Genomic DNA, 115343 nt, shown 5'->3' on the forward strand with positions numbered 1-115343 from the left:
CCTAATAAACTATTAACTTTTCTATTGTTATTGTTTATGGGCTTATTTGTTTGTTTTCGCTAAAAGATACTCTTTATTCCGCAGAAAATACTGTCTATAGCGAGGTTTCTATTTTATAATGTTAGGTAAATTGACATTACAGAACGGAGTGGAGCTATGTTCCGATTTCAATCAGCAGTCAAGAATAAACGCGAGGAGGTTTCTCCGGTTTGGGAGAAGATGGCCCGGGAATCTTTAGTTGCTGCGGACCGTCTGCAGGCAGCGGTTAGTGAAGTGGATGAAAGCATGGAGCAGCTTCAAGAGTTGTCTGATATTTCCTCAGCACTGGACATGGACTTGAAGGCAGGCAGTGAGCGTTCTTTGGAGCAAATGCAGGAAAGCCTGGCTGTGGTTCAGGAGGTCGCTTCCTCCGCACAGCGAATTCAGAATGCGGCTGAACAGCTGCATCTTCGGAGCGACAAGACACTTCAGGAAGCATCACGTATTACACAGGCATTGGCTGAGGCGGATGGTACGATCCGCTCGCTGGCGGAATCGCAGCAGTCCATTTCCGGTCCATTGGGTGATCTTGAGAACAATACACATCAATTAAACAAGCTATATGAGGAATTAGAGGGAATTGCAGGCGAGGTATCCTTACTCGCTTTAAATGCGTCCATTGAAGCAGCGAGATTGGGAGAGCAGGGCAGAGGCTTCGATGTGGTGGCAAGCCGGATGCGGCAATTGGCTGAACAGAGTACAGCTGCAATCGGCAATTCGGCTCCGTTGTTTCGCCAGATCTCAAATGAAGTATCCCGGGTGAAGGATACAATCAAGCAGGGGCAATCCTCGGCTATGGACGGGGTGGCGTTGTTGAGATCCATGGGAGACGATATTCGATATATTTCCGAGGAGATTGCCTCTGTGAACGAACACGTTGCGGAGACAGGACGTCTCAGCATGGAGCAATCGGAAATGACTCGTAATATGAAGGTTATGATGCAAGAAGTACATCAGGTGCTTCAAAGCAATATCATCCATGTTGACGGGGCGCTGCAGCGCATGGATTCTCAGCGAGTACATATCTCCCGGCTGAAGTCGGTAGCCGCAGGGCTTCATCTTGCCCAGGATGAGCTTTTATCTTCTCTGGATACTGTTCGGGGAGTTCTTGATCAGCAGGACACAGGATTGACCTCAGCTTATGTGGAGGAGATCGGACAAGCCTTCACGGACAAGCTGCATGCTGAAGCGGCCAGCGGTCTGTATGAGGAGATGAATATAGATGCACATCATACAGCGCTAAAGTCTTTGTTAGCCAGGGAAGCTGGGTTGGAGGCAGCCTGGACCAATCGTGCGGACGGAACCTTTGTTGTCTCCATCCCGGAGGCAGGATTGCTGAATGCTAAGGGCAGGGAATGGTTTCGGCAGGCTATGAAGGGAAGTGCTGTCATATCGGATGTATATGTATCGGCGATTACGAAACAGCGCTGTATTACACTATCGGTACCCATCACAAAGGGCGGGGCAGTCGTCGGTGTTCTGGGAGCGGATTTGTCGCTGGGCTAATCAGCGCAGTATTCAGCGCAGGTATTCACAGTATTGTGTCTTTATAGCTTTTCCCCTATAATCCAATAGAGAAAGAAAGGTCTGAACGAGAATCGAATAATATGCCTGTTAGGTCCTGAAGCCGACGTTTTGCGTGTGTCTTCGGGTTAAAAGGGAAGCCGGTGGAAGTCCGGCACGGTCCCGCCACTGTAACCAGGGATGAAGCTGCATGAGGCCACTGCAAGCAAGATTGCTTGACGGGAAGGCGAGCATTCATCGGAACCTGGAAGTCAGGAGACCTGCCAGCAGGAAGCAGACGGTCCTTCGAGGAAAGGATAACGTTCTATCAAAGCAAGCGGATTGCCTGTACATGATTCAGGCTTGCTCCGTGCTCTCTTTGAAGACGTGACCCTCCCAACGCGGACGGGTTTTCTTTTTTTGTCCCGTTTATTCGTGTTCCGACACTTCTTGACTACATTACAGATTATGGGGGAGAGAATGAATCATGAAGAAATGGACTCAGATGTGGACGCTGGTACTGCTGGCTCTCGTGATCGCACTGACAGGCTGTGGTGCCAAGGAGAACAATAGTGCCGCGACAAATAACGCAACAAATGCGGTTCAAAATGCTGCAAACGAGACTTCATCCAATACAGCGGATGAACAACCTGCTGATTCATTAAGCACGGAATATCCGTTAACAGTGACAGATGCCTTCGGAGCGGAATTCACCTTCGAATCTGCGCCAGAGCGCATCGTATCTCTTGCGCCTTCCGAGACCGAAGGGTTGTTCGCGCTGGGTCTGAATGAGCAGGTAGTAGGGGTATCCGATAATGATGATTATCCGGAAGCGGTTCAAGACAAGCCGCGGATGGGCGGGTTTCAAATCAATGTTGAAGCTGTCATCGCAGCCCAGCCTGATTTAGTGCTTGCCGGCAACCTGGTTGGTGAGGACGTGGTAAAGAGTCTTAGTGACCTTGGAATCAAGGTGTATCGTTCCAATCCGAAGACGGTGGAGCAAGTCATGGAGAATATCCGTACCGTCGGACAAATCACAGACCGCGGACAAGCCGCAGAGGAAGTTATTGCGGGGATGGAAGCCGAGTTGAAGAAAGTAACCGATGCGGTGCAATCCGTACCGGATGATCAGAAGAAGCAAGTATATATCGAATTTTCGACGAGCTGGACGGTTGGCAAGGGTGAATTCATGGATGAAATGATCACACTTGCCGGAGGAGTGAACGTGGCTTCCGACATTACCGGCTGGAGCGAAATCAATGAAGAAAACATTATTCAAAAGAATCCGGATGTCATTCTGTATGCGCAAAGTGTAATAGATGAAAAGAATCGCACACTGGCCGAGATCATCAAGTCAAGAGGCGGGTGGGAGCAAATCACGGCGGTGAAGGAAGACCGTATTGTTGGCTTGGATGACAATCTGTTAAGTCGTCCGGGTCCGCGTGTGACTCAAGGCTTGATTCAGGTTGCCGCAGCGATTTATCCGGACCTGATCCAGCCATGAGATCTAAGCTGACCGGCTACGGTATTCTCGGCTTGGGACTGCTGTGCGTTACGCTGGTCATCTGTGTCGGCTTCGGCTCTGTATCCGTGCCTGCACGAGAGATTACCGCGATTCTTGCTCATCGCATTCCGGTGATCGGCAGCATGGTAGAACCGCAGTGGAGTGCCGCATCGGAGACAATTGTGATGCAGGTCCGCTTGCCGCGGGTGCTGCTGGGATTGTTGGTCGGTTCTACGCTGGCTGTAGCGGGAGCTGCGTTTCAAGGCGTGCTGCGCAATCCGCTTGCAGACCCGTTCACGCTCGGCGTATCCTCCGGATCGGCTGTCGGAGCTGCGGTGCTCATATTCTTTGGCTGGCAGTTCTCCTGGATCGGCATATTCACGCTTCCGGTCGTCGCCTTTACTACGGGGGCGCTGACGCTGGGCATTGTGCTCTGGCTTGCCCGTGAGCAGGGGAAGATTCCTGCGGAAAGCCTGATCCTGTCCGGCGTAGTGATGCAGTCCTTTTTAGGTGCGATTGTGTCGTTCCTGACCGCGATGTCGAAGAAGACGATAAATGAAATTATGTACTGGACAATGGGAAGCTTGAACCTCCGAGGATGGTCGTATACGGCCATCCTGCTTCCATATTTACTGGCAGGCTTGATCTTCCTGTGGAGCCAGGCCCGTTCCTTGAATCTGCTGGCGCTTGGCGAGAAACAAGCGGCACATTCCGGGCTTCATGTGGAAAGGACCAAAATACTGACTCTGCTTGTCGCTACATTAATGACGGCAACTGCTGTATCGGTGTCCGGGGTCATTGGCTTTGTCGGCCTGGTCATTCCCCATATGATCCGTTTGTTCACCGGCTCTGATTACAGATTGATTATTCCGTTATCCGCTCTTGGCGGGGGGATCTTTATGATGTGGAGCGATCTGGCAGCCAGATCGCTGCTTGCGCCTACGGAGATTCCTCTGGGTGTGATTACAGCATTTATAGGCGCTCCGTTCTTCGGATATTTGCTGTACCGAAAGAAAAAAGTCAGAGAGAGTGAGTCATGATGCTCGAAGTAAAGCAGGCGTCCAAAGCGTACGGCAAGCAGCAGGCATTAAAGGATATTGACTGGAAGGTCAAGCGAGGGGAGTTCTGGGGAGTTATCGGCCCGAACGGCAGCGGCAAGAGCACCTTGCTGAATTTGCTGTCCGGCACGGAGAGGGCGGACGCCGGGGAAGTCCTTCTCCATGGCAAGCCGATCGAATCCTATCGACGTAAAGAGCTCTCAAGGCGTCTTGCCGTATTGCAGCAGGATGGCCTTCCTCCCATTTCGTTTACGGTCAGAGAGGTATTGGAAATGGGGCGTTATCCTTTTCAGAACTGGCGAGGAATGGATATGGATGAGCATGCGGAGCATATTCTGGAAGACATTATGCAACGTCTTGACCTGACCTCGCTTGCCGATCGGCCGCTAAGCAGTTTGAGCGGAGGCCAGCGTCAACGGGCTGCCTTGGGCAAGGTAATGGCTCAGCAGCCTGAGATTATTTTACTGGATGAGCCGACTACTTTTCTCGATATTCGCTATCAGCTGCAATTTATGGAATTGGTCGAGACATGGCGGCAGCAAGAGGACTTGACGGTGATTGCAGTTATGCATGACCTCAATCTGGCCTCTTTATACTGCAATGCCTTGCTTGTGCTGGATCGAGGGCAAGTTGCTGGCTCTGGCTGCCCGAAGCAGTTGATGACGCCTGAGCTGATCCGGAGAATTTTTGCGGTTCATGCGTATAATGTGCCGCATCCCGATCACGGCGAACCACAGCTGCTGTATCGAAAGGGGCCTTCACAGACCTCACCGGATGAATTCTGATAGAATAGGAATACGATAATTCGATATCTTGGAAGCGAGGTTGAAACGATGAATCAGACGATCTCAAGCCTGGTGGATAGCATTGCTCCGGTGGACAAGTCTGCGGAAGAGGCGGCTCTGGCCCATCTGAACCAGTTGACGAAGCCCCCCGGCAGTCTCGGCAAATTGGAGGCGTTAGCCGTCAAGCTCGCCGGAGTGAGCGGAAAAGTCATGTCCTCCTATCCTGCACGCGCCGTTGTTGTAATGGCCGGAGATCACGGGGTATGTGAAGAAGGAATCAGTGCTTTTCCGTCCGAGGTTACCGCGCAAATGGTCGGTAATTTCCTGAATGGCGGTGCGGCTGTCAATGTGCTTGCCCGTCAAGCGGATGCTGAGGTGCTCTGTGTTGACATCGGGGTACAGACGGACTTGCAGCACCCTGGATTGATATCGAAAAAAATCAGGTACGGGACAGCTAATATGGTCAAGGAGCCGGCGATGACGCGGGAAGAGGCGGAGGCGGCTATTATGGCTGGCGCTGAGGTTGCCCGGAGTGCCTTCTCCCGCGGTGTGAGACTCTTTGTGACCGGTGAGATGGGGATCGGCAATACAACGGCAAGTGCGGCTGTGATGAGCGGATTGACGGGCATCTCCACCCGGGAGAGCGTTGGCAGGGGGACCGGAATTGATGATGAGGGGCTTCGTCTCAAAATCATTACTGTAGATCGGGCCCTCGAATTGCATAAGCCGAATGGTCAAGATCCGGTGGATGTTCTGTCCAAGGTAGGCGGCCTGGAAATTGCCGGTCTTACGGGCGTTATCCTCGCAGCTGCGGCACTTCGCTGTCCTGTCATTATTGACGGATTCATCTCGAGTGCGGCTGCACTCGCCGCAGCTAAGCTCGCGCCTGATGCTGTCCATTATATGATTGCTTCCCATGTATCTCAAGAGCCTGGGCATGTTCATTTGCTGAAGGAGCTTGGTCTGGAGCCTATGCTGCATCTTGATATGCGGTTAGGGGAAGGGACCGGCGGTGTGCTTGCTATTCACCTTGTAGATGCTGCTTGCAAAATCATGGCGGAGATGGCGACATTCACAAGCGCCGGAATCTCTTCAGCTTCTGATGGGGCAGCACCCTCGCCTGAGGGGGAAGCACGATGATCGTATTGGTCACAGGCGGCGCGCGAAGCGGCAAGAGCAGCTTTGCCGAGTCCTGGTGCATAAAGCACAGTGATTCCGGGAGCGGGCTGTATATTGCGACTGCACAGGCTTTTGACGAGGAGATGAAGGAGCGTATTCAGCATCACCGGGGCCAGCGTGAGGGGACCGGGTTCAAATGGACCACGCTGGAGGAGCCTCTCCGACTGCCCGAGCTTCTCTCGACCTCTGGTCAAGCAGGGAGCAGTTCATCGGTTGTGCTTGTGGATTGTCTTACCTTATGGCTTTCCAATGTGCTGCTAAGCGATGAGGAAGAGAATGGCCCAAGGGAGGAATCCCGGACAGAGTCCAGCATTCGTCGGCTTGTTGAAGCTGTGTCGGCATATTCAGGTCAACTTGTTCTGGTGACCAATGAGGTAGGAAGCGGTATTGTTCCGGAATATAAATTGGGGAGACAGTACAGGGATCTGGCAGGACGGCTGAATCAAAGCATCGCAGCGATTGCCGACCAGGTATTTCTGGTAACCGCCGGTATTCCAATCGAGTTAAAGAGCAGGGAGTATCGGTTATGAGACAGACGGTACAGCCGCTTCAAGCGGCCTTTCAGTTTCTGACCCGCTTCCCGGTCAAAGCGGAGCTGGATTTCACACCGGAGCTGCTGCGTGCAAGTACGCGCCATTATCCGTTAGTCGGAGCGGTTATCGGCGTAAGTATATGTGCCTCGGCACTGCTGGCCTCCTGGCTGCTTCCGCCTCTGCCCGCCGCTGTAATCAGCTTGATCATCTGGGTCTGGCTGACAGGGGGGTTGCATCTTGATGGCTGGATGGATTGTGCAGATGCCCTGCTTAGCTACCGGCCACGAGAAAAGATGCTGGAGATCATGAAGGACAGCCGTGTAGGAGCCATGGGGGTGCTGGCCTGCGTTCTGCTGTTGATGCTAAAGGCCGCGCTGCTCTCCTCGCTTATTGCTGCCGGGCAATTGGCTATCTCCTGCGCCTTGTTGACGGTGCCCGTATGGAGCCGCTGGTTCATGGTGTACGCTATGAGCAAATGGCCATCGGCCAGAGACGGAGAAGGACTTGCTGCAAAATTCGGAGGCCTGAACGCATCTAATGCCCAAAGCGCCGCAGTATCGGCAATCTTAATCACATTCCTGGGGATGACGATTCCCTTGTTGGTGTTTGGCGTTACCATCGGGCTTCCGGCTGCTTCCTATGGAATCTACTTCTTTGCTGCTCCATTGCTGACGCTAGCTACCGGAGTATATGCAGGCAGTAGAGTCAATAAGAAGCTGGGCGGATTAACGGGAGATGTGTATGGCGCGCTTAACGAGGGCTTGGAGTGTCTTCTTTTGCTGGCCGCAGTGATTTTGTTCCTTTAGATGTTCGGTTAATGTGATCTGATCCAAATCCAAAAGCGGCTGCCCGAAGGAGCTTGATTCCTTCGGGCAGCCGCTTTATTCTAGATTTTAAACTTGAGCACTTCATTTTGAAGGATCAAGGCATGATTGTATAACTCCTGCACGATCTTTGTATGCTCTTCCATTTCCTTGATTTGCTGTTCCGCATAACCGGCAATTTCTTCGATACTCTTCAACGATTTGCCCGTAATATTGGCGGCCTCTTCCACGGAGGCAGTCACTTCCTCCGTTCCGGCGGAGACCTCCTGCGTAGAAGCGGAGACGCTTTGGATCGTCATGTTGATATTGTTGATTAATGCAGTCAATTGCTCGAAAGCGTTGCTTGCTTGTGTTACGCGCTCTGTGCCTGAATGAATCTCGTCACCGACTAGATCCATTGCCTGTACAGAATTCATCGCTTCCTCACGGATGCCCAGCAAATTCTCGCTGATCTGATCCGTTGCAAGCCGCGACTGCTCGGCAAGCTTGCGCACTTCTTCAGCAACAACCGCAAAGCCTTTGCCATGCTCGCCTGCGCGGGCCGCTTCGATTGCCGCATTGAGTGACAGAATATTGATTTGCTTCGTAATCTCCATAATCGTGCTGACCGTTGTTGAGATCGACTCCGACCGGTCGTTAAGCGCCGCAATCGACTCTCTTGACTTGGAGGCCGCCTCTTCGACCAGCTTCATTTGGGAGACGGCGGTTTGAGCAAGCTCGTTGCCTGTCATTGCTTCATTGGAAGCTTGACCGATCTTCACGGTTACTTCAGCCGAGGAGGTAGCAATATGCTGCACGCCCTGAGAGATTTCCTCCATTGCACGAGCATTTTCAGCCGTAGTGGAAGCAATCGTGTAGCTGCCTTTTTCGATTTCGCTCGTAGCTGCGCCGGAACGCTCCGTCAGTTCTTTAAAGGTCGCGGCCGATTGATTCAAGTATCCGGACCCATCAACCACGGCCCGGGAGGTCGTCATAACCTTGCCGATCATATCCTGCAATTGCTTGCTCATGATTCGGAAGCTCTCCGCCAGCTTGCCGACCTCATCCTTGGAAGTATAATCAACAGTTTCTCTGAAGTCGCCCTTGGCCACTTTTTCAGTCGCGATGACCAGTTTCTTCATAGGCTTGGAAATTCGGCTGCTGACGATATAGGCCCCAAGCAAGCCGATCACGATGACAGTAAGCGAAATCAAGAGACAGATCCAGAGGATAAAGGCTTCCTTGTCCTTGATAAAAGTAGCATCCATGCTTACTGCAAGGATCGCCGTGCTGCCAGGCAGTGCGATATAGGCGGTCTTATGGTAACCGTACTGGTCTGCATAAAGATCTGTGATGGAGGCATTGCCTTTCGATTCTGCAGATTTCATAGCCTCTTGAATCTCAAGCTTGTCCCCGACTTTCATCAAAGAATCCTCGCTGACCCCGATGACCGTGGCCTCGCTCTCCTGCAGGTCGAATAAGTAGGCGGAATCCAGCTGGAATTCTTCTACCTTTTGCGTCAGATAAGACTCGACGGCAAAGCGTGAGTTTTCCTTTCCTTTTAATAGTTGAAGAGCCTGGGAGGTATCAAGTTGTCTGAAAATATCCTTGGAGCTGGTTTTCAGTACTTTGTCGAACTGGGGGAGAACCTGCTGGTTAATAATTCCGGTAGACACCAAATAGAAGCTGGTAGTAAACATTAGTGAAGATAATAAGATAACCACTGTAAATGTAACCATAAACTTGCGGTTGATAGAATGACTCAGTTTCAGCATGAACATCCTCTCCATTTATCCAGTTTTCATTTTCTCTATGTTTTTCTCTATGTATTGTAGGCGGACAATGGAAATTGACCGCTGTTCATTATTTCTATTCTATAGAAAAAAAAGGATTTTGAAAATAAACAATTTTGTGTATTTCATTTTCATTATGGTTACTTTGGGGAAGAAAGTGTAGTAAAGAAGGCTGAATTGTGATAATTTGTCGTTTGGGAGGCGAAGGCGGTTGTTTAATTTTGCTTGGGGTATTTTGTATATGCTTGTAAATTTCAGTTTCTTTCTGCTTTGTTACAAGCTGTTTGGTAAAAAAGGAATCTACGCCTGGATAGGTGTGGCTACTGTGGTGGCCAACATTCAGGTGATCAAAACGATTGAAATGTTCGGCATCGTGATGACGCTGGGCAATACGATGTATGTCAGCTTGTATCTTGCGAGCGATCTGTTGAATGAGAAGTTTGGACGCAAGGAAGCAAAAAAGGCGGTATGGTTCGGTTTCTTCACATTGATTATGACGACGATCCTGATGCAAATGACGTTGGTCTTTGAACGCCAGCCAAGCGATATGGGGCAAGCCTCGCTGGAGACGATCTTCGGCCTGATGCCAAGATTGGCCTTAGGAAGCCTGAGCGCCTATTTTGTGAGCCAGTTTCTGGATGTACGCTTATATGCCTGGATCCGCAAATTATATCCCGCTCGCAACCAGCTTTGGATCAGAAATAACGGGAGTACGATGGTAAGCTCGTTTGTCGATACCTTGATCTTCTGTACTATTGCATTTGCCGGAGAATACAGTCTGCAGGTATGGACGGAAATTTTACTGACGACCTACTTATTTAAATTTGTACTGACGGCAGCAGGGACACCCTTCCTGTACATTGCGCGGAATTTTCGCCATGAAGAGGATGAAACTGCCGTTGCCGGCTCCTAGATAGCAGGACTCCGAACCTACTTTCGGCAAGCCTCGAAGCTTTAGTGACATTCTGCATTATAATCGCCTCACGAGCACTCGTGCCAGCAATTATAATGCCCTAATCTCACTTATTTCCTAACGCAAAATTTGGGACGTGCTAACGGACATTTTGAACTATTAGCCGACTTTTTCGCACATTTTTGAACGGTAACGGACATTTTCGGCATTTAGGGGGCTGAATCGGCTCTGATTCACGCGACTCACCTATCCTAGCAGCCAAAATGTCCGTTGCATTTCTGGCTTCATCCATAGTGGCCTTTAAGGAGACGTGATGTCCATTAGAACAAGCATTTCCCCTTCTGAGCTTGAACAAATGTATTTGATTGCGCTGCTTGTATTTACTTTATGTTTATGCCTCCGCTGCTCGCTAACTTATACATATTGAAGGTGCTTGGGAAAGGAGGTAAGGACGTCCACTCCCGAGTCTGTCACTGTAACATCGTCTTCGATTCGAACTCCGGCGACGCCCGGCACGTAGATTCCAGGCTCGACAGTGAATACATTGCCTTCCCGCAGGAAGAGCTCGTTCTGTCCGTGCACCGAAGGGAATTCATGGACATCAATCCCAAGCCCGTGCCCAAGCCGATGATTGAAATAGGGGCCATAGCCCGCAGCTTCAATTACATCTCTGGCTGCTTTGTCAATGGAGCCGAAGGTAACCCCCGGCTTGATCGCTGCAATGGCTGCTTCATTCGCGGCGAGTACGGTCTCATAGATGGTAATCTGCTCGGCGGATAGCCCGCCAAAGCCGAAGGTTCTTGTAATATCAGAGGCATACCCATTAGCGTAAACCCCGATATCGAACATGATCATATCTCCGCTTTGAAGCTTGCGCTCACCCGGCACACCATGCGGGAGCGCCGTCTTTTCTCCGAACAACACCATGGAATCAAAGGAGGGGCCGTCAGCTCCGAGCTTGCGGATTTGATACTCGACCTCGGCAACAAGCTCGTTCTCGGTAACCCCTTCCTTAATCTGCTTCAGGCTAAGCTCGAGCACCTGCTCGATCAGCTTGACGGCATGCCGCATCCGCTTGATCTCCTCCGGACTCTTTCTGATCCGCATCTCACGGAGCGAAGGACCGATATCGGCAGATGCCGAGAATTGCAGCGCTTCTTGCAGGCGTTCATACCGGTCCAGGGTTACATATTCTTTTTCGAGTCCAAAGGTACCTATAGAGCGGTCTGACCCTAGTCTTTGTCGGAGCAAGCGGTAAGGATCCTCGGTATCCTGATGAGTGATTAATTCCATAGAGCCGATAGCCGCCTTCGCCGCCTCTCCGTCCAGTGCAGGGGCAAACAGAACAGGCTCGCTTCCGGCTTTCAGCAGCAGTCCCAGAAAGCGTTCATGAGGATTGCTGAGAAATCCGGTTAAATAATAGACATGCTTGGGATCGGTGATCAAGAGCGTATCCATGCCTTGCCGATGCATTTGCTGTTCAAGCTCGATCCAGCGTTGATCCATAATCAAAACTTCCTTTCATGCGGATTCTGTACTTATTATAGGACAAAATGAGGCTGACAAGGAAATGATTACTGAGTTGCAGTGTAAAGTGTAAAGCAATTTGTCTGAAATTTTAAAAAAACGGAATTTACATTTTACATGTTTCAGCTACAATAAAGATTGTTATTCAAATTTGAATAGAGGGGGCTCGGCATGGCTGAAGCTAAGAAGGACCGTACAAAATGGATTCTGCTCGGTTTACTGCTCGGAATTCTGATGTCGGCGATGGACAATACGATTGTAACAACAGCTATGGGGACAATTGTCTCTGAACTCGGAGGAATGGAGCAATTCGTATGGGTCACCTCCGCATATATGGTGGCAGTCATGGCAGGAACACCGATTTTCGGGAAGCTGTCCGATATGTATGGGCGGAAAAGCTTTTTTATCTTCGGGATTATTACCTTCCTGCTTGGATCGGTGCTGTGCGGTATGGCGACAAGTATTGTGCAGCTCAGCATTTTCCGGGCTATTCAGGGGGTAGGCGGGGGCGCCTTGATGCCGATCGCCTTTACGATTATTTATGATATCTTCCCCGTTGAAAAGCGGGGGAAAATGACCGGGCTGATGGGGGCTGTCTTCGGTACCTCAAGCATCTTCGGGCCATTGCTTGGAGCCTTCATCACGGATTCGCTCGGCTGGAACTGGGTGTTCTATATCAATGTGCCGATCGGCCTGGTCTCATTGCTTCTGATTGTATTGTGCTATAAGGAATCGATGATCCGTGCGAGTCAAAGGATCGATTGGGGCGGCGCCTTCACCCTGGTAGGGGCGGTTGTGTGCCTCATGTTTGCGCTGGAGCTGGGCGGTGAGAAGTTCGCCTGGAACTCCTCTTTAATTATCGGATTGTTCACGGGCTTTATAGTGCTGTTTGCTATTTTCTTGCTGGTTGAGCGGAAGGCGTCCGAGCCCATTATCTCCTTCGATATGTTCAATAACCGGCTATATGCGACGAGCAGCTTGCTGGCTTTACTGTACGGAAGTGTATTTATCGTAGCTACCGTGTACATTCCGATTTATGTTCAAGGGGTATTTGGGGGAACGGCGACCAATTCGGGATTGATTCTGATGCCGATGATGATCGGCTCTGTCGTGGGCAGCATGCTGGGCGGAATGCTTACCTCCCGAATGTCTTATCGGTCCATCATGTCGATCTCGGTGGTATTTTTCATTGCCGGCATTTTTGCCTTGAGCACACTTCATGGAGATTCAGCGCGTTCCTTGCTGACGATGTACAGCATTGTGGCGGGATTTGGCGTCGGCTTCTCCTTCTCCGTGCTCGGTATGGCGGCGGTTCATCCGTTCGATATGCAGCGGCGCGGAGCGGCAACCTCTACGAACTCCTTCCTGCGTTCACTTGGAATGACGCTTGGAATTACCATTTTCGGGATCGTACAGCGGAATCTGATGACCCGCGGAATGGAGGATGCTTTTCCGGGTATGGCCGGGGCCGCAGAGCAATTTGGCGATACCCGCGAAGCCCTGTCTCCCGAAAAGCGGGCATTGATCCCGCCGGAAATTTTGCAGGGGATTGTTGACGCCATGTCCTCCTCGATTGCGCATACGTTCATGTGGGCATTGCTGCCTGCCGCTCTGTCAGTCTTGGTTGTGCTTGCTATGCCGGGGGACCGGTTAAGCTCGATCGTCTCGGATAAGACGAAACAAGGCGCATAAAGGGGAAGGAGAAGACCGATGCAGTCATTATCCATCCGTCTGAGCATTCTGGGGTTGTTAATGGAGCGGGACATGCATCCTTATGAAATACGTACACGAATGAAGGAACGGTTCCTGGATTTGCAGGGAAGGTTCAAAATCGGTTCGCTCTATTATGCGGTGGATCAGTTAAGAAAACAGAATTATATTGAAGCCGTAATGACGATTCAGGACGATTTGGGACCGGAAAAGACGGTATACCGAATCACTGACAGCGGCAAGGCTTACTTTCAAAGTTTGCTGCTGGACCGTTTCCGGGAAGCGGCGCCTGACAATCATCCGCTTTATATTGCTCTTGTGTTCGCAGGTAAGGGGGATCAGGAGCAGATTGCCACGATCTTGCGGGAGCGGATCGGGGAAGCGGAGAAGCAGGTCGAGTTATGCCGCAGAACATATGCAGAACACGAGGGTATCGTGCCAAGAAGCGTACTGCATTTGATGGCGGGTTACTATGAGCATGCCCGGACAGAGCTTGCGTGGCTGCGCCGGCTGCTGATCGACGCTGAAGCGGGAAAGCTTCATGAGATCAGCATTTTGCCGGGCTTTGAACATTGAACACGATGGATTCCTGTCCGGTTTGGCGGATTGAAGCAGGGACCTGGGGGCGATTAGCCCTCAGGTCCCCTGTTGTCGTGGATGATATTATTTAACGAAGCTCTTGAACCAGAGAGGATGGTGCATGCCCTTGCAGGGCTGCAACCAGATTCTCGGCTGCAAGCATGGCCATCTCGAGCCGGGTCTGCGCTGTGGCAGAACCGATATGCGGCAAGGTTACGACATTCGGCATATGCAGCAGCGGATGATCAGGAGAGACGGGCTCATGCTCGAATACATCCAGACCCGCGCCGAAGATCAAGCCTTCTTGCAAGGCTCGAACCATGGCCTGTTCGTCTACCGTTGCTCCACGGGAAGCATTAATGAAGATCGCAGTGCGCTTCATTAGCTTGAACTCGTCATACCCAATCATGCCTTTCGTCTCAGGAGTCAAGGGAGTCATCAGCACGATGAAGTCGCTGGTTTGAAGCAATTCTTGAAGGGAAGGGTACTCCGCTTCGAGTGCTGTCTCGACATCCGGCTTACGATTCCGGTTATGGTAGGCAATATTCATACTGAATCCGAATTTTGCTCTGCGCGCCACAGCCTCGCCGATGCTGCCCATGCCGATGATGCCGAGCTTCTTGCCGTGGACGTCCAGCCCAAAGAGCGTCTTATCGTCTCCGCGCTTCCAGTTGCCTTCCTTCACGTACCTGTCCATTTCCGGAATACGGCGGGCGACTGCTAGCATGAGACCGAAGATCAGGTCTGCTACGGTGTCATTCAATACGTCTGGAGTATTGGTGCCGATCACGCCTCTGGCCTTCATGGCCTTAATATCAAAATTGTTATAGCCCACACTGATTGTGCTCACTGCTCGCAGGCGGGGAGCATGCTCCAGCAGCTCGGCATCGATTTTGCCGCCGGAGATCAGGAGGCCTTCCGCCTCTCGAAGATTAGCCAGCAGCTTGTCCCGCGGAATGGGCTCTTCTTGCTCCCATTTAGTATAGGTGCAGTGCTCTCCCAGATAAGCTTCGACCTCAGGAGGGACTGAGCGGGCAATAAAAATGTTCGGTTTCAATGTTCCTCGCTCCTCTCTTTTCGGCATAATCAGGCTGTCAGGAGAAATACATGGAGGGACTAGCGGTTATCCACCTTCTCGGGATAGAGATCGTGATTCAACAAGCGATGCTCGGCCATCGTCTCATACTTGGTGCCGGGCTTTCCGTAATTGCAATAAGGATCAATGGAGATGCCGCCTCGCGGTGTGAATTTGCCCCACACTTCAATATATTTCGGATCCATCAGCTTGATCAGGTCGTTCATAATTATATTAACGCAATCTTCATGGAAATCGCCATGATTGCGGAAACTGAACAGATATAATTTAAGCGACTTGCTCTCAACCATTTTGATGTCGGGAATATAGCTGATGTAAATGGTAGCAAAATCAGGCTGTCCGGTAATCGGACACAGGCTCGTAAATTCCGGGCAGTTGAACTTTACGAAATAATCCCGGTAAGGGTGCTTATTATCGAAGCTTTCCAGCATCTCCGGGGTATAGGTCATCGGGTACTTCACGCCCTGATCCCCCAGGAGGGTTACTTCCTGCATTTCTTCTCTCTGTCTTCCAGCCATAGGTAGGCCTCCTTTTCCTGTATACTGATGATTACTCTATACGCCTCGTTTATTCCCCCATACAAGCGCATGAAGCTGGGGCAGAATTCGGACGTTATTCATTGAACTCATCATCATGACGCGATCGATCAGCCATTCATATCGCTGAAGCAAGTCGGCGGCATGATGGGAAATGTCCATTCGGCGGACATCCGGATTTCCTACCTGAAGATACAGGTCGATCTGCGGATATCTCTGATGAATGGATTCAGCATAGATGAGGTCGGCCTCATCGAACACGACAACCTTGAGACTTAACGATAGAGGGGCGGGTCTTCCGGATAGTCTGCGCGCAATCTCATCCAGCACATGCCAGTCCGTCTCCATTCCGGAGCTTGGCGGTTTGGGGGAAAGGGTGACCTGGTCGATCTCTTCCAGCCAATCCTGCCATCTCGAGCCCTGAGTCTCCACAGCAACCTCCATGCCCTGTTGATGAAGAAGTCTGACCAGCTCGGCAAGCTGCGGGAGCAGGGCAGGGTTGCCCCCGGATAAGGTGACATGGCTGAACCGGTTCCCGCCAAGCGAGATCAGCTCCTCCCAAATATCCTGGGCTGACAGAAGGCGAATTTGCTCCTTGGAGCTGCCGTCCCAGGTGAAGGCGGAATCGCACCAACTGCAATGATAATCACAGCCCGCCGTACGAACGAACATTGTCTTCTGACCAATGACCATGCCTTCTCCCTGGACCGTGGGACCGAATATTTCCAGTACCGGAACAGGGCGCGCCACGTTATTCATCCTGCATCCACTCCCGTCTGACTTCCGCATAGCTCGTAGGCGTCTCATAGAGGCGAACGAATTCGGTTTGTCCCTCCGTTAATGAAGAGCAGTAAGGCTGAGCTTGTAATGCGGATTCCATTTGCTCAAATAGCCACACAACCATATTCTCCGCTGTGGTATTCATAGGAGGCAGGGTTTCGTTCAAATAACGGTGATCCAGGTAGCCTTCTATTTCGTTCTTCCAAATATCCTTGATCGTTCCGAAATCAACGGTTAAGCCCCGCTCGTCAGGCTTGCCGCTGATGCCAAAGACAACCTTATACGTATGTCCGTGCAGGTTTTTGCATTTGCCTTCATAGGCATGAAGATGATGCGCTGCGTCAAAGGTAAACTCCTTGCTGACGAGTACCCGGCGCTGATGATAGCGCAGCTGGGCAGGGGCTATATCTTCTTCATAACGCTGGAGCCGTTCCACAATAACAAATTCACCGGGTTGTCTGCTCATTACTGACCACCCTTCCCGCGCACGGCGAGGTATTTATCCAGCCCGGCTTGTCTTAGCTTGCAGGCAGGGCATTCTCCGCAGCCGATTCCGATAACGCCGTTATAACAAGTCAGAGTCTGTTCACGCACATAGTCAAAGGCGCCCAGTTCATCAGCCAGCTTCCAGGTATCGGCTTTATCGATCCACATCAGCGGCGTGTGAATGACGAACTGATAATCCATCGCCAGGTTTAACGTGACATTCAAAGATTTCACGAAGGAGTCGCGGCAATCGGGATATCCGCTGAAATCTGTCTCGCAGACACCGGTAACGAGATGTCTTGCGCCTACCCCCTTTGCCAGAACAGCAGCAAAGCTGAGAAATAGATGGTTGCGGCCTTCCACAAATGTAGTTGGCAGTTCCCCTTCATGATGTTCAATGGCCATATCGCTGCGAGTCAACGCATTCTGCGTTAGTTGACCGAGCAGGCTCATGTCGAGCAAATGCCATTTTACTCCAAGCTCTTCAGCGATACTGCGGGCGCATTCAATCTCCAGACTGTGGCGTTGGCCGTAGTTGAAGGTAACCGTCTCAACCTCGCGGAAATGTTTAAGTGCCCAGAAGAGACAGGTCGTACTGTCCTGGCCGCCGCTGAAAACGACAACCGCTTTTTCATTATTAAGCATAAAAAAACCTCTCATTCCTCTATTATTGTGAAATAGAAAAGAAGGAGAGTTCTTGAACTGTGCCAGCAAAAAACAGACCGCTGCAACTAAATTGCAGGGTATTCTTAGTTTTTTATAGAGGGAGTTCGCGAACCTCTCCCATGGTCTGGGCCATGGATCTTCTTATTCAGTTCAGAGTTACATATGCAAGTATACCACAACCAACGGGGAATAGCGCATGGAATAGAATGACTATAAACCTATTTACTTTATCAAAATTGTAAATAATAATGGGAGATATTAACTAGCTTAGGAGGAGAGAAATGAAAAGGATCCTACTGAAAAAATGGGGCTTGCCATTAGCGCTTCTTGCAATGACCATGCTTCTCCTGTCCGGGTGTCAAAGTGTCGCCGGTCTGGACATAAACAAGGCACTTGTGCAGAGCATGACTCAAGTCTCCGGAGAGTCGAAGCAGACACTGTCGATAGAACTGGTGCCTGCGGAGGGAGTGGTTCATCCCGAAGCACAACAAATCATCGAACAGCTCAATTCCCTGTCGCTGACGATCGATAGCGCGAAGGTTCAAGACCAGGGCAATATGTCGGTCAAGGGAGCAGTGCAGTATAAAGAAGAGCAATATCCGTTCCATTTGTCGCTGGACGAACAAGGAATGGCTATTCAATTAGAGGGCGCCAAGCAGCCGATATACATAAGCACCGAGAGCGGGGCCTTGAGCGGGATGTACGCGGGGGAAGCGGCAAAGTATGAAGATCAGATTCTGGGCTTCACCAAGCAGGCCGGAGAATTTTTCTTCAAGCATTTATCGAATCCCAAGACTCTTTCCGTGAAGCAGACGCAAAGTGAAGTGTTCGGAGAATCCCTGAGCCTGACCCAGCTGCATACCGAAATTCGCGGTGACGAGCTGCTGGCGATGGTGAAGCCATTTTTGACTAGCGTGGCAAAGGATGAACAAGGGATCAAGGATTTGATCGGGGCATTTTACGATGTGTATTACCCGATTATGCAAGAGGCTTACAGCTATTATGATGATTATTATTACGAAGATTACTATGAAGATGAATATTACGATGATTACTATTATGAAGACTATGATTATGAAGACTATGACTACGAATACGATGATTCCGATTATTCCGATGTTACGGCAGATCGTGGATTCGGATTGGACCTGTTCTCGATTTCGCAATCCAAGCCTGTAGTAGTTGCTACCATGACGGCGACCATTCAAGAGGTGATCAATACCCTGCTGACCGACTACGACGCGAATATGAAGAGCCTGCTTGAGGAGACCCCGGAGCTGAATGTGGTTCTCGGAAAGGATACCGTACTGGATCTGGATCTGTATTTTGACAGCAAGCTGCAGATTCGCAAACAGGCCATGGAATTGACGATTGCACTCCCGGCCTCGGAGGATTTACCGCTTCAGTCTGTGAAGCTCAAGGCTGATACCGAACAGCGTAATTTGGGCGGAACTGTAGAAATCGATGCCGTTGACGTCACTTCAGGCGTCATTGATTACTTCGGGAAGCCCATGACTCCTGGTGAGATGCTTCGTAACTTTGAGTCCGATTCCGCTATTTACAAGCTGCTAAAGGATGACTTCCAGTTTACGTACAAGAGCGTCTATCTCGATCCTCATAACAGTTATTATGGAGTGGTTGTAAACAATAACACTACCTTTGTACCGCTTCGTTATTTGTCCGAAGAATTGGATGCTGGGGTTAAATGGGACGCGTATTCAAAGAATATCGTCATTACTGACGATATCACGGGTCAGGAGATCAGAGTGACTCCGGATTCCAAGCATGCTTCCATCGGCGGAAAGGCGGTAGTTCTGGAGCAGCCGGTCTTTGTCAATGAAGATGGCGTGACTTACGTGCCGCTTCGGTTCATGTCAGAGGCATTGGGAGCAAAGGTCACGGTTGAAGAGGACGGATGGATCTTTATCGAACGTCCATAAGGGTTAGCAAGCACAGGACAATTATTATCACGTACGGAGGGACCGGACGAACAATCCGTGTTCCTTCGTTTTTTATACTTATTCTGGTTTTGGGTTGAAAGGAATGACTTGTTTTGTTAAAGCTAAAGCGTGGAGATATTCTGCTGATTGTTCTGCTGCTGACTGCAGGGGTCGGTTGGCTTGGGGTGCAGTATTGGGACGGCATGCGTGAAGTAGAGGCGGGGCAACTTAGCGCTTCGATTTCAGTAGATGGTGAATTTTATCGCTCTGTGTCGCTTGATGGCGAGGATGAGGAAATTGATATTCAGACCGAGTATGGTCACAACATACTGAAGAAATATGACGGGGGCATCCAGATGATTTATGCGGATTGTCCGAAAAAAATTTCCATGGCCATGGGTTTCATTTCCCGCCCCAATCAAACGATTATTTGTGTGCCGAACCGGGTCTTTGTGGAGATCGTCGGCTCCCCTTCGCCGGATATCGATCCGGCAGAAGAAATTGATGCTTATGTACGTTAAAAATCCGACCTGCTCGACGGCAGGTCAGATGATATTTTTTCCATAGAAGATTTCGTCCATTTCAACTGTGAGGCGCTCAGTAATTTCTTCCTGTTCTTCCTTGCTTAAAGAATCCTTCGTATAGCCGAATAAGTAATTATTCAGGTCGAATGCCTTGAGCTTGCACTTGGTATGGAAGATATGCTCCTGGTAGACGTTGACGTCAATCATCTGATACTGCTCCAGTACTTCGTCAGGAATATAGTTCTGAATAGAGCTGATGTCATGGTCGATGAACAGCTTGTGTCCGTTAATATCCCGGGTGAAGCCCCGAACGCGATAATCAATGGTCATGATATCGGTATCAAAGGAATGGATGAGGTAGTTCAATGCCTTCAGCGGCGATATCTCACCACAGGTGGACACGTCGATATCGGCCCGAAAGGTGCTGATGCCTTCATTCGGATGATACTCGGGATACGTATGCACGGTAATATGGCTTTTATCAAGCTGGAGAACAACATTGTCCGGCAGCGGACCGGGAGACTCCTCAAATGATTCGGTAGGAACTTCAACGACAGGCCCTTCTGATACCAGTACAGTGACGCTGGCTCCCTGGGGGACGTAATCCTGCTTCGCTACATTTAATACATGCGCCCCAATGATGTCGGCGACCGTCGTCAGAATGCTGGTAAGACGCTCTGAATTGTATTGCTCATCAATATAGGCGATGTATGCCTCACGCTCTTCTCTGGTGCGGGTATAGCAGATATCGTACATATTGAAGCTCAGCGATTTGGTCAGATTATTGAATTCATGCAGTTGGATTCGCTGCTCCTGAGTCAGTTTCACGGAAGAGGCCCCCCTTGGTTATAGTACCTCTTCTTTTTTATACCCACTCTTGAAAGGAACAAACGTTAACCTAAAAAAACCGCTCCCTTAAGGGAGCGGCAGGTGCCAGAAAACTACGCAGAAACCGGAAGAGGTCCAGTCTTCGGGTTCGGGCCGTATTGGTTTGCTGCAGGATCGCTATCCAGGCAAGCAAAGACGAGCAATACAATTGCTCCTACAGCCGGGATTAAGGCTAGCAAAAGCCACAGGCCGCTTTTTCCGGTGTCATGGAGGCGGCGAACCCACAAGGCTATTGTCGGCAGAAGAACCGCTAAAGCGTACAGCCCGCCCAGGAATCCGCCAAGCCCCAGAATTCTATCCAGGATTCCGAGAACGAACGCGGCCAGAAAGTTGAACAAGATGAACATCCAAAACTCTGTCCGTCGAGCCCTCCCGCTAAATCCCACATAGTTTTGTAATACCTTAAGATACCATTGCATTGTGTTTCCTCCCTCAAAATTGAGCTACATTCTCATATGTATGCTTGAATGCTCTATTTATTTATAAATGATTTTCCAAAATGCGACAATGTTTCTTTTGTACTATTTTATCCGTCCTTTTTCCTATCTCTGATTTGTGCATGAAATAATTCAAAATTAATATGGTATTGGCCCTCGGAAAATTGTGGTAACCTTAAAAAAAGAAAACGCTTACAAAAAATGCCGCGAAAGGGAGGAACATGAATCGATGAGTAGAAGAACGAAATTCCGCTCGATCACCGCATTCGCCATGGCGGCCATGATGGCGGTATCCTTGCTGTCCACAGCAGTATCCGCTGCTGCGGGGGAACTGAAAGCACCGGATGCGAAAACAAGTATCAGCGCTTATGTCGAGGCCATGCAGCCGGGCTGGAACCTGGGCAACACCCTTGACGCTACAGGGGATGATGAGACATCCTGGGGGAATCCGCGTGTCACGAAGGAGTTCATTCAGCAAATTGCCGCTGAAGGCTACAAGAGCATTCGCATACCTGTAACCTGGGGCCAGCACATGGGTGAAGCTCCGAACTACACCATTGACCCGGCGTATATGGACCGTGTTCAAGAGGTGGTAGGCTGGGCACTGGATGCCGATCTCTATGTCATGATTAATATGCATCATGATTCCTGGCAATGGATCAGCTATATGGAGAGCAACCATGATGAAGTGCTGGCCAAATTTAGCGCGGCATGGACACAAATTGCAGACCTCTTCAAGAATCATTCAGAGAAGCTGATGTTTGAAGCGATTAATGAGCCAAGATTTACAGATGGAGGTACCACGGACAAAGAGAAGCAATATGAGATGCTGAAGGAACTGCTTGTCTCGTTCCATAAGATTGTGAGAGCTTCCGGCGGGGAGAATGGAGTACGCCCCCCTGGTTATCCCTACACGCGAAACCTCACCGGCCCAGGAAGACCTGGATGTGCTGTATGAGACGATTCAGGAATTCAACGATCCGAATCTGATCGCCACGGTTCACTTCTATGGCTTCTGGCCGTTCAGCGTTAATATTGCGGGCTACTATAAGCTGGAGCAAGATACGATGAATGATATGATTACGACGTTTGACAATGTCCGTAATACGCTGGTCTCCAAAGGGATTCCAGTCATTCTCGGCGAGTACGGATTGTTGGGATTCGATAAGAATACCAGTGTTATTGAGCAAGGCGAAAAGCTGAAGTTTTTTGAAAATCTGATGCATGTGCTTAACGAACGGCAAATTACGCATATGCTCTGGGATAACGGACAGCACTTAAACCGGACAGAGCTCGTCTGGTCTGATCCGGAGCTCATCCATATCATGAAGGCAGGCTGGGAGCGGCGTGCTTCTACGGCCGAAACAGATCTTGTCTACTTGAAATACGGGGAAGAAGTGAAGGATGTGAAGGTTCAATTAAATCTGAACGGCAATAGGCTTTCTGAACTATATAACGGATCTGAGAAGCTTGGGCAAGGAAAAGACTATGAACTGGCTGGTTCGGAGTTGACTCTGAGGGCTAGTCTGCTTACCCGGTTAACGAAGGCAGGGCATCTTGGGCAGAATGCCATTTTATCCGCCAAGTTTAGCTACGGGCCTGACTGGAGATTAAAGGTAGTCGTCTATGATTTGCCTCAATTGGGTGACACGGCTGGAACTGTAGATAATTTTGCTATTCCAACGCTCTTCAACGGTAACCGCCTGGCGACCATGGAAGCAATCTATAAGGATGGCAGCTTTGCAGGTCCTCAGAACTGGACATCTTATAAGGAATATGCCTACACCTTCACGCCTGACTTTATGAAGAACCGGATTGTCATTACCGAAAATTTCTTTAATGAAACGAAGGACGGGGAAGTGACCCTGAAATTCCACTTCTGGGGCGGAGATATTGTGAGCTACAAAATATCGAAATCAGGCGCACAGGTTACAGGCGAAGCCGTTACAGAGTAAAGCCTGTGCTTAGCCTGGATTCAGCTAGAGGGCGTCCCGAGAGGGGCGCTTCTTATCTTTTTAAAAAGACTTGCCCATTGGAGAATTCTGGGTTATGATATGAGTCCTTCTTACAAAATCGCCTTGTCTGAAGCGAACGGAGAAGCCGTTCGAGAAGCTTATCGGAGGTGTTCTATGCTTTATTTCACGCTGGCCTCGAAGGCCTATGCCCGAAATTTGCAATATCGCGGAGCTCATTTGATTCATAATCTCGCGAGTGCCATGTTCGGGTTCATCTACGCCAGTATCTGGATTGGAGTGGGTGATCATGCTTCACTGGGTACCTATGGAATTCAGGGAATGGTCAGCTATATCTCCTTTACCCAGGCTGCGCTTTGGGTGACCAGCTTCATCACAAATGGTCTTGGCATTCCGCAGAGTGTCAGAACCGGTCACATCTCGTTAGATCTGATGCGTCCCGTTCACTTGTTCAGCCATCTGATGGCCCGGGAGTGGGGACAAATCGCCTACCAGTTTATCTACAAATCCATCCCGATTTACCTCATCTATGTCTTGGTATTCTCGCTGCAGCTTCCCATGCAATGGACAACCTATTGCCTAACAGCGCTTAGTCTTGTGGGCGCGTCCTATCTGGCGATTTGCATGAATTACCTGATCGGCATTAGTGCGCTATGGACAACAGAGTCCTCCTGGCTCTATTGGGGCAATCATGCCCTGATCAACCTGCTCTCAGGGTTCTTCATTCCCTTGGAGTGGCTGCCGAATGGGCTGGAGAAGCTCGCGTGGATCTCGCCTTACCCTTATTTGCTCTATGTGCCGACATCCCTGTATCTGGAACGGGGCGACATATCCTGGCTCGGAGGCACTTTGATCTGGTGTGTGCTTATGACCGGTGTTTGCCTGTTGGCTACACGGGTTGTTAGACGCAAGGTGGAGGTGCAGGGAGGATGAATTCGTTTCAAACCTGGATACACATGTATTTGTTGCTCATTCGTACGACTGTAAGAAGTCGAATGCAGTACAAATTCAACTTTGTTATTGGCTCCTTTTTAGCAGCATTCATTCAGATTTCGGAATTTCTCATGGTCGCCATCGTACTGGCTCGGTTTGGCGGCATCCGTGGCTGGTCTATTCATGAGGTCGGTTATCTGGTTGCGGTTATGACCTTGTCGAAGACCTTGTATCGAACGATAGCAGATGAAGTGCATCATCTGGAAAAATATTTAGTCAGCGGCGACTTCGACCAATTGCTGACTCGTCCGTTGCCCGTGCTTCTCGCGCTGATGCCCCAGAGCTTCCGGATTATGATCGGCGAGGTGATGCAGGGCGGCTTCATTCTGTGCTGGTCGCTTGCAGGGATGCTGCAGGCAGGATCGATTGGCTGGCCGACCGTATGGTGGACACCGTTTATCATTCTAACGGGAGCGATTATTCTGTTCTCCATCGGTCTCGCCACCGCGACGATCGGCTTCTGGACGACAAGAATCAGTGAGCTGCAGACCTCCACAGAGGATGCGGCCCGTTCGGCGGCTCAATATCCGTTAGCCATTTACCCGAAGTGGCTGGCTTCTTTCCTGCTGTATGCCATCCCCGTCGGATTTGTTAACTATTTGCCCTCACTCTACTTGGTGAAAGGTGAGCTGGGGGCTTGGGTGCTTGCGGTTACGACTGCCATGGCTCTGGTCTGTCTGGCGGCGGCACTGCGGTTCTGGCAGTTTGGAATTACCAAATATCAAAGCACGGGAAGCTGAGGAGGAGAGAATACATGATTGAAGCAAGACATCTCTGCAAAGAGTTCAAGACACCTGCGGTAAAAGGAGGACGGTTCTCGGGCGTCAGAACCTTGTTCTCACGGGAATACCGGGTGAAGGAAGCCGTGCGGGACATCTCCTTTCAGGTGCTTCCCGGCGAATTTGTCGGTTATATCGGGCCGAATGGGGCAGGCAAGTCGACGACGATCAAAATGCTGACCGGGATTCTTCATCCAAGCTCTGGGGAGGTTCGGATAAGGGGACTGAATCCGCACCGCGAGCGCAGAAAGGCTGTCCAGCAGCTGGGCGTTGTGTTCGGACAGCGCAGCCAGCTGTGGTGGGATCTGCCGGTCAAAGTTTCGTATGATATCCTTGCCCATATGTACCGGGTCCCGGCGGAGCTGAAAAAGCAGCGCTTGGAGCGGTTTGCCGAGCTGTTGAATTTACCCGAGTTCTGGGATACCCCAGTTCGCAAGCTTTCGCTTGGACAGCGGATGAGGGCCGATCTTGCCGCCGCGATGCTGCATGATCCGGATCTGCTCTTTCTGGATGAGCCAACGATTGGATTAGATGTGCATGCCAAGCAAGGAATTCGCGAGTTCCTTCGTCAGTTGAACAAGGAATACGGAAAGACCATCCTGCTGACGACCCATGATATGGATGATATCGAGCAGTTATGCAGCAGAGTAATGGTCATCAACCATGGGGCGTTGAGCTATGATGGAACGGTTGCGGAACTGCGCGAGAGGATTGGCCTGCCTGCGGTGATTACGGTAACTTACCGGGGAGGCTGTCAAATACCGGTCCTGGAGCAGCCGGGGCCAGTCTATCGCATCGTATCGGCGGAAGGAGAGACCCTTAGAATTGAAGCCGATCTTCGGGCTATGGGTGTGATGGAATTGATCAAGGAGCTTGGGACATGGGGGGAGATCGCCGATCTGTCGATTGAAGGCCCAGATTTTGAGGAGGTCGTACGCCGCTTTTCCGAGTGAGGAATCAAGATCATGTCCTGTCGCAGTTTCCTGCGAGAGCGCAGCAGTGTAAAACCGTCTAAAGATTGATTCTGCGCTTTGGGGGCAACGTGTGAAGGTTGCTTTCGATCGCTGTTGTTCGCGGATTCCTTTGATTGAGTAAAATCCGAAATGGTAGGAATCCACTCGCAAAGGCGAACACTCCGTTTCTACAGCACACTTCACACTTATGCCCTTATTACGCGGGCTCTTTAGTTTGGCTTTATAGTGCTGATTGCACCGCACTCCCTCTAAGACGCGAATGCATTCAAACAGTAAGTAGACAAACCGTATCGTTATTGGGGATACCCCATTTCAATAAGCCCGCAGAGCAAGACAATTCCAGCAGATTCTGCAAAATACCGACCATGTACGCATGACAGTGATCGGTTTACCGCATGAAAATAGGGATCTTACGTATGCAGTGAAAAAAGGTAGCTTAAATTCAGTGGAAATGATAGAAATGCGCATCTAGTGAAATTTTTGTACTTAAATTTGACTAAAACGTGGGTTTGGCTAGTTACTGACGATCTAAGGTAAGTTTTTTCACTAAAAGTGGGTTTGTGCGTCGAATGAAGATTTTAAGGTAAGTAATTTCATTGGAGCGTGGCCGGATGAGAGTGAGCTGAATGAGGTTGGTCAAGAAGAGCGGATGAAGCTGAGGGCAAGTGGAATGCCAGGAGGTCAAGTTAAGCTCGGAGAAAACTTCAGTACTGGCCGGACAGGCGAAGTTCCAGTGCAAGGCCGGAGCATCATTAGGTCGGGGCTCAACTATAGCCCGAGCGGTAACCCCGTCTATGATGCCGCGAACTGCAAGCTTGCTGCAATGCAACATGTGATGCAATCCTGTGCGACTGCATTGCAGTTGCACAGGAAAGGCGCAGTGATCAGGGCAACGTGTGAAGTGTACTGCAGTGAAAGCTTTCTGCAAGAAAGCTACTGCGGGGCATATGCTCGTAAGCACACTTCACACGTTGCCCCTTAACTCGCCTTTAAGACAGCTTCTTCGGGTACGTTTTACTAAATCTGCTGCTTGTGGGTGATAAAGGTTTTCACGGCCGGAGGAACATAGTGCTGGAACTGGTTCAAAAGCTCCTTGGGGTGTTCTTGAACCAATAGAGCGGAGACGAATTTTTCCTGAAGGAATTGTTCTTTCGACATATGGTGGAACAAGGCGATCAACGGATCATAGTAATGTTGAATATTCAGCAAGCCGCAAGGCTTCTGGTGAAGTCCCAACTGAGCCCAGGTGAAGACCTCGAAAAATTCATCCATGGTGCCTGCGCCGCCCGGAAGAACCACGAAGCCGTCGGCCAACTCTGTCATCTTTGCTTTTCGCTCGTGCATGGAGCTTACAGTAATCAGCTCGGTCAACCCGGGATGGGCCAGCTCCTTGCTCTTCAGGAAATCAGGCAGCACGCCGATAGCCTTACCCCCTTGCTCAAGCACCGTATCGGCAATGGTCCCCATCAGCCCATTAACAGAACCTCCGTAGACTAGCGTGATACCGCGTTGTACAAGTTCATTGCCAAGTGCGATCGCTCCCTGGATATACACCGGGGAAGCACCGATTCCGGATCCGCAAAATACAGCCAGCCGCTTCATATAGATCGCCTCCTATTTGACGTATTTATGGATGAAGCTGGTTACCTTCCTCCAATATTCCTCTCCGGCGACGGAAGCCGCGCCTGCATGACCCGCCCCAGGGACGATGTAGATTTCCTTGTCTGTTATCGCTGCTTCATACACTTCGTGCACCATTTTGCTTGGAACAAAAGTATCGCAATCTCCATGAATGAACATGATCGGGATCTTTGCCTTCGCTACTTGAGCTAATGCATTTGCTTGGCCGAGCGTATAGCCGGCGCGGATGCGAGCGATCAGACTGGCCAGCGGAATAAGGGGGAAAGAAGGCAGACGGAAGAGGGCCTTAAGCTGATAACTGAATTCTTCCTTCGCCGAAGTGTATCCGCAATCTTCTACGATTACCTTTACTTGAGCGGGAAGAGACTCCCCCGAGACCATCATTACAGTAGCTCCGCCCATGGACACGCCATACAGAACAATTTCTGCCTGCGGGTAATCCAGCAGGATGCTGTCGATCCAGCGCAGCAGATCCAACCTGTCCGGCCAACCCATGCCGATATAGCGGCCTTCGCTGCTCCCATGGCCTCGCGCATCCGGCATTAGAATATGAAAGCCTGCTTTATAAAGCTGCATAGCCGGGCTTTTCATCGCCGCCGCTTCACTGGTGTATCCATGGGCCAATATCGCCCATTTGTTGGTCGTTATGGGCTGGAGGATCTTATACGCGTGCAGCTTGAGCCCGTCTGAGGATTCGATATACTGGTCCGCAACCTCAGCTTGTTCAAACCATTGATGATGGGAGTCATTCCGGCCAGCCTGCGTATCAATTGCATTGTGCGGGGCCTTGAACACGAAGGATTTATCCTTAGCTGGATTTAACGCGAGATTGTAGAAGTAGTTTCCGACTCCAATACATCCCGCCAGGAGTACCGCTACAATAATCATTCCAAGCCAGAGCCATATCGACATAGTCAATCAATCCTAACATCGCACATATTTTCGTTTGAATCCAAGCTGTCCTCGTTCAAGAAACTTCAGAATATTTCCTGCAGGCTGAAGGTGCTTGCTTTTGGCATTATTCAATTGGACCTCTATGGGCTCGAGTGCTTTAGCAGTCTCAAGCGCCTTCGCATGGAGCGGTAAATACGAAATTCCGACGGTGTAAATAAAATTGCTCATTGAGAATTTGGTGCGTGTAGGACTGTCCTGAATCGTAGAGGCTGCAAGCTCAAGCAATCCCGCTATTTTCTGCTCGGAAAATTGATGATCTGGCCGGTTTCCCAGTAACCAGCAGTAACAGCTCCAGCCAGCCGACATTCGGAGCTCTTCTCCGCTTGCAATCCATTTGTCCGCCACTTGCTGGGCAATGTCTGACTCCGACAAAGTTACCGCAACTACGAAATCGGAGAGCATGTAAAAATAAGCTCCGTCCATCCAGCGCTCATAGTCCTCTTCAGTCATCCCATTCGGATCCGCAATGATGCCGGCAAAATACATGGCGTCATAGTTCCCTGTAGCATAAAGCTCCTCGGCCAAAGGCTGATTCATTTTGATTTTCTTGGCGATCGGCTTCATCGCTCCAGTTGCTACGCCGAACAGCGGCTCATGCGCTCCGTTGGAAATATAGATTTTCTTGGTTCGTTCCTTGCCCAGGGCTTCCAGCTCCTGCATGACTGCTTCGAGGTTCATAATTAGATGCTCCTTTCCTTATCTTTAATTATACTTGCCGGATAGCGAAAAAGTCAGCCATAAAAAAGGGCGCAGCCATCACAGGCTCGCCCCTTAATATCATATTTGAAGTAAACTCCGACGTTCTTCCTCGCTGTTCCTTTAAAACAAGCCAGGAAGCTTTGCCGGCGGATTTTACATGGCCTCCGGCTGGTCTGTCTGAACCTTTGGTGTCACCACGGACACGAGCAGTTCGTTCGCCGCTGAGATAGGTACGACTCCTTCAGGCAGCCTGAGTTCCCCGACATGGATAGAATCCCCGACCTCCAGTTCGCTGATGTCGACAGGAATGATGGCTGGAATATGGTCCGGATAGGATTCGATCTCGATGAACGTGCTTTGGATTTGTACGACGCCCCCAAGCTTGGCTCCCTTCGCAGTGCCGACGTAGTCAAGATTCACTCTCGTGCGTACGATTTCATTTTTATTAATACGTAAAAAGTCGACATGAATGTATTCACGAGTTACCGGATCACGCTGAACCGTCTCCAGCAATACCGGAATCGGCTCCTGATTGTCCAAGCGAAGCTCTACGATGCCTCTCTGTCCGCTCCGCGCCCATTTGCCGAACTCTTTGGCGGACAGCTGGATCATCAGATTGTCTTCTCCTATGCCAAATACAATCGCCGGAATTTGCCCTGAACGGCGAAGCTGCCGAAGTCCGGTTTTATTCATGGTCGTGCGTGTTTCTCCTCGCAAATAAGTTTTCATCTCAACAACACTCCTTAAATTATCATTATTTGGGTGCACTTACCTCGATCGTCCATAATGAACTACGGATTTGTCCCCCCGTAGCGGGGACAGCAGGAGCACCATTGCATCACCTCCAGAAAGACATTTAATGTAAAAATGCTTATATATGCGAGAAGGCACCTCGTTCCATGGGAACGAAATGCCTAATTACTTGGTACCATATCATATTAAGGGAAGGTTGTCGACCTGCCCGGAGTAGGGCCTGAATGGATCTATACCTTGAGCGAGCCGCGGAATCCCCTTGCTCCGTAATAAGAATCTGCGCCGTTATGGTAGACAAAGACCGTGTTGTATCGGCGATCACAGAAGACAGCCCCGCCAAGCTTGCGGATCGGCTCCGGGGTGAGCACCCAGCTAGAAGTTTTCAGATCAAAGCTGCCAAGCTTTTGAAGCTCCCGATACTGCTCCTCTGTAAGCAGCTCGATCCCCATGGCATCGGCCATTTCCATCGCGCTGCTTTCCGGCTTGTGCGCTTTCCTTGATTCCAGTGCTTCGCGGTCATAACAGATACTTCTGCGGCCTTTCGGGCTTTCTGCGGAGCAATCATAGAAAATGTATTCCTCCGTATCCTTGTCGTAACCAACAACGTCCGGCTCGCCGCCTGTCCGCTCCATCTCATGGAGAGACCATACTTTTTCAGGGAGTGCTTCAAGCTTTGCCTGTACTTGCTCCCAATTCAGTCCTTGATGGCGGGACATGTTTTTCTCGAAACGCGCCTTCAGAATTTGAAGTAATTCTGCGGCCTGTTCAGGAGCTAGTACCTTTTGATTATCATTTGGGGGTGTCGCCATAGTCAGTTCTCCCTTCGGAATTATTCGCTTCCTCTGTATTATGCCATGTTTTGGAGCGAAATCCAGATCAACAATAGGAGCGTGATGGTTACTGTAACGAAGATTTCAAATAAACAATGCTGCTGTTATAGTGCTCTCCATCCCATTGCGCATACGCAAGCTGTTCTCCGTTAGGGCTCCAGCAGGTCAGGACATTTGTAATATCCACGGCAATCGAAGTGGACTCGCCTGCCAGCAGGTCATGCACGTATAAGCCGCTGACGGAAGCTCCGTTCTCTTCGCCTTTCATACTGTACGCAATCATTCGTTGGTCGGGGGACCAGGAAATGCCGCCCAGCTCGACTCCCTCGGCAATCTTCTTAAGATTGCTTCCATCCGCATCGGCCAGTGATAACGTTTGTTTAGCCCCGTTATACTGCAAGACCAGGATTTTGTTCTCGTCCGGGGAAGGGTAGAGGCCTCCCACGTTAGGCAGGTCCAAGCTGGTGATATCGCGTGTTGTCAGATTGAGAGCTTTCAATGTGTTATCGCCCGATGTATTGTAATAAACCGTATCCTTGACCTTTCTGACAATAAATAGAGCCTCCTGACCCAGCTCAGACAGAGGGGTTGCTTTTCCCTTCGTATCGGCGGTATAAGCACCATTCATATACCCGGCCCCGACAATCGTATCCTGATCTGCCCAATAGGCGCTGCCTACATTGCCGATGGACTCTCCCGTGATATTGAAGCTGTTCAGACTTTCAAGATCAAGCACCTCATACGACGGGTCCCCCAGGCTATTCCCGGAATAAAGCAAATACTTACGATCCGGCGAGAGCTTTGCTCCGCCCAGATGCAGATCGGGCTCTTCTTTAAGCAAAGAATACTCTTTGGTGGACAGATTGTATTTGTATAAGCTCCTTGGGTGATGTCCGGCCAGTTCCTCAAGACTCATCTCCTTCAGGGACTCATTTTCCTTCGCAACGATGACCGTGTTCTCATCCAGCCAATCCGAGATTTCCAATTCCTCGTAGGCATCAATCTTCACGATGGAAATACCGGGCTCGCCAGCATCGCCTTTCTCATCGTCAATAACGGTAATGGAGCTCCCGGGTTCCTGAATGGTGACTTTGCCGTTCTCCTTGGTTCCGTTGCATCCTGCGGCAAGGAGCAGAATGCTTAATAAGCATATCGCTTTGGTTAATGTAGTGTTTTTCATTTCTCTTCGCCTCCTCGATAATTAAATTATCAAGAACTTGTTTCGTGGGAATCTACAAATGTAGCCATCCGGTTAACAATTGTATCCAACTTGTAAACAAAGCAGTTCAAGCTGAATCAGATGCGGGAAAGACCACCCTGAACTGGCTGCCCTCTGGCCCGGTATGGATGAGCTCAATCGAGCCTCCCATCATTTCTGCGTGCTTCCGGGTAAGCGACAAGCCGAGCCCGGCTCCGCCATGTTCCCTGGATCTATTCTTATCTACCGTGTAGAAGGGCTCAAATACCTTCTCCGCAAGCTCCGGCGGAATGCCAATCCCGGTATCGGCAATCTCAATAACCGCTTGGTCAGCGGCTGAGTAGCTCTTGATAGAGATGGTTCCATTAGCTTTATTATATTTGACGGCATTGTCCAGTAAATTAACAAGAACGAGGGTCAGGCTGTCCTTGTCCCCCTGGATATAAGTGTCCTCCAGTTCGGTATAGAGCATGATGCCAAATTTATCGATTTTGCCCTTCAAGCTGCCTAATACCGATTCAATTGCCGGTTTAACCGCCAGCTTCTCCAGCTTCAGCTCGAAATCATATTTCTCCAGCGCCGATAGCTGAAGGACTTTATCGACCATCTGATAAAGGCGCTCGGTCTCGCTCTTCACATTGACAATAGCCGTCTGCAGCAGTTTCTCGTCATCCGGATACATCTCGAGCAGATCAATATAGGCCTTGATGGAGGTGAGCGGAGTCTTGAACTCGTGGGTAACATTGCCGATGAATTGCTTCTGCTGGATGTCCAGCAAGGACAATTTGTCGACCGCAAGCTTAAGCTTGTTTTGCTCGTCTTCCATGCCCTGAATGGTTCGTTTGATCTGTCCGCTCATGGCATGAATACCATGACTCAGCTTGCCGATCTCATCCTTGCGCTTTAGAGTAGTGGTCTCGTAATGGCCCTCCCGTATAAGGTCAACCATATGATCAAGCTTGATAATACCTGTAGCAAAGGAATTGAAATATATATTACCAACGAGGAAGCTCAAGATAAATACAACGGCACCTATATAAATGAACAACTGCCGGATATCGTTATAAAATGCCAGATGAGTCGAGAGGGAGTAATAGAATTGGATAACCCCGACTTGCTCACTACCTGCCCGGAGCGGTGTCAGATAAAATAGAGAGTCGCCTTCCACGAGATAAGCTGTTTTATGTTCCAGGGCGTAGGCGAGCGTCCTCTTGATATTGTCAGGGGACGGGTTCGCCGTTTTTCTGCTGACGGGTTCTCCCTGCATATCATACAGCACTAAGGATTGTCCGCTAATTAGCTCCAGTTCCTCGGCGAACTCCTGACCCTTGGAGGCCAGGAAGGTCTCGGGGACTTTGCTTTCCTCCGACAAGATCGTCTGTATAAAATACATGTTGGCCGTTTTGGCTTGTTGAGCTAAATACTGTTCATATTGCTTTTCCTGATTATCTTCAATGCCTCGCAGCACCAGTAAGCTTAAAAGAAATACGACAAAGAGCAGCAAAGCGGCCAGAAACAGGCTGAACTTTATTCGGATGCTAATTTTCACCGCTGCCTCCCAAGGCTTTGTAGCCTATGCCATACACGGTTTGAATGACGCTGTCAAAGGGCGGGCCAAGCTTCTTGCGGATGCGCTGAACATGAATATCCACCGTACGCGTACCCCCGAAATAATCTATTCCCCATACTGTATTAAGCAATTGATCCCTGGTGTAGACTCTTTCCGGATGAGCCAGCATGAGGGCCAGCAGGTCATACTCCTTGGGAGTCAACTCCAGGGGACGGTCACCCGCAAGAGCGGTTCGCTTATCTGTAGAGAGCGTGATGCCGCCTACGTTGATTACATTTGAATCCTGGTTATGGTCAACGGTCTGTATTCTACGCAGCAATGATTTCAAACGGGCCAGCAGCTCCCGCATGTCAAACGGCTTAGTCATATAATCGTCCGCACCTAGCTCAAGGCCCAGTACCTTATGGACGATATCCTCCTTCGCGGTCAACATGATGACCACTATACGGCCCTTTCCTTGAAGCTTCTTCAAAATCTCATACCCGTCCATGCCGGGGAGCATGACGTCCAGAATCAGGGCATCCGGCTGAAATTCCTCGATTCTCTTCAGGGCAGCTTCACCATGATACACCGCCTCGGCCGTATAACCCTCTCTGGTTAACGCATACGTGATGGCATTCGCTATGGTTTGTTCATCTTCAATAACCAGAACCTTCTCCTTCATCGCAAGCTTGCACTCCTTTCCGGCTCAACTATTCGAATTGCTCTTTAATATTCATGTTCTGTATAACCATTCTGGCTCTGCTCAACTTAGTTAATCGGAATTTCAAGAAGAATGTTTCGTTATATTTGTTTCCTACATTGAAGTGCTTGATGTTAAACAAATATAATTTAAGTAATTAGGAGGAAGGAGGAAATCATGTTCAACGAATTAAATAATTACTTAATAAAGCCAAGGCTTTATACCCCAAGTACAGGTGCGTTCTGGGATGATGAACATATATCGAAAGGAATGCTTGAAGCCCATCTCAACCCTGATTGGAATGCAGCAACTCGAAAACAAGATTTTGTGGATAAATCAGTACAGTGGATGGCTTCAATAGCTCAACCTGCACAATATCAACAATTACTTGATTTAGGTTGCGGACCAGGAATTTATGCAGAACGTTTTCGCAAAGCAGGTTATCAGGTAACAGGTATTGACTTTTCAAAACGCTCGATCGATTATGCAAAAGAACAAACTTTACATAATAAAAGTAATATCGAATACCGTTACCAGAACTACTTGACAATTGATTATAAAGAACAGTTCGATGTAATAACATTGATTTTTTGTGATTATGCACCGTTATCATTTACAGATAGGCTTATTCTATTGAGAAAAGTATATCAAGCATTAAAGCCGAACGGGAAGTTCATTTTTGATGTGTTTACACCTCTTATGAGAAAAGCTGAAAGTCGTTCATGGTATTTCAGTGATGAGGGTGGATTTTGGAATGAAAAGCCCCATATTTGCTTAAATTCAGTTTATCAATATGATGATGAAGATCATACAGAATTAACGCAGTCCATTGTGATAACTGAAGATACTGTGAATTGTTATAATATATGGGACCATTTTTTTACTAAAGAAGCACTGATATCAGAAATTCAGCCTATAGGGTTCAATACATTTGAATTTTATGGCGATATTGCAGGAAAGGATTATTCAGATACAGGAGAAACTATTTGTGGTGTTTTTACAAAGTAGAAGCTTCGGTTAGTTAAAGCAATTGCTCAGGACAGTTAAAGGAGGCGTTTGTTGTGAGTAATGTTTTGAGCCAATCATCCACAGAAATTTTCATTCGTAATTTCCAACATGGAGACATGCCATTACTTGGCGAGTTGTATCAATCAGTAACAAAAAAAGAAAACGCAACATTTTGGTGGGTCGGAGACGAAGATAATTGGAGTAACGTTTATTGCGCATTTGAAAATGGGAAAATGGTCGCTAAGGGGCAAGTTAGTATCATTAACGTTGTAACTCCCGGTCGTCTAAAAGAGAATAACCATTCCATATACCTCAATCTTAAAACCATTCCTGAAAGAGAAAACGACATTGCTTTGCTTGAAAACGTTTATCAGTATCTTTTCATAAGAGCAAATCAATTAAAGGAAACCTTGCCTAAAGAATACGGAACAATGCTATGTGTTGGTAACGATTCAACAGAAACAGCAAACAATCAGTTTTTTATCCAAAAAGGATACCTTCATCTGAATAGTTTATATCGCATGAATCGAGATTTAAATGAACCCATTCCTGAGTTAGAGCTTCAAGAGGATTTTCAATTCTCGTACTGGAAAATGAAAACCTCTGACGAAGAAAGAGATTATCTTAATGTAGAAGCTGAAATTTGGCCTGATACTCCACTTGGTCTTAATAGGTTAACTGAATACAAGAATAACAAACTATGGACATCCATGGTCATACGTCAAACAGACGCTATTGTTGGCGGACTGATGGCATGGCAAGAAGCTGACCATGGTGTAATCGAGGACGTTTTTGTCCGCGAACCATGGAGAAAGCGCGGTTTTTCCAGGTATTTGCTTACACAAGCTTTGAGATATCTCAAAGCTAATCAGCTGCAATATGCTAACCTCATGGTATTAACTACGAACAAATCTGCTTTATCTGTGTACGAATCAGTAGGGTTCTGCAAGGATAAAGAGGAAATAAGATACTTTACAAAACTGAATTAGGCAACAAAAAAGAGGGGGGGTTCAGCCCCTCTTTACTATTTCCGCCAATATATTTGAAGCAATAATGCTTATGCTTACTTTTGGTTCGCTGATTGTAGCGCTACTGTCCAGCAAACGCAAATAGACCGCCCTCGGACAAAGGTATGCGGTCTATTTAACGTGTCCTGTCTGTAAGCCGCCGCCCTTAATGATGCTTATTGGTGCGAGCAGTTATTGTATTCTTGGAGGTAACACACACTACGCACCAAGTTTTTCAACGATAAGAGATGATGAAGCTAGGTCAAATTCAAGACTCAGACGTACTGATAGCAAGCTACTCACAATAAATTACAGTATCGCTCCATTTTCGCGAAGAAGTTCCGCTACGTTATTATTTCCTTGCTTGATTGCGAGAGACAATGCAGATTCTCCACCTTCAGTTCTAGCGTTAACATCGGCCCCATGTTCGACCAATAAGCTAATAATTTCTAGGTTATCGTCATGGAATGCAGCGGTGTGCAGACTAGTATGACCATTGCTGTCGAAAATATTTGTCTGCGCATTATGAGTCAAAAGCAGTCTGATAACATCCACGTTACGCTCCCCCGCTATTGCTGCATGCAATGCTGTATTCGAAGGAATGTAAGAAATCTTGGAATGAGATACCGCATCAATATCTGCATCATAATTTAGCAGTACCTGCACTGCATCTTTGTTACCAAAATGTGCTGCATATCCCAAAGGTGTGAGCCCATCACCGTTTTCCGTATTTGTAAGGTGCGGGTGAGATTCTAAAATATCTTTTAGCCGTGCAGCTTCACCTGATTGAGCCGCTTGAAATACATTATCAATGATTTGTGTTAACTCCATTAATTTATCACTCCATTTCAACTGATTTATGCTATGTAAATACGGGTTGTACTTAAAATTATAACTACGGTTTGTAAACTTGCTTCTTGAAAATCACTTTTTTTGACGGAACTGCGAAGGGGCCATGGAAAAACGTTTGGAGAATAGACCACTAAACGAGCTAGGACTCTGGAATCCAACTTCCAAACAAATATCGGTTATGGACTTATCTGTTTGAAGAAGAAGCCTCTTAGATTCTTGAAGCCTTCTTTCACTTAAAAATTGATGAGGAGACATGCCAAACAATTGCTTGTAACTTCTAAGGAAGTGGTTTGGCGATAAACATGCAACTCTGGCCACATCCGTTAGGGTTATTGATTGATCAAAGTATGCGGATATAAACTCATGACCTATATGTATTCTTTTATACAACTCCTCACGAGTTGAGGCTCTTAGGGACTGAAGTTTCAATATTTCTTTATTAACCTGTCGATGAACCTTTAGAAGTCCATGTGCTAATTCGTATAACTGTTCTTCTAGCCATGTTAAATCAAGATACATATTTGTATATTCAGACTTTATTTGAAATAAAGTGTTGGCTAACCATTTATCATTATAAGTTTTCTCAACAAAATCAACTGACATTTGCTTGGGTAAGACTGGGTCATCTAATAGTTGCTCATTTGATGCCATAATACTATGATAGACCTCTTCAACTATCATCTCAGGGAAAAAGATACAGAAGGATTCCACAAGAACCTCTGATTCGATGGTAATAGAGTACTCCTGACCGTGATTAAGCAAAAGATAGTTTCCTTCATCAACAGCAAAGTGCCCCTGACCAGCATGATAGAAAGCTCGTCCATTCTTAAATGTTTTGATTGATAATGCGCCTTTACCCTTCCAAAAAAAATTCTCGCTCCTGGCATGGAGAATCGGACTGCAACCCTGAATACTTATTGGCATCATTTCCACCTAATCAATGAAATATCTTAATATAAATGTGTCTAATCTATACATAGAGCACGGTTCTTGAATCAGTTTGGCTGGCAGCTATCAGACGATTCTATCCTTCTCAAGCTCGATTACTACTGCCCCCGCAATTTTAGCAACACACAACACTCCACATGACTCGTCTGCGGGAACATATCCACCGGCTGCACCCATTCCAATTGATAGCCGCCGTCGGTTAAACCTTTGCAGTCCTTGGCAAGCGTGGACGGATTACAGGATACATAGACGAACCGTTTTGGTTTGGTGCGAAGAACCGCCTCCAGAAAACGGGAATCAAGCCCGGTCCGAGGGGGATCAGCGATAATGACATCCGGCCTGAAGCCGGATTTTACCCAGCGGGGAAGCAATTCTTCAGCCAATCCTTCATGGAAGGAGATATTGCTGCGGCCATTGCGCTCTGCGTTGGACCGCGCATCCGCCACCGCCTCGGGAATCGACTCGATGCCTCTTACCGCATGGGCATAGGGAGCAAGCCAAAGTCCGATCGTACCGGTTCCGCAATAAGCATCGACAACAGTCTCCCGACCGGTCAGACCGGCTGCACTTCGTACAGATTCGTACAGCTTCACGGTCTGCAGCGGATTTAATTGGAAGAACGCCCGTGGAGACAGGGTAAACTCCAGATCTCCAAGTGATTCCTCAATGCTATCCTCTCCCCAAAGAATCACGGTTTTATGACCAAATACCAGCGAGGTATTCTTCGGATTGACATTCATTGCAATGCTCGTAATCTCTGGCAGGGCTTGTCTAAGCTCGCTTACAACCCGCTCTCGTTGCGGTAGTTTATCGCTGGCTGTGATCAGTGTAATCTGCAGCTGGCCGGACTGGAAGCCCCAGCGGGCAACGATTGTCCGAACCAATCCCTGATTGCCCTTCTCCTGATACACCGGAATATTAAGCCTCTCCAGGACTTTACGGGTTTGATCAACGGCCTCATTAATCTTGGGGTGTTGGATGGGGCAGCCGGTAATATCGATCAATCGGTGTGAATCTGCGGCATACAGGCCTGCAATCATGCCTTCCTGCTGCATGCCCAATTGAAGCTGAGCCTTATTGCGATAATCCCATGGATGGTCCATGCCAAGAATAGGCTTGAACTTGATTTGTCCTAAATCTGCATATCTGGAAAATGCTTCGCGGACGATCTCTACCTTGGCGGCAAGCTGTCCTTCATAGGACAAATGCTGAATCTGACAGCCGCCGCAAATGCCAAAGACAGGGCAGGGAGGCTCGGCGCGCTGGGGGGACCGCTTCTCGATTTTCGTCAAATCTGCAAGAATATACTTCGCTTCCACCCGGACAACAACCGCCTTAACAACCTCGTCCGGAAGCGCTCCCTTGATGAATACAGCCTTACGGCGGTAATATCCCACGCCCTCACCATTGATGCCCAGCCGTTTAATCGTGACGACAATCCGGTCACCAGTCTGCACCTCTTCGGCAGAATCCCGTTTGGCTACAGCTGGTTGTTGCCTGTTCTTCGCCGATGCATCAGAGTGTTTAGGATTGGAGCGGCTATGGGGAAAGGGCTTATTTTTCTTTGAATGATTCGTTGGTTTATTTGTCATGGTTATTCGTCCTGTTCATGAATTTGATCCGACAATACTATATCATGAACCGACAGACAAGACCATGTTCCTCCGCGCCCCTTAATGCTTCATATGAAAAGATCATTTAGCATTTTTCCCTCTTCTTCGGATAAAGTTATATAATGATATTGAATTGGTTATTTAATGGAACTTCATGTATATAGGATTCCGAACAAAGGGCAAGGAGTTATGAGAAACGTGAACACACAAACTGTAACGATGGAACAAGCACAGCAACTGCTGCAGAAATACTACGGGTATCCGGACTTCCGCGAAGGGCAGCGCAGGATCGTATCCAGTATGCTGCAGGGGGCAGATACACTGGGCATTATGCCGACCGGAGGCGGGAAATCGATCTGCTACCAGATCCCTGCCTTGATCTATGAAGGGTTGACATTGGTTATTTCTCCGCTCATTTCCTTAATGAAGGACCAGGTGGATGCTTTGATAACCGCGGGGATTCCTGCTGCGTACATCAACAGCACCCTTACAGGTAAAGAGGTTAACGAGCGGATTCGCGCTGCAAGACAGGGAGGGCTGAAGCTGCTGTACGTTGCGCCCGAGCGGCTGGAGCTGGACTGGTTCAGAGAGGAAATGGCGTCTGTCAGCATCGCATGCGTGGCGGTGGATGAAGCACACTGCGTATCCCAATGGGGGCATGATTTCCGGACAAGCTATCTGGCGGTGGCTCCATTTGTGAACAGTCTGCCGCGCCGCCCCATACTTGCTGCCTTTACCGCTACGGCTACACCGGAGGTGCAGGAGGATATGGTTACATTGCTCCAGTTGCGGCAGCCTTCGGTATTCATCACAGGACTTGGGCGCGATAATCTCGCCATGTTGGTGCTTCGGGGAGAGGATAAACGGAATTACATCCTGAATTATGCGGCGACTCATGCGCATCAGCCCGGGATTATCTATGCGGCGACGCGCAAGGATGTGGATGATCTGTATGAGCGGCTGCGGCAATCCGGGATCCCTGCTGGCCGTTATCATGCAGGCTTGTCCGACCAGGAACGGGATAGCAGCCAAGAGGCTTTTCTTTATGATGATATTCGGGTCATGGTGGCTACGAATGCCTTCGGAATGGGGATTGACAAGTCCAACGTTCGCTATGTGATCCACTACAACATGCCAAAAAATATGGAGGCCTATGTACAGGAAGCCGGTCGTGCAGGCCGGGACGGTGAGCCTAGCGAGTGTATTCTGCTGTTCAGTCCGCAGGATATTATGACTCAAAAGTTTCTGATTGAGCAGAATCCGCAGGACGGTGAACGCAAGCATAATGATTACCGCAAGCTGCAGCAGATGGTGGAGTACTGCTATTCTCCGAATTGCTTGCGCTGGGGGATGCTGGATTATTTTGGCGAGCGTCATGATCGCACGCCTTGTGGAATTTGCAGCTCTTGCCGGGATGAGCGGGAGCTTGTCGACATGACCAGAGATGCTCAGATCGTCTTCTCCTGCATTCATAGAATGAGAGAAAGATTCGGGGTATCCCTGGTTGCCTCTGTACTCAAGGGTTCCCGGAACAAGAAGGTGCTGCAATACGGATTTGATACTTTGCCAACCTACGGGATGATGCCCCGCCGCAGCGAGCGGGAAATCGCCGAGCTGATCAATGCGTTAATTGCCGAAGGCTATCTCGCATTGTCGGAGGGGCAATACCCCATTGTCCGCTTGCAGCAGCCGGCGGCTGAGGTGCTGAAGGGACAGCGGCAAGTCATGCTGCGGACCCTGGAGGAGACGACACGTAGCCAAAGCGCTGCTGCAGGCGGATCGTCGTCCCGGCGAAGAAGCAGTTCCTATATTGATGAGAACTCGGCCGTTAATGAGACTGTATTCGAGCAGCTTCGTCTGATCCGGCGTGAGCTTGCGGAGCGGGAGCGCGTTCCTTCATACATTATCTTCAACGATGCCACCCTTCGGGAAATGTCGGCCGTCTGCCCGGTGTCCGAATCGGAAATGCTGAGGATTAAAGGTGTCGGCGAAGTGAAATACCGGAAATACGGAAAGCCGTTTCTGGACTTTTTTCAAAATATGGAATAGGTTGTGAATTATGAAAGTCATCTTGTCCACCTTAAATGCCAAATATATTCATACCTCGCTTGCCATTCGGTTATTGAAGGCATACAGCGGGCATGAGTTCGATATCGAGCTGGCGGAGTATACGATTAAGGATCCCGTGCTTAATATCGTATCGGATCTGTATCGCAAATCTCCGGATGTAATCGGGTTCTCCTGCTATATATGGAACATGGAAGAGACGATCAAAGTGATAGAAATGCTGAAAAAGGTGCTGCCGGATACGCTTATCGTGCTTGGCGGGCCGGAGGTTTCCTATGATGCCGACGATTGGCTGACCCGGATTCCGGGCGTCGACTTTATTGTCATGGGCGACGGAGAGGAGACCTTTCATCATTTGCTCCAGGAAATTTCCGGTGCGAAGAAGTATCATTTCGTATTCGGGGCGGCCTATCGGAAGGAAGGGCGTGTCGTCCTCAATCCGCCGCGTCCCAAGTCCGATCTCAATACGCTCCCTACACCGCACCGGTTCCCGGAGGATTTGCCGGATCTGGGTAAGCGGATCATTTATTTCGAGACAAGCAGAGGCTGCCCTTTCAGCTGCCAGTTCTGTCTGTCCAGTATCGAGGTAGGGGTGCGCTATTACGACATTGAACGGGTCAAATCGGATATCTTGTATCTAATCGAGCATGGGGCTAAAACCATCAAATTTCTGGATCGGACCTTCAATATTAACCGCAGCTATGCGATGGAAATGTTTGAATTTCTGATCCAGAATCATGGGGGCTGTGTATTCCAGTTTGAAATTACGGCGGATATTATGCGTCCGGAAGTGCTTGACTACTTGGCAGAGCATGCGCCGCCGGGGATATTCCGCTTTGAGATTGGCGTTCAATCCACGAATGATCCCACAAATGCCCTGGTGAAGCGCAGACAGAATTTCTCCAAGCTGACCCGCACCGTGATGAAAATCAAGGAGAGCGGAAAGATTGACCAGCATTTGGATTTAATCGCAGGATTGCCGGAGGAGGATTATGCCACCTTTAGCAAAACCTTCAACGATGTGTTTGCGATGCGGCCAGAAGAGCTGCAGCTTGGCTTCCTGAAGATGCTCCGGGGAACGGGGCTTCGCAAAGAGGCGGCCAAGTATGGCTATGTGTACATGGAGCATGCCCCGTATGAGATTCTCAGCAATCATGTCATGTCGTTCGGGGAGATTATCTCTCTGAAGCGATTGGAGGATGTGCTGGAGAAGTACTGGAACGCTCACCGGATGGATCATACCCTGGAATATTTGATTACAGAAGAATTCGAGACTCCGTTCGATTTCTTTCAAGAGTTCGGGGATTATTGGGAAGAGCGGGGCTGGCAGCGGATCGGACATCAATTGGAGGATTTGTTCACCAGACTGTACGCCTTTTTGAACAGCCGAGGTATGAAACGGCCGGAGATTGTACTGGGTTTAATGAAGCTGGACTATTTTCTGGGCCACAAATATAAGCCCCGCAAAATCTGGTGGGAGGACCGGATATCCAAGGAGGTTCGGTCCGGGTATTTCAAATGGCTGGAGCAACATCCGGATGAAGTATCCGGCGATTTCGCAGCATTAAGCTTGGATGAGCGGGAACTGCAAAAGTGCGCGGTCATCGAGGAGCTTTCTTTCCATCCGCTGCGACTCAAACCGCAGGAGGATAATAGGACCGGGCGCAATGTGCCTGTGCTGATGCTGGTGCTGTATCTCCAGCAGGGCAAGGATGAGAAGCCAAATGTCTTCTATATCGACATTGGCCCAAGTATGGAAAATGCCCAATCAAGAGGGCCTTCAGGGAATACTATAGGGTATACCTTAAATTGAAGGAGGAATTTTAAATGGGCGGAGTTGTAGGAGGAGTAGGCGTCGGCTGCGGCGGCGGATACCCGGGAGGATTTACTTCCACTGGGGCTATTCTGGTATTGTTCATTCTCCTTGTTATCATTTCCAGAGCATTCTATCTGTAATACAGTATGAAAAACGGCCGTCCTTATTTCCGGGCGGCCGTTATTATTTTTTATACCTCCTTGAAGAATATATCCATGCACCTCATGATGATTCAATGCCTAAAATTTTGGCTAATGATTACGTGGGAGTAAATGCATACAGAGTTACAGAAATTGTAAACAATCTGAAGCATATTCCAAGCATGAATGAACTACATAAATGGATGAGATCGGGAGAGGATCAGGATGGCGGAAGAGTCAAAGAAGCCTGCAGCATCGACAGAGCGCGTCGATGAAGGAGAGCTTCTGAATGCGTTGATGGCCCTGAAAAAGGGCGATTTTTCGTTTCGAATGCCGTATGATAAGACCGGTATTGCCGGAAAGGTAGCAGACACGTTCAACGAGATCATGGACATGCAAGAGAGTCTGGTCAGCGAAATCGCAACCGTATCGGAAATTGTGGGCAAGGAAGGCAAGCTTTCCAGAAGATTTAATCATAAGAATACCGGCGGCTCCTGGGAGCATGTCATTGAGGCGCTTAACCGGCTGGTCAGCGATCTGGTTCAGCCGACGGCAGAGGTAGCACGCGTCATTAATGCGGTGGCTCAAGGGGACTTGACCCAAAAGGTTGACGTTGAAGTTGAGGGCAGGCCGCTAACGGGGGAATATCTGCGGATAGCGAACAATATCAACATTATGGTAAATCAGCTCAGCACCTTTGCCTCCGAGGTAACACGGGTCGCTCACGAGGTCGGAACCGAAGGCAAGCTTGGCGGACAAGCAGATGTTAAAGGCGTCTCCGGCACCTGGAAGGTGCTCACGGACAGCGTTAATAATATGGCGGCTAATTTAACGAATCAGGTTCGTAACATCGCAGCGGTAACCACAGCGGTGGCAAACGGGGACTTGAGCAAACAAATCAAGGTAGATGCCAAGGGTGAAATCCTGGAGCTGAAGGATACGATCAATACAATGGTCGATCAGCTGTCGATGTTTGCCTCTGAAGTAACACGGGTGGCCCGGGAAGTTGGAACTGAAGGTAAACTGGGCGGACAGGCTGAGGTTAAAGGGGTCTCCGGCACCTGGCGCGATCTGACGGAGAGCGTAAATGACATGGCCTCCAATCTGACGGATCAGGTTCGGAATATCGCGGTGGTTACGACGGCCGTCGCAAACGGGGATCTCTCCAAGAAGATCACAGCCAATGTTCAGGGTGAAATACTGGAATTGAAAATTACGATCAATACGATGGTCGATCAACTATCCACCTTTGCCTCTGAAGTTACCCGGATGGCCCGGGAGGTCGGAACCGAAGGGATTCTGGGCGGGCAGGCCGAGGTTACGGGGGTTGCGGGGACCTGGCGTGATTTGACCGAGACGGTTAACTACATGGCTTCGAACCTGACGAATCAGGTCCGGAATATTGCCGAGGTAACGACGGCGGTCGCCAAGGGCGACCTGTCCAAGCATATTACCGTAAATGCCAAGGGCGAGATTTTGGAATTGAAGAATACGATCAATATCATGGTGGATCAGTTATCCACCTTTGCCTCTGAGGTCACCCGGGTTGCCCGAGAGGTAGGCACCCTCGGCATGCTTGGCGGTCAGGCTCAAGTTCGGGGCGTCGCCGGTACCTGGCGTGATTTGACCGAAAGCGTCAATTATATGGCTTCGAATCTGACCAATCAGGTGCGCAATATCGCTGTAGTTACAACAGCAGTTGCCAATGGAGATTTGTCCAAGAAGATTACGGCGGATGTCCAGGGCGAGATTCTGGAGCTGAAAAATACGATCAATACGATGGTGGATCAATTGTCTACCTTTGCTTCAGAAGTAACGCGTGTGGCGCTTGAGGTGGGTACCGAAGGCAAGCTCGGCGGACAGGCTGAGGTTAAAGGCGTTGGCGGCACCTGGCGGGATCTGACAGAGGGCGTAAACAACATGGCCCGGAATTTGACCGACCAGGTGCGGGGAATCGCCGAGGTTACGACAGCTGTCGCCAGAGGCGATCTGTCCAAGAAGATCACCGTAGATGCCAAGGGCGAAATTCTGGAGCTGAAGAACACGATGAACACGATGGTGGATCAGCTCAGCCTCTTTGCCTCCGAAGTGACGCGTGTGGCGCGGGAAGTCGGAACCGAGGGGAAGCTCGGGGCGCAGGCGGATGTTAAGGATGTATCGGGAACCTGGAAGGATCTTACCGATACCGTAAATACGATGACCAGCAACCTGACGATTCAGATGCGGAACATTGCGGGTGTGACGACGGCGGTGGCCAATGGAGACTTGTCCAAGCAGATCACAGTCGATGTTAAAGGGGAACTGCTGGAGCTAAAAAATACGATCAACACAATGGTCGATCAGTTGAATTCCTTCGCTTCGGAAGTGACCCGGGTATCCCGCGAGGTCGGTACCGACGGCAAGCTCGGCGGACAGGCTCAAGTAAGAGGGGTTGGCGGGATCTGGAAGGATCTGACCGACAATGTAAATCTCATGGCGGCCAACTTGACGGATCAGGTGCGAGGCATCGCCAAGGTCGTCACGGCGGTAGCGAACGGTAATCTAAAGCAGAAGCTGAATGTGGAAGCCAAGGGCGAGATCGCGGCATTGACCGACACGATTAACAATATGACCGATACGCTGGCGACCTTTGCCGACCAGGTTACTACCGTTGCCCGCGAGGTAGGCGCGGAAGGGAAGCTCGGCGGTCAGGCTAATGTGCCCGGAGCTGCGGGCACCTGGCGCGATCTGACGGATAACGTTAATTACATGGCGAGCACGCTGACCTCACAGGTTCGGGCGATCACAACCGTCGCAACGGCTGTAACGAAGGGCGACCTGTCCCGAAGCATTGATGTAGCGGCTGCGGGCGAGGTTGCGATCCTTAAGGATAATGTGAACGAAATGATCCGTAATCTGAAGGAGACGACACGTATTAATACGGAGCAGGATTGGCTGAAGACCAATCTGGCGAAGTTCTCCAGGTTACTCCAGGGACAGCGGGACCTGAACGCGGTCTGCCGCATGATCCTGTCTGAGCTGGCCTCATTGGTATCCATGCAGCATGGCGTCATTTATATTAATGAGCCGGTCGGCGGGGAACCGACATTGGCACTGTTTGCCAGCTATGCTTATCAGCACCGGAAGCATCTTTCGAATCAGTTCCGGGCCGGTGAAGGGTTGATCGGACAATGTCTCATCGAGAAGCAGCGGATTCTGCTTGCCAATGTGCCCGAAGATTATGTCATGATCTCGTCCGGACTCGGCGAGGCCTCCCCATTAAATATTGTACTGCTTCCGATTCTGTTTGAGGATCAGGTGCTTGCGGTTATGGAGCTGGCTTCCTTCCGGGCGTTTACTCCAATCGATCTGGCCTTCCTGGATCAATTAACGGAATCGATCGGTATCGTCATGAACACACTTCAGGCTAACCGTCGAACAGAGGAATTACTGAAGCAGTCTCAATCATTGACGGAAGAGCTTCAGAATCAGCAGTTGGAGTTGAAGGAGACGAACGAGGAGCTGGAGGATAAAGCGAAGCTCCTTGTCCTCCAGAAGGCGGAAGTGGAAAGTAAGAACAACGAGGTTGAAATCGCGAGACGGATTCTAGAAGAAAAGGCGGAGCAGTTGGCGCTTACGTCACGGTATAAGTCCGAATTTTTAGCTAACATGTCTCACGAGCTGCGCACGCCGCTCAATTCTCTGCTTCTGCTGGCAGAGCAGCTGTCGGAGAACTCTGACCATAATCTGACCGAGGAGCAGGTCAAATTTGCAAGAACGATTCAGGATGCGGGAATCGAGCTTCTGGAGCTGATTAATGACATTCTGGATTTATCGAAAATTGAGTCCGGCACGGTTACAGCCGATTACAGCGAGTTAAAGCTCAGCGAGATGAAGGACAGTCTGGAGCGAAGCTTCCTCCCTATGGTGGAGGACAAGAAGCTAAGCTTCGAGATTGAGGTAGGGGCCGAGCTGCCTGAGAAAATGGTTACAGATCCGAAGCGGCTGCAGCAGGTTCTGAAGAATCTGCTCTCGAATGCCTTCAAATTTACCGAAGCAGGCCAGATTCTCCTGAAAATCAGCAAAGCGACAAGTGGCTGGGGAGCAGGCAGCGAGAAGCTGAATCGAGCCAAGGAGGTAATTTGCTTCTCCGTCAGCGATACAGGGATTGGGATTCCGGTGGACAAGCAGGCCATTATTTTTGAGGCGTTCCAGCAAGTTGACGGCAGCACCAGCCGCCAATATGGCGGCACAGGGCTTGGACTTGCGATCTCCCGTGAAATTGCCGTGCTGCTGGGCGGAGAAATCACACTATACAGCGTGGTGGGTAAGGGCAGCGTATTTAATTTGTATCTGCCTTTATATAGCAATGTGCCTGGTCATGAGCAGACAGCCTCGGAGGAAGCAGCGGATGACGGTTCTTCCAAATATGTTCCCGAGGTCATTGATGTGACGCCCCGTGAGCCAAAACGCAGCTCAGCCGCCAAGGAGGAGCGGGTGATCGTAGACGACAGGGATCATATTGAGGATGGCGATCTTGTATTTTTGGTTATTGAAGATGATCTGAAGTTCTGCGAGATTTTGATGGATATATTACATCGAAAAGGCATTAAGGCCGTGATTACGCCACGGGGAACCGGTGCATTGGAACTGGCGCAGAAATACCGACCTCATGCGATTACTCTTGATCTCCGGCTGAAGGATATTGACGGACGCCTGGTTATTGAGCAGCTTAAGAATGATCTGAGCGTGCGCCATATTCCGATCTGTGTGATTACGGTGGAGGAGGAAGAGATTCCATTGCGGCAGAAGGGTGTGTATGATTACATCTCCAAGCCGGTGAACAGCGAGGAACTGGAGAGCAAGCTGGATCAGCTTAAGGAATTTTCGCGAAAAAATATGCATCGCCTGCTTATCGTAATGGGTCAAGGAGAACAGCTTCAAGAGAGTGTTCAGTTCCTGGGCCATAGCGATGTGGAGATTGTCTCGGCAGATACAGGCCGTAAGGCGCTCAGACTGATTCGAAGCTCGCGTTTCGATACTATCTTGCTGGATAACGATCTGAAGGATATGGATTCATTGGACCTGATCCATGAGATTCATAAGCAGATGCATAACAAGTCAGTTCCTATTGTTCTATATCGTAGTCAGAAATGGACGGCTGAGCAGGAGACCCGGCTGGAGGAATTGATTCGTTTCTCGGTCATCAAGGAAGTGAAGAATCAAGTACAGATGATGGATGAAGTGAGCCTCTTCCTGCATAGCGTATCTGAGAATCTACCGGATGAATCCCGGGAGAAGCTGGTGAAGCTTCATGAGTCCGATGAGATGATCCAGTCGAAGCAGGTGCTGGTTGTGGATGATGATATCCGGAACATTTTTGCGCTGACCACGATTCTGGAGCGCCACAATATGCAGGTCACTTCTGCTGAGAATGGTCAGGAGGCTATCCAAATACTGGAGAGCCATCCGCAGATCGAAATTGTTCTGATGGATATTATGATGCCGATTATGGATGGATATGAGACAACGCGGGCAATTCGGAGCAATCCGAAATTCCGTGATTTGCCGATTATCGCATTGACGGCGAAGGCGATGGCAGGGGACCGTGAGGCATGTCTGGAGGCTGGCGCTTCCGACTATATTACGAAGCCTGTGAACAGCGCTCAGCTCCTTTCGATGATCCGCAGCTGGCTTGACCGACCGCAGGAGACGGAGGATTCCGAAGCTTCGGAATAAATAATGATCCTGTATCAACTAAACGTTCGCTCTAAACGTTCGCTTTATGCTTCCGAAGCGAGGGTGTCCCAAAAGTGATCATAAGATGAACTGAGGGACACCCTCGTTCATTTTATCAAATAAAAAGAAACCGCTCTCTGGAAAATGGAGGTACCCCCCAACCATAAACCAAAAAGAGACGGTTTCTTTGTACATACTTGGTCTAACGGACATTTTGTCTCCTTACAGTCCGCCTTTGGATGAGACAGAATTGTAGCGGACATTTTGGCTGCTTAGAGAGTAGAATCGAGTGAACCAGAGTCGTTTGAGCATCCTAAGCGCCCGAAATGTCCTTTACCCCTTCGAATCATGAGAAAAAGTCTGCTAAGAGTTTAGAATGTCCGTTAGCGAGTTTAAATTATCCGACAAGCGATATTAGGGAAGAGAAACAGCTACAGCAAAACGGATCATGACAGATGCTTGTTGATCCATTCAATACAGTCCTGTGTGACCTCGTTGCGGTTGATTTCGTTCAGCATTTCATGGCGCCCTTCGGCGTACAGCTTGAGCTGCACATCCCGGATACCTTGCCGGACATACATTTCTGCAAGCCGCTTCGGACCTGCGCCGTAGAGCCCGACAGGATCACTGTCTCCGCCCAATATGTACACTGGCTTATCTTTAGGAATAAGGGAGAGCTTGCTGCTCCTGTGAATCTCCCGAAGAAGGCCGAACATGCTGCTGAAGAAGCCCGCGCTGCAGATAAAGCCGCACATCGGGTTGTTGATGTATTTATCCACTTCCGCCTCATCCCGGGACAACCAGTCAAAGGGAGTTCTCATCGGCAGGAACCGCTTGTTGAAGCTTCCGAACGTAATAGCATTCATCAATAGACTTGGATGCTGTGGTCCTTGAAGCTTGCACTGAAGTGTTGCTAGCTGCTGTCCAAAGGACAGGAGACCGCGGGGGCCGTTCGTTCCGGACAGGAGGAAGCCGTGATAAGCCTCTGGTGCTTCATACATGACTTTCTGGGATAAGAAGGAGCCCATGCTGTGTCCGAATAGGAACAGCGGCAAGTCAGGGTAACGTGCAGAGATCAGTGAGCCTAACGAGATCATATCCCGGGCCATGCCGTTAAACCCGTCTTCTCCCGGCCACCCCAGCTCTTCCGGCGTTCCGGCTGTCTTTCCATGACCCCGGTGATCGTTCGCATAGACGACAAAGCCGGCCTCAGTCAGGGCAAGCGCGAAACGTTGATATCTGGCCGCCGTCTCGCTCATCCCGTGCGCAATTTGGATCATGCCTCGGATACGTTCAGACTCCGCAGGCAGCCAGCGATAGACAAATACATCATGCCCGGTATCGTTGGCGAAGGTAAAGGTTTCTTCCCGCATGCTCGACACTCCCTCCAGATCGGGTTAACAATGGAGCCTTACTTTTTCTCAACGGCGATCAAGTAAGGCGAATCCGGCTTTTGCAGTTGGCGGTACACCAGTGCCTGTCCCCTGCCTTGCGATAGAGCCGCCGCCCAGGCTTCCACTATAGCCGCTTCCTCACGTCCGCCGGAATGCCCGGGATAGAGAACGGCGGTAAGGACGCCTCTTGGCCTGAGCAGCTCAAGAGCCTGTTCAAGGGCAGGAATGGTACTGTGAGGGCTCGTGATCACGGCTTGATCGGCTCCAGAGGCGGGCAAATAGCCTAAATTGAACATAACGGCACCAATCTTCCCATTTGTCTCCGGAGGAAGCGCAGCCCCCATATCGGCATGGCTTTTTAACAGCAAGGTAACAGGTGAGAGCCGAAGCTTGCTCTCCTTATCTAGTCTGGTCTGGGTGAGCTGAAGGGCCTGCGGCTGAATGTCGAAGGCGTACACATGGCCGCGTGCTCCGCATATTCCTGCGAGGAAAAGGGTATCTGCTCCTGTGCCGGCCGTAGCATCTATAGCGGACTCTCCCGGCTGCAGGCGCTCACTGACCAATTTATGCGCAAAACTGAGAACGGATTGAAACCCCATGCTTACCCCCTCCAGTATTTCCCTTGCCAGGTATCGCGCTGCTTCAGTTCATCATCGATGGCATTGAGCACTTCCCACTTCTTAAGGCTCCACATCGGGCCGATCAGAAGATCCCTTGGAGCGTCGCCCGTCAATCGATGCACAATCATTTCCGGGGGAAGAAACTCAAGGGTATCGACAATCAATTTCACATATTCGTCCTGCTCCAGGAAACGAAGCAAGCCCGCTTCATATTGCTTGACCATCGGGGTCTTGCGCATCAGATGGAGCAGATGGATCTTGATTCCTTGCACATCCATATTGGCGACGGCCCGGCCGGTCTCCAGCATCATTTCATGACTCTCCTGAGGAAGTCCATAAATGATATGGGTACAGACGCGAATGTTATGCTTGCGCAGTTTCTCTACGGCGTCCAGATAGCATTGGGTATCATGCGCACGGTTAATCAGGGTGGACGTTGACTCATGAATCGTCTGCAGTCCCATTTCTACCCACAGATAAGTGCGCTCGTTCAACTCTGCCAGGTATTCGACGACATCGTCCGGCAGACAATCCGGGCGGGTTGCTATAGATAAACCTACGACACCCGGCTGCTCCAGGATGGCTTCATAGTATTCCCGTAATTCCTCCACCGGGGCATACGTATTGGTATAGGCTTGGAAGTATCCAATGTATTTGGCATGGGGCCATTTCAAATGCTGGCGGTCTCGAATTGTGTTGAACTGCGTCACCAGGTCGTCCCGGCGGCTTCCTGCAAAATCGCCGGAGCCGCGGGCGCTGCAAAATGTGCAGCCTCCTTTAGCGATGGAGCCGTCCCGATTGGGACAGGTGAATCCGGCATCGAGCATGACTTTAAATACTTTATCGCCAAATTGTTCCCGCATTTCGGTGTTCCAGGTATGAAACCGTTTATCACTCCACAATAAAGGGGCGGAAGGTTGTAATGTACTCATCGTTTCTCCTTAGTCCATGATGGATGTAATATAGTTGTCACATTTGAGAAAATTTCAGTATGAAAACCTAAAGGGCCTTGCGTTATGCGTATTCCCTGGAATCATTGTATCAAAAAAATAAAAAAAAGTGGAACAGTGAGCAGGAGCATTTCTTGCGGCTTATGACATATTATGCTATTTTTAAAATACCTAAAATTTGTTTGGACCCCAATTCCAATAAATCGAAGAAGGAATCCCAGCCCGTCTCCCCGGCGGCACCGGATTCCTTCTTCACTTTTTAAGAGGTTATTCAACTCGCATTTATACCGAATTACTCTTTACAATTGGACCGAACTTCGGCACAATGTTTCAGTAACTACTAGAAGGTGGAGGAATAAGATGCGTTTACGCGGCAGAAAAGGAATCCGTGAGGAGCTGGAGCAGCAACAGGATATCGTTGTTCTTGATCCGAGGGGCTATAAAGGGAAATGGGCGCAGGTGTTCGGCAATGACCGGCCGCTCTATATTGAGCTGGGCATGGGCAAAGGACAATTTGTCAGCGGCATGAGCTTCAAGCATCCTGCGTGTAATTTTGTGGGCATGGATATGTACGATGAGCTCATCCGGCGCGCAAGCGAGAAGGTGCGTTCGATCTGGAGCGGGACTCCGGAAGGAGAGCCTTCAAATGTGAGACTGGCCTTGGGAAACATTGAATCGATTGAGGAGTTTTTTGCTCCCGGAGAGGTTTCGCGCATCTATCTTAATTTTAGCGACCCATGGCCGAAGAAGAAGCATGCCCGGAGACGGCTTACTCATCCGCGCTTCTTGGATAAGTACTGCTCGCTGCTTAATCAGCAGGGCGAAATTCACTTCAAGACCGACTCACGCGAATTGTTTGAGTTCTCGCTGAATGCTTTTGCGGCCAAGGGACTTCAGATGAGCAATATATCTCTGAATCTTCATAAGGACGGCATCAATGAACAGCATGTCATGACGGAGTACGAGAGCAAGTTCTCCAAGCAGGGAATGCCGATCTATCGTTGTGAAGTGAAAATAGGAGAAACAGCGCTCGAGGCTTATCATCGGACGAAAATGGAAGAGTTCTAAAAATTAGCACCAACCATACAGGGGCCATCCAAAAGCGGATTGAATGATCTGCTTCTGGATGGCCCCTGCCGGTTCAGTTATTATTCTCTGTTAAAAAAGGATGACGCTCGATAAGTTCGATGATAGCTTGAGCGCTCTGCATCGGATAATAGCTGGCGATCGTGTCAAGCATCTCCGCACGTTCGCGAACGACTTCATCGTAATGATGCATCAGTCTATGAATCCAGGCTGTGATATCATCCAGCGAACTGATCGGAGTGCCCCAGCCCTGAGAAGTAAAGTACTGCGAGTTCTCTTCCTCCTGGCCGGGAAGCGGCTTGTGGAACAGCATGGGAATGGCTTTGGCCAGTCCCTCCGAGCAGGTCATACCGCCCGGCTTGGTAACAAGCAGGTCGGACACCTCCATCAGCTTGTCAATTTCACGGGTGAACCCGAGTAAATGAATGTGCGGATGAATAAAGCGCGGATCCTTCCTCATTTTCTCCAAAGATTTCGTATTGCTGCCAAAGCAGAAAATAATCTGAATCTGCTCGCGAAAGGAAGCCAAGTGGGCGTTAACCGCCTCGTCCTTCATGAATCCCCAGCCCCCGCCCATAACCAGCACAGTAGGCATCTCCTTCAAATGAAACTGCTCCCGAATGTCGCTTTTCTGGTGGCGTTCCCAGAAATTCGGGTGGACAGGAATCCCGGTAATTCTGATTTTATGGTCTTCGACCCCGCGTTCCAGCAGCTTTTGCCTCACTTGCTCGGTAGAGACCAAGTAGCTGTTCACCTCGGGGCTAATCCAGGTTCCATGGGCATCGTAGTCGGTGATCACCGTAGCCAGCGGCACATCGAGCAGATCAAGCCGCTTGATCCGGGAGATAATTGCACTTGGAATCGGATGCGTGCATACAATGACTTCCGGATGAAGCTGCTTGATGATTTGAATTGTATCTGTGTAAAACATTCGATGAAGAGCAAGCGTCGTCAATCGGTTCAGTGATTTTTTATAATTGCTTCTATACATCATTCGTATTAACCGTGGTTGCGTAGAGACCGTTTTTTTATAGGCGGTGATAATGATCGGTGCCATCCTGGGGTTCAAGAAGCTTCCCAGCTCCATGACTTTCGTCTGCACCTGTGGCGAAACTCTGCGTAAACTGCTTGATAGCGCATACGCCGCCTGCGTGTGCCCGGCTCCAAACCCTTCGGATAGAAGCAAGACTCTTTGTTTTTGCACTTAGTTTCACCTTTTCCTACAAGGTTTTCCTACCCAATACAATATCCCCTTTAAGGCCATAATGCAACCGTGCTAAGCGCGACAGCAGAGCCGATAATGCCTCCTGCGAGCACGTCTGAAGGATAGTGCAGACCCAGATAAATCCGCGAAATTCCAACGATCACAGCGATTGGTGCCAGAATGAGTGCAAGTAAAGGTTGGGTGGAAATAAAAGGAACAGTAATCGAGAAAATGGCTGTCGTATGTCCGGACGGAAAAGAATGGTCCGTCAGCGGATTACGGAATGTATTTGTTCCCGGAAGCGTCAAATAAGGACGAACCCGGGGGTAGATTTTTTTCGCCAAAGCAACAGGAATATGGCTGGCTGCAAGGGCGGCAAAAGCCTGCAATCCCGTTCTGCTCCATACTGGCGAAGGAGCGAAATACCAAATGGCGAGAGTGGATAATATCGTGAACCAGGCTCCTCCCAGATGGGTCAGATGGTATAGCCAGAAATTAAGAAAGCTGCGATGCAGTCTGCCATTGATCCCGACGAATAACCGTTGATCAAGCTCTACAAGTTTTTGAAACAATCTAGTCATGGGGGTATCCCTCCGCGTTTGGTGTGCCGCACGTACGGCCTTGACTGCCGCTGAAGCCGCATTTCAACGCAGCGATGGCAATATGGCTTGATTATAAAAGACATCTTTATCAAAAAGGTATCATAATTTTTAATTCTGCTTGAGTTAATATACCCTTTTTTTGATTTCTTGTGAATCAATCCTTTGAAGTTCTTGCTGCCCTGATTCAAATATTATCAAACAAGTTTAAAGGAAATTGATGTGTTGTGTAAACATTTTTACCCCAATCTTCGTTTGTATTAAATAGAGAGCGTAACAAACATTTACAAAACGCTGATTTTTTTCGAACGAAGGGGGGACTAAAGAAATAAAAAGAGCTAAAACTGACGAAAATAGGAAAGAATCGCAGCGAAACATGATGGAAACCCTCACTTACCGATAAATGCGCTGACTTCTGCTTATTTTGAAGGCAAGCAAGCTTTTACACCGGTTTGACAAATGGTGAAAACTCATGGAAAATCGAAAAAGCATTGAAATAAGAGCATTAGCTATTCAATGCTGAATGCTGCTTTCCCAGGCCAGCTAGGCAGACAAGGTTTAAGGTTAGGGTCATAAAAAAGATGTAAAGAAAAAAAGGGTCGACAGAAACTCCGCAAGGTAAAGAGAGACAAAACACAAGAATTCATAGGGGTTTAAAGGGGGTACTGAAAACATGTTTAACACGATCATTATTGTATTGCAGGTGCTGCTCGCTGTAATCGGAGTGTATCAGTTCGCTTTGTCGCTGTTCGGTATGTACAAAAAAAAGAAAAAAGAAGTCCACGCTCCGTCCAAATCCTTCGCTGTGCTCGTAGCGGCGCATAATGAGGAGCAGGTTGTCGGCGCTTTAATGGAAAACCTGAAAAATTTGAACTATCCGAAAGAACTGTACGATGTGTTTGTGATATGCGATAACTGTACGGATTCAACTGCTGAAATTGTTAGAAGCCACGGGATGAATGCCTGTGTACGCGTTAACCCGAACCTGCGGGGCAAGGGCTACGCGATTGAGTGGATGCTGAAAGAGCTCTGGAAGATGCCGCGCCAATATGACGCCGTTGTTATGTTTGATGCTGACAATCTGGCACATCCGGACTTTCTGAGCGAAATGAACAATGATCTTTGTTCCGGCGCCCGGGTTATTCAAGGTTATATAGATACGAAAAATCCGGAGGATTCCTGGATCACTGCGTCGTACGGGATCTCTTACTGGTACTGTAATCGTCTCTGGCAGCTTTCCCGGCATAACCTGGGTATGGCCAATTTTCTGGGCGGTACGGGGATGTGCTTTGAGACCGATCTTCTTAAGGAAATTGGCTGGGGAGCCACCAGTCTTGTAGAGGACCTGGAGTTCACCATGCGTTGCGTGAAGCGGGGGATCTACCCGGTGTTTAACTATGATGCGAAGCTGTTTGACGAGAAGCCGCTTACCTTTAAAGCGTCTGCACGTCAACGTCTGCGGTGGATGCAGGGGCATTTCACGGTAGCTCGAAGATATTTCTTCCCGCTGCTCTGGAGAAGCTTGAAGGAACGCAGCATGGTCAAGCTGGACATGGCGCTGTATGGCGTTAACGTCTATATCGTCCTGCTGACATTTCTGTTGACCGCACTGATCTGGTCGGATCAAACGATCTTTGGCGGACCGCATTTTGATACGCTGTACTCGCACTTCCCGTTATGGATTTCCTTTGTTGCGATTGCAGCGAATGTATTTACTTTCCTGGCGGCGATGGCATTGGAGAAGGTGACATACAAGAAGGTATATGCTTATTTGGTGCTGTTTCCAATCTATCTGCTGTCTTGGTGGCCGATTACGTTCTATGCGTTCTTCACGCAGAACAACAAGCAGTGGAGTCATACGCAGCATACTCGCGTTGTCCGTCTAGAAGAAGTCCAAAAAGGGTAGAGGTAACTTAATTATCGACTTTTGATCACGAAGTAAACTCAAGTAGAATATTCGGCGTCGAATCTTGAACTCAGCCTGGGTCTTCCGTTGCTCACGTAGGTTTTGCCTACGCTCCGCTACTCAGACCCAGGCTTTATTCAACCTTCTCGGTGCTGAAAAGCCGATAATTAAGTCTTTATTGAGAGGTACCTTAAACAAGGAACTTTGATCACGAAGTTATTCATCTCTTTCTTCGTTCTATGACAATAGGCGTTAGAAACGGATTTGATGCTGAACTTTTGTATGGAATATCGTACAAAAGTCATCGTTGTAATGTCCAAATAAGCAATTTTGTACGAAAATCCGCACAAATGCTTTCAATTATGGGGTGGACAGCCTCATTTTGTACGATTATTCGTACAAAATGACCTCGTATAGTACTATAATGTACTTTTTTATAGGAAGAATCGTATAAAACTTGCTTCAATGACGGTGATGATTCATACAGAAGATTACACTGAAAAGCTAATGGGGAGTAAGTGGGTACTCAGTGGGTACTCAGTGGGTACTCAGTGGGTACTCAGTGGGTACTCAGGTGGGGCATAGGGTGGTACTCAGGTGGAATTTAAGTTTGGATCAAATTTTGGATCAAGTAAGCGTCTTTAGGGCAGCTTTTGATCATCTCTATTATTTCGATATGTGGTGTTTGGTATTTCAACAGGCAACCTGACGCTAACAGCAGGTGGTCCCCGAATTTGTATCCTGCTCTTGTATCCTGATCGTGTTTCCTCGTTTTATTTTCTTTCCCTTGACAATGATCTGCGTGCTGTGTTAAAGTATTTGAGTGTTGCAACAATAACAGTTTTGGATTGCAAGCAGAGGCTCTAGCTTCTCACCTGACCGACGATGGCGTTGGCTGGTATTGATCCAATGATTTATGAATGCTTATGTTCATGATGAATTGACGATCAAACGGGATGCGGGCGCCTAAACCTGCATCCCTTTTTTATTGAACCTAATCAATGGAGGTGGAGAATTATCAGTAAGGAACATATGATCAATGATGAGATTCGGGTGAAGGAAGTTCGTCTGGTTGGACCTGAAGGTGAACAGATTGGAATTAAGCCTACCCGTGAAGCGCTGCAAATGGCAATCGATTTGAATCTGGATCTCGTCAATGTAGCACCGACGGCCAAGCCGCCTGTCTGCCGCATCATGGATTACGGAAAATTCCGTTATGAGCAGCAGAAGAAAGAAAAGGAAGCCCGTAAGAACCAGAAGATCGTGGACATCAAGGAAGTTTGGTTCCGCGCCAATATTGAGGAACATGATTTTCAAACAAAGCTTCGCAATGTGGTTAAGTTCTTGAATGAAGGCGATAAGGTAAAATGCTCGGTTCGCTTCCGCGGCCGTGAAATTACCCATGCAGATATCGGTAAGAAAATTCTTGACCGCGTCAAGGAAGAGGTTGCCGAGATCTCTGCCGTAGAACGTCTTCCAAAATTGGAAGGCCGCAGCATGATTATGATTCTGGCGCCTAAAAGCTAAGCGCATTGAACACAAACTATGAGGGGGAAGTACCATGCCTAAAATGAAAACTCACAGCAGTCTGAAAGACCGCTTCAAAATTACCGGTTCCGGTAAAGTAAGACGTTACAAAGCAAACCGCAATCACTTGCTGTCCCATAAGTCCAAACGCGCAAAACGTGTATTGGCAAACAGCCCTGTGGCTTATTCCGGTGACGTTAGCCGTTTGAAGCAACAACTTGCAAACTTGAAATAATCATTTACACAACTTATTGGGAGGTTTATTGATATGGCAAGAGTAAAAGGCGGATTTGTAGTTCGTCGTCGTCATAAAAAAGTATTGAAGCTGGCAAAGGGTTACTTTGGTTCGAAACATCGCATTTTCAAAACTGCTAACGAGCAAGTTATGAAATCGATGCAATATGCTTACCGGGATCGTCGTACGAAGAAACGCGACTTCCGCAAGCTTTGGATCGTTCGTATTAATGCGGCTGCTCGCATGAACGGCTTGTCCTACAGCAAATTGATGCACGGCCTTAAACTGGCTGAAGTCAACATCAACCGCAAAATGCTGGCTGACTTGGCTGTAAATGATATTAATGCGTTCAATTCCTTGGCGACTGTAGCTAAAGAAAAAATCAACGCTTAATTTATGAAGTCTATACCGCCGTCACAGAATGACTTGATTCATTCCGGTGACGGCGGTTTTATTATGAGGTGTGAAAAGTATATAATTGGGCACGATAAGAGAGGGATTTATAAGGAAGAAATGTGCTGCAGAAGGCAGAAGTTCACATCTATCAAACATAGGATGGGAACTATGTCGAAAGGAAGCGTTTGCTTTTACAAAAAGACGAAACTTATTTAACCATAGGTTATTAAAAGTATGGATTTTAGGTGTTTTTAAAGGTATAATCGGTCTGTGCAGAAATGGACAAAATTTTTAAGGGGGATTATACGTTAATGAACAAGGTCTTCAAGTATTCTCTAGTCATGGTGCTCGCATTGACAATGGTTCTGACAGGATGCGGCAACAACAGCAAGAACAATGCAGCGAACAACACTTCTGATAATGGTGCTGCAACCAACAACTCCAGCGGCGCTGGTAACAGCGGTGACAGCAAGGGCTCCGATATCAAGATCGGCCTTGTAACTGACGTAGGCGGCGTAAACGACAAATCCTTTAACGAATCGGCTTGGGAAGCTCTGGAAGCATTGAACGCTGAGCAAGGTATTCAGCATCAATACCTTCAAAGTACAACAAGCGCGGATTATCTTCCTAACCTGAACGAATTCGTTCAAGGCGGATATGATCTGACTTGGGGAATTGGCTTTGACCTCGGCGATGCTGTTAAACAAGTGGCCGACGCTAATCCGGAAGCAAAGCTTGCCATTATCGACGCGGTAGTTGAAGCTGCCAACGTTGAATCGGTAACCTTTGCCGAGAACGAAGGATCCTTCCTCGTAGGTGTGGTTGCTGGTCTGACTACAAAGACAAATAAGATCGGCTTCATCGGCGGCATGGAAAGTCCGGTTATCAAGCGCTTTGAAGTAGGCTTCAAGGCAGGGATTGAAGCGGTTAATCCTGATGCGAAGCTGACGATTACTTATGCAGGTGCCTATGACAAGCCTGACGTTGGTAAATCTTTGGCGAGCCAATTGTTCGATGACGGCGCGGACATTATTTTCCCAGCTGCCGGACAAACAGGCAACGGCGTATTTAACGAAGCAACTGCACGCAACGCTGCCGGTGGTGCCAACAAATTGTGGGTTATCGGCGTAGATAAGGACCAATCGATTGAATTCGGCGACGAAGTAACGCTGACTTCGATGGTGAAACGCGTTGACGTAGCGGTTAAGAACGTATCCCAGCAAGTTATTGACGGTACGTTCAAGGGCGGACAAGTTACCAACCTGACTTTGAAGGATGACGGCGTAGGCTTGCCGGAAACTTCGAAGGCAAACGTAAGCCAAGAAATCCTGGACAAGGTCGAAGAGTTCAAACAGAAAATTATCAACGGTGAAATTACAGTTCCTGCTGAATAATCCCGTATAGATAAATCTCAAGACCCATTCCGATATAAAAAATGTAAAGCACAAACAAGCAAGGCCAGTGATGTATAACTGGCCTTGTTGTTTGCTTAAATCCCAAATGATGAGGGTGATTTCATGAGCACTGCGGCTGCGGCTCCTGTGGTCGAGTTGAAGCAAATCACAAAGCGTTTCCCTGGCATTATTGCCAATGACTCCATCAGTTTGACCCTCCGCAAAGGGGAAATTCATGCGCTGCTCGGAGAGAACGGCGCTGGCAAATCGACTTTGATGAATATTCTATTTGGCCTTTATCAGCCAGATGAAGGCACGATTGAAATGAACGGCACACCGGTTACGATTGACAATCCGAATAAGGCGATTAAATACGGAATCGGCATGGTTCACCAGCACTTTAAGCTTGTCCAGCCTTTCACGGTGACAGAGAATATCATTCTGGGTATGGAGCCTAAAAAAGGACTAAATATCGACTATAAATCAGCATCCGCGCAGGTGGCCAAGCTGTCGGAACAATATGGACTTCAGGTCAACCCTAACTCGAAGATTCAAGACATTTCGGTAGGAATGCAGCAACGCGTCGAAATTATGAAGACGTTGTACCGGGGCGCTGATATTTTAATATTTGATGAACCTACTGCGGTATTGACACCACAGGAAATCGAAGAGTTAATGGCCATTATGCGCCGCTTGGTGGCGGAAGGAAAGTCCATTATTCTAATTACGCATAAGTTAAAAGAAATCATGGAAATTTCGGATCGGGTGACGATCATCCGCAGGGGGAAGGTCATTGATACCGTAGATACGGACAAGACCAATCCGAGCGATCTCGCCGAAAAAATGGTCGGACGCAGTGTTTCGTTCAAGATTGACAAGGACGAGCCGAACATTGGCCAGCCTGTACTGGAAATGAATCAGGTAAGAGTGGAAAGCAAAGAAGGCGTTTCTCTTCTTAACGGGCTTGACCTGGTAGTCAGAGCCGGAGAGGTCGTCGGAATTGCCGGTGTGGACGGGAACGGCCAGACCGAGTTAATCGAGGCCATTACCGGACTGCGTAAAATCAATTCGGGAACGATTACCCTGTCAGGCAGAAGTATTACCAATCTGCCAACAAGGAAAATTATTGAAAGCGGTGTGTCGCATATTCCCGAAGACCGTCACAAGCACGGTCTGGTTTTGGATTTCTCCGTCAAGGAGAATATGATTTTGGAAACCTATTACAAGACTCCCTACAGTAAGGGCGCTTTCCTGGATCAGCGCACGATTGGCGAATATGCAGGAAAGCTAGTCAAAGACTTCGATGTTCGTACACCGGATATTGAGACCAAGGCTCGTTCGTTGTCCGGAGGAAATCAGCAGAAGGCGATTATTGCGCGGGAAATAGACAAGAATCCCGATTTTCTTATTGCAGCTCAACCTACACGGGGCTTGGACGTAGGCGCCATTGAATTTGTACACAAGCAATTAATCGCGCAACGCGATCAGGGCAAAGCCGTTCTTCTTGTCTCGTTCGAGCTGGATGAAATCATGAATGTTGCCGATCGGATCGCGGTTATTTATGGCGGAAAAATCGTCGGAGAAGTGTATCCGAAAGACACCAATGACCAGGAGCTCGGACTAATGATGGCAGGCTTTATTGATAAAGGGGGACAAAAGGGTGAATAAGCTGCGCAAAATATTTACGCTCGACAGCCTTGTCGTGCCTTTAGTCGCCATTGTGCTAGGCCTGATCGTAGGGGCTTTGGTCATGCTTCTCGGGAATTATAATCCGATTGAGGCCTACTCCGCGCTTATTAAACGTGTGGTCGGCAGTCCATATCATGTGGGGGAGACCATTCGTCAGGTCACGCCTCTGATCTTTACCGGTCTGGCTGTTGCCTTTGCCTTCCGTTCAGGGATGTTCAACATCGGGGCGGATGGTCAGGTGCTGATCGGTATGACGACAGCCACGGCCGTATCGTTGTCTCTGGATGGCGTACATGCTCTGGTTTCAGTTCCGCTGGCAGTAATCGCTGGTGGACTTGCAGGCGGATGCTGGGCTGCAATTGCCGGCTTCCTCAAGGCGAAACGGGGAATTAACGAGGTTATTACGACGATTATGCTGAACTGGGTCGCTCTTTACTTCTCGAACTATATTATTCGTCACTTCTTCCTGTTAAAAGGACAGAACCGTTCCGAAGATATTCAGGCATCCGCTTCGATGACCTTCTTGTCTTCAATCTTCGATAATGCCCGTGTGCACTGGGGGACAGTAATTGCACTGATCGCAGCGGCATTCTTTTATATTTACTTATGGAAAACAAAGCAGGGCTATGAAATGCGCGCCGTGGGCTTTAATCAGCATGCGGCTGAATATGCAGGGATGAACGTGGGCCGCAATGTCATCAAGGCGATGTTCATCAGCGGCGTGTTCGCCGGCTTGGCCGGCACCTTTGAGGTGCTTGGCGTATTCCATTTCCAATCCGTGTTTGCTGCATCTCCGGGGTATGGATTCGACGGAATTGCGGTTGCGTTGCTTGGGATGAACCATCCGATCGGCGTTGTATTCGCAGCGATTCTGTATGGAGGCTTGACTTACGGGTCGGCAGGCATGAGCTTTGCCGCCGGAGTTCCGCCTGAGCTTATTAAAATCATTATCGGCTCGATTATTTTCTTCATTGCTGCGCAAGGCATCGTACGCTTCATCCTAAAGCCGTTCTATCTCAAGCGCAAGAAAGAGAAGGTGCTGTAATATGGACGTTCTTACGCTGTTAGGCCAATTGCTGAACTCGACGCTCGTGTTTTCTACGGCTTTGATCTTTACGGCACTCGGCGGGATTTTCTCCGAACGTTCCGGCGTAGTCAATATCGGGCTGGAAGGTCTGATGATTTTCGGCGCATTTGCCGCCGGAGTAGGCACTTATTATGCTCAAGAGGCGGGCATGGGAAGCGCAGCCCCCTGGGTCGGCGTTATTTGCGCAATCTTTGTAGGCATCCTGGGCTCGTTGATCCATGCGTTAGCCTCCGTTACCTTTAAAGCGGATCAGACCATCAGCGGTATCGTCATTAACTTCCTGGCGGCCGGTCTGACCTTATTTATTGTGAAGCTGCTGTTTGACGGCTCTGCCGAGACACCGCTGATTAAAGTGTTTCATAAACAGGCTATTCCTTTGTTAAGAGACATTCCGATTATCGGCGAGGGATTCTTCAATGCCTATCCGACCACTTATCTGGCTTTGATTCTGGTGGCAGTAGCATTCTATGTGCTGTACAAAACGCCGTTCGGCCTTCGTCTGCGTTCGGTGGGCGAGTACCCGGGAGCGGCAGACACGCTAGGGGTAAATGTGTCCCGTATGCGTTATATCGGCGTTATGATTTCCGGCGCATTGGCCGGATTGGGCGGGGCAACGATTACGTTAACGACAACCAGTTTGTTCTCGCACAACACCATTTCCGGACAAGGCTATATTGCGATAGCCGCAATGATCTTCGGGAAATGGAATCCGGTGGGTGCCTTTGGGGCAGCGATGTTCTTCGGGTTCTCCCAAGCGATTCGGAACTATGTGCAATTGTTTGAATGGTCGAGAAGTATTCCGCAGGAATTTATCTTCATGATCCCGTATGTACTGACGATTATCGTGCTTGTCAGTGCGGTGGGGAGAGCCTCCGCACCGTCTGCGCTCGGGACTCCTTACGATCCTTCCAAACGCTAATGATCCAAGAACTGTATCCCGAGGCCGAATTCCATCGGCTTTGCGGATACAGTTTTTTTTATGCCCATTTCTTAGCCTCAAGGCGATGGCTCAAACAGCGGCGAAGTCCCGGGAATATAGTAATTTGAACGAGATTACGATATACGAAGGAGGAAGCTGAAATGGCCACGAAGGTGACAAGGAAAGAAGCGGAAAAATGGGTCGGGAAATCGATTGTCGCTTATAAAAAGGACGGAAGCGTTGTCAGCGGCAAACTGGTCAAGGTTAGCGGCGGTCGTCTATACGTAAGGCAGAATCCAGGGAAAAAGGTAAAGACGAAGGCCATCATTCCATTAGTTTTGTTTGATTTGCTTGCAATTGGAGCATCGCCATACGCCTACGGCGGAGGTTATGGAGGCTACGGTTATGGAGGCTATGGACCATACGGGGGATATAGTCCTTATGGCTATGGACCGGGCCCTTATGGAGGGGGCTTCTGGTAAGGACTATCTTCGGTTTAAAAGCTCCTTTTCCAGTTCAAAGCATTGAGAGGGCTTCATGTAACGGATGGTTTGATATCCTAAATTTTTGTAAAATAAGTGTGCTCTGGTGTTGTCGAAGTCTACCATAACCTTTGACTTTACACAGCCGCGTGAACTGGCAAAATTCTCAGCATGTGCCAGGAGCGTCTTTCCAAGGCGGTTGCGACGATAGGATGGAGCAACCGCCATCATGTCAATATAGAGCAGTTCCCCATGCATCATGAAGTGGATAAATGCGATAGGGTCTGATTCATAATCTTTGGATGCTACCAGGGTAACGCCATGGGATAGCCGTTTGGGCACGTCCTTAACCACTGTCTTCAGTTCACTTGGAGACAGGTGGGAGAGCGGGACAAGCTCCTTGCAGATCAGATCATGAATGACAGGATCGTCCTGCTTGGGTCTTCTGTATCTAATCATTTCACACATCCTCCTTGCCTGGGCCATTACCCATATCATATGTCGAAAATCTTAAAGCGTTCGTCTTTTGATCACGAAGTGATTCAAGAGGATAATTCGACTTACTTTTGTGCAGATTAAAATTAAGGTATTGACTCTGAATGTAAACTAATCATATAATGTGTCTAAACATTTTAACGACTATATCAAACGGCTATGATGAGGACGAAGGTTAAGGGCTCTTTGCTCAGAGAGTGGATGGATTTGCTGAGACCATCTGCCATTACCCCTTAAATGCGAGCTCACCTCGGAGCTGTTTTTCTGAAAAGTTGGATACCGGTCCTCCGGCATATCCCGCCTATTAGGAGAAATCGTCGGGTCTGCGTTAAAGACCACGGGTAGTAGCTGGAATGCTGTACCCGTCAAGGTCTGATTCCGTGAGGAGTCGGGTAAAAATGGGTGGTACCACGGAAGCAAAGCCTTTCGTCCCTCGGAATAGGAGACTATTCCGGCGGACGGAAGGTTTTTTTGTTATATAAATATATCCAATCTTTGGAAGGAGGATGACTGATGAGCGCGCAAATTCCTGAAGTGCGGTCTACAGAACAATTACGTGAGAAATGGATGAAACCGGAAGTGATTTCCGGCTCCGAAATCTTGCTTCGCAGTTTGCTATTGGAAGGTGTCGAGTGCGTCTTCGGTTATCCAGGTGGGGCGGTATTGTATATCTACGATGCCCTGTACGGATTTACTGATTTCCACCATTTGCTGACAAGACATGAACAAGGAGCGATTCATGCAGCAGATGGCTATGCACGCGCGAGCGGCAAAGTCGGTGTGTGTATTGCAACCTCCGGTCCGGGTGCAACCAATACGGTCACGGGAATTGCAACAGCTTATATGGATTCAGTGCCTCTTGTGGTGATTACGGGGGAACGTCGTGTCAAGCTTGATCGGAACCGATGCTTTCCAAGAAGCCGATATTACCGGGATCACGATGCCGATTACCAAACACAGCTATCTGGTACGAAATGTGGAGGATTTGCCGCGGGTGATTCATGAGGCATTCCACATTGCAAATACAGGCAGAAAAGGTCCGGTACTGATCGATATTCCGAAGGATGTCTCGGCAGCCAAGACCTTGTTCGAGCCAGTGCAGAACGTTCATCTGCGCGGCTACCAGCCAACGGTGAAGCCGAACAGACTTCAGCTGGATAAGCTGGCTGCGGCGATTCAAGAATCGGAACGTCCGGTTATCCTGGCCGGCGGCGGTGTCGTCTACGCCGGAGCGCACGAGGCGCTGCTCGAATTCGTAAACATCACTCAAATCCCGATTACCACAACACTGCTTGGTCTTGGAGGTTTCCCGAGCGGACATGAATTGTGGATGGGAATGCCGGGAATGCACGGTACGCTTACGGCGAACCGCTCCATTCAGGAAGCGGATCTCCTCATCAGTCTGGGGGCACGGTTCGATGACCGCGTAACCGGAAAATTGGACGGATTCGCTCCGCATGCGAAAATCGCACATATCGATATCGACCCGGCTGAGATCGGAAAAAATGTGAACACAGATATTCCGATTGTCGGGGATGTCAAGCACGTGCTGGAGCTGCTCATCCCGCTTGTGGCTCGGGCAGGCAAAGCGGATGCTTGGAGAGAGAAGATTGCAAAATCCAGCCAAGAGAACCCGTTCAAGTATAAGGACTCGGATAAGGTGCTTAAACCGCAATGGGTAATTGAGCTTTTGAACGAAACGACGGAGGGGCAAGCGATTGTAACAACGGACGTAGGTCAGCATCAAATGTGGGCTGCTCAATACTACAAGTTCAATCAGCCTCGCTCCTGGATCACATCCGGCGGCCTGGGGACAATGGGCTTCGGATTCCCGTCGGCCATCGGTGCTCAGATGGCTGCCCCGGATCGGCTGGTTATCTCGATCAATGGCGACGGCGGCATGCAGATGTGCGCTCAGGAGCTGGCGATTTGTGCAATCAACAACATTCCGGTTAAGGTGGTTGTCATTAACAACCAGGTGCTCGGGATGGTGCGGCAATGGCAAGAACTGATCTACGAGAACCGGTACAGCTTCATCGACCTGGCCGGCAGCCCTGACTTTGTGAAGCTTGCCGAAGCGTACGGGGTGAAGGGACTCCGGGCTACGAATAAGGAAGAAGCCAGACAGGCCTGGCAGGAGGCTCTGGATACACCGGGACCGGTGCTTGTGGAATTCGTCGTTGAGAAAGGCGAGAATGTCTATCCGATGGTACCTCAAGGCTCCACAATTGATCAAATGCTGTTGGGGGAAGATTAACATGATGAAGAACCATGCGATATCAGTATTAGTTAATGACCAGCCGGGTGTTCTTCAGCGGGTCGCGGGATTGTTCGGACGCCGCGGCTTCAATATCGAGAGTATTACGGTTGGCCAGTCGGAGGAAGAAGGCTTGTCCAGAATGGTCATTGTGACCCAGGGTGACGACAAGACTTTGGAACAGATTGAGAAGCAGCTCTACAAATTGATTGATGTTATTAAGGTAGTGAACCTTAGCTCGAGACCGATGGTTGGCAGAGAACTTGCATTGATTAAGGTGAAATCAGAGCCTTCGGAGCGCCCGGAGATCATGGGCGTAGTCGAAACCTTCCGCGCTGCGGTAGTTGATATCGGTACGAGCAGCATGATTGTTCAGGTTGTGGGTGACACCGAGAAAATTGATGCGATGATTGAGTTGCTTAGTCCGTATGGAATTAAGGAATTGTCCCGGACCGGAGTAACTGCTATGATTCGAGGGAACGCTTAGATCGAATCCCGTCCGTGTATGGCGGGAGATTGATGAGATCGTTACATCGGCAGGGTCTTATGAATCCCCCGTCATACAGGCGGCGAAACAATAAAAATTGGGACGTGCCTATGGCACAGACCCGCAAAATATGGGAGGGCTTTAGAGATGGCAGTAACTTTGTACTATGAACAGGATGCAGAGCTTAGCGTACTAAAAGGAAAAACGATTGCAATTATCGGTTATGGCAGCCAAGGCCATGCCCATGCGCAAAACCTGCGTGAGAGCGGACTTCAAGTCGTTATCGGTCTTCGTGAGGGTAAATCGTTCAATAAAGCGAAGGAAGACGGCTTTGAGGTTCTGTCTGTGGCGGAAGCAACAAAACGCGCAGATGTTGTACAAATTCTTATGCCTGACGAGACGCAAGCATCTGTGTATCATAGCGAAATTGCACCTAACCTGAAAAAGGGAGCAGCGCTGCTGTTTGCACACGGCTTTAACGTTCACTTTGGACAAATTGTTCCTTCTCCGGACAACGACGTGCTTCTTGTAGCCCCTAAATCACCGGGCCACATGGTTCGCCGGACTTATGTTGAAGGCTTTGGGGTACCAGGCCTGATTGCAGTTCATCAGGATGCAACCGGCAAAGCAAAGGAAATCGGCCTTGCTTATGCAAAAGGCATTGGCTGTACCCGTGCGGGAGTTATTGAGACTTCCTTCCGCGAAGAAACCGAAACCGACTTGTTCGGTGAGCAAGCTGTACTTTGCGGCGGCGTATCCGCATTGATCAAGGCTGGCTTCGAAACATTGACAGAAGCAGGCTATGCTCCTGAGATGGCATATTTCGAGTGCTTGCATGAGCTGAAGCTGATCGTAGACCTGATCTATGAAGGCGGTCTGGCTACAATGCGTGATTCCATCTCCAACACGGCGGAGTATGGTGATTATGTAACAGGTCCTCGCATTGTTACTGAAGAGACGAAGAAAGCGATGAAGGCTGTATTGTCCGACATCCAACAAGGTAAATTTGCAAGAGACTTTATCCTGGAGAACCAGTCCAACCGTGCCTTCTTGACGGCAACTCGCCGCAATGAAGCTGAACATCCGATTGAAGTTGTGGGTAAAGAGCTTCGTGGCTTGATGCATTGGATCAAGAAGTAAGGTAACCCCAGATTAACGACCTGTTTTTCCTAAGAAACTTGAGAACTCCCCTGAGCTTGTTGACTTCAGGGGAGTTCGTTTATCCTTTTATAATCAACTTATAGGTTTAACCTATGAAGTTAATAGTTTCTATATCTTTGTAACTCCATGTTATGTATGTTACAACTGAAATAAGATGATACAAGCGAGTTAGATAAGTTGAACTAAAGGCACTCAAGCTGCTTCATTTCCGGAAAGTATAGTCCAGCTTACTACAGATATGAGCTATCCATGAAAGGGAGTTGTAATTATGGCAGAAGTGAAGAAGATTGCAGTCATCGCCGGAGACGGCATTGGTCCGGAGGTTGTTGCAGAAGCGGAGAAGGTTCTTAAGCGGACAGAGGAGCTGTTCGGCTATCGCTTCGAGACCGAGCATGCTTTGTTCGGAGGAATTGCAATTGATGAGAAGGGGACCCCGCTCCCAGAGGAGACTCTGGCAGTGTGCCGCAAGGCGGACGCAGTACTGCTTGGTGCCGTTGGCGGTCCGAAATGGGATAATAATCCGAAGGAGCTTCGTCCGGAGACAGGACTTTTGGGCATTCGCAAGGCACTGGGGCTGTTCTCCAATCTTCGTCCGGCTGTCGTATTTGACTGCTTGAAGGATGCCTCCACCCTGAAGCCTGAGGTGCTGGAAGGAACCGATTTGATGGTTGTCCGCGAGCTTACAGGAGGCATTTATTTCGGTGAGAAATACCGCCGTGATACCGACCAGGGGCAGGAAGCGGTTGATACATGCGCCTACAACGTATCCGAGGTTGAACGTATTGTGCGCCAGGCATTCGAAATCGCACAGAAGCGCCGGAAGAAGCTTGCTTCCGTAGATAAGGCGAATGTGCTGGAGACTTCCCGCTTGTGGCGTGAAGTGGTGAACCGGGTTGCTCCGGAATATCCGGACGTTGAACTTGAGCATGTGCTCGTCGACAACTGTGCGATGCAGCTCTTAAGACGGCCTTCCAGCTTTGATGTCATCGTTACTGAGAATATGTTCGGAGATATTTTGAGTGATGAGGCGGCCATGCTGACAGGCTCGATCGGTATGCTGTCATCGGCATCGCTCGGAGAAGGCAGCTTTGGCCTGTACGAGCCGGTCCATGGCTCTGCACCGGATATTGCAGGCCAGAATCTGGCCAATCCGATTGCAACCATCTTGTCCGTAGCCCTGATGTTCCGGATGACCTTCGGATATGCGGATGCAGCGGATGCGATCGAGCGCGCGGTGGCGGATGTACTGAACGCCGGACACCGTACAGGCGATATCGCAGTCGACAAGAGCAAGGCCATCGGCACAGTTGCCATGGGAGACCTGATCGTCGCAGCAATGTCCAAGTAAAGAAGCCATCGCCATCAGCGAGTTGACTTCGCAATTGCCCGGTGCTACCATGTGAGTTGATTATTCTTTATTCAGGCGGGTTGAGGTATCATTAACCGGTCTTTAGAATAAAGTAGATGCAATAACATATTAGGGGTTCAGGAATATTCCTGATTTGCTGAAAGGGTGATGGGGAATGAGTTTTTGCTGTGGAGCGAGTATGCTGGGCACGAAAGGGACGTTGAAGCATTATCGTACTCAAGTACACAATGTTCCCCTCCTGTTCTGCCCTGTTTGCCATCGGGTGGAGGTCCACTACAAGGTTGAAAATGAGTATGAGGTATTGGCGGAATATGCGCATAGTGACGGCCTCTCCGAAATCGATTTCCAGGATTTTAGCATGGAGAACGAAGATGAAATCTTCGGCAACTGTGTAAACCGGGAGGATGAGGATCCGCTCGATATTGTTCAGAATCAGATTGACCTGTCGCTGGATTTGCTCTCTGTTGCCGTTCAACTCAATGATACAGAATGGGAAGCGGAGTTGAAGCGAAGACTCGCTGTCATGAGCCGCCGAAGAATGAAGCTGTTGCAAAAACATAGCTGATAAAGAAGAGCCGTCATCTCAAGGATCACTTCCTTGAATGGCGGTTTTTCCTTATTCGAAAGAATTACCAGCTGCAAATCGCAATACTTTTTTTCGGATTTCTGTTTATTTGAGAGTATCCCCTCTTTTTCGACAGTATCTCTGATTGACGTTAATTGGAAAAGTTTACTATGATTGAAATAGTTAATTACATATAGGACAGGCTCTAAATACAGTTTCATAAGTAAGCAAGATTGTGTTCCAGGAAAAGGCGGATGTTTCGTTTCATGATCGTTAGTGTCGTTTATGGCAGGAAAGATCATTAAGAGACAAAGGGGGAACCAGCTTGTTAGGCGAATTTCAAGAGACACTGCTCCAATCTGTAAAAGCATTTCAATCCACTGAATTAGTCATGAATAAATATGAGAATGTGCTTCAGCATCTGGATAGCGGGATCATGCTGTTTGACACAGAGGGGACCATGACCTTTATCAATGTCCGAATGGCCAAGCTGCTTGAGCTCCCTCGTCAGTCACTGATTGGTTGTAATCTGGCCCAGTTACTGAAGCACCCTGGCATTAGTCATTACAAGAGAAAGAAGATTATCGGGCTGTATCGGGAAACCATTGTGTATCGGAAGAGAAACTTTGAGTTTATGGATGAGTATGGGCGATATTGGCTTGCGACCATAACGTATAGTGATGAGATGGATGGAGACTATCTGGTCAGTGTCAAGGATGTCTCCGAGTTTAAACAGATTGAAGAAACGGCCTATCAGAATGACAAGCTGGCCATGCTGGGGAAGATATCGGCTGCCATCGCACACGAAATTCGCAACCCGTTAACTGCGATTCGCGGCTTTATCCAGCTGCTCAAGCCCCATCTTGTTCAGTTGGGAAGGGATGAATATGCGCAGATCATTCTGAGTGAGATTGACCGGGCCAACGATATTATTTATGAATTTCTGAACTCCTCGAAGCCTTCGACTCCGCAGAAGAGCGTAATCAGCGTCGCTTCCCTGCTGAAAGAGGTTGTCCTTCTGACAGAGAGCGAGGCCTTGATGAAGGGTTGCGAGATCAGCATTAAGGAAGTTGCGCCTCAGATGAGCATTGCGGTGGATGTAAAGCAGATCAAGCAAGTGCTCCTTAACATGATCAAGAATGCAATGGAGGCGATCGAGGAGGTAGGCAGCGAGCATTCCGGCCAGATTGAAGTGAAGGCTGAGCTTGAAGAGAAATACGTCAACATTTCTATTCGCGATAATGGAAAGGGAATGGATAAAGCGATGCTGGCAAAACTGTTCTCTCCCTTCTTCACGACGAAGGAAAAGGGAACCGGGCTCGGACTATCGGTCAGCTATAGAATTATAAAAAATCATCGGGGAACGATATTTGCCGATAGCATCAAAGGGGCTGGTACGATCTTTGTGATCTCGCTTCCTTTGGCTACATGAATACTAAACCTGCGCCGCACAGCAGCGGCCGCAGGTTTTTTAGCATGCATATTTCACTCATCCCGCAGGCGGCTGCTTGGTCGATGAAGAAGCCGAATCGCAACAGGAAGCTGCACAGGATTGTTGTTGGGCGCAGGCTGCGCAGGCCCCTTGCTTCCGTTTTCGAATACCTCGATAAAAAGCAAATCCAGCATAAGCGAATACAACCGTCAGGATCACAATGTCAGCGATCATTCGTTCATCTTCCTTCCATTAAAAGATCAACTTGCCCCCTTGATAAATAACGATCGATACGAGATAGGCAAGCAGCACAGCATATGCAACTGAAAATGCAGTCCACTTCCAGGAGGACGTTTCCTTCCGAAGAACACCCACGGTTGCCAGACAAGGCGTATATAACAGTATAAATGACATGAAGCTGTAAGCCTGAAGCGGAGTAAAGGCCGATGAAATTTGGACCTGCAGTCCGTTGATATCCGGAACATGGTAAATGATATTCATCGTTGAGACGACGACCTCTTTGGCCATAAAACCAGTCATTAATGCAGCGCCAGCTTGCCAGGTTCCGAAGCCAACAGGCTGAAGCAAAGGGGCGATCAGCCCTCCGACATAGGCGAGAAAGCTATCATCCATGGACTCAGCCACGCCTCCAGGGCCGAGATAAGACATCATCCAGATCAGAACAGAGCCGGCAAGAATAAAGGTGCCTGCTTTACGCAGGAATCCCTTTCCTTTCTCCCAAGTACTTCGGAATAATGTCCGTCCTTGCGGCAGACGGTAGGGAGGAAGCTCAATAAAGTAGAAGGATTTTTGATTCTTAAAGATGGTCCTGGAGAACAGTTTGGCCAGCAGCAGAGTAAGAAGAATACCAAGGATATAAAGAGAAAAGACAACTAGAGCTTGTGATCTAGCAAAAAATACACCGGCAAATAATGCATACACAGGAAGCCTGGCTGAACATGACATTAAGGGTACAAGCAGCATCGTCAAGGTACGTTCCTTTTCCTGTTCAATCCCTCTGGAAGCCATGATTGCAGGAACGTTACACCCAAACCCGATAATAAATGGGATCAGGGACTTGCCGTTCAGTCCGACCATCTCCATTAACCGATCCAGCATTACCGTAATTCGGGCCATGTAACCAGTATCTTCAATGAAGGAAATGATAAGGAACATGATGAAGATTTGCGGCATGAATACCAGGACACCGCCAACACCTGCTACAATGCCGTCTAATATTAATGCTGCAGTGAATCCAGAGACGTTCAGAGCCTCCAGGGCTCCTGAAATAAAAGTACTCAAGGGTCCTGAAATAAAGGTATCCAGCATATCGGATAGCGGATTCCCGAGCCAGTCAAACGTTAGTTTGAAGGTAACATACATAAAGGTTAAGAAGAGGGGGACTCCCCAAAAAGGATGCATGGCCATTTGATCGATACGATCCGTAAGAGTCGGGCGAGCTTTTGGTTGGGTAATCACCGCGCTTTTCAAAATTTCTTGAATGCGCGCCATTCGTACGGATCTCAAGTAGTGAGTCAGTGTCATGGATGGGTCTGTTGCCGCTAGCGACCGCTCTGTCCCTTCAAGAAGGGTATCCAGACGCCGGGAACAATCGTCGTCTAATTTCAGGGCATGGCGTACAGCTTGATTGTTCTCAAGCAGTTGAAGTGCAGCCCAACGCGTTGACAGACTCGCATTAGGGATAAATTTCGCTAATTCCCGGGAAATATCAAGGATAGCTTGTTCAACCGTCTCGCCGTAATCAAGAATCCAATCCGGCGCAGCGGTCTGCGAGGAATTGTGGCTCATAACCTCCAATAATTCATGGCATCCTTTTCCTGTCCGTGCAACCAATGGAATGACTGGAACCCCCAACATACGGGATAATACTTCGATCTGAATATGGACTCCACGGGATTCAGCGACGTCCATCATATTTAAGCCGATCAGAAGGGGCTTGCCGTATTCAAGCATCTGTAAGGTGAGGTAGAGGTTTCGCTCCAACTGGGAGGCGTCCACAATATTTATGATGGCCGAGGGCTCCTGACCGACCAGAAACGTCGCTACCACGCCTTCATCGCGGGACACCGGATTGAGGGAATAAACACCGGGCAGATCTGTAATAGAACCTGCTTTATTGCGAAGCTGGCCTACTTTCTTCTCAACCGTGACACCGGACCAGTTGCCTACATATTGATATGAGCTTGTCAGCGCATTAAACAGCGAGGTCTTTCCTGTGTTCGGATTTCCGATCAATGCGGTATTGTTCAAGATCCGGACACCTCGATCCGGGCAGCCTCTCTTCTGCGGATACTCAGAAGCTGCCCGCGACATTCAAGCAAGACCGGTCCGCCCCACAGACAGTAACGCTTGACGGTAATGCTTGCACCCTCATGAATGCCGAGGTCTGCAAGTCTTCGCCGCAGCATGGGGTCGATATGTATCAGTTGCGAGATTACAGCGGAATGACCAGGTTTGAGCCGAATCAGATTTTCCGAACGGGGCTGCATTGTTTTCCCTCCAAATAACATTATTCGATATTGATAATCACTCTCAATCGGGATCAATATACAGCATACTTCTGGAATTAACTGTGAAAATAGTCACAAAAAACAATAAAAGAAATGGCTGAACATCTTTACTTTTACTTTTCTCTTCAAGTAAGATGGTAGATAAAACATGCACAAAGAAGGGACACGGTACGGATGAAGGAAAATCAATGCAAAATCGTAGACTGTACAATTCGAGACGGGGGACTTGTTAATAACTGGGATTTCAGTGTTGAATTTGTCCAAAAATTATATGCAGGCTTGAACGAAGCCGGCGTCGATTATATGGAAATCGGATATAAAAACTCTCCAAAGCTGTTGAAGGGAGCCGACGAGGCGGGACCTTGGCGTTTTCTAAATGATGATTTCCTGAAGAAGGTCATTCCGAATAAAGGAAATACGAAGCTCTCCGCACTGGTGGATATCGGACGAGTGGATGAAAATGATATTTTGCCGCGCAGCGAAAGCTTGCTCGATCTGATTCGGGTTGCCTGCTATGTGAAGGATGTGGACAAGGCTCTGAAGCTTGTTCAGACTTTTCATGACCGCGGATATGAGACCACGATTAATATTATGGCACTGTCTAACGTTATGGAGCATGAACTGCTTGAGGCGTTTGACATGATCAAGAACAGTGTCGTGGATGTCGTATATATTGTAGATTCTTATGGGAGTTTGGACTATAAAGACATGGAGCATCTGGTAAATAAGTTTAAGCAGCATCTGCCGAACAAGCGTCTGGGCGTTCATACGCACAACAACCTGCAGCTTGCCTTCTCCAACACGCTTGTTGCCGCGGATCTAGGTGTCGAATTGCTTGATGCTTCTGTATACGGAATGGGACGTGCCGCAGGCAACTGTCCGACGGAGCTGTTAGTCACCCATCTGAAAAATACAAATTACAAGCTGCGCCCGGTACTGGAGGTATTGGACCAGTTGCTGGTTCCTTTGCGCGAGAAGGAAGAATGGGGATATCTGATCCCCTATATGATTACGGGAAGTCTGGATGAGCATCCGCGCTCGGCGATGGCCTTGCGTGCCTCTGAGGACAAGGACAAGTCGGTCGACTTTTATGACAAGCTGACAACACCGGAAGTCGGATTCGACAAGAGCAAGTAAACATTGTACTAAGTAGGGCCATCCCAAAGGACTTGATCTGGAGGGAGGCCCTATTTATGTTAAGAGACCGGCGCATCACCGAATTTATGCTGAGTGCAATGTTGCATATATGCGGGGAAGTGTGCAATAGCGGGAAGACAGTTAAATATTGGAGGGCGAGTTAGAGGGGCAACGTGTGAAGGGTTGCTACGATCGCTGTTGTTCGCGGATTTCTATGATTGGACTAAGTTCTAACAAGGGAGAAATCCGCTCACAAAGGCGAACGCTAACGCTTCTACAGCACACTTCACACTTATGCCCTGGCTACTTCGCCTTTACAGTTTAACTGCTATGCAGTTAGCACGTGCCTGCGCCACAGTCGCATTACGGTAAGCTTGCAGCTTGTGGCATGCAAGCAGGATACTCCGCGCGCCAATAGCCTCCTCCTAACTTCACTTTACTGCCAGCCCCTTAGACTAGGCATCACAAATGGAAGCCTGCGCGATTCACTTTACGCACAGCTAATGGAACACTGGGCGCCTGGAGTTGCGCCCAGTTGTACGTTGCTTCGGCCTTGCGCGGAACATGGAACTTCGTTTTCCGACCGGTTATTCCATTCTTGCTCCGAACTTTACTCGTCCTACTTGATCAGCCTCATTCCGGTCACACTCCAGTGAAATTACTTCCCTTAAAATCTTCATTCGACGCTCGAACCCACTTTTAGTGAAAAAACTTACCTTAGATCGCCAGTAACTAGCCAAACCCACGTTTTAGTCAACTTTAAGTACAAAAAATTCACTATATCCGCATTTCTATCATTTCCACTGAATTTAAGGTAACTTTTTTCACTACACGTGCGTGTTCCGTATTTGCATGGGGTCTACCAACCGTCGCCATGCTGTGAAGCATCGCTCGTTGGTAGCCTTGAGCAGTTTGAGATCTGCATGATGCAAGGTGTGTATACGTACTTCGTTACCATTTTGCAGAATCTGCTGGGGATAGTCCTTGTGTGGGTAGTTGTCCATGCACCTGTCCGCTAAAGGTGCAATGATACGCAGTTACTGTTAAGTGTGCAATAGTGGAAAATAGTTAAACTCCATTAGGCGAGTTAGAGGGGCAACGTGTAAAGGGTTGCTACGATCGCTGTTGTTCGCGGATTTCTATGATTGGACTAAGTTCTAACAAGGGAGAAATCGGCTCACAAAGGCGAACGCTAACGCTCTATGCTCCCGATGCAGCTTTCTTACAGAAAGCTTTTACCTTTACACTTATGCCCTAACTACTGCGCCTTTAAAGTTCAACTACAATGCAGTTTGCACATAGCTAAGCCTAAGCACTGCAATAAACTTGCCTCTGTGGCATGTCAGCAGCAGGATACTGCGCGCAAGCCTTGGGCAAAAGGCGCGCACAGGGCAGATTGTACGATCCACTTTATGCACGACGTCAATAGCACAACGCGTTTTTTTCATTAAAAGCGTATGGTGTGTACTTGGTTGGCTTTTTGCAGATAGTCTTGTTCTGTGATTTACATAAAATTGTCGAGGGATTCGAATGCTTAGTCACTGCATGGTTTGCATTGTTAGCTATTAAAGTGCGTTCGGCACATGCAAATCCGGAATGAAGAGCCTGCGTAATAAGGGCATAAGTGTGAAGTGTTACAAGCTTTCTGTAAGAAAGCTACTTCGGAAGCATTAAGCGAAAGTGTTCGCCTTTGTGAGCGGATTCCTACAATTTCAGATTTTATTTAATCAAAGGAATCCGCGAACAACAGCGATCGTAAGCACACTTCACACGTTGCCCCCAGCACGCAGAATCAATCTTTAGACGGTTTTATGCTGCTGCACACTTGCAGCAAACTGCGCCTAAAGGAGCGTACCATTAACTTGAGCTTAGATGAGTCACTGCCGAGCGAACTAGTACGATAAATTTCTATTAACCGCAATGAATAATAATTCGAAAATTGTTATTTTAAAATGGATAAAGCAGGAATAGATCATTTCTTGTTGAATTACTATTGTGTGCGACTTGCAAGATACCAACCTCCAGGAGTTGAGCATATATGAACGTCAGGACAGAGGAGAAGACAGCAGTTATTCACATCGGGCTTGGTCTGTTGGTAATGATAAGTCTATTCGCATTTTTCGAGAATTTTGAAAATTTCGGTGATACTCAGACTATTCAGGTTATTCAGCTGGTAGGAGGACTGATCTGCGGGGCAGTGGCGTTCGCTATCTTTGCGCAGGGGTGGATCTGGTTTGCCGAAAAGTTATCGAAGCATCGTTTCTACACAGCAATCCTGTTCATCGTGCTGGCTGGCTTCAGCTTTCTGCTTGCCATGGGACCAGACGGAGCAGGGGTAAGGGATTCCGATATGGATACCCGGCTGAGTAATGTCTGCCTTGTTATCTCACATCTGATATGTGCTGTAGGAATGTTAGTGATATTTTCAGCTTCGGACAATCAAATTACGAGACGGTATAAAGTAAGTGTTCTGCTTGGAACAGCTGTTGGGAGCGGTGCGCTGCTCCTGCTTTTATTCTCTTATCAGCAAATTTTACCGGAAAGTATGCTTGAGCTCGGCAGCTTTCCTCAATTTAAACTAACGATATGGATCATTACCATGCTGCTGTATTCCGCGGGGATCGCAGGTGTGATGTATCATCATTGTAAAGCAAAAACGATCGCCTCGCTGACGGTGGTTCGCGCCTTGCTCTTCATGATGATGGGCTATTCCCTGCTGTTGACCGGTGATCCTGCCAAGCCCAGCTTTTATCATATGATCGGGCAATGGTATATGGCGATATCTTATTATTTTGTGCTTAAAGGCGTTTATCAGCTAACGATTCTGGAGCCTTTCCGCGTTCAACAGAAGATCGAGGCCCGTATGAAGCATATGGCTTATCATGATGACCTGACGGGTCTTCCTAATATTCGCCGTCTGAAGGAGACGCTTGCCGGGATGCTAAGCACATCCTCAAAGACCTCTGAGCTTAAGGGCGTCGCAGTTGTCAATATCGATCGGTTTAAAGCAATCAATGATTCGTTAGGCTACAGCACAGGCGACCTGCTGTTGAAAGAGCTTGGCAAAAGGCTCGAAATGCTATGTACCGAGCAGGAGAGGGTATACCGGCTTGGTGACGATGAATTCGCTTTAATATTCACAGGGCTTACCGAATCGAAGCAATTGGAAGGCCGTGCAGAGCAATTGCTGCATTCTGTTAATCCCTCCATCACAATCGTAGATACGGAGTATCATGTTTCCCTCAGTATGGGGCTGGCTATTTTTCCGTATGATGCGAAAAGTGTGGATCATTTGATCCAGTACGCCGACATGGCCGTACATTATGCTAAAGAACGGGACGTGACCTTTCTTCGGTATTCGGAAGACATGAAGTTACGCACACAGGCAAGAGTGGAATTGGAAAACGATATGCGAAAAGCCTTGGACAGAGAGGAATTCTTCCTTGAATTCCAGCCTCAGTTCAATTTATTGAGCGGAAAAATGGTGGGCATGGAGGCTTTGGTGAGGTGGAATCATCCGAAGCGTGGCTTACTTCCTCCCAATGAGTTTATTCCGATCGCGGAAGAGTCCGGTTTAATTGTACCGCTGGGAGAATGGGTGCTCAAGACAGCTTGCGGGTATAACAGAAGATGGCAGCTTGAAGGCTTTGACCCGGTATGTGTATCCGTCAACTTATCCATGCGGCAGTTCAGACAATATAACCTGGCGGAAAAGGTGGACTCCATTCTTAAAGAGGTTGGACTTGAAGCCCATTACCTTGAGCTTGAAGTAACGGAAAGCATGACCTTTGATATCGAGACGGCTCTAAATCAACTGGAGAGCTTGAAGAAGCTGGGTGTACATATTAGTATCGATGATTTCGGCACGGGGTACAGCTCTTTGAATTATCTGAAAAGTCTTCCTATCGACCGCCTCAAGATTGACCGTTCCTTTGTAAGGGAGGTCATGATTGACGGTAATGATGCAGCGATCGTATCCACGATCACGATGATGGCGCATCATTTGAAATTAAAGGTTACGGCGGAAGGAGTAGAGAGCAAGGAGCAGTTGGAGTTTTTGAAGCAGCAGAATTGTCATGAGGGTCAGGGCTACCTGTTCAGCAAGCCTGTTAAAGCAGAAGAATTGAGAGATCATTTCCTGAACCGGAAGGCAGGATAAATACAGGAAAAGGCAGTTCTATCAGCCTGCGGGCTGAGGAGCTGCCTTTATTGATATGAACGGGCATTTGAAATGACACATAACAAAAAACAGCCGCTTAGGAAGAGCTTCCTAACGACTGCCGAGTTGTAAAATAGATGGAGCGGGTGATGGGAATCGAACCCACGCTACCAGCTTGGAAGGCTGGAGTTCTACCATTGAACTACACCCGCATGATAATTATAATGGTCGGGACGACACGATTTGAACATGCGACCCCCTGGTCCCAAACCAGGTGCTCTACCAAGCTGAGCTACGTCCCGTCAACTTCACATTGGGTAAATTCTTCAGTGAAGACAAGAAATAATATAGCACTTTTCAAGAAGGGATGCAAGCACTTTTTACCTAAAGAAAAATTGCTTGCCGGAGAAATTTCAAGGCATTGCTTGCCATCGAAGTCAACTTTTCATATAATAGCAGATAATTGAACAAGCAAATGCAAAGATGGAGATAAGTAAGCAGAAGCCTCCTCACAGGGACAGGGTGCCATGGATTGAGAGCACTCTTGCGGAAACAGGCTGCTGAAGTTCACTCCGGAGCAGTGCCTTGAACCCGATGGAGATTTGGATCCCGCGGCAATAGAGGTTACCGGCTGCGACCCGTTATGTCGATCAAGTGAGAATTCAGGCCAGACTGCGAGTTTGTGGTGTTTGCAGGTGCTTATGAGTTCTAACAAGGGTGGTACCACGGTCTGTTCGTCCCTTTCTGGGAGAACAGGCCTTTTTTATTTTTCCAGTGAGGCAATAATGGACATGAAAGATCTTAGCATGAAAGTCTAAAGGGGGATTCAATCAATGAAACAGCGTCTGGAATCATTGAAGCAGGAAGCAGTGGAGCAGCTTGGCGGGGTTGCCGATGTGGCCCAGTTAAACGACCTTCGGGTAAAGTATTTGGGGAAAAAGGGAGCACTAACAGAAATCCTGCGGGGCATGGGGGCATTGAGCGCTGAGGAGCGTCCGATCATTGGCCAGGTGGCGAATGAGGTGCGGGGCGTGATTGAAGCTCTGGTTGAAGAGAAGCAGGCAGCGTTCGACCGCAAGGAGACAGAAGGACGCTTGGCGGCGGAGAAGGTCGATGTTACCCTGCCAGGCCGCCCGATGACGCAAGGCTCAGTTCACCCGTTGAACCAGGTCATCCAGGAGATTGAAGATATTTTTATCGGTATGGGCTATCGAATTGCTGAAGGACCTGAGGTGGAGACGGATTATTATAACTTTGAAGCGCTGAACCTTCCGAAGAATCACCCGGCGCGGGATATGCAGGATTCCTTCTATTTGACGGAGGAATTGCTGATGCGTACCCATACCTCTCCGGTTCAGGTGCGTACCATGGAAGCGATGAAAGGGGAGGTGCCGGTCAAGGTTATCTGTCCGGGGCGCGTATTCCGGCGTGACGACGACGATGCGACGCATTCCTTCCAGTTCCATCAAATCGAGGGTCTTGTTATTGGCGAAAAGATTCGAATGAGCGACCTGAAAGGCACACTGCTGGAATTCACCCGCAAAATGTTCGGCAGCCAGACTCAAATCCGGTTGCGTCCAAGCTTTTTCCCGTTCACTGAGCCCAGCGTTGAGGTTGATGTAACCTGCGTGAAATGCGGTGGTGACGGCTGCAGAGTATGCAAAGATTCGGGCTGGCTGGAAATCCTGGGCAGCGGCATGGTCCACCCTCGCGTTCTGGAGATGAGCGGCTACGATCCTGAAAAGTATAGCGGCTTTGCCTTCGGTATGGGGATGGAACGGATTGCGATGCTGAAATACGGTGTCGATGACATCCGTCATTTCTTTACGAATGATCTGCGTTTCCTGCAGCAGTTTTCGAGAATATAGAGCGCCGAATAGGGAAGGGGAATATACGATGAAAGTTTCAACCGATTGGTTATCACAATATGTATCTTTGGAGCAGGTTGATGTTGCCGAGCTCGCCGAGAAAATCACCCGGTCCGGGATCGAAATCGATGGCGTTGAGAACCGGAACAAAGGGGTATCCGCACAGGTTGTTGTCGGGTATGTCAAGCATAAGGAAAAGCATCCGGATGCGGATAAGCTGAACATCTGCACGGTGGATGCCGGGCAAGAAGAAGATCTTCAGATCGTCTGCGGCGCTAAAAATGTGGATGCCGGACAAAAAGTACCGGTCGCGCTTGTGGGAGCCAAGCTTCCGGGCGGCCTGGACATTAAGAAAGCCAAGCTGCGCGGAGTGGTCTCCCAAGGGATGATCTGTTCCGCCAAAGAGCTTGGACTTAATGATAAGCTGCTGCCAAAGGAGCAGCAGGAGGGTATTCTTGTACTTCCTGCCGACAGTACAGTCGGTTCCCCGATCGCCAAGCTGTTGCATCTGGATGATCAGGTGCTGGATTTCGATCTGACACCGAACCGTTCGGATTGTCTTAGCATGCTGGGAGCGGCATATGAAGTAGCGGCCATACTGGGCCGGGAAGTAAAGCTCCCTGATCCTGAAAGCAAATTGATCGAAGTGTCTGATGCAGCCTCTGAATCGATTCAGGTAAAAATTGAGTCGCCCGAGCTGTGCGACCGGTATGCCGTAAGAGTTATTTCCGGCGTAGAAATCGAGCCTTCCCCGCTATGGCTGCAGAGCCGTCTGATGGCAGCGGGAATCCGGCCGATCAATAACATTGTGGATATTACGAATTACGTTATGCTGGAATACGGCCAACCTCTCCATGCGTTTGATGCCGACAAAATCGCCGGGAAAACCATTGGCGTACGTGCTTCACGGGCAGGGGAGAAGCTGGTTACATTGGATGGACAGGAGCGGACCTTGGAACCGGAAACCCTGCTGATCGTCGATGGGGAAGACCGTCCGGTCGGGCTGGCAGGCGTTATGGGCGGCCTGGATTCTGAAGTGACGGATTCAACACATACCATTGTGCTGGAATCTGCCAAATTCGACGGCGGTTCCATTCGTAAAACCTCCCGTCAGCTGGGGCTTCGCTCTGAAGCCTCGCAACGCTTCGAGAAGGAGGTTGATCCGGCAAGAGTTCTTCCTGCTCTCAACCAAGCTTCGCTGATGATTGCAGAGCTTGCAGGCGGCCGAGTGCATAAAGGTATCGTCCAGGCGGTTGAGCGGGAACCCGAGCCAAAGACAATCAAGCTCTCTTTAAGCAAGGTGAACGATTATCTCGGAACAGATATCTCGCTGCTGGAAGCTAAGGCCATTCTGCTGCGTCTCCACTTCGAGTGCGGGGATGCCGGTACCGGCGAGCTTGAAGTAGGGGTTCCTACACGTCGTGGAGATATTACCCGGGATGTGGATCTCATTGAGGAAATCGCCCGGATCTACGGCTATGATAACATTCCTACAACCTTTATTGAGGGCCGGACAACAGCCGGAGGCTACACCAAGGCACAGGCTTTGCGCCGTGCGCTTCGCCAGCTGCTCGTGCACGGGGGCTGGCAGGAGACACTGGGATATTCATTCATTCGTGAAGGAGCGGCCTGTGTATTCCCATCGCTCGGAAGAGGCGGCGGAGAGGCTCGCCTAGCCATGCCGATGAGCGAGGACCGCAGTGTGCTCCGGGGAAGCTTGCTGCCGGGACTGATGGATATGGCACAGTACAACCGGAACCGCAAGCAGAACGATCTGGCGATCTTCGAGATCGGTACTGTGTTCCACTCGGTTGATGAGAAGCTTGCAGAGAAGCCGCATGAGCTGGCTGTTCTAGGCTTGCTGCTGACAGGAAACCGCGGACTCAAGACATGGAACACCTCTGCGGAAAAGGTGGACTTCTTCGACCTGAAGGGGGCTCTGGAAAGTGTATTTGCCAGCCTGGGTCTGGAAGGCCGGGTACGCTATGCAGTTGATAGTCCTAAGGGCTTCCATCCGGGACGCTCCGCCTCGCTCTATCTGCATACGGCCGGAGAGGGTGAAGTTCATATCGGCACACTGGGTCAGCTTCATCCGGAGCTGCAGCGTGACATGGATCTGGAGGATACCTATGCGGCCGAGCTGCTGCTCGCACCTCTGTTCAGCCATGCCGGGGAAACAGTAAGCTATCGCGATTTGCCGCGCTTCCCGGCCATGCAGCGGGACATTGCTGTCGTAGTTGACCAGTCCGTCGAAGCGGGCTCGCTTCTTGAATTGATCAAGCAGACAGCAGGCGAATGGCTTGAGCATGCCGAGGTATTTGATGTCTTTACGGGAAGCAAGCTCGGCGAAGGCAAGAAGAGCGTGGCCTTGTCTCTTATCTACCGTCATATAGAGCGGACGTTGACAGATGAAGAGGTGGCGAAGGCGCATGAATCCGTGATTCAAGCTCTTGAGCAAACTTTTGCCGCTGAATTGAGAAAATAGCAGGAATTATGTGGAGTCACATCGAATCATGAGTGTAAGAGTCATGCTTCGGTGTGGCTTTTCTATAAGAGGCAAAGCAGACTTTTGAACGCGCATTATAAAAAAACGACACCCAAGAGTAACCCAGGACGAAGGAGGCCCCTGCTGTGAATACCCCTGATCGCATTACAATAAACGTAGAAATATACGGCACATCCTATAAAATTGTGGGTTCCAACCCCGAGTATATGAAGCAAGTCGCCCGTCGTGTAGACAGCCATATGCGCTCCATGGCCAAGCAATACGCCCATCTGGATACTCCGAGATTAGCCGTGCTGGCTGCGGTGAGAATGGCGGAAGAAGCGGTTAAGGTTGATGATCTGCAGGCTGAACTAGAGGAACTCCAGAAGGAAAAGGGAAGCCTAGCTCAGGAGATCTCCGTCCTTCAGGCGCTCCATACGAAACAGGAAGCTGCACAAAAGGAGCTTCAGGAAGAGCGGCATCAATTAAAAAGTGACAAGAAGACCTTGACCGAACAGAATGCCAAGCAGGCTGCTTCTCTTCAAGAGAGGGAGGCGGAGTGCTTGAAGCTGGGCGGTAAGGTTCAGGAGCTTGAACGTCAACTAGCAGAGCTAAAGGGCAGCAATGCTCAACTTCAGGCGAAGCTGCGCGGAGTTGAACAGGAGGCTCGAAAGGAGCAGCAGGAGAAGACCAAGGCGCAAGGCGAGCTTCAAGCAGCCAAAGAGCGTGAGGAGGAAGCGAGGAAAGCTGGCGTACAGTCGAAAGAGAGCGCAGCTAGGCTGGAACAGCAGGTGAAGCTGCTGCAGCAATCCTTGCAAGCGGCAGATAGCGAGATTAAGAAGCAGCAGCGCCTGCAGCAAGAGACGAAAGCCCGGGAGGACAAGCTCCGTGAGGAGCTGGAAGCCGTCGTTCAGAACGAGGCATCCTGGCAAAAGCTTGCCGATAAGCGGAGTGAAGAGCTTAGCCGGATGGAGATCACGCTGATGGAGAGCAAGGAGGCTGCAGCAGGTCTGGAGCGTAAGCTTGCTGTATCGGCGGAAGAGCAGGAAGCTGTGAAGAATAACTTGGCGCAGGAGCAAAATCGGGTTAGAGACCTGCAGACGGAGCTGTCGGGCCTGCAGGAAAAGCTTGCAGAGGCAGAGCAGACGAAAGAAACCTTGTTCAACAATGATCAATTTATACGTGAGGATAATGAGCGTTTGCAGAACGAAGTAGAGAAGCTTGGTGACCGGCTTCAACAGCTGGAGCAGGACATTAAGGATTATGCGGCGCTTGCCGAAGATCAGGAACAGGCAAGGGAAGCTGCGGAGATCCGCGAGCGGGAATGGCGCGAGCAGCTTGCTCTGGCGGAGCAGGAGCTGAACTCCTGGCGTGATACAGAGCGTGAGCTCCAGCTTCAAATTGAGAACTGGCAGCAGGAGAGCGCAGCCGGCGGGGAACAAGTGCTGACCTTGAAAGAGGACTATGAAGAAGTATTGAAGGAACGTGATCGGCTTGCGGAAGAATTGAAGCAGATTTCGGACAGCTTCGAGATAGTCTCTCATGAATACCGCCTGCTTCAAGTGGAGCGGGAAATGTCCTTGGAGAAATCGGAGAGCCGTGAAGCAGAATATCAGCGTCTGAAGGAGGACTATGCCAAGCTGCAGAACGAATACAATGAATGGATCGAATTAATAGAACAGGATTGATTCATAGCCGTATCAACAGAATAGCGCCACCGGTACAAGGGACCGGGCGGCGCTATTTTGCCGTGTTGTTTGTCACTCAACAATAAGTGTAGACACCATGGTGCCATGCCCAGAACCGCACATGATAGAGCATGCAATTTCATATTTTCCGGCTTCCTTCGGAGTGATCACGACGGAGTCTTTCTTACCGCTCAACTGCACTCGCAAGCCGGGAATTAGGATTCCATGATTCCCCTCCACATTTTTGAAGGTGATTTGCACAGGGACATCCTTCTTTACACGGTATTCTTTTTGGTCAAATTCATAATTGACGGCTTCGATGACGAGTTCGGCCTCGGGCTTAACCTGGGCTTCAGTGCTTGCTGCAGAATTGGAGTTGCTTGAACATGCACTTGCCAAAGTCAAAAGAACGCATAACATCAATAATGCAATCGTCTTTCTCATTGTCAATCCCCCGCAATATGATATATTTGTGACAATTCCAAATGTATTATAGCCTAGTTGCAGTTAAAGAAAGAATGAGAAGTGTGTCTAAATGGTGAACGCATAAAATGAATATACACGTCAAAAAGCCCGAGGCGCATACCCCAGGCTTTTCGATCAATTCGATGCCGGTACGATATGAAGCTGCTATCGCTGGCTTCTTCCTGCCTCAAACGGTGTGGACACAGGGATGAACAAATCGATGATCCCGATCACAAGCGCCGCGAGGATCGCCCCAATAATAGAGACAGATACGCCGGAGACAATAAATTGAGCCAGCCAGATGACGAGTGCGCTCGTAATGAAGCCGACGATGCCGCGTCCGAACGGGGTGACCTTTTTTCCGAAGATCCCTTCGATTGCCCAACCGATCAAGGCAATGACGAGTGCGAGCAGCAGGGCGCTGCCAAAGCCGCCTATACTGAATTGCGGGACGAGCCAGCCCACTACAAGCAGTACGAGGGCTGATACGATAAAACGCACAACGTGTCCCAGAAATCGCATGGAACTTGGCCTCCTTTTTAGAATGGATAGATCTCCTTGGTCCTTCTTTTGAATCCTGCTTAGTGTGTACGGGAAAAACCTTAAATATGTACCCGGACTGCAAATGGCGGAAATACGGGATATTCGATATAATATAAACAATGCTCGAGGGGAGTCGTGAGTTTCTTGAACGAAAAAATATTCAAAACGATGGAATACCGCAAAATTATCGATCAGCTAATTAAATATACACAAACTCCGATGGGGAAAGAGGCCGCGGACCGGCTTGTCCCTGTACCGGATCTGGAAGAAGTCAAGCGCTTGCTGCAAGGAACGGAGGAGGCTTTCACGGTCGACAGATTGAAGGGCGCCCCTTCCTTCGGCGGAATCGTCGATATGACGCCTGCAGTAAAGCGGGCCCGCATTGGCGGAACCTTGAATCCTCATGAGCTTCTTGGAGTGGCAACGACGCTGGAAGGGGCGCGGAGAATTAAGCGCTACCTTGCTTCCATGCACGAGGAGCATCCTGCCCAATTGCTGCATGCCTTGAGCGAGAACATCAGCGAGCAAAAGCCGCTGGAGGATGCAATCAAGCGATGCATTGACGACAGCGCTGAAGTACTGGACTCAGCCAGTGCCGAGCTTGCCCAAATTCGCCGTGAGCTGCGGGGAGGGGAAGTCCGGATTCGCGAGAAGCTGGAGGCCATGATCCGGTCCTCCAACGTCTCGAAAATGCTGCAGGATCAATTGATCACGATTCGCGGAGACCGGTTTGTTATTCCGGTTAAGGCGGAATACCGCGCCCATTTCGGCGGGATTGTTCACGATCAATCAGGCTCCGGGGCAACGCTCTTTATAGAGCCGGAATCGATTGTCGCCATGAACAATAAGCTGCGGGAGACCAGGCTTCGCGAGGAGCGCGAGATCGAGGTTATTTTGCAAAAGCTGACTGCGCTTACGGGAGACCAGGCCGAGCTGCTGCTATATGATAGCGACGTAGTTGGCCAGCTGGATTTCTTATTTGGGAAGGCGCGTTTGGCCCGCGAAATGAAGGCTGTTCTTCCAAGGATGAATGATCGCGGATTTATGAAGCTGCGAAAAGGCCGGCATCCGCTAATTGACCGCGACCAGGTCGTGCCCATCGATGTGGAGCTGGGCAACCAATATTCCACGATTATTGTTACGGGACCGAATACGGGCGGGAAGACGGTTACGCTGAAGACGATCGGCTTATTGAGTCTGATGGCGATGTCCGGCTTGTTTGTTCCTGCCGAGGAAGGAAGCCAGCTGTGCGTATTTGACGCGATTTATGCAGACATCGGAGATGAGCAGAGTATTGAGCAGAGCCTCAGTACCTTCTCCAGCCACATGACGAATATTATCTCCATCCTGAAGCAGATGACGCCTAAAAGTCTCGTGCTGCTGGATGAAGTGGGCGCGGGTACCGATCCAGCCGAAGGCTCGGCACTGGCAATTGCCATACTGGAGCATATACACAGCTTCGGTAGCCGCATGATCGCTACGACACATTACAGCGAATTGAAGGCTTATGCTTATGAGCGTAAAGGCGTCATCAACGCAAGTATGGAGTTTGACGTGAATACGCTTAGTCCGACGTATCGATTGCTTGTTGGCGTTCCGGGACGAAGCAACGCCTTTGCCATTGCGGAGCGTCTGGGGCTGCCATCGCAGATTCTGGACTACGCCCGCGGTGAAGTAACGGAAGAGGATCAGCGGGTAGAGCATATGATTGCCTCGCTCGAAGAGAATCGGACCGCGGCAGAGCAGGAACGGGAATCGGCCGAGAAGCTGCGTAAGGATCTGGAGAATCTGCGAAGCCGCCATGAGGCCGAGCTTGAGAAGCTTGAGCAGCAGAAGGACCGCAGGCTGGAGAAGGCCGAAGACGAGGCGCGGGCTATTATTGCCAAGGCAAAAGCCGAGGCGGAGAAGATTATTGATGATCTTCGGCGAATCGCTCAGGAAGAAGGCGCTGCCGTTAAGGATCACAAGCTGATAGCGGCCCGCAAGCAGCTGGAGGAGGCCGAGCCTGCCCAGCGGAAGAAGACAGCCGTCCGCAAAGCGGGCAAACAGCCGCGGCAGATCGGTCCCGGGGATGAGGTTATGGTCTACAGCCTGAACCAGAAAGGGCATGTTGTAGAGCTTGCAGGAGCGAAGGAAGCGCTGGTCCAGCTTGGGATCATGAAGATGAAGGTTTCATTAGACGACCTGGAGCTCCTGGCGGCTTCGCCGGCGCCAAAACCGGTTCAAAAAGTCGCACCGAACGTTAAACGGACAAGAGACGATAATACTAGAAGCGAGCTGGATCTGCGGGGAGCCAACCTGGAAGAAGCGCTTATCGAGGTGGACCGTTTCATTGACGAAGCCTATCTGGCGAATCTTGGACAGGTCTATATCATTCACGGGAAGGGCACGGGTATCCTTCGCACCGGCATATCTGAATATTTGCGCAAGCATAAGCACATCAAGAGCTACCGGCTGGGAAATTACGGCGAAGGCGGAACCGGGGTTACCGTTGCCGAGCTGAAGTGATGAGGAGGATGTGTGTTGAGAGAAAGTATTGATCCGCTGCTGGAGCAGCCGGTAGGTTTGATGGCAGGGTATTTTTCTGTAGCTGTTATCGAATTGATCGTATTTCTTTCGTGTTTCGAGCTTGTGACCAAATATCGTTGCTGGCATGAGATCAAGCGGGGCAATATCGCTGCATCATTGGCAACGGGCGGAAAAATCTTCGCTCTGTGCAATATTTTGCGCTTTGCGACCGCACGCTCGAACATTTATGACTTCATGGCCTGGTCTTTTGTAGGAGCGTTCCTGTTGTTCTTGGCTTACATCATGTTTGAGTTCCTGACACCAGTATTTCAGATCGACAAGGAGATCGCCGAAGGGAATACAGCGGTAGGGCTGATTGCCATGGCAGTCTCCGTCTCCGTATCCTTTGTAATTGGAGCTTGTATCGCATAGGGGGGATTCTTGGTGCTGAAAAATTTGGTCCGAGTTCTGTTTGTGGCTTCAATGTTATTTCTGGTAGCAGGTATTATTTTTTTGTGGAATGCTTAAAGTGCATGTTCAAAACAACCTCTTAAAAGATTTAGGCTGGGTGGCCTATGGAAGGATGTAAATAACATGGTAGAAACTACAATTTGCCCATGGTGTCAGACAGAGATTGTCTGGGATGAGGAGCTGGGACCCGAGGAAGAATGCCCTTATTGCCATAATGAACTGAAGGGATACCGAACGCTTAATATTGCCCTGGGCTCGGATGAAGATTGGGAGGATGAAGACGAGACTTCCGGTGATGATACGGATGATGCAGGGCTCTGGCAGGAGGATGAGGAGAGCCATTTGAACGCGATCCGCAGGGTAGAAGCTTTTGCTGGTGCGGGCGGAGACCTTTTGGCCTATGAATCGGGAGTAGAGAAGCAACTGGACGCTCAAGAGGAGGTTCCGGAGTGTCCTCACTGCCGGGAGTATATGCTGCATGCAGGAACAGAGCCATTGCCTCAGGGCTTTAAGCCGGTACAAATGCAAGCGAAGGATACGCCTATACTTCAGTCAAGCGCCGTCTTGAATGTCTATGTCTGCTCGGCCTGCTTCCAGGTTAGCCGCTTTTTGTCCGAGGATGACCGGAATCAGTTGATCAAGACAGTTAGCGAAGAGTAAGAACAAGATGAAGCACCAGATCCGCCCCTTAACTGGAAGGGACAGGTCTGGTGCTTCTTGTTAATGAGAACATTTCTGCATCCTCTCGTGAAATGCCCATAATAAGGTCAGTAATTATTTCAGCACCCAGCATGCTGCACACGGTCCCGTTCCCTCCATATCCCTCCAGAAAGTAACAGCGGGGAAAGTCAGGGTGGCCTCCGATGAACGGTAATCCGTCATGTGTCCGCCCGAATACGGCTCCCCAGGAGCGCTTGATCTGGAGCGAGGATTTTTCAGGGAACATCTGATGAAGCAGATGCAATAGATCCTTGCCCTTCTGAATCTCCCTTCCTTCCTTAAGTCCTCCTGGAGGAAGGGGCTCATCCAATCCGCCGATAATAATATTTCCGCCTGAAGTGGTTCGCATATACAAATAGGGACGGGCTGTCTCCCAAATCAGGCAGCGTTCAAACCAATCATTGAAATGGGCTGCGGAATCAGTAGCAATGGCATAACTGGTAACGAGTTCTGCACCAGGCTCCCGCTTCAGAGTTTGAGCCATATAGCCTGTCGCGAAGATAACGTGCTTCGCCTTGATCGTGTTGGCCCCGCATCGGCAGATCACCCCGTCCGGGCGGAACGTGTCTATTTGAATGGGGGAGTATTCAAATACCTGAACGCCTTTGGAGGCGGCGTGGCTGACTAGGCCGCGAGTGAAATCAACGGGCTGAATCTCCGCATCACCCTTCGTGTAAATCGCGGCAGGTCGTTGAAAGGGAAATTTACTGCCGATTTGATCGGCATCCAGCCATTCTGCAGGAAATCCATATTTCTGGAGGGTCGCATATTCATTATGCAGCATAGGTACATCTTCTTCGCTGCTTGCTAGATAGAGGCTGGGGCGTGTCTCCAGTGCGTGAAGATGAAGCGATTGATTGATTTCCTTCAGATGCTCCAATGAAGACCAGCATACACGGTAGAAATGTACGGCCTTTTGCTCGCCCAGGGAATGTATGAAGGAAGTCAGGCTCTTATCGTTGGCATACTGAATGAGCCCGGTATTGACAAGGGTGCTTCCGGTGCCGATGGTATTCTGTTCGGACAAGACTACGGACAACCCCTGCTGATGCAGCAAATGAGCGCATAGCGCTCCTCCGATGCCGCCGCCTATGATCAGACAATCGCAGGTGAGGTCTTGCATAAGCTTGGGATAAGTGGCTCGGGGCTCACGGGTGTCCAGATTCATCCAGAGATAATTGCCGATGTGCAGCTTCATCTTTGCTCCTCCTTACAAAGTCACCTATCTCAATATTCACCTGGATGACATAAGTATAACCAGCCTCTCCTTATAAAAATTAGGAACAAGGATATAATATGCCACGAACGCATAATACAACCTGGAGGAGTCAACATGAACAATCACCAAATGCAGGCGCTCTCCGGCAAGGAGCTTAATTACATCGCCGATAGTATTGCCAATGAGGACATGCTGATCAAGATGTGTGCTGCTGCGGTCCAAATCTCGACACATCCGCAGATTACGCAGGCAGTCACCCAGCATATTCAGGCTCACGAACAGCACATGGACAAGCTTCGCGATGCGCTCAAGCAGCATCAGCCGCTTGCCCCCGGACAGACACAATAGCCTGCTCCACACATCCATGGACTATAACGACAACAGGAGGGAATCAAGTGAACAATCAGCTTCAGAATGACATGCTGCCGCAGGATGATCTGTTAAAAATAATGCTGGCTGACTTGAGACGAACTTCGCGCGAATATACGACGGCAACTACGGAAGCCTCATGTCCCGCAATCCGCAGCTTATTCTCGGAACTGACCGATAGCACCTTGAAATTGCAAGGCGAACTGTACAAGCTGATGGAGCAGCAGCAGATATATACCAAGCCTGCCGGGGCTTCACGTAAAGAAGTAGATCAAAATCTGCAGGAAGCGGAACAGGCATGCATGAAGGCGAAGCAACTTGTCGCTCAGCATCAAAGTCAGCTGGGAAGCGTAGCTGCACATATGTCTAACGTATCCCCTCATCAGGTGAATACAAAGCCATATAACTAGCCGTCAGGGCTACAGTTCAAGGCTACAGTACGTGCTCGACTTGCAAGTCATCGGCGTTCGCTTCGGGGGAAATCTTCCATGAAGCGGACGTTTTTATTTGCAGGAGTAACAAATTCATGTAATATAAGTAGTAAATTTGATTCCGAGACTTTAGGTGTGATTGACCTGAATCGGAACAGCGCTGGAGGATGAAGCATGAAACCATTAAGCGAATTGAAGCTGAAAGTGCTGGATCTTCTGAGAGAGGATGCCCGCCGGGATCCTAAGCTGCTGGCGACTTTGGTAGGCTCGTCGGAGCAGGAAGTGGCTGAGGTGATCGCCGAGCTTGAAGAGGATCATGTAATTGTGAAGTATGCGACAGTGGTCAATTCTAGCAAGTTGGATGATGAGAAGGTAACCGCACTGATCGAAGTGCAGATTACACCTGAGCGCGGACGCGGCTTTGAAGCGATTGCGGAGCGGATTTACTTGTTCCCGCAGGTGATGTCCGTTTACCTCATGTCTGGCGCCTATGATTTGCTCGTAGAGGTTGAAGGACGCAACCTGAAGGAAGTCGCGAGCTTTGTCTCCGACAAGCTGTCTCCGCTGGAATCGGTACTGTCGACGAAGACGCATTTTATTCTAAAAAAATACAAGCAGGACGGTATCATCTTCGAGGACCCTGAGGAAGATCGCCGTCTGATGATTTCTCCGTAAAGGAAGTAATGTCATGAGTATTCATTCACAGGAAGAGCAGCACATGGAATCGGCCGGCAAGACGATGACGTCCTATTTGGCGCCCCGCGTACGGGATATTCAGCCTTCAGGGATACGCCGCTTCTTTGACCTGGCCAGTGGAAACAAAGATATTATTACGCTGGGTGTAGGGGAGCCTGACTTTATTACACCCTGGCATGTAAGAGAAGCCTGCGTATACTCTTTGGAACGCGGATTTACAAGCTACACCAGCAATGCGGGCACCCCTGAGCTGCGGGAAGCCATTGCAGAGTACTTATATAACAGTTATCAGGTAAAATATAATCCAAAGGATGAAATCCTGGTTACCGTAGGGGCGAGCGAAGCGATTGATCTGGCCTTGCGTGCTTTGATCGTACCCGGGGACGAGATTCTTATCCCTGTTCCTTGCTATATCTCCTACTCTCCAATTACGGCCGTCGGAGGCGGCGTACCCGTTGAGGTCGAGACCTTTGCGAAGGACAGCTTCAAGCTCCAGGCCGCGCAGCTTGAAGCCAAGATTACGCCTAAATCAAAGGTTCTGATTCTTAATTACCCGAGCAATCCGACGGGGGGGATTATGAGCTATGAGGACTGGCTTCCCATTGCCAAGCTTGTTGAAAAGCATGATTTGATCGTTATTTCCGATGAGATTTATTCAGAGTTGACCTATGGAGAGAAGCATGTCAGCTTTGCTTCGATTCCTGGCATGAAGGATCGCACGATTCTCGTCAATGGCTTCTCCAAAGCCTTTGCCATGACGGGCTGGCGGATGGGGTATGCTTGCGGACACCCGGACTTGATCTATGCGATGCTGAAGATCCACCAATATACGGTCATGTGTGCTCCGGTCATGGGACAAATTGCTGCGCTTGAGGCCTTGAAGAACGGCCTGGAGGAAAAGGATCATATGGTGGAGTCGTACAATCAGCGCAGACGTCTGATTGTTCAGGGCTTGCGGGACATCGGTCTTGCCTGTCATGAGCCGCAGGGTGCTTTCTATGCCTTCCCAAGCATAGAATCAACCGGACTCACCTCCGAGGAGTTTGCTACGGGCTTGCTGAAGGAGGCCAAAGTTGCCGCCGTACCGGGCAATGTCTTCGGCGCAGGGGGAGAAGGCTTCCTCCGCTGCTCCTATGCGACCTCTGTGAACCAGATCAGCGAGGCGCTGCACCGGATTGGACAATTTGTCCACCAACTGAATAGATAACAACCTGTTATTACCGGAGCGCCGAGAATTTATCGCAATTAACAGTTATTTCAATAATTAATTGATCATTGGATGATTCTCATGGTATAATTTGATTTTGGAAGGTGCTTTAAGATGCTCTGGGAGGGATTTCTTTTGGGTTGTGGTGAGAGAAAATTGCCATTCGAAATGGATGATTTTACAGCTGGAAATGGCAATCATTTGAATGAATGGGAAGATGAAGCGAGTCGGATGACTTCACCACATGCAGTATCTCCCTATACGCTGGAAGACGAAATTCGCATTTTACGTTGTAAGATGGTAAAGCTGTTTCAACAAGAGAACTCATTTACATCGGATAATGTGATCGAGATCAGCAGTCTTCTTGACCTGAAAATCAATGAATTTATGAGGACATATCAGAAACATGAATAGCAGCACCTTGGAGACGCCGGAAGGCGTTTCTTGTTTTTCATCACCCATTAGCGATATATTGGAGACAGAAAGCGGGGAGAGCATATGAAATTGTATACGCGAACCGGAGATACGGGGCAAACCTCGGTTATAGGAGGAAGAGTCGATAAGGATGATCTTCGGATAGAGGCTTATGGTACGATTGATGAATTGAACAGCTATGTTGGCTTGGCTGCCGCTTACGTGGATCCTGCGCGCTCCGGAGACTTAAGCGACCAGCTTCAACAGATTCAGCATGAATTGTTCGATTGCGGAGCTGATCTGGCCTATGCGACAGAGGATGAGGATCGGTATAAAGTCCGCGGAGAGCTATCGGCTCGGCTCGAGGTTTGGATGGATCAATATCAGCAGGAAACGCCTCCAATCGAAAAATTCATCCTTCCAGGCGGAACCCAATTAGCTGCAGCACTCCATGTCTGCCGGACAGTCTGCCGCCGTGCTGAACGGAGAGTAGTGAGTCTTTTCCGGACCAAGCAAGGCAATGCGGAGGTTCTGATCTATCTCAACCGGCTGTCCGATTATTTCTTTGCGGCTGCACGGGTTGCCAACTACCGTTTGGATCAGGAGGATGTCGAATATATTCGCAGTGCCAATGTGTTCGGCAAGTCTGGGAAATGAGCTCGTATTATGATCCTATCTCTTACCTGGTAACCGAGGATGAGAATGGCTGGCAGGTAAAGAAGGTATTGCAGCGAAAGCTGGGGGTATCCCGCAAGCTGATGTCACGAATCAAGCTGACGGAGCGCGGTGTACTGTTGAACGGAACTAGGGTGTATATTAGCGCGCTAGTGAAAACGGGGGATTGGGTATCCATTTCCCTGGAGAAGGAGTCGTCGGAGGATATACTTCCTCAGCCGATTCCCTTTGATATCGTGTATGAAGATGACGCTCTATTAATCGTGAATAAAGCATCGGGTATCATTGTGCATCCAACCCATGGTCACTATACGGATACATTAGCTAATGGGGTGGTGTACTATTGGCAGGAGCAGGGGAAGCAGTATCGCTTCCGGCCGGTGCCTCGGCTGGATCAGGAGACAAGCGGTTTGATTGCAATTGCAAAAAATGCATATATTCATCAGCATATTTCCGAGCAGTTGATCGCAGGGACGGTGACTAAAAAATATACAGCTCTGGTGTACGGGTGCCCGGAGCATCCGGAAGGCACTATTGACGGTCCCATTGACCGGGATCCGGAGCAGCCTCACCGGAGAATCGTTACCCCGGAGGGTTACCCTGCTTTGACAAGCTATAAAGTGATTCATTGCTATCCGGGTGAAATAGGAGCACAGGTTGAATTACGCCTAGGTACCGGGAGAACCCATCAAATCCGGGTTCACATGACCTCGATCGGCCATCCTTTGATAGGGGACAAGATGTACACCTTGGAGCATGGAGAGACGGACTCCATGGAGGAGTGGATCGGGAGGCAGGCCCTGCATGCTTCAGAGCTGGGATTCCGGCACCCGTTAACTGGAGAAGAACTGTTATTTAAGGCCCCGTTGCCTGCCGATATGGAGTTGCTGAGACAGAGACTTGAAGGAGGAACAAAAGGATGAGCAGACTGGTTGTCTATCAATATCCCCCGTGCGGAACCTGCCGCAAGGCAGTGAAATGGCTGGAACAGCATGGATTTGAGCTTGATTTGCGCAATATCAAAGAGGCTCCTCCATCCGTTAAGGAGCTCGCTGAACTGCTGGACAAGAGCGGACTGGAGCTGAAGAAATTCTGGAATACAAGCGGTGACGCCTATCGTGAGCAAGGATTGAAGGACAAGCTTCCTGCGATGAGCCGCGAGGAGCAGATGGCATTGCTCGCTTCGAACGGGATGCTGATCAAGCGGCCGATCGTATATGACGGCACCCGTGTGACGGTAGGCTTCAAGGAAGAGATGTATGAGCAAGCCTGGAAGGAGAAGGAATGACTAGTAATACGCTGTATTGCTAGTCTCCAACTTGAATCTTGCCTATGGAGGTGATATAACTTAAAGAACAAGTGAAACGTTTAAAGGATGATGAACCTTGGACAAAATTGGTATAAAGGATATCGCACTACGCGCCAATGTATCTACGGCCACCGTGTCATATGTGTTAAATGGCACCCGTAATGTGAGGCCTAAGACAAAAGAAAGGGTCATGAAGGTAATTGAGGAGCTCAATTACAGACCTAATGATATTGCTAAAAGCTTGAAAAGTAAACGTACCAATACCATTGGTGTCATCGCCGAGGACATCACTGTATTTAATGTTCCAGAAATAATTGATGGAATAAACGAATATGCCGAGCAGAACGACATGCACATCTTATTAACGAATCTTCGCTTGCAAAAAAGAGTGGGCTATAATTACACGGATACTGATAATTACCGCCAGCATGCTCAAGATGCCGTGTCTAATCTTCTCTCCAAGCAGGTCGAGGGAATTATCTATATCGGTGTACACACACGTGATTTATCCGGTCTTGTTAATACGTATGATAAGCCGATTGTGTACACCTATTGCTATGCTCAGCATGCGTGCTCCATACAATATAATGATGAACAAGCTTCGTATGATGCTATAAAATATTTGGTAAGCAAAGGACATTCACGGATAGCAATCATTAGCGGCCTGATGGACTCGCTTCCGTCCCGGCTGCGGTTTAACGGGTATTTCAAAGCGTTGACAGATTATCAACTGGAGTTTGATCCTCAATTTATTAAGGTTGGCGATTGGGGACTGGATTCAGGATATCAGCTAGCGTACGAGCTTATTCAACTGCCTGATCCGCCAACAGCGATCCTCATTATGAATGATTTGATGGCAGCAGGTGCTTTGAAAGCAGCGGCTGCCATGGGGATTTCCATTCCGGAGGATTTGTCTATTATCGGATTTGACAATCGGGAGTTTAGCAACTATTTGAGTCCAAGAATTACGACAATGGATCTGCCCCTGCATGATATGGGGATACTCTCCATGAAAGCTCTCACCAATTTGATTCGTGGCGAGGAGCAGCCATTGGATATGATACCACTATGCCATTTGGTAGAGAGGGAATCGGTTAGTGAGCCCAGAAAATCAACTTAGGGGATGGGGTGAAACTTGCCATCTGCATAATACACGCTTTTGGTAATCTTTCCTTCAGTAACATAAGTGAGGTTGTTCTCCCACATGACAAATCTTGAAGGATACGCGGCATAGCTGGTTATTTTCCACCCTGTATCAAGGGACTCAAGATAACCATTCACGCATCTTAGCTCACCGCCCTGATCACGGTACAAATAGGTAGTCCTGCCAAAGCCCAGCATATAGGCGACGAGTTCCTCTCCCATATCCCAATCATCACTTTCAATCCCTGCAAAGAGCCTGTGAAATAGAGGATCACTTGATGTTTTAAAGATAGATTGTCCGAACCGATTTCGGGATAATTTGGGCATATTCAGGTTTGGAGCAGCAATGCTGTAAGTGGAGGCCGCCTCACCGGGCTTTAGTCTGCGTTTTGTAGAGAGCACATTCCAATCATAGCAATTGAACATGGCCATCGTGCTTCGATAGCCAGCTTCCAGCAAAGCAACGTTGCCAAGGACTTCGTAAGTAGATCTTGCAGCGCCAGCTACCAATCCGCCCCAAAGAGAATGTGTCATAAAAGACAGTGCTTCCCACCACCGGTCAGGTGCATTTGCCCTGTAATCATTACTAAATCCAATATTGGCAATGAGTAATTCAGCATATAATGCAGCCTCGTTCTTGAAACCTGCCAAGCACAACGCCTCCGAGGTAGGACCAAATCCGGCATTGTCATAGAAATGCTCGGTGACAGCACCCTGATATCCTTGCGCCCCCTTCTTCAGTCCCTTTACAAACTGTAGCCACAGGTCATTTAGAGACTCATACCATTTGAACAGCTTCTTTGCCTTCAAATCCTGTAATAAGTCAGCGATATAGAGGATAAAGACGCCAACAAGTTGAGACTCTTCTTTTTCGCGTGCATTTGCGTGGAAATCCGGATTCAATCTCATGCACATGACTTGGGCCGCCTGTATTAAATAGGACTCTGAATCGGCGCAGGCAAGCAGGGAATCGTCAAAGCAGGATAATAAATAGTAAACATGAGCAATGTAGTCGAAATCATAAATACGGTAAAAGGAGCCGTACAATGCTCTTGGCTCACTTAAATTTCCATCCTTGAACCAATGTTGACTCATGTCGAGAACGGCTGACAGCTCCACCTTCCTGATTTGTTCTTGAATCGGGTTGGATAGCAGATTATTCATCAAAATAAAAGCAAGCTTGCCTAAGGATTCTCCCTGATTTGATAACGGTAGAAAAGCATGAGGGCGTAGTGAATTCAAGTTGGAGTTATAGCTGTTAAGGCACAACCAATCAGCTCTTTTCAGAAGTATCTTGCTAATGGGCTCTAACACATTCCCTACCAGCACATCCGTCTTTCCATTCTCAAGGGTGGCCGAAACCTTGAATTCTCCGGCGGATGGGATAGGCAGTATAGCAAATAAGCGCTTAACGTTTCCTTCTGAGATCGATTTGAACTCGTTAGTGATTTCAATCTCATCCACCTTCTGAGTGTTTGCCGATGCTGTCTGAATTGTAATGGATGTAAAGGATTTGTTATCAGGAGGTGTTACTTCCGCCATAAATTTGCCTTCTGTCGTAATTACTGAGGAATACTTCCAATAAGGATGTCCGTAATGCTGTGCTTTCTTGTAAAAGTCCTCTTGATCCTGAAAAGGGCTAAATACGAAGGACCACTTTTTTTGAGCTCTTGGCTCAAGGATAAGAGGTGCATAATCTCCGCTATAAATCCAGTCATTCTCAGCCGACCCTTCCATAGAGCTCCCATCCTCTACGAAGGATAACCGGTGATACAACAGTCCGTCCAAGGAAGGTGAGACTTGATCCAAAAAACGGTTCTCGTAGATGCAATGGGTCCCGAAGGCTGCAACACGCTCGCCAGTGCTGTAAATCCCCAGATGGGGGGCCTCGTTGCTTCTTCGTATAGCAGCAAACTTTGAAAAGTCTCCGCCCAAGTGAGGGAATAGAGCACATGAATGCTTCATGTTTCTCAATACATTCGTGTCGCGAAACATGATATAGGCCAAAGAGAACCAACAATGAAATCCGTTCACTGTGATTGAGGAGTCCTGCAGATTTGAACACTGGATGGTCCAGTGCAGCTCTCCGGCTTTATCCAGAAGATACTCGTATTGCACAGCAAATGTTGAATGCAAGAAGCGGACAGTTGCAGCCTGCTTCTCTATAATTTGAAGCTGGGTCTCTAAGGCGGCGCTTTCAATCCATTCACCATTTACAACCGCACTCCAATGGCCAAAGCGCTTATCCTGATCACTGTAACCTGATTCCTCCACATACTCTCCATCAATGACCCAATTCATATTTGAAGGATCATTACGCATGAGCAAGGACTCTACCGTGCCTTGGGAGGAAATCATCAATTTGAAGGTATCATTACGAATCAGCTCCAAGTTCTCACCCCTAAAAATCTAAACGTTTAAATTCAATTTCGATCTTATCATAGTAAAAGATGTACCAGCAAGGCTTTTCATTTTTCCATATTTCTTTTTTTCCGAAAGGTGGATGGTGAATCGTATTGCTTCTGGGCGAATACGGAGGAGAAGTATCCTGGATTACTGAACCCAACCTCATCGGCTATACGGGCAATCGACCAGTCCGTTTGAATGAGCAGCTTCTTCGCTTCCTCGATCCGATAGTGCATCAGGTAGTCGATCGGTGTCACCCCATAAACCTTGAGCATACACTTGGCCAAATAATTGGGATGGTAATTAAATTTTTCCTGCAGCACGGAATTAGTGATTTTTGAGGTGAAGTTTTGAGTGATAAATAATTCAATTTTCTCAGCGAGTTGGATGGCAGTCGAACTAGTTGAAGGTCTTGAATCCTGAGTGAGACTTTGCATAAAAATCTGAAAGGCAGTCTGCTTCTTCCAATTTCGAAGGGCGCAGGGGTCCTTGTCCAAGGAATTTAACTCGGCAAGATCGCTAATCGACTTACGTGACAATTTTATTTTTTTCGGTAAAAAAAAGGAGCATATCTCGGAGTGGCACAGGTAAGCTTGTTCCCTGTGCCGCTCGAATAGTGCAGCTTGATTCTCAAGGCACTCATGAATACTGCTCACTTCACTCCAGGCTCCTGCTGTTTGAAAATGAATCCAGTTAATTTCGGTCTCTTCCTCACAAGGGGCCGTACCAAAGTGATGTGCATCCGGGCGTAAAATAATGGCCTCATCCTTATGTAATATCCAATCCTGATTATTCTCTCCTATGGATAATGTCCCCTTGGTGACAATAATAATATCAAATACGTCTATAGATTGACGACTTAAATGACGTTCTCCAGGCAAAAAAGTATGTGTTCCATTCTCAATAAAATAAGGAGTGGGGGGACTCACAAAGTGCATTATTAACTCAGGCATGGCCGCAACCCTCACTTTCATCCATAAAAGACAACGCTACCATAACTATATAAGATGCATATAAAAAAATCAAAAACTCACTTTTTCATGGAATTCTAAAACCTAATGGTTGAAATAGTAAAAAAACAGGTTGAAATATTATATTTTATTTGGAGATTTCTCATGGCACAATATAACTGAATCATTTTCTAAACGTTTAACTATAAATCCTGCCATTTGAAGGATGAGGTATAACGCTTAGGCAAATTATTCAATCACTGTTTGAAGGGGGATTGGGGTCAATGAAAACAGGAAAAAGATTGGGAATAGGCCTTCTATTGGTTACATTGGTGTTGAGTGCCATAGGTTGTGCGAACGGCGGAACAAACACTGCATCGCCGGGTTCGGATACTGCTAACACACCTGGTGAGTCATCTTCCAAGACGGAAAAGGTAAAGATTATTTATTCCATGTGGGGAAGTGCTGAGGAAGGCAAGACGACTCAGGCAGTGGCAGATAAGTTTAATGCTTCTCAGGATAGAATTGAAGTTGAGGTACAAGCAATTCCTTGGGAAAACTACATGACAAAATTGAATACGCTTGCAACAGCTGGCCAGTTGCCAGACACAGGGATGCTCCAGGAGGGCGGTGTCATTCAATGGTCCTCTGAGGGCATGCTGAATGACGTAAGCTCTATGTATGAGGGAAGCGACAGCAAGCCTTTGGATAGCCTGGCCTACAAATATCAAGGCAACACCGTAGCTTATGCGGCAGCCAATGAAATCCTGCTGCTCTATTACAACAAGGATATGTTTGATGAAGCAAAGGTCCCCTATCCTCCTTCCTCATTGGATCAAGCATGGACATGGGATGAGTTTGTAGAGACAGCTAAGAAATTGACCGTTGACAAGAATGGCAAGCACCCTGGTGAGGATGGCTTTGATTCACAGAGTATTGTTCAGTATGGGGCTTCCGTTGAGAATCTTCCATGGCAGCTAGAAACCTGGGCATTAAGCAATGGAGGGGGCTTCTACTCCGATGAAGGCACAGAGGTTAGAATCGGGGAGGATGCCAGCATTGAAGCCATTCAGAAAGTGGCTGATCTGTACTTGAAGGATCATGTTGCACCCTTGTCTGTTGGACAGACGGATGATGGCATTCAGCGAACCATTATTGCAGGTACGGTCGCCATGGCAACAAATGGTCAGTGGAATGTAGGAACCAGCTTGAATACAGCCAAGGAAGAAGGGCTGAACTACGGCGTGGCTGTATTGCCTTACATGAAGGAAAAGGTAACACTCAATACTGGGGGCGCTAATGTCGTCTTCTCCCAGACCAAGCACCCGGAAGAGGCTATGGAATGGCTGAAATGGTACAACTCTGAGGAAAATAACTGGGCACTTATCTCATCTGGTATTTGGATGCCAACGCTAGACAAGTGGTACAAGGATGAAGCACTTACACGCAAATGGGTAGAGAATCCAAACTTTCCTCCGTATGAAGAATATAAGTCTGCTGTGGTTGACTACGCGCAATCCTCTGCAGCCCGACCTGCTGCTTGGTTCTACACCAATTACACCTCGGAGTTCAACACGCTGCTCGGTTCTATTCTAGGTGATGTCTGGACAGGAAAAACAACGGCTAATGATGCAATCTCCAAAAATCTGGATGCTTTGAAAGCTGCTAATAAAGGCACCAATTAATAGGACAGGAGGGATGACCGCTGCATTGTCAGGCGGTCATCCCTTCAAGATGAGGTGGGGAGCGAAAAATGGAAGTTATTAATAAACCTCAGAAGCGCCGTTCCCGTATTTATTCCAGCGAGGCACGAGTTGCTTATATATGCTTGATTCCTGCTTTCTTGGGTTTATTCTTTCTGACGTACTTGCCTCTTGCAGGGGTAGTCGGAATCAGTCTGACCAACTGGACGGGGCTAAAAAGTCCCCAATTTGTAGGCCTGGATAATTATGTCAAGCTATTTACCACCGATCCTTATATTAAGGATTCCATCATTGCAACCATCTATTTTGCGGTATTGTCCGTAATCGGAAGCATGATTTATTCGCTGTTTATTGCCATGCTGCTAAATCGTAAAATTCCGGCGAGAGGATTTTTCAGAGCGATATTTTATGTGCCGTATGTTTTGCCTGCTGTAGCGATCTACGTAGGTTGGTCGTGGCTTTATGAGGGGAATTTTGGGTTCTTTAACTATGTGCTTTCTGAATTGGGCTTGAACAAAATTCTCTTTATTGCCGATTCCAGCTACGTCGTTCCCTCGCTCTCGCTGATCTCCATTTGGCTGGCGGGCAACCTGATTGTTATCTTTCTGGCCGGTCTTCAGAATGTTCCAGGCGTATATCATGAAGCGGCCGAGATGGATGGGGCGAATGGCTGGAAACGCTTCTGCCATATTACCTTGCCGTGTATGACGCCCATTATTTTCTACAACCTGCTGCTAAGCTTGATTGCAAACCTTCAAGTGGTCACACCAGCGCTTGCGTTAACCAACGGCGGTCCCGGCAACTCAACCCGGTTTCTGACTTATCTGATGTATGATCAGGCCTTTGTCAATTACAAGCTGGGCTACGCCAGTGCAACAACGGTAATCATCTTCGCTATTCTTGCAGTGTTTACAGTTGTGTTATTCAAGACGTCTAATTTCTGGATATACAATGAAGGAGGCGACGACAAGTGAGCGTAGCAGCATACGGCAGACTAAGAAGCAAGAAACGCAGGAACATGGCGATGAATATCTTGACATTTGTCGTCGTCGTTATATTTGCCATGCTGGCATTCTTTCCGATTTGGTGGATTTTCCGTACATCGCTCATGAGCAATGCTGAAATTTATCAATATCCTCCATCACTTATACCGCAAAATTGGTTGTTCTCCAATTATACGAAGACATTGGAGGTATTTAAATTCTGGAAGTACCTGTGGAACACGATGATCATTATTGTGCCCTCTTGTCTGGCAGGCACATTCACGGCTACTTTATGCGGCTATGCCTTTGCGAGGCTGCGGTTTCGAGGGAAGCGGCTGATCTGGACACTTTGCATCGGGTCCATGCTCCTGCCCGCTATGGTAACGCTTATCCCTTTGTATATCGGCTGGACACGGGGACTTGGACTTAATGACAGTTATCTGCCGTTGATTCTGCCATTTTTTTGCGGTGGGGGTGCGTTCAATATATTTTTGATTCGCCAATTCATAATGTCTATTCCAAGAGAGCTGGATCAGGCAGGCACGATCGACGGTGCCGGATATTTCCGCATTCTGTTCAGTATCATTATGCCGGCAATCCGTCCAGCCATGATCGTGGTCGCGCTGTTTATTTTCATCGGGTTATGGAACGATTTGCTTCAGCAAATGATTTATATTAATTCCAGTGATAAATTCACAATAGCACTGGGTCTGACGAACTTTAGAGGCCAGCTAAAAAGCGACTGGTCGCTAACCATGGCCGCTACATGCCTGTCCTTTGCTCCGGGCGTCATTTTTTACTTGATAGGTCAGAGATACTTCGTTGAGGGAATTACCCTGACCGGCTTGAAGAACTAGTTCAGTCGAAGCTCAAGCAATCCAGTGCATTGTTGTCCTTGATACTGGCAGGGGTCAGGCCCCGTATTGATCAAGTTTAATTTTCAGCTCCAGGCGATCCAACAGGAGGATCAATGTATCAGTATGAATTCCAAGCTTCAAGTCATCGGATTGAAATGGTTCAAGCTCTTCGATATCGCAGATAATCCGGGATAATTCTTTGCTGATTATTGCCGATTCTTTGCCTTTTAGAAGTTTGTTTTTATGTCGGTACAGGCTAGGCTCCAGTTGGTCAATATGCTCATAGATGCCTTCCAATGTCTTGTATTGCTGAATAAGCGGGAGAGCCGACTTTTCACCAATCCCTGGGCAGCCAGGAATGTTATCGCTTTTATCACCAAGGAGTGCTTTGACATCTACCCATTGCTCCGGGCTGATTCCATAGTCCTGCTGAAAGTTATCCTTGGAATAGATTCGATCTCCTTGTTTGCCTGCAATAATTTGTGAGGTGGTCTCACTTAAGAGTTGAAATAAATCATGGTCGTTGCTATAGATATAACACTCTCCATGGGACCATTTTTTCGAAATGGCTCCCATCAAGTCGTCTGCTTCATAGGGAGATAAAGAAATCTGATGAATACCTATGGATTGAGATACATCTCTGCAGGTCTCATATTGGTGAATCAACGGCTCAGGGAGTTCAAATCTTGTAGACTTGTAAAAGTCATATTTGAGCCTTCTGGCCGTTTCATTTCTTTTAACATCCCATACGACAGATAAGTGAGTAATTTTGTGATCTCTTATGAGATTGAAGATCTTCTGATAGAACACTCTTAATGCATTAACATAAACACCCTTGCTATTCATTAACTGCTCATTTGTTCTATTATAGGACGTAGCAAAGTAAGCTCTGCTAAGCAAATTGAATCCATCTATCAATAACAGCTTCTTTTCAGACATCGTTTTATCATATCCTTTATTTCAATTTATTTTAGTCTGTGAAATAGGCGTCCCCGACGACTTGAACCAGGAACAATCGAAGCTCTGACGCTTCCTCCTCATTCAGCTTGAAGACATGCTCAATATACCCTTCCTCATCCAGGTCATCACTTCCAAGGATGGCGCTCTTTCCGTTTTGCAAATCCGTCACCAGCTTCTTTCCGTAAAACCGGTTGGTGGAGGTAACCGCGAAGTCAAAGCGCTGCAAGGAAGGTCCGATGAAGGTTACGAATCGTGTGGATGTCTGTTCCGTGCTGTCGGATAAAAAATCCAATTCTTGTTCGGGTTCTGTCATCTCTAATCCTCCTGTAAGGTATTCTCTTGTCATTATAACGAGTACATGAGTCAAGGAGCAATGGAAAGCAATAAAGATGAGGCCATATTGACAGTTTGGATGAGCATGGTATTATTAGAAATAACAGTATATGGTTACGGGGAAGCACCTCTCTTGAATATTCAAGAGGGGTGCTTTTTTTATTTGCCCCTGATACCGTAGCTGAACTTGAAGGAGGGATTATTTATGAGAATCATTTTTTTGAACAGTCTGGAGAAGCAGCAGAATGGGACGATGCCCCATAACGCCCAGGTCTGGATTGGAGAGGAAGAGGGAATCTGGCGGATGGGGTGGAACGAGACCATTGCGGATAGCAGCACAGAGACAATTTGGTACGAAGGGGCCTCCTGGTCAGAGATGCTGCATGTATACAGGCATCAATTGGTGATCAGGCTGAGCGAAGGCTATCGTCCGGTTCTGGAAGGGATATGGGATGGACAGGACGGGTATCAGGGACGGGGGGTGGCGCAGAAGCTGCTATGCTACAGCGATCTGCATCCTAATGAAGCATTATATAGCGAACTGAGCTTGTGGAGACGGAAGAAGGCAGCCGAGCTGCGCAAGCCTCCGTACATGATTGCAAGCAATCGGCTGTTAAAGCTAATCAGTGTATTTAGGCCGTTAACCAATGAAGAGCTGATGCAGCTTCCGGGAGTTGGAGCAGCAAAAGCAGCGGAATACGGGCAGGAATGGATTGCGATGATGGCTTCGGCTGCTGGAGAACGTCCTGGCCATTTTCCGTTGGACTGGGTAGACAGACAGATTGATGATGAGGTCTATCGTGCCTGGGTATACAAGCAGAAGGAGGCCAAATTCCGCATGGAGACAGAAAGGATCGCTGTGCGGCGCAAAATTATGGATGAGGCCGTCCGCGGCTCCAATTTGGAGGGGATATGTACGGCGACAGGACTTCAGCGCAGAGAGCTGGTTGAATGGCTGGAAGTGCTGGAGAAGGACGGCTATTCCATGGACGAGATTATCGGGAAGGAACTGGAGGGCATGGCCGTAGAAGATATCCAAGCGGTGTGGGATACCTTCGAGGAGCTTGGCGATCAATTATTGAAGCCGGTGCTTCAACGGCTGTATACGGCCGAGGCGATTGAAGCCGCTGGACAAGAGACGCTTTATGAACGTCTGCGGCTGATTCGCATGAGATTCCGGAGAGAGAGAAGCTATAACCGAAAGGCGGTATGATCGTCCGTATCTAAAAGCAAAGGACGGCCGTTAAGATACTGCCCGGAAGTATTCCAGGTCCGTATCTTAACGGCCGCCCCTGTAACAATTTACAGATTAATCTTTGATTTCAGATCCAATCGCGCTTCCGGAACAGATAGAACATTCCTGCCCCAAGCGCCAGCATTACGCCAAGCACAATGTAATAACTGTATTGCCCATGAAGCTCGGGCATATGATCAAAGTTCATCCCGTAGATCCCGGTAATCAGGGTCAGCGGAATGAAAATCGTAGTGATTGCTGTGAATACTCTCATGATTTCGTTCGCTCGGTTCGCGATGGCGGCCTGATAGGCTTCACGCAAGTTGCCTACAAGCTCTCTGAAGGTATCGAAGTTTTCGGAGATCTTAACGGCATTTTCATAAATATCGCTGAAGTATTTTTGCAGCTGATCATCAATCAGCCGCAGGTCCTTTTTGTTCAGGATATTAATAACTTCCTTCTGTGGTCCAAGCACCTTCTTGAGCCATAAAATCTCGCTTCGAAGACCGATGATTTCATTCAAATGCGAGCGCTTCGTATGCATCAGAATGTCTTCTTCCAGGTTCTCAATCTTGACCTCGATCCGATCGCCTACGGTGAAATAGTTATCCACTACAAGGTCGGTTAAATAATACAAAAACCGGTCAGGCTCGCTGACCTCCTGCTCCCACAGAATCGGCTTGATCGCTCTAAGCTCATTGATCTTCTGCTTGGTCACGGTAATGATATAATGCCGGCCCAGAAACATGCTGAGCGCACGCAGGAAAATCTCTTCATCATCATAACGGATGCTGTTCACGACAATGAAATAATGATTATCATAGGTTTCAATCTTTGGCCGCTGTTCTTCTTCCGTCATACAGTCTTCGACTGCCAGATCGTGCAGAGAGAACAAAGGCTGAAGCACTTCAAGGTCTTCCACGTCCGCATCAATCCAGTAGAAGCCTTCCTCCGGTGCGGTTGTGGTTAACTCAACATTTTCAATAACTGTAAAAATACCCTTCATTACGTGCCGAATCTTCATTCGAACTCACTCCTTTATTCAGACCGTAACCGGCCTGTGTGCTCAGTGCTGCATGGGAGCATAGGAAAGAGAATGCGATTCGGGTAAGGGTGCGGGCCAGACACGCCAAAGCAGGCGTTTCTATAGTAACACCGGGAATAAAAAGAGCCCGCCGGCACACACCGTCGCCTGGCTATTCGCTTTCCTATGCAGTTGAAACTTCAGGACAATACTGTGGGGCCTCGGGTCGCCTTCCATTCTCGGATTCACCTCTTTATTTAGTGGTCGTAAATACTTGTCTAGTATAACGCCGGGATGGAAGTAGTTTCAACCAAAAAGATTCTGTGACACAGATTGAAAATGGCTTGTGAAAATTACTATTTCATGTATAATGAAAATCAGCATATCAAATTTTAAGTTTACAACTGAATATGAAGACGATTTTCTTATCAAGAGCAGGTGGAGGGACTAGCCCGATGAAACCCGGCAACCGGCGATACGTCGCACGGTGCTAATTCTTGCAGAACATGAAGTGCATACTTCGTGCTCTGAGAGATGAGAGAGGCGCATGTTTTATAAATGACGACCTTTCTCTATGCGAGTAAGGTTTTTTTATTATGCAAGTTGAGCTCACATTTCAAAAGGAGTGATTTAAATGCCGATTAAGGTGCCCGATCATTTACCGGCCAAAGACGTTCTGACAGGTGAAAATATATTTGTGATGGATGAGAGCCGCGCTTATCAACAAGACATCCGTCCTTTGCGGATTGCCATACTTAATTTGATGCCGACCAAGGAGACGACCGAAACTCAGATTTTGCGCCTTCTTGGGAACACGCCGCTTCAAGTTGAAATCGTCTTGCTTCATCCAAGCACCCATACCTCGAAGAACACCTCTGCCGATCATCTGCAAATGTTCTATAAAACCTTTGAGGAGATTAAGGACCACCGGTTTGACGGCATGATTATTACCGGTGCTCCGGTAGAGCAGCTCGAATTTGAAGAAGTGAACTACTGGAACGAGCTTAAGGATATCTTTGAATGGAGCAAGTCGCATGTGACCTCGACGATGCACATCTGTTGGGCTTCCCAAGCGGGATTGTATTACCACTATGGTGTCCGCAAGCAAGCCTTGCCGAAGAAATGCTTCGGAATTTTCCCTCACTGGGTGAACACCCCGCATGTGAAGCTGCTTAGAGGCTTTGACGGTGTGTTCCAGGTTCCGCATTCCCGTCATACGGATGTGAACCGAGCGGATATCGAGCGCCATTCCGAGCTGGAGATTCTTGCGGAATCGAAGGAAGCAGGTATTTACCTGGTGTCATCGAAAGACGGCAAGCAGATTTTCGTGACCGGCCACTCCGAATATGACCCGGACTCCTTAAAATGGGAATACGACAGGGACGTAGCCAAAGGAATGGAAATTGATCTGCCTGTAAATTACTACCCGAATGACGACCCGACTCAAACGCCGTTATCAACTTGGAGAGCACATGCTAACTTATTATTCTCCAACTGGCTGAACTACTATGTGTATCAAGAAACGCCCTATGATATTGATCAGAGTTCCGAGTTAATATACCATATTTAAAAAATATGCTGGAGGGAAGCAAAGTGGGAGAGAACAATTGGCGTATTGAAAGCAAGCTGGCTCAAATCGGCTCGATGGATGAGCCGGTAACGGGAGCCGTTAATTATCCGATCTATCAGGCAACAGCCTTTCGTCATCCGAAGCTGGGCCAAAGCACAGGATTCGATTATGCCCGTACCAAGAGTCCGACCCGGAGTATTCTGGAGGAGGCATCAGCTGCACTGGAAAGCGGGGATGCCGCATTTGCCTGCAGCTCCGGTATGGCAGCATTGCAAACGGTGTTTAGTCTGTTCTCACAAGGAGATCACCTGATCGTGTCTCTTGATCTGTATGGGGGGACCTACCGCCTGTTTGAACGAATTTTATCCCGTTTCGGGATTACAGCCTCTTATGTCGATACCAATGATGCGGATGCATTAGAATCTGCACGGAAGCCGCATACCAAAGCGGTGTTTATCGAGACGCCGACCAATCCGCTGATGATGATTACAGATCTGGAAGCCGTCAGCGGGTGGGCGAAGCAGCATCAGCTGCTTACGATTGTGGATAATACGCTGTTGACACCGCTCTTTCAGCGTCCGATTGAGCTGGGTGCGGATATCGTCGTACATAGCGCCACCAAGTATTTGGGCGGCCATAACGACGTGCTTGCCGGGTTAATCGTTACCAAGGGAGAAGAGCTGTCGAATGAAATGGGCTTCCTGCACAATTCGATTGGCGCCGTACTTAGTCCGTCTGACTCCTATCAGCTTATGCGGGGCATGAAAACCTTGGCACTCCGGATGGAGCGCCATGAGAGCAACGCGCTTGCGATCGCCCGCTACCTCAAGGAGCATCCGCAGGTGGAGACCGTGTACCATCCGGGTCTGAGCGACCATCCGGGTTATGAGATTCAGAAGAAGCAGTCCAGCGGCAACACGGGCATCTTCTCCTTCAAGGTTACAGACGCAAGATACGTTGAGCCTGTGCTGCGTCATCTGCGGTTAATCGCATTTGCCGAGAGCTTGGGCGGGGTGGAATCGTTGATGACTTACCCGGCGGTTCAGACTCATGCCGATATTCCTGAAGAGATTCGCGCTGCGGTCGGTGTGGATGATCGGCTGCTCCGGTTCTCGGTGGGCATCGAGCACGTGGACGATTTGATCGGGGATCTGGCACAAGCCCTCGAGGCAGCCCGGCAAGAGGTGGAAGGAGGCAGCCATCAATGACCAAATTTGACACGAAGCTGATTCATTTCGGAAGTGAAGTAGATGCGGCGACCGGCGCCTCCAGCGTGCCGATCTACCAGGCTTCTACCTTCCATCACCATGACATCTATAATCCGCCGGAATACGATTACAGCAGATCCGGCAATCCGACTCGTCAGGCACTAGAGGAATATATTACTCTGTTGGAAGGCGGAGCTCGGGGATTTGCCTTTTCCAGCGGCATGTCTGCTATTTCTACGGTATTTATGCTGTTCTCGGCCGGTGATCATCTGATCGTTACCGAGGATGTGTACGGGGGGACTTATCGGCTGCTGACCCAGATTCTAAGCCGGATGAACATAGAGACAACCTTTGTTGATATGACGGACTTGTCTGCTGTCAAGGCTGCGCTGCGTCCGAATACGAAAGGGGTCTTTATGGAGACGCCTTCGAATCCGACCCTGAAAATTACCGATATCGCAGCGGTTGCTGCATGGGCAAGTCAGCATCAATTGATCAGCATGGTGGACAACACCTTTATGACTCCTTACTATCAGCGCCCGATCGAACTTGGAGTAGATATTGTCCTGCATAGTGCGACCAAGTTTCTCGGGGGCCATAGCGATGTGTTGGCTGGACTGGCTGTCGCGCGCACCGAGGAATTGGGCAATCAGCTGAAATATTTGCAGAATGGACTGGGGACCGTCCTGGGAGCTCAGGAATCCTGGCTGCTTATGCGCGGGATGAAGACGCTTGGAGCCAGAATGGAGCGCAGCGAGACAAGTGCCCGCAAGCTGGCAGATTGGCTGCAGGGACGGTCCGATATCCCGGCGGTCTATTATCCTGGACTTGCTTCTCATCCTGGGCGGGAAATTCAGGAGAAGCAATCCACAGGGTATGGTGCGGTTGTCTCCTTCGATGTGGGCTCTCAGGAACGGGCAAAGCAGGTGCTTAGCCGGGTCAAGCTTCCGTTGGTGGCTGTCAGTCTTGGAGCCGTGGAGAGCATCCTCTCCTATCCGGCGATGATGTCTCATGCTTCTATGCCTGCCGAGGTGCGAAGCGAGCGTGGAATCTCGGACGGATTGCTTCGCTTCTCTGTGGGACTCGAAGATATCGAGGACTTGATCGAGGATCTGGGGCAGGCGCTGGAAGGCTGATGATGAAGTGACTGTTGCTGGTGTGTTTAGCATGGCTTAGTTTAGCCAGAAAAATTCGTGAGCAACAGCGATCGCAAGAATAATTTATACGTTGCCTAACTCGTACAAACCTTACGCGCGTATTAATCTTATGCATACAAACATTAGTTCGCTGCATGGCACCTGAGAGAATCGGGTGCTGTTTTTTTAAAATGAGTATGTTACGATATAGTAGCAATTTAAAGGAAATGCAAGGAGGCAGATCCATGGCCGTAATTGACCATATTTTAAACAAAGCATTGCAGGGCGAGCGCCTTGAGCTGGAAGAGACAATTGCACTTTTTGATTCTAATGAAATAGAGAAGATGGGCCATACCGCCAATGTGCTGATGGAACGCAGACATCCGGATCCGATCACAACCTTTGTTATCGGACGAAATGTCAATTATACGAACATCTGTGACGTGTATTGCCGGTTCTGTGCATTTTACCGCCGGCCAGGGTCGGAGGAAGGGTACGTTCTTCCCGATGAAGTAATTATGCAAAAGATTCAGGAAACCGTTGATGTCGGCGGCACTGAAATTTTGATGCAAGGCGGCACGAATCCTAACCTGCCATTCAGCTATTATACCGATTTGCTTCGGAAGATTAAGAGTCAATTTCCGGATATTACGATGCACTCCTTCTCTCCGGCGGAGATCATGAAGATGAAGGAAGTGTCGGAAGGGCTTAGCCTGGAAGAAGTTGTGCGCGAGATTCATGCAGCCGGACTGGACTCCCTTCCCGGAGGCGGCGCAGAAATTCTGGATGACCGGACCCGCCGTAAGATCAGCCGCTTGAAGGGCTCCTGGCGCGACTGGATGGATGTTATGCAGACTGCGCACAAGATCGGCATGAATACAACAGCGACGATGGTCATTGGTCTCGGCGAATCCAATGAGGAGCGAGCGCTTCACTTGCTTCGTGTTCGCGAGGCTCAGGATGAATGCCTGAACAACAATTATTCTTCCGAAGGCTTCCTCGCCTTCATTCCATGGACCTTCCAGCCGGATAATACGAATTTGAAGCTGGAGCGTCAGACACCGGAGGCTTACCTGAAGACTGTGGCGATCAGCCGGATCGTGCTGGATAATATTAAGCATCTTCAATCCTCCTGGGTAACGATGGGGCCTGAGATTGGCAAGCTGTCGCTTCGTTACGGCTGCGATGACTTCGGCAGTACGATGATTGAAGAGAATGTGGTGTCATCCGCGGGTGCGACTCATAAAGTCAATATCGAATCGATTCTGTCGATCATTCGCTCCGCCGGCAAGATTCCTGCTCAGCGCAATACACGATACGATATCCTGCGCGTATTTGATGACGAGCAGGCCAAAATCGAAAATGACTTCATCATGCAAAACTAGAATATGATAAAACGTTTGTTGAGTTATCCGGCCGGATGAACTCAACAAACGTTTTTTATTTTCCAAATTAACTAATCTTGAGGAAGGGGGAGTTCATGCGAATGAACTCAGGTAAAGCTTAAAGCTGTACCATTTTTAGCGAATTGGAAATGCTGGTTAACATTCCATAAGCCTGACCTCGTATATCCGTTTCTTCCCCGCCATATACTTTGGGAAGACAACGAAAGGGGCGGAGCGTATGGGATATTTTGTATTAAGGGCAGATCGAACCGGTACTGATCATGGCACACGGCTCCTTGAATATATAATTGGAACAGGCAGCGGGATAGGGGGGCATAACATTCCTCCACAGTCATGGACGATTGATTATGATGAGTCGGGCAGAGCGCTCGTTCAAATGAAGGACAGGGACGAAGAGGCAATCAACAGTATTGCAGTAGGCTTGGCGGATTATATTCTAGAGCAGTGCGAAGCTGACCTTGCCGGTGTCTTGGCTGATCGGCGGTATGCCTTTGTTGAGCCGAACGACCGGGCCCGGGCCGAGCGGTTCTGGCTTAGCTTTCTTAATGGAGATGAGGCAGGGGATCAATTGATTCGGCAGCGCCGGAGAGAGCTCGTGCTGAACACACTCCAGAGTTATTTGCTTGAATCCCAGTATTTGGATCTAAGCGGATTTATTGCCTTCCGTCTGACGCTGTACAAGGAGATGCTGCAAGAGACGATTGACTTGGCCATGGAGGAGTATTTGCTGGATCAACAATATGAAGAGTTCCTTCAATTGCTGCAGTACTTTGTCCAATTTCAGGAG

General features: G+C 48.9%; 100 protein-coding genes, 2 tRNA genes, 2 pseudogenes and 3 riboswitches (1 of these 107 only partly in view). Of the genes and pseudogenes, 65 read left to right on the forward strand and 39 right to left on the reverse strand.

What is annotated here, in order from left to right:
- Window positions 1–156: 156 nt before the first annotated feature.
- The 7 genes from TX85_RS02285 (at window position 157) to cobS (ending at window position 7407) form a co-directional block, all read left to right on the forward strand.
- A complete protein-coding gene (locus TX85_RS02285; protein WP_044477528.1) occupies window positions 157–1545 on the forward strand; it encodes a methyl-accepting chemotaxis protein in 1389 nt (462 codons plus the stop codon).
- A gap of 92 nt (window positions 1546–1637) precedes the next feature.
- A riboswitch (cobalamin riboswitch) is annotated at window positions 1638–1845 on the forward strand.
- A 184-nt stretch (window positions 1846–2029) separates the two neighbouring features.
- Window positions 2030–3046: an ABC transporter substrate-binding protein gene (locus TX85_RS02295; protein ID WP_044477531.1), complete on the forward strand. Its 1017-nt coding sequence runs from the start codon at window positions 2030–2032 to the stop codon at window positions 3044–3046.
- Window positions 3043–4086, forward strand: a complete 1044-nt coding sequence (locus TX85_RS02300) for a FecCD family ABC transporter permease (protein WP_044477532.1) — start codon at window positions 3043–3045, stop codon at window positions 4084–4086. Before TX85_RS02295 ends, TX85_RS02300 begins: the two co-directional genes overlap by 4 nt.
- Window positions 4083–4889 carry an ABC transporter ATP-binding protein gene (locus TX85_RS02305; protein ID WP_316244867.1) on the forward strand — a complete coding sequence of 269 codons (807 nt, stop codon included), beginning with the start codon at window positions 4083–4085 and terminating at the stop codon, window positions 4887–4889. Before TX85_RS02300 ends, TX85_RS02305 begins: the two co-directional genes overlap by 4 nt.
- A gap of 48 nt (window positions 4890–4937) precedes the next feature.
- A complete protein-coding gene (gene cobT / locus TX85_RS02310) occupies window positions 4938–6029 on the forward strand; it encodes a nicotinate-nucleotide--dimethylbenzimidazole phosphoribosyltransferase (protein ID WP_044477533.1) in 1092 nt (363 codons plus the stop codon).
- A complete protein-coding gene (gene cobU / locus TX85_RS02315) occupies window positions 6026–6598 on the forward strand; it encodes a bifunctional adenosylcobinamide kinase/adenosylcobinamide-phosphate guanylyltransferase (RefSeq protein ID WP_044477534.1) in 573 nt (190 codons plus the stop codon). Before cobT ends, cobU begins: the two co-directional genes overlap by 4 nt.
- Entirely contained in the window at window positions 6595–7407 is an 813-nt protein-coding gene (cobS, locus tag TX85_RS02320; RefSeq protein WP_044477535.1) for an adenosylcobinamide-GDP ribazoletransferase, read from the forward strand. The genes cobU and cobS overlap by 4 nt, the downstream gene beginning before the upstream one ends.
- A gap of 80 nt (window positions 7408–7487) precedes the next feature.
- Here cobS and TX85_RS02325 read toward each other — a convergent pair whose 3' ends face one another.
- Window positions 7488–9179, reverse strand: coding sequence for a methyl-accepting chemotaxis protein (locus TX85_RS02325; protein ID WP_044477536.1), 1692 nt, complete (start codon window positions 9177–9179; stop codon window positions 7488–7490).
- 229 nt (window positions 9180–9408) lie between these two features.
- On the opposite strand from TX85_RS02325, the gene TX85_RS02330 reads away from it, so the two are divergent.
- A complete protein-coding gene (locus TX85_RS02330; protein WP_044477537.1) occupies window positions 9409–10110 on the forward strand; it encodes a queuosine precursor transporter in 702 nt (233 codons plus the stop codon).
- A gap of 414 nt (window positions 10111–10524) precedes the next feature.
- On the opposite strand, the gene TX85_RS02335 is transcribed toward TX85_RS02330, so the two are convergent.
- Window positions 10525–11616 carry a M24 family metallopeptidase gene (locus TX85_RS02335; RefSeq protein WP_044477538.1) on the reverse strand — a complete coding sequence of 364 codons (1092 nt, stop codon included), beginning with the start codon at window positions 11614–11616 and terminating at the stop codon, window positions 10525–10527.
- Between the two features lie 192 nt (window positions 11617–11808).
- Here TX85_RS02335 and TX85_RS02340 point away from each other — a divergent pair, with 192 nt between their 5' ends.
- Window positions 11809–13329, forward strand: a complete 1521-nt coding sequence (locus tag TX85_RS02340) for an MDR family MFS transporter (protein WP_044477539.1) — start codon at window positions 11809–11811, stop codon at window positions 13327–13329.
- Between the two features lie 18 nt (window positions 13330–13347).
- Window positions 13348–13923, forward strand: coding sequence for a PadR family transcriptional regulator (locus TX85_RS02345; protein ID WP_044477540.1), 576 nt, complete (start codon window positions 13348–13350; stop codon window positions 13921–13923).
- A 91-nt stretch (window positions 13924–14014) separates the two neighbouring features.
- Here the strand turns inward: TX85_RS02345 and TX85_RS02350 are convergent, their stop codons facing one another.
- Genes TX85_RS02350 through queC form a run of 5 tightly spaced genes read right to left on the reverse strand, consistent with a single transcriptional unit; the run spans window position 14015 to window position 17469 of the window.
- Complete coding sequence (locus TX85_RS02350; protein ID WP_071784150.1) at window positions 14015–15010, reverse strand: 2-hydroxyacid dehydrogenase; 996 nt, start codon at window positions 15008–15010, stop codon at window positions 14015–14017.
- 32 nt (window positions 15011–15042) lie between these two features.
- Window positions 15043–15540, reverse strand: coding sequence for a preQ(1) synthase (queF, locus tag TX85_RS02355; protein WP_044477542.1), 498 nt, complete (start codon window positions 15538–15540; stop codon window positions 15043–15045).
- Between the two features lie 36 nt (window positions 15541–15576).
- Window positions 15577–16317 (reverse strand): 7-carboxy-7-deazaguanine synthase QueE, encoded by a 741-nt coding sequence (queE, locus tag TX85_RS02360; protein ID WP_081671615.1) that lies wholly within the window; start codon window positions 16315–16317, stop codon window positions 15577–15579.
- On the reverse strand, window positions 16310–16804 hold the full coding sequence (gene queD / locus TX85_RS02365) for a 6-carboxytetrahydropterin synthase QueD (protein WP_044477544.1): 495 nt from the start codon (window positions 16802–16804) through the stop codon (window positions 16310–16312). Before queD ends, queE begins: the two co-directional genes overlap by 8 nt.
- Window positions 16804–17469, reverse strand: a complete 666-nt coding sequence (gene queC, locus TX85_RS02370; RefSeq protein ID WP_044477545.1) for a 7-cyano-7-deazaguanine synthase QueC — start codon at window positions 17467–17469, stop codon at window positions 16804–16806. The genes queD and queC overlap by 1 nt, the downstream gene beginning before the upstream one ends.
- Window positions 17470–17567: 98 nt before the next feature.
- Window positions 17568–17611: riboswitch (PreQ1 riboswitch) on the reverse strand.
- A 160-nt stretch (window positions 17612–17771) separates the two neighbouring features.
- On the opposite strand from queC, the gene TX85_RS02375 reads away from it, so the two are divergent.
- Together TX85_RS02375 and TX85_RS02380 are read left to right on the forward strand one after the other, a co-directional pair.
- Window positions 17772–19430 carry a copper amine oxidase N-terminal domain-containing protein gene (locus TX85_RS02375; protein WP_044477546.1) on the forward strand — a complete coding sequence of 553 codons (1659 nt, stop codon included), beginning with the start codon at window positions 17772–17774 and terminating at the stop codon, window positions 19428–19430.
- A gap of 113 nt (window positions 19431–19543) precedes the next feature.
- A complete protein-coding gene (locus tag TX85_RS02380; RefSeq protein ID WP_044477547.1) occupies window positions 19544–19951 on the forward strand; it encodes a NusG domain II-containing protein in 408 nt (135 codons plus the stop codon).
- Between the two features lie 24 nt (window positions 19952–19975).
- Here the strand turns inward: TX85_RS02380 and speD are convergent, their stop codons facing one another.
- Together speD and TX85_RS02390 are read right to left on the reverse strand one after the other, a co-directional pair.
- Complete coding sequence (gene speD, locus TX85_RS02385; protein WP_044477548.1) at window positions 19976–20782, reverse strand: adenosylmethionine decarboxylase; 807 nt, start codon at window positions 20780–20782, stop codon at window positions 19976–19978.
- A gap of 113 nt (window positions 20783–20895) precedes the next feature.
- The gene (locus TX85_RS02390; protein ID WP_044477550.1) at window positions 20896–21261 is read right to left on the reverse strand and encodes a DUF805 domain-containing protein; all 366 of its coding nucleotides are present in this window, start codon (window positions 21259–21261) and stop codon (window positions 20896–20898) included.
- A gap of 247 nt (window positions 21262–21508) precedes the next feature.
- Here TX85_RS02390 and TX85_RS27905 point away from each other — a divergent pair.
- The 4 genes and pseudogenes from TX85_RS27905 to TX85_RS02410 all read left to right on the forward strand — a co-directional run bounded on the left by TX85_RS27905 (window position 21509) and on the right by TX85_RS02410 (window position 25977).
- A pseudogene (locus tag TX85_RS27905) lies at window positions 21509–23234 on the forward strand (cellulase family glycosylhydrolase).
- A 174-nt stretch (window positions 23235–23408) separates the two neighbouring features.
- Window positions 23409–24185: an ABC transporter permease gene (locus TX85_RS02400; RefSeq protein WP_044477551.1), complete on the forward strand. Its 777-nt coding sequence runs from the start codon at window positions 23409–23411 to the stop codon at window positions 24183–24185.
- A complete protein-coding gene (locus TX85_RS02405) occupies window positions 24182–24985 on the forward strand; it encodes an ABC transporter permease (protein ID WP_044477552.1) in 804 nt (267 codons plus the stop codon). Before TX85_RS02400 ends, TX85_RS02405 begins: the two co-directional genes overlap by 4 nt.
- 14 nt (window positions 24986–24999) lie before the next feature.
- Window positions 25000–25977, forward strand: coding sequence for an ABC transporter ATP-binding protein (locus TX85_RS02410; RefSeq protein ID WP_044477554.1), 978 nt, complete (start codon window positions 25000–25002; stop codon window positions 25975–25977).
- 1038 nt (window positions 25978–27015) lie between these two features.
- Here the strand turns inward: TX85_RS02410 and TX85_RS02420 are convergent.
- From TX85_RS02420 to TX85_RS02455, 8 genes are all read right to left on the reverse strand, one after another.
- Window positions 27016–27600 carry an LOG family protein gene (locus TX85_RS02420; protein WP_044477557.1) on the reverse strand — a complete coding sequence of 195 codons (585 nt, stop codon included), beginning with the start codon at window positions 27598–27600 and terminating at the stop codon, window positions 27016–27018.
- A gap of 12 nt (window positions 27601–27612) precedes the next feature.
- Window positions 27613–28551 (reverse strand): alpha/beta hydrolase, encoded by a 939-nt coding sequence (locus tag TX85_RS02425; protein WP_044477558.1) that lies wholly within the window; start codon window positions 28549–28551, stop codon window positions 27613–27615.
- A 12-nt stretch (window positions 28552–28563) separates the two neighbouring features.
- Entirely contained in the window at window positions 28564–29271 is a 708-nt protein-coding gene (locus TX85_RS02430) for a DNA alkylation repair protein (RefSeq protein ID WP_044477559.1), read from the reverse strand.
- Window positions 29272–29445: 174 nt separating this feature from the next.
- A complete protein-coding gene (locus tag TX85_RS02435) occupies window positions 29446–30021 on the reverse strand; it encodes a 50S ribosomal protein L25 (protein ID WP_044477561.1) in 576 nt (191 codons plus the stop codon).
- 254 nt (window positions 30022–30275) lie between these two features.
- The gene (locus TX85_RS02440) at window positions 30276–30854 is read right to left on the reverse strand and encodes a DUF4256 domain-containing protein (RefSeq protein ID WP_044477562.1); all 579 of its coding nucleotides are present in this window, start codon (window positions 30852–30854) and stop codon (window positions 30276–30278) included.
- Window positions 30855–30942: 88 nt separating this feature from the next.
- A complete protein-coding gene (locus TX85_RS02445; RefSeq protein WP_044477563.1) occupies window positions 30943–32055 on the reverse strand; it encodes a TolB family protein in 1113 nt (370 codons plus the stop codon).
- 106 nt (window positions 32056–32161) lie between these two features.
- Window positions 32162–33622 carry a sensor histidine kinase gene (locus TX85_RS02450; protein WP_044477564.1) on the reverse strand — a complete coding sequence of 487 codons (1461 nt, stop codon included), beginning with the start codon at window positions 33620–33622 and terminating at the stop codon, window positions 32162–32164.
- Window positions 33612–34307, reverse strand: a complete 696-nt coding sequence (locus TX85_RS02455; RefSeq protein ID WP_044477565.1) for a response regulator transcription factor — start codon at window positions 34305–34307, stop codon at window positions 33612–33614. Before TX85_RS02455 ends, TX85_RS02450 begins: the two co-directional genes overlap by 11 nt.
- Window positions 34308–34502: 195 nt before the next feature.
- On the opposite strand from TX85_RS02455, the gene TX85_RS02460 reads away from it, so the two are divergent.
- The 3 genes from TX85_RS02460 (at window position 34503) to TX85_RS28130 (ending at window position 36446) form a co-directional block, all read left to right on the forward strand.
- On the forward strand, window positions 34503–35333 hold the full coding sequence (locus TX85_RS02460) for a class I SAM-dependent methyltransferase (RefSeq protein ID WP_044477566.1): 831 nt from the start codon (window positions 34503–34505) through the stop codon (window positions 35331–35333).
- 116 nt (window positions 35334–35449) lie between these two features.
- Window positions 35450–36322 carry a GNAT family N-acetyltransferase gene (locus TX85_RS02465; RefSeq protein ID WP_044479741.1) on the forward strand — a complete coding sequence of 291 codons (873 nt, stop codon included), beginning with the start codon at window positions 35450–35452 and terminating at the stop codon, window positions 36320–36322.
- Between the two features lie 49 nt (window positions 36323–36371).
- Window positions 36372–36446, forward strand: coding sequence for a putative holin-like toxin (locus TX85_RS28130; RefSeq protein ID WP_392391827.1), 75 nt, complete (start codon window positions 36372–36374; stop codon window positions 36444–36446).
- Window positions 36447–36649: 203 nt separating this feature from the next.
- Here TX85_RS28130 and TX85_RS02470 read toward each other — a convergent pair whose 3' ends face one another.
- The 3 genes from TX85_RS02470 to rlmD all read right to left on the reverse strand — a co-directional run bounded on the left by TX85_RS02470 (window position 36650) and on the right by rlmD (window position 39732).
- Entirely contained in the window at window positions 36650–37171 is a 522-nt protein-coding gene (locus TX85_RS02470; protein WP_044477567.1) for an ankyrin repeat domain-containing protein, read from the reverse strand.
- Between the two features lie 93 nt (window positions 37172–37264).
- Entirely contained in the window at window positions 37265–38116 is an 852-nt protein-coding gene (locus TX85_RS02475; RefSeq protein WP_044477568.1) for a helix-turn-helix transcriptional regulator, read from the reverse strand.
- 122 nt (window positions 38117–38238) lie between these two features.
- A complete protein-coding gene (gene rlmD / locus TX85_RS02480; RefSeq protein WP_044477569.1) occupies window positions 38239–39732 on the reverse strand; it encodes a 23S rRNA (uracil(1939)-C(5))-methyltransferase RlmD in 1494 nt (497 codons plus the stop codon).
- A 240-nt stretch (window positions 39733–39972) separates the two neighbouring features.
- Here rlmD and recQ point away from each other — a divergent pair, with 240 nt between their 5' ends.
- The 4 genes from recQ (at window position 39973) to TX85_RS02495 (ending at window position 49494) form a co-directional block, all read left to right on the forward strand.
- Window positions 39973–41802, forward strand: a complete 1830-nt coding sequence (gene recQ / locus TX85_RS02485; RefSeq protein WP_392391828.1) for a DNA helicase RecQ — start codon at window positions 39973–39975, stop codon at window positions 41800–41802.
- 10 nt (window positions 41803–41812) lie between these two features.
- The gene (locus tag TX85_RS02490) at window positions 41813–43633 is read left to right on the forward strand and encodes a B12-binding domain-containing radical SAM protein (protein WP_044477571.1); all 1821 of its coding nucleotides are present in this window, start codon (window positions 41813–41815) and stop codon (window positions 43631–43633) included.
- A 14-nt stretch (window positions 43634–43647) separates the two neighbouring features.
- Entirely contained in the window at window positions 43648–43776 is a 129-nt protein-coding gene (locus tag TX85_RS26975; protein WP_199558818.1) for a sporulation protein YjcZ, read from the forward strand.
- Between the two features lie 225 nt (window positions 43777–44001).
- Entirely contained in the window at window positions 44002–49494 is a 5493-nt protein-coding gene (locus TX85_RS02495) for a HAMP domain-containing protein (protein ID WP_044477572.1), read from the forward strand.
- Between the two features lie 446 nt (window positions 49495–49940).
- Here TX85_RS02495 and TX85_RS02500 read toward each other — a convergent pair whose 3' ends face one another.
- From TX85_RS02500 to TX85_RS02510, 3 genes are read right to left on the reverse strand one after another with little or no spacing between them, the layout of a single operon-like run.
- Complete coding sequence (locus TX85_RS02500) at window positions 49941–50867, reverse strand: alpha/beta hydrolase (RefSeq protein ID WP_044477573.1); 927 nt, start codon at window positions 50865–50867, stop codon at window positions 49941–49943.
- Window positions 50868–50905: 38 nt separating this feature from the next.
- Window positions 50906–51487, reverse strand: a complete 582-nt coding sequence (locus TX85_RS02505) for a class I SAM-dependent methyltransferase (protein WP_044477574.1) — start codon at window positions 51485–51487, stop codon at window positions 50906–50908.
- Between the two features lie 2 nt (window positions 51488–51489).
- A complete protein-coding gene (locus TX85_RS02510; protein ID WP_044477575.1) occupies window positions 51490–52440 on the reverse strand; it encodes a TIGR01212 family radical SAM protein in 951 nt (316 codons plus the stop codon).
- Between the two features lie 378 nt (window positions 52441–52818).
- On the opposite strand from TX85_RS02510, the gene trmB reads away from it, so the two are divergent.
- Window positions 52819–53526 (forward strand): tRNA (guanosine(46)-N7)-methyltransferase TrmB, encoded by a 708-nt coding sequence (gene trmB / locus TX85_RS02515; RefSeq protein ID WP_044477576.1) that lies wholly within the window; start codon window positions 52819–52821, stop codon window positions 53524–53526.
- Between the two features lie 73 nt (window positions 53527–53599).
- Here trmB and TX85_RS02520 read toward each other — a convergent pair whose 3' ends face one another.
- Entirely contained in the window at window positions 53600–54748 is a 1149-nt protein-coding gene (locus TX85_RS02520) for a UDP-N-acetylglucosamine--LPS N-acetylglucosamine transferase (protein ID WP_044477577.1), read from the reverse strand.
- Between the two features lie 50 nt (window positions 54749–54798).
- Entirely contained in the window at window positions 54799–55329 is a 531-nt protein-coding gene (locus TX85_RS02525) for a phosphatase PAP2 family protein (RefSeq protein WP_044477578.1), read from the reverse strand.
- Window positions 55330–56020: 691 nt separating this feature from the next.
- Here TX85_RS02525 and TX85_RS02530 point away from each other — a divergent pair.
- The 9 genes from TX85_RS02530 to TX85_RS02570 all read left to right on the forward strand — a co-directional run bounded on the left by TX85_RS02530 (window position 56021) and on the right by TX85_RS02570 (window position 64982).
- On the forward strand, window positions 56021–57253 hold the full coding sequence (locus tag TX85_RS02530; protein WP_044477580.1) for a glycosyltransferase family 2 protein: 1233 nt from the start codon (window positions 56021–56023) through the stop codon (window positions 57251–57253).
- A gap of 1032 nt (window positions 57254–58285) precedes the next feature.
- The gene (gene infC, locus TX85_RS02535; RefSeq protein WP_044477581.1) at window positions 58286–58780 is read left to right on the forward strand and encodes a translation initiation factor IF-3; all 495 of its coding nucleotides are present in this window, start codon (window positions 58286–58288) and stop codon (window positions 58778–58780) included.
- Window positions 58781–58814: 34 nt separating this feature from the next.
- Window positions 58815–59015: a 50S ribosomal protein L35 gene (rpmI, locus tag TX85_RS02540; protein ID WP_044477582.1), complete on the forward strand. Its 201-nt coding sequence runs from the start codon at window positions 58815–58817 to the stop codon at window positions 59013–59015.
- Window positions 59016–59048: 33 nt separating this feature from the next.
- The gene (gene rplT, locus TX85_RS02545) at window positions 59049–59408 is read left to right on the forward strand and encodes a 50S ribosomal protein L20 (RefSeq protein ID WP_044477583.1); all 360 of its coding nucleotides are present in this window, start codon (window positions 59049–59051) and stop codon (window positions 59406–59408) included.
- 314 nt (window positions 59409–59722) lie between these two features.
- Complete coding sequence (locus TX85_RS02550; protein ID WP_044477584.1) at window positions 59723–60805, forward strand: BMP family lipoprotein; 1083 nt, start codon at window positions 59723–59725, stop codon at window positions 60803–60805.
- Window positions 60806–60928: 123 nt separating this feature from the next.
- On the forward strand, window positions 60929–62473 hold the full coding sequence (locus tag TX85_RS02555) for an ABC transporter ATP-binding protein (protein WP_044477585.1): 1545 nt from the start codon (window positions 60929–60931) through the stop codon (window positions 62471–62473).
- The gene (locus TX85_RS02560; RefSeq protein WP_044477586.1) at window positions 62466–63539 is read left to right on the forward strand and encodes an ABC transporter permease; all 1074 of its coding nucleotides are present in this window, start codon (window positions 62466–62468) and stop codon (window positions 63537–63539) included. Before TX85_RS02555 ends, TX85_RS02560 begins: the two co-directional genes overlap by 8 nt.
- 1 nt (window position 63540) lies before the next feature.
- Window positions 63541–64500 carry an ABC transporter permease gene (locus tag TX85_RS02565; protein WP_044477587.1) on the forward strand — a complete coding sequence of 320 codons (960 nt, stop codon included), beginning with the start codon at window positions 63541–63543 and terminating at the stop codon, window positions 64498–64500.
- 161 nt (window positions 64501–64661) lie between these two features.
- Entirely contained in the window at window positions 64662–64982 is a 321-nt protein-coding gene (locus tag TX85_RS02570) for a hypothetical protein (protein WP_044477588.1), read from the forward strand.
- A gap of 3 nt (window positions 64983–64985) precedes the next feature.
- Here TX85_RS02570 and TX85_RS02575 read toward each other — a convergent pair whose 3' ends face one another.
- Entirely contained in the window at window positions 64986–65441 is a 456-nt protein-coding gene (locus TX85_RS02575; protein ID WP_044477590.1) for a GNAT family N-acetyltransferase, read from the reverse strand.
- Window positions 65442–65990: 549 nt separating this feature from the next.
- On the opposite strand from TX85_RS02575, the pseudogene ilvB reads away from it, so the two are divergent.
- From ilvB to TX85_RS02605, 6 genes and pseudogenes are all read left to right on the forward strand, one after another.
- Window positions 65991–67734 (forward strand): annotated as a pseudogene (ilvB, locus tag TX85_RS02580) (biosynthetic-type acetolactate synthase large subunit).
- A gap of 4 nt (window positions 67735–67738) precedes the next feature.
- Window positions 67739–68221 carry an acetolactate synthase small subunit gene (gene ilvN, locus TX85_RS02585; RefSeq protein WP_374705659.1) on the forward strand — a complete coding sequence of 161 codons (483 nt, stop codon included), beginning with the start codon at window positions 67739–67741 and terminating at the stop codon, window positions 68219–68221.
- A gap of 147 nt (window positions 68222–68368) precedes the next feature.
- Complete coding sequence (gene ilvC, locus TX85_RS02590) at window positions 68369–69361, forward strand: ketol-acid reductoisomerase (RefSeq protein ID WP_044477592.1); 993 nt, start codon at window positions 68369–68371, stop codon at window positions 69359–69361.
- Between the two features lie 289 nt (window positions 69362–69650).
- On the forward strand, window positions 69651–70730 hold the full coding sequence (gene leuB, locus TX85_RS02595) for a 3-isopropylmalate dehydrogenase (RefSeq protein WP_044477593.1): 1080 nt from the start codon (window positions 69651–69653) through the stop codon (window positions 70728–70730).
- 175 nt (window positions 70731–70905) lie between these two features.
- On the forward strand, window positions 70906–71316 hold the full coding sequence (locus tag TX85_RS02600; protein ID WP_044477594.1) for a hypothetical protein: 411 nt from the start codon (window positions 70906–70908) through the stop codon (window positions 71314–71316).
- A gap of 325 nt (window positions 71317–71641) precedes the next feature.
- Window positions 71642–72748 carry an ATP-binding protein gene (locus TX85_RS02605; RefSeq protein ID WP_044477595.1) on the forward strand — a complete coding sequence of 369 codons (1107 nt, stop codon included), beginning with the start codon at window positions 71642–71644 and terminating at the stop codon, window positions 72746–72748.
- Window positions 72749–72805: 57 nt separating this feature from the next.
- Here the strand turns inward: TX85_RS02605 and TX85_RS25680 are convergent, their stop codons facing one another.
- Genes TX85_RS25680 through TX85_RS02615 form a run of 3 tightly spaced genes read right to left on the reverse strand, consistent with a single transcriptional unit; the run spans window position 72806 to window position 75258 of the window.
- Window positions 72806–72982 (reverse strand): FeoB-associated Cys-rich membrane protein, encoded by a 177-nt coding sequence (locus TX85_RS25680; RefSeq protein WP_071784151.1) that lies wholly within the window; start codon window positions 72980–72982, stop codon window positions 72806–72808.
- An 18-nt stretch (window positions 72983–73000) separates the two neighbouring features.
- On the reverse strand, window positions 73001–75019 hold the full coding sequence (gene feoB, locus TX85_RS02610) for a ferrous iron transport protein B (protein WP_233500586.1): 2019 nt from the start codon (window positions 75017–75019) through the stop codon (window positions 73001–73003).
- On the reverse strand, window positions 75016–75258 hold the full coding sequence (locus tag TX85_RS02615) for a FeoA family protein (protein ID WP_187375124.1): 243 nt from the start codon (window positions 75256–75258) through the stop codon (window positions 75016–75018). Before TX85_RS02615 ends, feoB begins: the two co-directional genes overlap by 4 nt.
- Window positions 75259–75453: 195 nt before the next feature.
- Here TX85_RS02615 and TX85_RS02620 point away from each other — a divergent pair, with 195 nt between their 5' ends.
- Both TX85_RS02620 and TX85_RS02625 read left to right on the forward strand, forming a co-directional pair.
- Window positions 75454–76416, forward strand: coding sequence for an aldolase catalytic domain-containing protein (locus TX85_RS02620; protein WP_044477596.1), 963 nt, complete (start codon window positions 75454–75456; stop codon window positions 76414–76416).
- Between the two features lie 2038 nt (window positions 76417–78454).
- Window positions 78455–80575, forward strand: a complete 2121-nt coding sequence (locus TX85_RS02625; RefSeq protein WP_044477598.1) for a putative bifunctional diguanylate cyclase/phosphodiesterase — start codon at window positions 78455–78457, stop codon at window positions 80573–80575.
- 138 nt (window positions 80576–80713) lie between these two features.
- Here TX85_RS02625 and TX85_RS02630 read toward each other — a convergent pair.
- A tRNA-Gly gene (locus tag TX85_RS02630) sits at window positions 80714–80787 on the reverse strand.
- 13 nt (window positions 80788–80800) lie between these two features.
- A tRNA-Pro gene (locus TX85_RS02635) sits at window positions 80801–80877 on the reverse strand.
- Between the two features lie 531 nt (window positions 80878–81408).
- Here TX85_RS02635 and pheS point away from each other — a divergent pair.
- The 3 genes from pheS (at window position 81409) to TX85_RS02650 (ending at window position 86616) form a co-directional block, all read left to right on the forward strand.
- The gene (gene pheS, locus TX85_RS02640) at window positions 81409–82443 is read left to right on the forward strand and encodes a phenylalanine--tRNA ligase subunit alpha (RefSeq protein ID WP_044477600.1); all 1035 of its coding nucleotides are present in this window, start codon (window positions 81409–81411) and stop codon (window positions 82441–82443) included.
- A gap of 28 nt (window positions 82444–82471) precedes the next feature.
- Window positions 82472–84928 (forward strand): phenylalanine--tRNA ligase subunit beta, encoded by a 2457-nt coding sequence (gene pheT, locus TX85_RS02645; RefSeq protein ID WP_044477601.1) that lies wholly within the window; start codon window positions 82472–82474, stop codon window positions 84926–84928.
- 146 nt (window positions 84929–85074) lie between these two features.
- A complete protein-coding gene (locus TX85_RS02650) occupies window positions 85075–86616 on the forward strand; it encodes a hypothetical protein (protein WP_044477602.1) in 1542 nt (513 codons plus the stop codon).
- Between the two features lie 72 nt (window positions 86617–86688).
- On the opposite strand, the gene TX85_RS02655 is transcribed toward TX85_RS02650, so the two are convergent.
- Together TX85_RS02655 and TX85_RS02660 are read right to left on the reverse strand one after the other, a co-directional pair.
- Window positions 86689–87060 (reverse strand): cupredoxin domain-containing protein, encoded by a 372-nt coding sequence (locus tag TX85_RS02655; protein ID WP_044477604.1) that lies wholly within the window; start codon window positions 87058–87060, stop codon window positions 86689–86691.
- A 186-nt stretch (window positions 87061–87246) separates the two neighbouring features.
- Complete coding sequence (locus TX85_RS02660; protein ID WP_044477605.1) at window positions 87247–87603, reverse strand: phage holin family protein; 357 nt, start codon at window positions 87601–87603, stop codon at window positions 87247–87249.
- 165 nt (window positions 87604–87768) lie between these two features.
- On the opposite strand from TX85_RS02660, the gene TX85_RS02665 reads away from it, so the two are divergent.
- The 3 genes from TX85_RS02665 to TX85_RS02675 all read left to right on the forward strand — a co-directional run bounded on the left by TX85_RS02665 (window position 87769) and on the right by TX85_RS02675 (window position 91263).
- Complete coding sequence (locus TX85_RS02665) at window positions 87769–90132, forward strand: endonuclease MutS2 (protein WP_044477606.1); 2364 nt, start codon at window positions 87769–87771, stop codon at window positions 90130–90132.
- 15 nt (window positions 90133–90147) lie between these two features.
- A complete protein-coding gene (locus tag TX85_RS02670; protein ID WP_233500587.1) occupies window positions 90148–90564 on the forward strand; it encodes a DUF350 domain-containing protein in 417 nt (138 codons plus the stop codon).
- A 162-nt stretch (window positions 90565–90726) separates the two neighbouring features.
- The gene (locus TX85_RS02675; protein ID WP_044477607.1) at window positions 90727–91263 is read left to right on the forward strand and encodes a hypothetical protein; all 537 of its coding nucleotides are present in this window, start codon (window positions 90727–90729) and stop codon (window positions 91261–91263) included.
- Window positions 91264–91291: 28 nt separating this feature from the next.
- Here the strand turns inward: TX85_RS02675 and TX85_RS02680 are convergent, their stop codons facing one another.
- On the reverse strand, window positions 91292–92521 hold the full coding sequence (locus TX85_RS02680) for an NAD(P)/FAD-dependent oxidoreductase (RefSeq protein ID WP_044477608.1): 1230 nt from the start codon (window positions 92519–92521) through the stop codon (window positions 91292–91294).
- 135 nt (window positions 92522–92656) lie between these two features.
- Here TX85_RS02680 and TX85_RS02685 point away from each other — a divergent pair, with 135 nt between their 5' ends.
- The 9 genes from TX85_RS02685 to TX85_RS02725 all read left to right on the forward strand — a co-directional run bounded on the left by TX85_RS02685 (window position 92657) and on the right by TX85_RS02725 (window position 98763).
- Window positions 92657–92890: a hypothetical protein gene (locus TX85_RS02685; RefSeq protein WP_044477609.1), complete on the forward strand. Its 234-nt coding sequence runs from the start codon at window positions 92657–92659 to the stop codon at window positions 92888–92890.
- A gap of 47 nt (window positions 92891–92937) precedes the next feature.
- Window positions 92938–93321, forward strand: a complete 384-nt coding sequence (locus tag TX85_RS02690) for a spore coat protein (RefSeq protein WP_233500588.1) — start codon at window positions 92938–92940, stop codon at window positions 93319–93321.
- Window positions 93322–93516: 195 nt separating this feature from the next.
- A complete protein-coding gene (locus TX85_RS02695) occupies window positions 93517–94017 on the forward strand; it encodes an Lrp/AsnC family transcriptional regulator (protein WP_044477610.1) in 501 nt (166 codons plus the stop codon).
- A gap of 13 nt (window positions 94018–94030) precedes the next feature.
- On the forward strand, window positions 94031–95245 hold the full coding sequence (locus tag TX85_RS02700; RefSeq protein ID WP_044477611.1) for an aminotransferase class I/II-fold pyridoxal phosphate-dependent enzyme: 1215 nt from the start codon (window positions 94031–94033) through the stop codon (window positions 95243–95245).
- 114 nt (window positions 95246–95359) lie between these two features.
- Window positions 95360–95659, forward strand: coding sequence for an aspartyl-phosphate phosphatase Spo0E family protein (locus TX85_RS28135; RefSeq protein WP_233500589.1), 300 nt, complete (start codon window positions 95360–95362; stop codon window positions 95657–95659).
- An 84-nt stretch (window positions 95660–95743) separates the two neighbouring features.
- Window positions 95744–96316, forward strand: a complete 573-nt coding sequence (locus tag TX85_RS02710; RefSeq protein ID WP_044477612.1) for a cob(I)yrinic acid a,c-diamide adenosyltransferase — start codon at window positions 95744–95746, stop codon at window positions 96314–96316.
- Window positions 96313–97257, forward strand: a complete 945-nt coding sequence (locus TX85_RS02715) for an RluA family pseudouridine synthase (protein WP_044477613.1) — start codon at window positions 96313–96315, stop codon at window positions 97255–97257. Before TX85_RS02710 ends, TX85_RS02715 begins: the two co-directional genes overlap by 4 nt.
- Window positions 97254–97622 carry an arsenate reductase family protein gene (locus TX85_RS02720; protein ID WP_044477614.1) on the forward strand — a complete coding sequence of 123 codons (369 nt, stop codon included), beginning with the start codon at window positions 97254–97256 and terminating at the stop codon, window positions 97620–97622. The genes TX85_RS02715 and TX85_RS02720 overlap by 4 nt, the downstream gene beginning before the upstream one ends.
- A 97-nt stretch (window positions 97623–97719) precedes the next feature.
- Window positions 97720–98763 carry a LacI family DNA-binding transcriptional regulator gene (locus tag TX85_RS02725; RefSeq protein ID WP_044477615.1) on the forward strand — a complete coding sequence of 348 codons (1044 nt, stop codon included), beginning with the start codon at window positions 97720–97722 and terminating at the stop codon, window positions 98761–98763.
- Here the strand turns inward: TX85_RS02725 and TX85_RS02730 are convergent.
- Together TX85_RS02730 and TX85_RS02735 are read right to left on the reverse strand one after the other, a co-directional pair.
- Complete coding sequence (locus TX85_RS02730) at window positions 98760–101177, reverse strand: hypothetical protein (RefSeq protein ID WP_044477616.1); 2418 nt, start codon at window positions 101175–101177, stop codon at window positions 98760–98762. The genes TX85_RS02725 and TX85_RS02730 overlap by 4 nt on opposite strands.
- Window positions 101178–101254: 77 nt before the next feature.
- Window positions 101255–102166 carry an AraC family transcriptional regulator gene (locus TX85_RS02735; RefSeq protein ID WP_233500590.1) on the reverse strand — a complete coding sequence of 304 codons (912 nt, stop codon included), beginning with the start codon at window positions 102164–102166 and terminating at the stop codon, window positions 101255–101257.
- Between the two features lie 260 nt (window positions 102167–102426).
- On the opposite strand from TX85_RS02735, the gene TX85_RS02740 reads away from it, so the two are divergent.
- From TX85_RS02740 to TX85_RS02750, 3 genes are all read left to right on the forward strand, one after another.
- Window positions 102427–103827 carry an ABC transporter substrate-binding protein gene (locus TX85_RS02740; RefSeq protein ID WP_044477618.1) on the forward strand — a complete coding sequence of 467 codons (1401 nt, stop codon included), beginning with the start codon at window positions 102427–102429 and terminating at the stop codon, window positions 103825–103827.
- Window positions 103828–103895: 68 nt separating this feature from the next.
- Window positions 103896–104819 carry a carbohydrate ABC transporter permease gene (locus TX85_RS02745; protein WP_044477619.1) on the forward strand — a complete coding sequence of 308 codons (924 nt, stop codon included), beginning with the start codon at window positions 103896–103898 and terminating at the stop codon, window positions 104817–104819.
- Window positions 104816–105685 carry a carbohydrate ABC transporter permease gene (locus TX85_RS02750; RefSeq protein WP_081671617.1) on the forward strand — a complete coding sequence of 290 codons (870 nt, stop codon included), beginning with the start codon at window positions 104816–104818 and terminating at the stop codon, window positions 105683–105685. The genes TX85_RS02745 and TX85_RS02750 overlap by 4 nt, the downstream gene beginning before the upstream one ends.
- Window positions 105686–105739: 54 nt before the next feature.
- Here TX85_RS02750 and TX85_RS02755 read toward each other — a convergent pair whose 3' ends face one another.
- Both TX85_RS02755 and TX85_RS02760 read right to left on the reverse strand, forming a co-directional pair.
- Window positions 105740–106624 (reverse strand): 5'-3' exonuclease, encoded by an 885-nt coding sequence (locus TX85_RS02755; RefSeq protein ID WP_044477620.1) that lies wholly within the window; start codon window positions 106622–106624, stop codon window positions 105740–105742.
- 31 nt (window positions 106625–106655) lie between these two features.
- Window positions 106656–106958 carry a DUF3055 domain-containing protein gene (locus TX85_RS02760; protein ID WP_044477621.1) on the reverse strand — a complete coding sequence of 101 codons (303 nt, stop codon included), beginning with the start codon at window positions 106956–106958 and terminating at the stop codon, window positions 106656–106658.
- Between the two features lie 225 nt (window positions 106959–107183).
- Between TX85_RS02760 and TX85_RS02765 the strand changes: the two genes are divergently transcribed.
- Window positions 107184–108191, forward strand: coding sequence for an HRDC domain-containing protein (locus TX85_RS02765; RefSeq protein ID WP_044477622.1), 1008 nt, complete (start codon window positions 107184–107186; stop codon window positions 108189–108191).
- Between the two features lie 109 nt (window positions 108192–108300).
- Here TX85_RS02765 and corA read toward each other — a convergent pair whose 3' ends face one another.
- Window positions 108301–109236, reverse strand: coding sequence for a magnesium/cobalt transporter CorA (corA, locus tag TX85_RS02770; protein ID WP_044477623.1), 936 nt, complete (start codon window positions 109234–109236; stop codon window positions 108301–108303).
- 422 nt (window positions 109237–109658) lie between these two features.
- A riboswitch (SAM riboswitch) is annotated at window positions 109659–109777 on the forward strand.
- Between the two features lie 93 nt (window positions 109778–109870).
- Between corA and metA the strand changes: the two genes are divergently transcribed.
- From metA to TX85_RS25185, 5 genes are all read left to right on the forward strand, one after another.
- Window positions 109871–110806, forward strand: a complete 936-nt coding sequence (metA, locus tag TX85_RS02775; RefSeq protein WP_044477624.1) for a homoserine O-acetyltransferase MetA — start codon at window positions 109871–109873, stop codon at window positions 110804–110806.
- A gap of 23 nt (window positions 110807–110829) precedes the next feature.
- Window positions 110830–112014, forward strand: a complete 1185-nt coding sequence (locus tag TX85_RS02780) for an aminotransferase class I/II-fold pyridoxal phosphate-dependent enzyme (protein WP_044477625.1) — start codon at window positions 110830–110832, stop codon at window positions 112012–112014.
- Window positions 112011–113150: a trans-sulfuration enzyme family protein gene (locus tag TX85_RS02785; RefSeq protein ID WP_044477626.1), complete on the forward strand. Its 1140-nt coding sequence runs from the start codon at window positions 112011–112013 to the stop codon at window positions 113148–113150. The genes TX85_RS02780 and TX85_RS02785 overlap by 4 nt, the downstream gene beginning before the upstream one ends.
- A gap of 245 nt (window positions 113151–113395) precedes the next feature.
- Window positions 113396–114535 (forward strand): cyclic dehypoxanthinyl futalosine synthase, encoded by a 1140-nt coding sequence (gene mqnC / locus TX85_RS02790; protein WP_044477627.1) that lies wholly within the window; start codon window positions 113396–113398, stop codon window positions 114533–114535.
- A gap of 238 nt (window positions 114536–114773) precedes the next feature.
- Window positions 114774–115343, forward strand: the 5' portion of a protein-coding gene (locus TX85_RS25185) for a putative sporulation protein YtxC (RefSeq protein ID WP_049894761.1). Its footprint extends 336 nt past the window's final position; only the first 570 of its 906 coding nucleotides appear in the window; its start codon is at window positions 114774–114776; its stop codon lies beyond the right edge, outside the window.

Source organism: Paenibacillus antibioticophila, assembly GCF_000455265.1.
Lineage (GTDB): Bacteria > Bacillota > Bacilli > Paenibacillales > Paenibacillaceae > Fontibacillus > Fontibacillus antibioticophila.

Coding starts and splice junctions, on each gene's coding strand:
- TX85_RS02285 (WP_044477528.1), top strand. CDS start 157: ATGTTCCGATTTCAATCAGCAGTCAAGAATAAACGCGAGGAGGTTTCT.
- TX85_RS02295 (WP_044477531.1), top strand. CDS start 2,030: ATGAAGAAATGGACTCAGATGTGGACGCTGGTACTGCTGGCTCTCGTG.
- TX85_RS02300 (WP_044477532.1), top strand. CDS start 3,043: ATGAGATCTAAGCTGACCGGCTACGGTATTCTCGGCTTGGGACTGCTG.
- TX85_RS02305 (WP_316244867.1), top strand. CDS start 4,083: ATGATGCTCGAAGTAAAGCAGGCGTCCAAAGCGTACGGCAAGCAGCAG.
- cobT (WP_044477533.1), top strand. CDS start 4,938: ATGAATCAGACGATCTCAAGCCTGGTGGATAGCATTGCTCCGGTGGAC.
- cobU (WP_044477534.1), top strand. CDS start 6,026: ATGATCGTATTGGTCACAGGCGGCGCGCGAAGCGGCAAGAGCAGCTTT.
- cobS (WP_044477535.1), top strand. CDS start 6,595: ATGAGACAGACGGTACAGCCGCTTCAAGCGGCCTTTCAGTTTCTGACC.
- TX85_RS02325 (WP_044477536.1), bottom strand. CDS start 9,179: ATGCTGAAACTGAGTCATTCTATCAACCGCAAGTTTATGGTTACATTT.
- TX85_RS02335 (WP_044477538.1), bottom strand. CDS start 11,616: ATGGATCAACGCTGGATCGAGCTTGAACAGCAAATGCATCGGCAAGGC.
- TX85_RS02340 (WP_044477539.1), top strand. CDS start 11,809: ATGGCTGAAGCTAAGAAGGACCGTACAAAATGGATTCTGCTCGGTTTA.
- TX85_RS02345 (WP_044477540.1), top strand. CDS start 13,348: ATGCAGTCATTATCCATCCGTCTGAGCATTCTGGGGTTGTTAATGGAG.
- TX85_RS02350 (WP_071784150.1), bottom strand. CDS start 15,010: ATGCCGAAAAGAGAGGAGCGAGGAACATTGAAACCGAACATTTTTATT.
- queF (WP_044477542.1), bottom strand. CDS start 15,540: ATGGCTGGAAGACAGAGAGAAGAAATGCAGGAAGTAACCCTCCTGGGG.
- queE (WP_081671615.1), bottom strand. CDS start 16,317: ATGAATAACGTGGCGCGCCCTGTTCCGGTACTGGAAATATTCGGTCCC.
- queD (WP_044477544.1), bottom strand. CDS start 16,804: ATGAGCAGACAACCCGGTGAATTTGTTATTGTGGAACGGCTCCAGCGT.
- queC (WP_044477545.1), bottom strand. CDS start 17,469: ATGCTTAATAATGAAAAAGCGGTTGTCGTTTTCAGCGGCGGCCAGGAC.
- TX85_RS02375 (WP_044477546.1), top strand. CDS start 17,772: ATGAAAAGGATCCTACTGAAAAAATGGGGCTTGCCATTAGCGCTTCTT.
- TX85_RS02390 (WP_044477550.1), bottom strand. CDS start 21,261: ATGCAATGGTATCTTAAGGTATTACAAAACTATGTGGGATTTAGCGGG.
- TX85_RS02400 (WP_044477551.1), top strand. CDS start 23,409: ATGCTTTATTTCACGCTGGCCTCGAAGGCCTATGCCCGAAATTTGCAA.
- TX85_RS02405 (WP_044477552.1), top strand. CDS start 24,182: ATGAATTCGTTTCAAACCTGGATACACATGTATTTGTTGCTCATTCGT.
- TX85_RS02410 (WP_044477554.1), top strand. CDS start 25,000: ATGATTGAAGCAAGACATCTCTGCAAAGAGTTCAAGACACCTGCGGTA.
- TX85_RS02420 (WP_044477557.1), bottom strand. CDS start 27,600: ATGAAGCGGCTGGCTGTATTTTGCGGATCCGGAATCGGTGCTTCCCCG.
- TX85_RS02425 (WP_044477558.1), bottom strand. CDS start 28,551: ATGTCGATATGGCTCTGGCTTGGAATGATTATTGTAGCGGTACTCCTG.
- TX85_RS02430 (WP_044477559.1), bottom strand. CDS start 29,271: ATGAACCTCGAAGCAGTCATGCAGGAGCTGGAAGCCCTGGGCAAGGAA.
- TX85_RS02435 (WP_044477561.1), bottom strand. CDS start 30,021: ATGAAAACTTATTTGCGAGGAGAAACACGCACGACCATGAATAAAACC.
- TX85_RS02440 (WP_044477562.1), bottom strand. CDS start 30,854: ATGGCGACACCCCCAAATGATAATCAAAAGGTACTAGCTCCTGAACAG.
- TX85_RS02445 (WP_044477563.1), bottom strand. CDS start 32,055: ATGAAAAACACTACATTAACCAAAGCGATATGCTTATTAAGCATTCTG.
- TX85_RS02455 (WP_044477565.1), bottom strand. CDS start 34,307: ATGAAGGAGAAGGTTCTGGTTATTGAAGATGAACAAACCATAGCGAAT.
- TX85_RS02460 (WP_044477566.1), top strand. CDS start 34,503: ATGTTCAACGAATTAAATAATTACTTAATAAAGCCAAGGCTTTATACC.
- TX85_RS02465 (WP_044479741.1), top strand. CDS start 35,450: ATGCCATTACTTGGCGAGTTGTATCAATCAGTAACAAAAAAAGAAAAC.
- TX85_RS02470 (WP_044477567.1), bottom strand. CDS start 37,171: ATGGAGTTAACACAAATCATTGATAATGTATTTCAAGCGGCTCAATCA.
- TX85_RS02475 (WP_044477568.1), bottom strand. CDS start 38,116: ATGCCAATAAGTATTCAGGGTTGCAGTCCGATTCTCCATGCCAGGAGC.
- rlmD (WP_044477569.1), bottom strand. CDS start 39,732: ATGACAAATAAACCAACGAATCATTCAAAGAAAAATAAGCCCTTTCCC.
- recQ (WP_392391828.1), top strand. CDS start 39,973: ATGGAACAAGCACAGCAACTGCTGCAGAAATACTACGGGTATCCGGAC.
- TX85_RS02490 (WP_044477571.1), top strand. CDS start 41,813: ATGAAAGTCATCTTGTCCACCTTAAATGCCAAATATATTCATACCTCG.
- TX85_RS26975 (WP_199558818.1), top strand. CDS start 43,648: ATGGGCGGAGTTGTAGGAGGAGTAGGCGTCGGCTGCGGCGGCGGATAC.
- TX85_RS02495 (WP_044477572.1), top strand. CDS start 44,002: ATGGCGGAAGAGTCAAAGAAGCCTGCAGCATCGACAGAGCGCGTCGAT.
- TX85_RS02500 (WP_044477573.1), bottom strand. CDS start 50,867: ATGCGGGAAGAAACCTTTACCTTCGCCAACGATACCGGGCATGATGTA.
- TX85_RS02505 (WP_044477574.1), bottom strand. CDS start 51,487: ATGGGGTTTCAATCCGTTCTCAGTTTTGCGCATAAATTGGTCAGTGAG.
- TX85_RS02510 (WP_044477575.1), bottom strand. CDS start 52,440: ATGAGTACATTACAACCTTCCGCCCCTTTATTGTGGAGTGATAAACGG.
- trmB (WP_044477576.1), top strand. CDS start 52,819: ATGCGTTTACGCGGCAGAAAAGGAATCCGTGAGGAGCTGGAGCAGCAA.
- TX85_RS02525 (WP_044477578.1), bottom strand. CDS start 55,329: ATGACTAGATTGTTTCAAAAACTTGTAGAGCTTGATCAACGGTTATTC.
- TX85_RS02530 (WP_044477580.1), top strand. CDS start 56,021: ATGTTTAACACGATCATTATTGTATTGCAGGTGCTGCTCGCTGTAATC.
- infC (WP_044477581.1), top strand. CDS start 58,286: ATGATCAATGATGAGATTCGGGTGAAGGAAGTTCGTCTGGTTGGACCT.
- rpmI (WP_044477582.1), top strand. CDS start 58,815: ATGCCTAAAATGAAAACTCACAGCAGTCTGAAAGACCGCTTCAAAATT.
- rplT (WP_044477583.1), top strand. CDS start 59,049: ATGGCAAGAGTAAAAGGCGGATTTGTAGTTCGTCGTCGTCATAAAAAA.
- TX85_RS02550 (WP_044477584.1), top strand. CDS start 59,723: ATGAACAAGGTCTTCAAGTATTCTCTAGTCATGGTGCTCGCATTGACA.
- TX85_RS02555 (WP_044477585.1), top strand. CDS start 60,929: ATGAGCACTGCGGCTGCGGCTCCTGTGGTCGAGTTGAAGCAAATCACA.
- TX85_RS02565 (WP_044477587.1), top strand. CDS start 63,541: ATGGACGTTCTTACGCTGTTAGGCCAATTGCTGAACTCGACGCTCGTG.
- TX85_RS02570 (WP_044477588.1), top strand. CDS start 64,662: ATGGCCACGAAGGTGACAAGGAAAGAAGCGGAAAAATGGGTCGGGAAA.
- TX85_RS02575 (WP_044477590.1), bottom strand. CDS start 65,441: ATGATTAGATACAGAAGACCCAAGCAGGACGATCCTGTCATTCATGAT.
- ilvN (WP_374705659.1), top strand. CDS start 67,739: ATGAAGAACCATGCGATATCAGTATTAGTTAATGACCAGCCGGGTGTT.
- ilvC (WP_044477592.1), top strand. CDS start 68,369: ATGGCAGTAACTTTGTACTATGAACAGGATGCAGAGCTTAGCGTACTA.
- leuB (WP_044477593.1), top strand. CDS start 69,651: ATGGCAGAAGTGAAGAAGATTGCAGTCATCGCCGGAGACGGCATTGGT.
- TX85_RS02600 (WP_044477594.1), top strand. CDS start 70,906: ATGAGTTTTTGCTGTGGAGCGAGTATGCTGGGCACGAAAGGGACGTTG.
- TX85_RS25680 (WP_071784151.1), bottom strand. CDS start 72,982: ATGATCGCTGACATTGTGATCCTGACGGTTGTATTCGCTTATGCTGGA.
- TX85_RS02615 (WP_187375124.1), bottom strand. CDS start 75,258: ATGCAGCCCCGTTCGGAAAATCTGATTCGGCTCAAACCTGGTCATTCC.
- TX85_RS02620 (WP_044477596.1), top strand. CDS start 75,454: ATGAAGGAAAATCAATGCAAAATCGTAGACTGTACAATTCGAGACGGG.
- TX85_RS02625 (WP_044477598.1), top strand. CDS start 78,455: ATGAACGTCAGGACAGAGGAGAAGACAGCAGTTATTCACATCGGGCTT.
- pheS (WP_044477600.1), top strand. CDS start 81,409: ATGAAACAGCGTCTGGAATCATTGAAGCAGGAAGCAGTGGAGCAGCTT.
- pheT (WP_044477601.1), top strand. CDS start 82,472: ATGAAAGTTTCAACCGATTGGTTATCACAATATGTATCTTTGGAGCAG.
- TX85_RS02655 (WP_044477604.1), bottom strand. CDS start 87,060: ATGAGAAAGACGATTGCATTATTGATGTTATGCGTTCTTTTGACTTTG.
- TX85_RS02660 (WP_044477605.1), bottom strand. CDS start 87,603: ATGCGATTTCTGGGACACGTTGTGCGTTTTATCGTATCAGCCCTCGTA.
- TX85_RS02675 (WP_044477607.1), top strand. CDS start 90,727: ATGGTAGAAACTACAATTTGCCCATGGTGTCAGACAGAGATTGTCTGG.
- TX85_RS02680 (WP_044477608.1), bottom strand. CDS start 92,521: ATGAAGCTGCACATCGGCAATTATCTCTGGATGAATCTGGACACCCGT.
- TX85_RS02685 (WP_044477609.1), top strand. CDS start 92,657: ATGAACAATCACCAAATGCAGGCGCTCTCCGGCAAGGAGCTTAATTAC.
- TX85_RS02695 (WP_044477610.1), top strand. CDS start 93,517: ATGAAACCATTAAGCGAATTGAAGCTGAAAGTGCTGGATCTTCTGAGA.
- TX85_RS02700 (WP_044477611.1), top strand. CDS start 94,031: ATGAGTATTCATTCACAGGAAGAGCAGCACATGGAATCGGCCGGCAAG.
- TX85_RS28135 (WP_233500589.1), top strand. CDS start 95,360: ATGCTCTGGGAGGGATTTCTTTTGGGTTGTGGTGAGAGAAAATTGCCA.
- TX85_RS02710 (WP_044477612.1), top strand. CDS start 95,744: ATGAAATTGTATACGCGAACCGGAGATACGGGGCAAACCTCGGTTATA.
- TX85_RS02715 (WP_044477613.1), top strand. CDS start 96,313: ATGAGCTCGTATTATGATCCTATCTCTTACCTGGTAACCGAGGATGAG.
- TX85_RS02720 (WP_044477614.1), top strand. CDS start 97,254: ATGAGCAGACTGGTTGTCTATCAATATCCCCCGTGCGGAACCTGCCGC.
- TX85_RS02735 (WP_233500590.1), bottom strand. CDS start 102,166: ATGAAAGTGAGGGTTGCGGCCATGCCTGAGTTAATAATGCACTTTGTG.
- TX85_RS02740 (WP_044477618.1), top strand. CDS start 102,427: ATGAAAACAGGAAAAAGATTGGGAATAGGCCTTCTATTGGTTACATTG.
- TX85_RS02745 (WP_044477619.1), top strand. CDS start 103,896: ATGGAAGTTATTAATAAACCTCAGAAGCGCCGTTCCCGTATTTATTCC.
- TX85_RS02755 (WP_044477620.1), bottom strand. CDS start 106,624: ATGTCTGAAAAGAAGCTGTTATTGATAGATGGATTCAATTTGCTTAGC.
- TX85_RS02760 (WP_044477621.1), bottom strand. CDS start 106,958: ATGACAGAACCCGAACAAGAATTGGATTTTTTATCCGACAGCACGGAA.
- TX85_RS02765 (WP_044477622.1), top strand. CDS start 107,184: ATGAGAATCATTTTTTTGAACAGTCTGGAGAAGCAGCAGAATGGGACG.
- corA (WP_044477623.1), bottom strand. CDS start 109,236: ATGAAGATTCGGCACGTAATGAAGGGTATTTTTACAGTTATTGAAAAT.
- metA (WP_044477624.1), top strand. CDS start 109,871: ATGCCGATTAAGGTGCCCGATCATTTACCGGCCAAAGACGTTCTGACA.
- TX85_RS02785 (WP_044477626.1), top strand. CDS start 112,011: ATGACCAAATTTGACACGAAGCTGATTCATTTCGGAAGTGAAGTAGAT.
- mqnC (WP_044477627.1), top strand. CDS start 113,396: ATGGCCGTAATTGACCATATTTTAAACAAAGCATTGCAGGGCGAGCGC.